Source organism: Bacillus sp. CGMCC 1.16607 (assembly GCF_042683745.1).
Lineage (GTDB): Bacteria > Bacillota > Bacilli > Bacillales > Cytobacillaceae > Pseudoneobacillus.
Genome location: NZ_JBHUJX010000025.1, coordinates 632,529 through 747,871, shown reverse-complemented (window position 1 = coordinate 747,871; position 115,343 = coordinate 632,529). Strand labels below are relative to the sequence as shown.

Annotated in this window: 111 protein-coding genes, 1 tRNA gene, 3 pseudogenes, 1 riboswitch and 4 other annotated features (2 of these 120 cut by a window edge); of the genes and pseudogenes, 102 read left to right on the top strand and 13 right to left on the bottom strand. The window is 36.3% G+C overall.

Features of this window, described 5'->3' with window-relative positions; genetic code table 11:
- From ytxC to ACFSO7_RS20215, 7 genes are all read left to right on the top strand, one after another.
- Positions 1-58, top strand: partial view of a sporulation protein YtxC gene (gene ytxC, locus ACFSO7_RS20245; protein WP_377879194.1) — the 3' portion only. 797 nt of this gene lie to the left of the window's left edge; the window shows 58 of its 855 coding nt (coding positions 798-855); its start codon lies off the left edge, out of view; its stop codon occupies positions 56-58.
- A gap of 472 nt (positions 59-530) precedes the next feature.
- Positions 531-2,462 carry a threonine--tRNA ligase gene (gene thrS / locus ACFSO7_RS20240; protein ID WP_377879193.1) on the top strand — a complete coding sequence of 644 codons (1,932 nt, stop codon included), beginning with the start codon at positions 531-533 and terminating at the stop codon, positions 2,460-2,462.
- Positions 2,463-2,613: 151 nt separating this feature from the next.
- Positions 2,614-2,748, top strand: a sequence feature (ribosomal protein L20 leader region).
- Positions 2,749-2,820: 72 nt separating this feature from the next.
- Positions 2,821-3,327, top strand: coding sequence for a translation initiation factor IF-3 (infC, locus tag ACFSO7_RS20235; protein WP_377879191.1), 507 nt, complete (start codon positions 2,821-2,823; stop codon positions 3,325-3,327).
- Between the two features lie 12 nt (positions 3,328-3,339).
- Positions 3,340-3,540, top strand: a complete 201-nt coding sequence (rpmI, locus tag ACFSO7_RS20230; protein WP_377879190.1) for a 50S ribosomal protein L35 — start codon at positions 3,340-3,342, stop codon at positions 3,538-3,540.
- Positions 3,541-3,573: 33 nt separating this feature from the next.
- Positions 3,574-3,933: a 50S ribosomal protein L20 gene (gene rplT, locus ACFSO7_RS20225; protein ID WP_377879189.1), complete on the top strand. Its 360-nt coding sequence runs from the start codon at positions 3,574-3,576 to the stop codon at positions 3,931-3,933.
- 66 nt (positions 3,934-3,999) lie between these two features.
- Positions 4,000-4,266, top strand: a complete 267-nt coding sequence (locus ACFSO7_RS20220) for a DUF1294 domain-containing protein (protein WP_377879188.1) — start codon at positions 4,000-4,002, stop codon at positions 4,264-4,266.
- 72 nt (positions 4,267-4,338) lie between these two features.
- Positions 4,339-4,914, top strand: a complete 576-nt coding sequence (locus ACFSO7_RS20215; RefSeq protein WP_377879187.1) for a TVP38/TMEM64 family protein — start codon at positions 4,339-4,341, stop codon at positions 4,912-4,914.
- A gap of 43 nt (positions 4,915-4,957) precedes the next feature.
- Here the strand turns inward: ACFSO7_RS20215 and ACFSO7_RS20210 are convergent, their stop codons facing one another.
- Positions 4,958-5,335 carry a sigma-w pathway protein ysdB gene (locus tag ACFSO7_RS20210; protein ID WP_377879186.1) on the bottom strand — a complete coding sequence of 126 codons (378 nt, stop codon included), beginning with the start codon at positions 5,333-5,335 and terminating at the stop codon, positions 4,958-4,960.
- Positions 5,336-5,444: 109 nt separating this feature from the next.
- On the opposite strand from ACFSO7_RS20210, the pseudogene ACFSO7_RS20205 reads away from it, so the two are divergent.
- The 6 genes and pseudogenes from ACFSO7_RS20205 to ACFSO7_RS20180 form a co-directional block, all read left to right on the top strand.
- A pseudogene (locus ACFSO7_RS20205) lies at positions 5,445-5,576 on the top strand (dUTP diphosphatase); the annotation flags it as partial.
- Between the two features lie 127 nt (positions 5,577-5,703).
- The gene (dut, locus tag ACFSO7_RS20200; protein WP_377879185.1) at positions 5,704-6,138 is read left to right on the top strand and encodes a dUTP diphosphatase; all 435 of its coding nucleotides are present in this window, start codon (positions 5,704-5,706) and stop codon (positions 6,136-6,138) included.
- Between the two features lie 44 nt (positions 6,139-6,182).
- Positions 6,183-6,893, top strand: coding sequence for a DUF4062 domain-containing protein (locus ACFSO7_RS20195; RefSeq protein WP_377879184.1), 711 nt, complete (start codon positions 6,183-6,185; stop codon positions 6,891-6,893).
- Positions 6,893-7,537: a uracil phosphoribosyltransferase gene (locus tag ACFSO7_RS20190; protein WP_377879183.1), complete on the top strand. Its 645-nt coding sequence runs from the start codon at positions 6,893-6,895 to the stop codon at positions 7,535-7,537. The genes ACFSO7_RS20195 and ACFSO7_RS20190 overlap by 1 nt, the downstream gene beginning before the upstream one ends.
- 501 nt (positions 7,538-8,038) lie before the next feature.
- A pseudogene (locus ACFSO7_RS20185) lies at positions 8,039-8,389 on the top strand (dUTP diphosphatase); the annotation flags it as partial.
- A 78-nt stretch (positions 8,390-8,467) separates the two neighbouring features.
- On the top strand, positions 8,468-9,553 hold the full coding sequence (locus tag ACFSO7_RS20180) for a M42 family metallopeptidase (protein WP_377879182.1): 1,086 nt from the start codon (positions 8,468-8,470) through the stop codon (positions 9,551-9,553).
- 44 nt (positions 9,554-9,597) lie between these two features.
- Here ACFSO7_RS20180 and sspI read toward each other — a convergent pair whose 3' ends face one another.
- On the bottom strand, positions 9,598-9,804 hold the full coding sequence (sspI, locus tag ACFSO7_RS20175) for a small acid-soluble spore protein SspI (RefSeq protein ID WP_377879181.1): 207 nt from the start codon (positions 9,802-9,804) through the stop codon (positions 9,598-9,600).
- 241 nt (positions 9,805-10,045) lie between these two features.
- Between sspI and ACFSO7_RS20170 the strand changes: the two genes are divergently transcribed.
- The 16 genes from ACFSO7_RS20170 (at position 10,046) to ACFSO7_RS20095 (ending at position 29,638) form a co-directional block, all read left to right on the top strand.
- The gene (locus tag ACFSO7_RS20170; RefSeq protein ID WP_377879180.1) at positions 10,046-10,798 is read left to right on the top strand and encodes a TrmH family RNA methyltransferase; all 753 of its coding nucleotides are present in this window, start codon (positions 10,046-10,048) and stop codon (positions 10,796-10,798) included.
- A gap of 57 nt (positions 10,799-10,855) precedes the next feature.
- Positions 10,856-11,089: a binding site (T-box leader), on the top strand.
- 60 nt (positions 11,090-11,149) lie between these two features.
- On the top strand, positions 11,150-12,187 hold the full coding sequence (gene pheS, locus ACFSO7_RS20165; protein WP_377879179.1) for a phenylalanine--tRNA ligase subunit alpha: 1,038 nt from the start codon (positions 11,150-11,152) through the stop codon (positions 12,185-12,187).
- Positions 12,188-12,207: 20 nt separating this feature from the next.
- A complete protein-coding gene (gene pheT, locus ACFSO7_RS20160) occupies positions 12,208-14,622 on the top strand; it encodes a phenylalanine--tRNA ligase subunit beta (RefSeq protein ID WP_377879178.1) in 2,415 nt (804 codons plus the stop codon).
- A 149-nt stretch (positions 14,623-14,771) separates the two neighbouring features.
- The gene (gene zapA / locus ACFSO7_RS20155) at positions 14,772-15,032 is read left to right on the top strand and encodes a cell division protein ZapA (protein WP_377879177.1); all 261 of its coding nucleotides are present in this window, start codon (positions 14,772-14,774) and stop codon (positions 15,030-15,032) included.
- Positions 15,033-15,039: 7 nt separating this feature from the next.
- Positions 15,040-15,588, top strand: a complete 549-nt coding sequence (locus tag ACFSO7_RS20150; RefSeq protein ID WP_377879176.1) for a CvpA family protein — start codon at positions 15,040-15,042, stop codon at positions 15,586-15,588.
- Positions 15,589-15,739: 151 nt separating this feature from the next.
- The gene (polX, locus tag ACFSO7_RS20145; RefSeq protein ID WP_377879175.1) at positions 15,740-17,467 is read left to right on the top strand and encodes a DNA polymerase/3'-5' exonuclease PolX; all 1,728 of its coding nucleotides are present in this window, start codon (positions 15,740-15,742) and stop codon (positions 17,465-17,467) included.
- Positions 17,468-17,487: 20 nt separating this feature from the next.
- Positions 17,488-19,845 carry an endonuclease MutS2 gene (locus ACFSO7_RS20140; RefSeq protein ID WP_377879174.1) on the top strand — a complete coding sequence of 786 codons (2,358 nt, stop codon included), beginning with the start codon at positions 17,488-17,490 and terminating at the stop codon, positions 19,843-19,845.
- A 13-nt stretch (positions 19,846-19,858) separates the two neighbouring features.
- Entirely contained in the window at positions 19,859-20,266 is a 408-nt protein-coding gene (locus ACFSO7_RS20135; RefSeq protein ID WP_377879172.1) for a DUF350 domain-containing protein, read from the top strand.
- Positions 20,267-20,560: 294 nt separating this feature from the next.
- Positions 20,561-22,258, top strand: a complete 1,698-nt coding sequence (locus tag ACFSO7_RS20130) for a long-chain-fatty-acid--CoA ligase (protein WP_377879171.1) — start codon at positions 20,561-20,563, stop codon at positions 22,256-22,258.
- Positions 22,259-22,449: 191 nt separating this feature from the next.
- On the top strand, positions 22,450-23,049 hold the full coding sequence (locus ACFSO7_RS20125) for a fatty acid metabolism transcriptional regulator FadR (RefSeq protein ID WP_377879170.1): 600 nt from the start codon (positions 22,450-22,452) through the stop codon (positions 23,047-23,049).
- A gap of 25 nt (positions 23,050-23,074) precedes the next feature.
- Complete coding sequence (locus ACFSO7_RS20120) at positions 23,075-23,848, top strand: enoyl-CoA hydratase (protein ID WP_377879169.1); 774 nt, start codon at positions 23,075-23,077, stop codon at positions 23,846-23,848.
- Between the two features lie 39 nt (positions 23,849-23,887).
- Positions 23,888-24,661 carry an electron transfer flavoprotein subunit beta/FixA family protein gene (locus ACFSO7_RS20115; RefSeq protein ID WP_377879168.1) on the top strand — a complete coding sequence of 258 codons (774 nt, stop codon included), beginning with the start codon at positions 23,888-23,890 and terminating at the stop codon, positions 24,659-24,661.
- 37 nt (positions 24,662-24,698) lie between these two features.
- Complete coding sequence (locus ACFSO7_RS20110) at positions 24,699-25,676, top strand: electron transfer flavoprotein subunit alpha/FixB family protein (protein WP_377879167.1); 978 nt, start codon at positions 24,699-24,701, stop codon at positions 25,674-25,676.
- A gap of 162 nt (positions 25,677-25,838) precedes the next feature.
- Positions 25,839-26,153: a thioredoxin gene (gene trxA, locus ACFSO7_RS20105; protein ID WP_377879166.1), complete on the top strand. Its 315-nt coding sequence runs from the start codon at positions 25,839-25,841 to the stop codon at positions 26,151-26,153.
- A 123-nt stretch (positions 26,154-26,276) separates the two neighbouring features.
- Positions 26,277-28,049 (top strand): excinuclease ABC subunit UvrC, encoded by a 1,773-nt coding sequence (uvrC, locus tag ACFSO7_RS20100; RefSeq protein WP_377879165.1) that lies wholly within the window; start codon positions 26,277-26,279, stop codon positions 28,047-28,049.
- A 68-nt stretch (positions 28,050-28,117) separates the two neighbouring features.
- A riboswitch (Lysine riboswitch) is annotated at positions 28,118-28,296 on the top strand.
- Positions 28,297-28,408: 112 nt separating this feature from the next.
- On the top strand, positions 28,409-29,638 hold the full coding sequence (locus ACFSO7_RS20095; RefSeq protein WP_377879164.1) for an aspartate kinase: 1,230 nt from the start codon (positions 28,409-28,411) through the stop codon (positions 29,636-29,638).
- 46 nt (positions 29,639-29,684) lie between these two features.
- Here the strand turns inward: ACFSO7_RS20095 and ACFSO7_RS20090 are convergent, their stop codons facing one another.
- Positions 29,685-30,140, bottom strand: coding sequence for a YslB family protein (locus tag ACFSO7_RS20090; protein ID WP_377879163.1), 456 nt, complete (start codon positions 30,138-30,140; stop codon positions 29,685-29,687).
- Between the two features lie 391 nt (positions 30,141-30,531).
- Here ACFSO7_RS20090 and ACFSO7_RS20085 point away from each other — a divergent pair, with 391 nt between their 5' ends.
- The 17 genes from ACFSO7_RS20085 to yihA all read left to right on the top strand — a co-directional run bounded on the left by ACFSO7_RS20085 (position 30,532) and on the right by yihA (position 48,465).
- On the top strand, positions 30,532-31,140 hold the full coding sequence (locus tag ACFSO7_RS20085; protein ID WP_377879162.1) for a succinate dehydrogenase cytochrome b558 subunit: 609 nt from the start codon (positions 30,532-30,534) through the stop codon (positions 31,138-31,140).
- 53 nt (positions 31,141-31,193) lie between these two features.
- Positions 31,194-32,951 carry a succinate dehydrogenase flavoprotein subunit gene (gene sdhA, locus ACFSO7_RS20080; protein WP_377879161.1) on the top strand — a complete coding sequence of 586 codons (1,758 nt, stop codon included), beginning with the start codon at positions 31,194-31,196 and terminating at the stop codon, positions 32,949-32,951.
- A gap of 5 nt (positions 32,952-32,956) precedes the next feature.
- Entirely contained in the window at positions 32,957-33,718 is a 762-nt protein-coding gene (sdhB, locus tag ACFSO7_RS20075) for a succinate dehydrogenase iron-sulfur subunit (RefSeq protein ID WP_377879160.1), read from the top strand.
- Positions 33,719-33,883: 165 nt separating this feature from the next.
- Positions 33,884-34,348, top strand: a complete 465-nt coding sequence (locus tag ACFSO7_RS20070) for an acyl-CoA thioesterase (protein WP_377879159.1) — start codon at positions 33,884-33,886, stop codon at positions 34,346-34,348.
- 148 nt (positions 34,349-34,496) lie between these two features.
- Positions 34,497-34,721 (top strand): spore germination transcription factor GerE, encoded by a 225-nt coding sequence (gene gerE, locus ACFSO7_RS20065; RefSeq protein ID WP_377879158.1) that lies wholly within the window; start codon positions 34,497-34,499, stop codon positions 34,719-34,721.
- A gap of 157 nt (positions 34,722-34,878) precedes the next feature.
- Positions 34,879-35,337: a MarR family winged helix-turn-helix transcriptional regulator gene (locus ACFSO7_RS20060; protein ID WP_377879157.1), complete on the top strand. Its 459-nt coding sequence runs from the start codon at positions 34,879-34,881 to the stop codon at positions 35,335-35,337.
- Between the two features lie 10 nt (positions 35,338-35,347).
- Entirely contained in the window at positions 35,348-36,145 is a 798-nt protein-coding gene (gene racE, locus ACFSO7_RS20055) for a glutamate racemase (RefSeq protein WP_377879156.1), read from the top strand.
- A 135-nt stretch (positions 36,146-36,280) separates the two neighbouring features.
- Positions 36,281-37,363, top strand: a complete 1,083-nt coding sequence (locus ACFSO7_RS20050) for a GerMN domain-containing protein (RefSeq protein ID WP_377879155.1) — start codon at positions 36,281-36,283, stop codon at positions 37,361-37,363.
- A 93-nt stretch (positions 37,364-37,456) separates the two neighbouring features.
- The gene (rph, locus tag ACFSO7_RS20045) at positions 37,457-38,218 is read left to right on the top strand and encodes a ribonuclease PH (protein WP_377879154.1); all 762 of its coding nucleotides are present in this window, start codon (positions 37,457-37,459) and stop codon (positions 38,216-38,218) included.
- Positions 38,219-38,821 (top strand): XTP/dITP diphosphatase, encoded by a 603-nt coding sequence (locus tag ACFSO7_RS20040; RefSeq protein WP_377879153.1) that lies wholly within the window; start codon positions 38,219-38,221, stop codon positions 38,819-38,821.
- Between the two features lie 205 nt (positions 38,822-39,026).
- Positions 39,027-39,103, top strand: a tRNA-Arg gene (locus ACFSO7_RS20035).
- A gap of 101 nt (positions 39,104-39,204) precedes the next feature.
- Entirely contained in the window at positions 39,205-40,227 is a 1,023-nt protein-coding gene (locus ACFSO7_RS20030) for a tetratricopeptide repeat protein (RefSeq protein ID WP_377879152.1), read from the top strand.
- A 160-nt stretch (positions 40,228-40,387) separates the two neighbouring features.
- A complete protein-coding gene (gene tig, locus ACFSO7_RS20025) occupies positions 40,388-41,665 on the top strand; it encodes a trigger factor (protein ID WP_377879151.1) in 1,278 nt (425 codons plus the stop codon).
- A 366-nt stretch (positions 41,666-42,031) separates the two neighbouring features.
- Positions 42,032-43,291, top strand: a complete 1,260-nt coding sequence (gene clpX, locus ACFSO7_RS20020; RefSeq protein ID WP_377879150.1) for an ATP-dependent protease ATP-binding subunit ClpX — start codon at positions 42,032-42,034, stop codon at positions 43,289-43,291.
- A gap of 198 nt (positions 43,292-43,489) precedes the next feature.
- Complete coding sequence (gene lonB, locus ACFSO7_RS20015; protein WP_377879149.1) at positions 43,490-45,181, top strand: ATP-dependent protease LonB; 1,692 nt, start codon at positions 43,490-43,492, stop codon at positions 45,179-45,181.
- Between the two features lie 379 nt (positions 45,182-45,560).
- A complete protein-coding gene (gene lon / locus ACFSO7_RS20010) occupies positions 45,561-47,897 on the top strand; it encodes an endopeptidase La (RefSeq protein WP_377879148.1) in 2,337 nt (778 codons plus the stop codon).
- Positions 47,884-48,465 (top strand): ribosome biogenesis GTP-binding protein YihA/YsxC, encoded by a 582-nt coding sequence (gene yihA, locus ACFSO7_RS20005; protein WP_377879147.1) that lies wholly within the window; start codon positions 47,884-47,886, stop codon positions 48,463-48,465. The genes lon and yihA overlap by 14 nt, the downstream gene beginning before the upstream one ends.
- A gap of 32 nt (positions 48,466-48,497) precedes the next feature.
- Here the strand turns inward: yihA and ACFSO7_RS20000 are convergent, their stop codons facing one another.
- Complete coding sequence (locus ACFSO7_RS20000; protein ID WP_377879146.1) at positions 48,498-48,998, bottom strand: LiaI-LiaF-like domain-containing protein; 501 nt, start codon at positions 48,996-48,998, stop codon at positions 48,498-48,500.
- Between the two features lie 264 nt (positions 48,999-49,262).
- Between ACFSO7_RS20000 and hemA the strand changes: the two genes are divergently transcribed.
- The 8 genes from hemA (at position 49,263) to ysxE (ending at position 58,207) form a co-directional block, all read left to right on the top strand.
- A complete protein-coding gene (gene hemA / locus ACFSO7_RS19995; protein ID WP_377879144.1) occupies positions 49,263-50,609 on the top strand; it encodes a glutamyl-tRNA reductase in 1,347 nt (448 codons plus the stop codon).
- A gap of 15 nt (positions 50,610-50,624) precedes the next feature.
- The gene (locus ACFSO7_RS19990) at positions 50,625-51,458 is read left to right on the top strand and encodes a cytochrome C assembly family protein (protein WP_377879142.1); all 834 of its coding nucleotides are present in this window, start codon (positions 50,625-50,627) and stop codon (positions 51,456-51,458) included.
- Between the two features lie 17 nt (positions 51,459-51,475).
- Positions 51,476-52,408, top strand: coding sequence for a hydroxymethylbilane synthase (gene hemC / locus ACFSO7_RS19985; protein ID WP_377879140.1), 933 nt, complete (start codon positions 51,476-51,478; stop codon positions 52,406-52,408).
- Complete coding sequence (locus ACFSO7_RS19980) at positions 52,408-53,187, top strand: uroporphyrinogen-III synthase (RefSeq protein WP_377879138.1); 780 nt, start codon at positions 52,408-52,410, stop codon at positions 53,185-53,187. The genes hemC and ACFSO7_RS19980 overlap by 1 nt, the downstream gene beginning before the upstream one ends.
- Positions 53,188-53,199: 12 nt before the next feature.
- Positions 53,200-54,174 carry a porphobilinogen synthase gene (hemB, locus tag ACFSO7_RS19975; RefSeq protein WP_377879136.1) on the top strand — a complete coding sequence of 325 codons (975 nt, stop codon included), beginning with the start codon at positions 53,200-53,202 and terminating at the stop codon, positions 54,172-54,174.
- A gap of 54 nt (positions 54,175-54,228) precedes the next feature.
- Entirely contained in the window at positions 54,229-55,518 is a 1,290-nt protein-coding gene (gene hemL / locus ACFSO7_RS19970) for a glutamate-1-semialdehyde 2,1-aminomutase (RefSeq protein WP_377879134.1), read from the top strand.
- 249 nt (positions 55,519-55,767) lie between these two features.
- A complete protein-coding gene (spoVID, locus tag ACFSO7_RS19965; RefSeq protein WP_377879133.1) occupies positions 55,768-56,877 on the top strand; it encodes a stage VI sporulation protein D in 1,110 nt (369 codons plus the stop codon).
- A 292-nt stretch (positions 56,878-57,169) separates the two neighbouring features.
- Positions 57,170-58,207 (top strand): spore coat protein YsxE, encoded by a 1,038-nt coding sequence (gene ysxE, locus ACFSO7_RS19960; RefSeq protein ID WP_377879132.1) that lies wholly within the window; start codon positions 57,170-57,172, stop codon positions 58,205-58,207.
- A gap of 16 nt (positions 58,208-58,223) precedes the next feature.
- On the opposite strand, the gene ACFSO7_RS19955 is transcribed toward ysxE, so the two are convergent.
- Entirely contained in the window at positions 58,224-58,409 is a 186-nt protein-coding gene (locus tag ACFSO7_RS19955; protein ID WP_377879131.1) for a hypothetical protein, read from the bottom strand.
- A gap of 167 nt (positions 58,410-58,576) precedes the next feature.
- Positions 58,577-58,815: a binding site (T-box leader), on the top strand.
- A gap of 42 nt (positions 58,816-58,857) precedes the next feature.
- Here ACFSO7_RS19955 and ACFSO7_RS19950 point away from each other — a divergent pair.
- The 3 genes from ACFSO7_RS19950 to ACFSO7_RS19940 all read left to right on the top strand — a co-directional run bounded on the left by ACFSO7_RS19950 (position 58,858) and on the right by ACFSO7_RS19940 (position 64,706).
- Positions 58,858-61,503: a valine--tRNA ligase gene (locus tag ACFSO7_RS19950; protein ID WP_377879130.1), complete on the top strand. Its 2,646-nt coding sequence runs from the start codon at positions 58,858-58,860 to the stop codon at positions 61,501-61,503.
- 100 nt (positions 61,504-61,603) lie between these two features.
- On the top strand, positions 61,604-62,902 hold the full coding sequence (locus ACFSO7_RS19945) for a bifunctional folylpolyglutamate synthase/dihydrofolate synthase (protein WP_377879129.1): 1,299 nt from the start codon (positions 61,604-61,606) through the stop codon (positions 62,900-62,902).
- Positions 62,903-62,987: 85 nt separating this feature from the next.
- The gene (locus ACFSO7_RS19940; protein WP_377879128.1) at positions 62,988-64,706 is read left to right on the top strand and encodes a sensor domain-containing diguanylate cyclase; all 1,719 of its coding nucleotides are present in this window, start codon (positions 62,988-62,990) and stop codon (positions 64,704-64,706) included.
- Positions 64,707-64,876: 170 nt separating this feature from the next.
- Here ACFSO7_RS19940 and ACFSO7_RS19935 read toward each other — a convergent pair whose 3' ends face one another.
- Genes ACFSO7_RS19935 through ACFSO7_RS19925 form a run of 3 tightly spaced genes read right to left on the bottom strand, consistent with a single transcriptional unit; the run spans position 64,877 to position 66,861 of the window.
- Positions 64,877-65,950, bottom strand: coding sequence for a hypothetical protein (locus ACFSO7_RS19935; protein ID WP_377879127.1), 1,074 nt, complete (start codon positions 65,948-65,950; stop codon positions 64,877-64,879).
- A 6-nt stretch (positions 65,951-65,956) separates the two neighbouring features.
- On the bottom strand, positions 65,957-66,406 hold the full coding sequence (locus ACFSO7_RS19930; RefSeq protein WP_377879126.1) for a PilW family protein: 450 nt from the start codon (positions 66,404-66,406) through the stop codon (positions 65,957-65,959).
- Between the two features lie 5 nt (positions 66,407-66,411).
- The gene (locus ACFSO7_RS19925; RefSeq protein WP_377879125.1) at positions 66,412-66,861 is read right to left on the bottom strand and encodes a prepilin-type N-terminal cleavage/methylation domain-containing protein; all 450 of its coding nucleotides are present in this window, start codon (positions 66,859-66,861) and stop codon (positions 66,412-66,414) included.
- A gap of 127 nt (positions 66,862-66,988) precedes the next feature.
- Between ACFSO7_RS19925 and ACFSO7_RS19920 the strand changes: the two genes are divergently transcribed.
- From ACFSO7_RS19920 to pheA, 28 genes are all read left to right on the top strand, one after another.
- Positions 66,989-68,095: a hypothetical protein gene (locus tag ACFSO7_RS19920; RefSeq protein WP_377879124.1), complete on the top strand. Its 1,107-nt coding sequence runs from the start codon at positions 66,989-66,991 to the stop codon at positions 68,093-68,095.
- 29 nt (positions 68,096-68,124) lie between these two features.
- Positions 68,125-69,381: a VanW family protein gene (locus tag ACFSO7_RS19915; RefSeq protein ID WP_377879123.1), complete on the top strand. Its 1,257-nt coding sequence runs from the start codon at positions 68,125-68,127 to the stop codon at positions 69,379-69,381.
- Between the two features lie 55 nt (positions 69,382-69,436).
- Positions 69,437-71,089: a GspE/PulE family protein gene (locus ACFSO7_RS19910; protein ID WP_377879492.1), complete on the top strand. Its 1,653-nt coding sequence runs from the start codon at positions 69,437-69,439 to the stop codon at positions 71,087-71,089.
- 11 nt (positions 71,090-71,100) lie between these two features.
- Positions 71,101-72,141, top strand: a complete 1,041-nt coding sequence (locus ACFSO7_RS19905) for a type IV pilus twitching motility protein PilT (protein ID WP_377879122.1) — start codon at positions 71,101-71,103, stop codon at positions 72,139-72,141.
- 1 nt (position 72,142) lies between these two features.
- Positions 72,143-73,348, top strand: a complete 1,206-nt coding sequence (locus ACFSO7_RS19900; RefSeq protein WP_377879121.1) for a type II secretion system F family protein — start codon at positions 72,143-72,145, stop codon at positions 73,346-73,348.
- Between the two features lie 110 nt (positions 73,349-73,458).
- Entirely contained in the window at positions 73,459-73,944 is a 486-nt protein-coding gene (locus tag ACFSO7_RS19895; RefSeq protein WP_377879120.1) for a type II secretion system protein, read from the top strand.
- 5 nt (positions 73,945-73,949) lie between these two features.
- The gene (locus ACFSO7_RS19890) at positions 73,950-74,708 is read left to right on the top strand and encodes a prepilin peptidase (RefSeq protein WP_377879119.1); all 759 of its coding nucleotides are present in this window, start codon (positions 73,950-73,952) and stop codon (positions 74,706-74,708) included.
- A gap of 13 nt (positions 74,709-74,721) precedes the next feature.
- Positions 74,722-75,708 (top strand): type IV pilus biogenesis protein PilM, encoded by a 987-nt coding sequence (pilM, locus tag ACFSO7_RS19885; RefSeq protein WP_377879118.1) that lies wholly within the window; start codon positions 74,722-74,724, stop codon positions 75,706-75,708.
- A 2-nt stretch (positions 75,709-75,710) separates the two neighbouring features.
- The gene (locus ACFSO7_RS19880; RefSeq protein WP_377879117.1) at positions 75,711-76,337 is read left to right on the top strand and encodes a PilN domain-containing protein; all 627 of its coding nucleotides are present in this window, start codon (positions 75,711-75,713) and stop codon (positions 76,335-76,337) included.
- On the top strand, positions 76,334-77,341 hold the full coding sequence (locus tag ACFSO7_RS19875) for a LysM peptidoglycan-binding domain-containing protein (RefSeq protein WP_377879116.1): 1,008 nt from the start codon (positions 76,334-76,336) through the stop codon (positions 77,339-77,341). Before ACFSO7_RS19880 ends, ACFSO7_RS19875 begins: the two co-directional genes overlap by 4 nt.
- A gap of 125 nt (positions 77,342-77,466) precedes the next feature.
- Positions 77,467-78,513, top strand: coding sequence for an SPOR domain-containing protein (locus ACFSO7_RS19870; RefSeq protein WP_377879115.1), 1,047 nt, complete (start codon positions 77,467-77,469; stop codon positions 78,511-78,513).
- A gap of 183 nt (positions 78,514-78,696) precedes the next feature.
- A complete protein-coding gene (locus tag ACFSO7_RS19865) occupies positions 78,697-79,269 on the top strand; it encodes a Maf family protein (protein WP_377879114.1) in 573 nt (190 codons plus the stop codon).
- Positions 79,270-79,307: 38 nt separating this feature from the next.
- A complete protein-coding gene (radC, locus tag ACFSO7_RS19860) occupies positions 79,308-80,015 on the top strand; it encodes a RadC family protein (protein ID WP_377879113.1) in 708 nt (235 codons plus the stop codon).
- Positions 80,016-80,162: 147 nt separating this feature from the next.
- Positions 80,163-81,185 carry a rod shape-determining protein gene (locus tag ACFSO7_RS19855; RefSeq protein ID WP_377879112.1) on the top strand — a complete coding sequence of 341 codons (1,023 nt, stop codon included), beginning with the start codon at positions 80,163-80,165 and terminating at the stop codon, positions 81,183-81,185.
- Positions 81,186-81,205: 20 nt separating this feature from the next.
- Entirely contained in the window at positions 81,206-82,087 is an 882-nt protein-coding gene (gene mreC / locus ACFSO7_RS19850; protein ID WP_377879111.1) for a rod shape-determining protein MreC, read from the top strand.
- Positions 82,084-82,596, top strand: coding sequence for a rod shape-determining protein MreD (gene mreD / locus ACFSO7_RS19845; RefSeq protein ID WP_377879110.1), 513 nt, complete (start codon positions 82,084-82,086; stop codon positions 82,594-82,596). The genes mreC and mreD overlap by 4 nt, the downstream gene beginning before the upstream one ends.
- Before the next feature lie 259 nt (positions 82,597-82,855).
- Positions 82,856-83,536: a septum site-determining protein MinC gene (gene minC / locus ACFSO7_RS19840; protein ID WP_377879109.1), complete on the top strand. Its 681-nt coding sequence runs from the start codon at positions 82,856-82,858 to the stop codon at positions 83,534-83,536.
- 1 nt (position 83,537) lies between these two features.
- Positions 83,538-84,341 (top strand): septum site-determining protein MinD, encoded by an 804-nt coding sequence (minD, locus tag ACFSO7_RS19835; protein WP_377879108.1) that lies wholly within the window; start codon positions 83,538-83,540, stop codon positions 84,339-84,341.
- A 104-nt stretch (positions 84,342-84,445) separates the two neighbouring features.
- Positions 84,446-85,219, top strand: a complete 774-nt coding sequence (locus ACFSO7_RS19830) for a peptidoglycan DD-metalloendopeptidase family protein (protein WP_377879107.1) — start codon at positions 84,446-84,448, stop codon at positions 85,217-85,219.
- Entirely contained in the window at positions 85,212-86,078 is an 867-nt protein-coding gene (locus ACFSO7_RS19825) for a M50 family metallopeptidase (RefSeq protein WP_377879106.1), read from the top strand. Before ACFSO7_RS19830 ends, ACFSO7_RS19825 begins: the two co-directional genes overlap by 8 nt.
- 58 nt (positions 86,079-86,136) lie before the next feature.
- Positions 86,137-87,585 carry an Rne/Rng family ribonuclease gene (locus ACFSO7_RS19820; protein ID WP_377879491.1) on the top strand — a complete coding sequence of 483 codons (1,449 nt, stop codon included), beginning with the start codon at positions 86,137-86,139 and terminating at the stop codon, positions 87,583-87,585.
- Between the two features lie 62 nt (positions 87,586-87,647).
- Positions 87,648-87,727, top strand: a sequence feature (ribosomal protein L21 leader region).
- Positions 87,728-87,740: 13 nt separating this feature from the next.
- The gene (gene rplU / locus ACFSO7_RS19815) at positions 87,741-88,049 is read left to right on the top strand and encodes a 50S ribosomal protein L21 (protein ID WP_377879105.1); all 309 of its coding nucleotides are present in this window, start codon (positions 87,741-87,743) and stop codon (positions 88,047-88,049) included.
- Positions 88,050-88,063: 14 nt separating this feature from the next.
- Entirely contained in the window at positions 88,064-88,393 is a 330-nt protein-coding gene (locus ACFSO7_RS19810) for a ribosomal-processing cysteine protease Prp (protein WP_377879104.1), read from the top strand.
- A gap of 12 nt (positions 88,394-88,405) precedes the next feature.
- Complete coding sequence (gene rpmA / locus ACFSO7_RS19805; RefSeq protein WP_377879103.1) at positions 88,406-88,696, top strand: 50S ribosomal protein L27; 291 nt, start codon at positions 88,406-88,408, stop codon at positions 88,694-88,696.
- A gap of 128 nt (positions 88,697-88,824) precedes the next feature.
- Positions 88,825-89,355, top strand: coding sequence for a Spo0B C-terminal domain-containing protein (locus ACFSO7_RS19800; protein ID WP_377879102.1), 531 nt, complete (start codon positions 88,825-88,827; stop codon positions 89,353-89,355).
- A gap of 59 nt (positions 89,356-89,414) precedes the next feature.
- The gene (gene obgE / locus ACFSO7_RS19795; protein WP_377879101.1) at positions 89,415-90,707 is read left to right on the top strand and encodes a GTPase ObgE; all 1,293 of its coding nucleotides are present in this window, start codon (positions 89,415-89,417) and stop codon (positions 90,705-90,707) included.
- A 73-nt stretch (positions 90,708-90,780) separates the two neighbouring features.
- Positions 90,781-91,239: an ACT domain-containing protein gene (locus ACFSO7_RS19790; protein ID WP_377879099.1), complete on the top strand. Its 459-nt coding sequence runs from the start codon at positions 90,781-90,783 to the stop codon at positions 91,237-91,239.
- Between the two features lie 39 nt (positions 91,240-91,278).
- Positions 91,279-92,142, top strand: a complete 864-nt coding sequence (gene pheA / locus ACFSO7_RS19785) for a prephenate dehydratase (protein WP_377879098.1) — start codon at positions 91,279-91,281, stop codon at positions 92,140-92,142.
- A 205-nt stretch (positions 92,143-92,347) separates the two neighbouring features.
- Here the strand turns inward: pheA and ACFSO7_RS19780 are convergent, their stop codons facing one another.
- Positions 92,348-92,890: a transcription repressor NadR gene (locus ACFSO7_RS19780; RefSeq protein WP_377879097.1), complete on the bottom strand. Its 543-nt coding sequence runs from the start codon at positions 92,888-92,890 to the stop codon at positions 92,348-92,350.
- Positions 92,891-92,982: 92 nt separating this feature from the next.
- Positions 92,983-94,119 (bottom strand): IscS subfamily cysteine desulfurase, encoded by a 1,137-nt coding sequence (locus ACFSO7_RS19775; RefSeq protein WP_377879096.1) that lies wholly within the window; start codon positions 94,117-94,119, stop codon positions 92,983-92,985.
- A 234-nt stretch (positions 94,120-94,353) separates the two neighbouring features.
- Here ACFSO7_RS19775 and nadB point away from each other — a divergent pair, with 234 nt between their 5' ends.
- The 7 genes and pseudogenes from nadB to ACFSO7_RS19740 all read left to right on the top strand — a co-directional run bounded on the left by nadB (position 94,354) and on the right by ACFSO7_RS19740 (position 102,385).
- On the top strand, positions 94,354-95,934 hold the full coding sequence (nadB, locus tag ACFSO7_RS19770) for an L-aspartate oxidase (protein ID WP_377879095.1): 1,581 nt from the start codon (positions 94,354-94,356) through the stop codon (positions 95,932-95,934).
- Positions 95,903-96,754 (top strand): carboxylating nicotinate-nucleotide diphosphorylase, encoded by an 852-nt coding sequence (nadC, locus tag ACFSO7_RS19765; RefSeq protein WP_377879093.1) that lies wholly within the window; start codon positions 95,903-95,905, stop codon positions 96,752-96,754. Before nadB ends, nadC begins: the two co-directional genes overlap by 32 nt.
- Before the next feature lie 2 nt (positions 96,755-96,756).
- Positions 96,757-97,863, top strand: coding sequence for a quinolinate synthase NadA (gene nadA, locus ACFSO7_RS19760; RefSeq protein WP_377879092.1), 1,107 nt, complete (start codon positions 96,757-96,759; stop codon positions 97,861-97,863).
- 192 nt (positions 97,864-98,055) lie between these two features.
- Positions 98,056-98,472, top strand: a pseudogene (gene safA, locus ACFSO7_RS24040) (SafA/ExsA family spore coat assembly protein); the annotation flags it as partial.
- 1,471 nt (positions 98,473-99,943) lie between these two features.
- Positions 99,944-100,930, top strand: a complete 987-nt coding sequence (locus ACFSO7_RS19750) for a phosphotransferase (protein WP_377879090.1) — start codon at positions 99,944-99,946, stop codon at positions 100,928-100,930.
- 85 nt (positions 100,931-101,015) lie between these two features.
- Positions 101,016-101,756 carry a YhcN/YlaJ family sporulation lipoprotein gene (locus ACFSO7_RS19745; protein WP_377879089.1) on the top strand — a complete coding sequence of 247 codons (741 nt, stop codon included), beginning with the start codon at positions 101,016-101,018 and terminating at the stop codon, positions 101,754-101,756.
- Between the two features lie 116 nt (positions 101,757-101,872).
- Complete coding sequence (locus tag ACFSO7_RS19740; RefSeq protein WP_377879088.1) at positions 101,873-102,385, top strand: BofC C-terminal domain-containing protein; 513 nt, start codon at positions 101,873-101,875, stop codon at positions 102,383-102,385.
- A 54-nt stretch (positions 102,386-102,439) separates the two neighbouring features.
- On the opposite strand, the gene ACFSO7_RS19735 is transcribed toward ACFSO7_RS19740, so the two are convergent.
- Positions 102,440-102,964, bottom strand: a complete 525-nt coding sequence (locus ACFSO7_RS19735) for an endonuclease (RefSeq protein ID WP_377879086.1) — start codon at positions 102,962-102,964, stop codon at positions 102,440-102,442.
- Positions 102,965-103,094: 130 nt separating this feature from the next.
- Here ACFSO7_RS19735 and ruvA point away from each other — a divergent pair, with 130 nt between their 5' ends.
- The 5 genes from ruvA (at position 103,095) to yajC (ending at position 107,294) form a co-directional block, all read left to right on the top strand.
- Positions 103,095-103,709: a Holliday junction branch migration protein RuvA gene (gene ruvA, locus ACFSO7_RS19730; protein WP_377879085.1), complete on the top strand. Its 615-nt coding sequence runs from the start codon at positions 103,095-103,097 to the stop codon at positions 103,707-103,709.
- Between the two features lie 9 nt (positions 103,710-103,718).
- Positions 103,719-104,720 carry a Holliday junction branch migration DNA helicase RuvB gene (ruvB, locus tag ACFSO7_RS19725; protein WP_377879084.1) on the top strand — a complete coding sequence of 334 codons (1,002 nt, stop codon included), beginning with the start codon at positions 103,719-103,721 and terminating at the stop codon, positions 104,718-104,720.
- 41 nt (positions 104,721-104,761) lie between these two features.
- Complete coding sequence (gene queA / locus ACFSO7_RS19720) at positions 104,762-105,790, top strand: tRNA preQ1(34) S-adenosylmethionine ribosyltransferase-isomerase QueA (RefSeq protein ID WP_377879083.1); 1,029 nt, start codon at positions 104,762-104,764, stop codon at positions 105,788-105,790.
- A 28-nt stretch (positions 105,791-105,818) separates the two neighbouring features.
- Positions 105,819-106,958 (top strand): tRNA guanosine(34) transglycosylase Tgt, encoded by a 1,140-nt coding sequence (tgt, locus tag ACFSO7_RS19715; protein ID WP_377879082.1) that lies wholly within the window; start codon positions 105,819-105,821, stop codon positions 106,956-106,958.
- Positions 106,959-107,030: 72 nt separating this feature from the next.
- Positions 107,031-107,294, top strand: coding sequence for a preprotein translocase subunit YajC (yajC, locus tag ACFSO7_RS19710; RefSeq protein WP_377879080.1), 264 nt, complete (start codon positions 107,031-107,033; stop codon positions 107,292-107,294).
- Between the two features lie 220 nt (positions 107,295-107,514).
- Here the strand turns inward: yajC and ACFSO7_RS19705 are convergent, their stop codons facing one another.
- Complete coding sequence (locus tag ACFSO7_RS19705; RefSeq protein WP_377879079.1) at positions 107,515-107,907, bottom strand: TIGR04086 family membrane protein; 393 nt, start codon at positions 107,905-107,907, stop codon at positions 107,515-107,517.
- 192 nt (positions 107,908-108,099) lie between these two features.
- On the opposite strand from ACFSO7_RS19705, the gene ACFSO7_RS19700 reads away from it, so the two are divergent.
- Positions 108,100-108,747 carry a DUF421 domain-containing protein gene (locus ACFSO7_RS19700; protein WP_377879078.1) on the top strand — a complete coding sequence of 216 codons (648 nt, stop codon included), beginning with the start codon at positions 108,100-108,102 and terminating at the stop codon, positions 108,745-108,747.
- A gap of 31 nt (positions 108,748-108,778) precedes the next feature.
- On the opposite strand, the gene spoVB is transcribed toward ACFSO7_RS19700, so the two are convergent.
- A complete protein-coding gene (spoVB, locus tag ACFSO7_RS19695; RefSeq protein ID WP_377879077.1) occupies positions 108,779-110,341 on the bottom strand; it encodes a stage V sporulation protein B in 1,563 nt (520 codons plus the stop codon).
- Positions 110,342-110,468: 127 nt separating this feature from the next.
- On the opposite strand from spoVB, the gene ACFSO7_RS19690 reads away from it, so the two are divergent.
- From ACFSO7_RS19690 to recJ, 4 genes are all read left to right on the top strand, one after another.
- Complete coding sequence (locus tag ACFSO7_RS19690; protein WP_377879076.1) at positions 110,469-110,765, top strand: post-transcriptional regulator; 297 nt, start codon at positions 110,469-110,471, stop codon at positions 110,763-110,765.
- Between the two features lie 128 nt (positions 110,766-110,893).
- Complete coding sequence (gene secDF, locus ACFSO7_RS19685) at positions 110,894-113,158, top strand: protein translocase subunit SecDF (protein WP_377879075.1); 2,265 nt, start codon at positions 110,894-110,896, stop codon at positions 113,156-113,158.
- Positions 113,159-113,269: 111 nt separating this feature from the next.
- Entirely contained in the window at positions 113,270-114,172 is a 903-nt protein-coding gene (locus ACFSO7_RS19680; protein WP_377879074.1) for a cation diffusion facilitator family transporter, read from the top strand.
- 104 nt (positions 114,173-114,276) lie between these two features.
- Positions 114,277-115,343 carry the beginning of a single-stranded-DNA-specific exonuclease RecJ gene (gene recJ, locus ACFSO7_RS19675; protein WP_377879073.1) on the top strand. It continues 1,300 nt past the right edge of the window, so 1,067 of the gene's 2,367 nt are visible here — the first part of the coding sequence; the start codon lies at positions 114,277-114,279; the stop codon falls past the right edge of the window.

Sequence of the window (115,343 nt, the reverse complement as noted above, 5' to 3'; positions counted from 1 at the left end):
GATCAAACCGATAGAGCTATTTCATCATTCCAAGATATTGAAGGTGCAAAAGGGGTAGTAAAAAATGGAGAACTGCCTACTTGATTTTCTAATCATTACACACTATAATACAGTACATATTATCTAAATAGTAAAAAGTAATGATAAGGACATGGGTGTTCTTGAGTCGGTTTATAAGAGAGGGAAGACATTGGCTGAAATCTTCTTAACTTGATCAGAATACTTACCACCTTTAAACTTCAACCATGAACAATTGTGTAGCTCCAGGTGCTATCAGCTCTATGTCAAAAGTCAATCCGTCAAGAAGGTTAAAGAACAACCTTCCCGCAGGCTAGTCTTTTGCTTGTCGCCGATAAGCAAGCGCCTTTTGCTTTTCGCTAGTGGTTGACGGCTAAACACCGTTATTGATACAAAGTCGCATTTGTTTTTATGAATGTGAAAATTTGGGTGGAACCACGTGTTTATAAAACTCGTCCCTTTTCCTAGGGATGGGTTTTTTTATTTTTTTATAATTTAAGGAGGAAGTAACAATGAGTGAGCTTGTAAAAGTTTCGTTTCCAGATGGTGCTGTAAAGGAGTTTCCAATGGGAACGACAACTGAAGATATAGCTGGATCGATTAGTTCAGGTTTAAAGAAAAAAGCCATCGCTGCAAAACTAAACGGGGAAATGTATGATCTTCGCCGTCCGATTTTAAATGATGGGGCTATTGAAATTATTACTTCAGATCAGCCAGAAGCGTTAGAGGTATTACGCCACAGTAGCGCTCATTTAATGGCGCAAGCACTAAAAAGACTATTTCCAAAAGTAAAGCTAGGTGTAGGTCCTGTTATTGAAGGTGGATTTTATTACGACGTAGACGTTGAGGAACATATTACGCCTGAAGATTTGCCGAAAATTGAAAAAGAAATGTCTAAAATTATAAACGAGAATATTGATATCATTCGAAAAGAAGTTTCTAGAGAAGAGGCTGTTCAGCTTTTTAAAGAAATGGATGACGAGTATAAATTAGAACTTATTGAAGCCATTCCTGATGATCAAACGGTTACTATTTATCAACAAGGGGAGTTTATTGACCTTTGCCGTGGTGTTCATGTTCCTTCAACTGGTAAATTAAAGGAGTTTAAGCTTTTGAGTATTGCTGGTGCTTACTGGCGAGGCAATAGTGACAATAAAATGCTTCAACGTATTTATGGAACTGCATTTTTCAAGAAAGAAGATTTAGCAGAGCATCTTCGTTTACTTGAAGAAGCAAAAGAACGAGATCATCGTAAAATCGGTAAAGAACTAAATTTATTCACAAATAATTTATTAGTTGGTCAAGGATTACCAGTATGGCTTCCAAAAGGTGCGACAATTAGACGGACAATTGAGCGTTATATTGTTGATAAAGAGGTACGATTAGGTTACGATCATGTTTACACTCCAATCATGGGAAGTGTGGAATTATATAAAACATCTGGACACTGGGCTCATTATCAGGAAGATATGTTCCCTGTAATGGACATGGATAATGAACAGCTTGTTCTTCGTCCGATGAATTGTCCACACCATATGATGGTATATAAAAACTCTCCGCACAGCTATCGTGAGCTACCTATTCGGATTGCAGAACTAGGAACAATGCATCGATATGAAATGTCTGGAGCACTTTCAGGGTTACAGCGTGTTCGAGGAATGACTTTAAATGATGCTCATATCTTTGTTCGTCCAGATCAAATCAAAGAAGAGTTTAAGCGTGTTGTCCACTTAGTTTTAGAAGTGTATAAAGACTTTAATATCAAGGATTATTCCTTCCGTTTATCATACAGAGATCCTTTAGATAAAGAGAAATATTTCGATGATGATGAAATGTGGAATAAAGCACAAGCCATGTTGAAAGAAGCTATGGATGAAATTGGTGTTGAATACTTTGAAGCAGAAGGTGAAGCAGCATTCTACGGTCCTAAGCTTGATGTTCAAGTAAAAACGGCTTTAGGAAAAGAAGAAACTTTATCAACTGTCCAATTAGACTTCTTGTTACCAGAAAGATTTGAATTAAGCTATATTGGGGAAGATGGAAAACACCATCGACCAGTTGTAATTCATCGTGGTGTTGTTTCCACAATGGAACGCTTTGTTGCTTATTTAATCGAAGAATATAAGGGAGCTTTCCCAGCTTGGTTAGCACCTGTTCAAGTTCAAGTCATTCCGGTTTCACCAAATGTTCATGGAGATTATGCTCAACAAGTAAAAGAAGAGCTACTTTCTAAAGGATTGCGTGTAGAATTGGATATTCGTGATGAGAAAATTGGCTATAAAATTCGTGAAGCACAGATGCAAAAGATTCCATACATGCTTGTTGTAGGGGATAAAGAGATGGAAGGTAGAGCGGTCAATGTCCGTAAATACGGAGAGCAAGAATCAGAAACAGTTTTACTTTCTGATTTTGTTCAAAAGCTACAATCTGAGGTACAACGTTAAGAAGAAAATATTGTTATTTGGGATTTTTTAAAAATTCTATTGCCAAACGATGTATAGTTTGATAATATTTATTTCGTTGTTGTTCATTGATTCGTTTGACATAACATTATTTTCTATGATATAGTAACTAAGGTAAATTAGAATACAAGCTGGAATTAAGAAGAAGCACCCGCTTCTCACCTGTATGACGCTAATAAGTAGTTAGCAGGTTCTACGAAAACAACTTTTTCTTTTAATTTGTTTCGTAAAGTGTGGGTGTTTAAGGCACCCACACTTTTTTAGTGCTTTTGCGGGATCTTTATTCAGGTTACTGTATTCGCTTAAAAAACCTTGGAGGTGTCTAACTATTAGTAAAGACATGTTGTTAAACGAGGGAATTCGCGCACGCGAAGTTCGTCTTATTGACCAAAATGGAGATCAATTGGGAATCAAGACTAAAGTCGAAGCATTAGAAATTGCTGCTCGAGTGAATCTTGATGTAGTTTTAGTCGCTCCAAATGCAAAACCACCTGTAGCTCGTATTATGGACTATGGAAAGTTTAAATTTGAGCAACAAAAGAAAGAAAAAGAAGCACGTAAAAATCAAAAAATCATCAATATTAAAGAAGTTCGTCTTAGCCCAACGATTGATGAGCATGACTTTAATACAAAGCTTCGCAACGCCATTAAATTTTTAGAAAAAGGCGATAAAGTAAAAGCATCGATTCGTTTTAAAGGACGTGCCATTACTCATAAAGAGATCGGTCAAAAAGTATTGGACCGTTTCTCAGCATCATGTGCTGAAGTAGCAACTGTTGAGTCTCCACCAAAAATGGACGGACGCAGTATGTTCTTAATGTTAGCACCGAAAATTGATAAGCAATAGGAGGATACGATAATGCCTAAAATGAAAACTCACCGTGGCGCTGCAAAGCGTTTCAAAAGAACAGGATCTGGTAAATTAAAGCGTTCCCACGCTTATAGAAGCCATATGTTCTCAAACAAATCTCAAAAACAAAAACGTCATTTACGTAAAGCTACATTAGTTTCTCGTGGTGACTACAAACGCATTCGTTTCTTATTAGTAAACCTTAAGTAATCTCGGATCATTGAAATATAGGAGGGAAAACACATGCCACGTGTAAAAGGCGGTACAGTTACTCGCAGACGTCGTAAAAAAGTAATTAAATTAGCAAAAGGTTATTTCGGTTCCAAACATACATTATATAAAGTTGCTAACCAACAAGTAATGAAATCTTTAATGTATGCATTCCGCGACCGTCGCCAGAAAAAACGCGACTTCCGCAAACTTTGGGTTACTCGTATCAATGCAGCAGCGCGTATGAACGGTCTTTCTTATAGCCGTTTAATGCACGGATTGAAGCTTGCTGGTATCGAAGTAAACCGCAAAATGCTTTCTGAATTAGCTATTAGCGATGCAAACGCATTTGCTGAATTAGCAAACGTTGCAAAAGCACAATTCAATAAGTAATAGTAATATAGCCATTCTCGGGTTCCGGGAGTGGCTTTTCATTTTTTAAAAAAAGGGGATAATTTAATGGGAATGTGGACAGGAATCATTATATTATTTATTAATATTTATGGCTTTTTTCTAATGGGATTTGATAAAAAACTGGCTAAACAGAAGCAATTTCGAATTAGTGAAAGATCCTTATGGATTGCCGCTATTTGTGGTGGAGCAGCAGGAACGACGTTAGGAATGCATTTTTTTAGACATAAGACAAAGCATACAGCGTTCCGAGTAGGATTTCCTCTTTTAGTGGTAGTACAAATCGTAGCTTTTCTATATGTATATAAAAATTAATTGTCATAACTTCTTGTCTGATTTTATAAGCTTTAGAAGTGCCTAATAAGTCAGACAAAGAAGGTGAACATGTTGGATGAACAGCTTAAAATGATGTTTGTTTTTGTTGAATCTGTGGGTATTCTAGCTCCTCTTGCTTTTATCTTATTTCACTTATTAAGGCAATTTTTATTTATTCCCGTTGCTGTTGTCTGTATTGCTGGTGGAGTATTGTTTGGTACAGTATTTGGTACGATTTACTCTTTAGTTGGGTTAACTATGGTAAGTGTCTTATTTTATTTTGTTGTAAATAAGATGCCAAGAACCTATGAGAAATTGTCCAAAATAAAAGGTAAATGGTTCGGACCTTATCGGAATTTAACCATTAGTCAAATTGCTATTTTAAGGCTTATTCCCTTTATCCATTTTCATCTCATGAACTTCTGTCTTTTGCAAAGAAAGAAAAGTTTAAAAGAATTTGTTTGGGGCTCCCTCTACTCCAACTTGCCATTAGCTTTTTTTTACACAATATTTGGGCAGTTTATTAGCCGTTTTACCCCTACAATGATACTTATCATACTGTTCGCACTAACAATGCTTGTATATTTATTAAGAGAAAAAATGTCTATTATTAAGTGGAAAGAATTTTTCAAAGTATCAACTTCCTAGAAGAAAAAATGTGCACCCAATTGTCACATGGGTGCACATTTTTTTAATTTTTTAATAGCTCTTTTATCGGACTTTTCCAATCGATTTTAGCAGTTGGATATTGTTCAATTACTTTTTCTTCTATAAAAAGAAAATCATCTCTTGTCATCCCTTTTAGTGCGGCTACGTTTCGCGGCCAAATAAAGATCGATACAACTTCAAAGGCATCATTTGTCGTTCCTAGATATTTTTCTCCTTCAAAAAGAACGCCTTTATAGGTAACTAAAAAATTCTTTCGTACATTGTTCGAATCATCATAAAAATAGAACTTTCTTTGCTCCCTAGCAAGTTCAAGTTTTCGTTTTGGATTAAAAATATATTTAATAAGGTAATAGACAAGGAAAAATATGAAAGCTAATAATAATAAACGAATAAACCACATAAATGCGTCCTCCAATAGGCATTATTATGAATTTACGAATGAGTTTAAAAAAGGTTTCAGAAAAAATTTGTTTTGTTATAATTTTTTATGAAAGAAGGGATGGGATGAAATGGATTTAAAAAAACTTTTTTTCATGCAAAAAGAATTAGATGCTCATATTGAACATAATCACCAGCTGCAAGAGGAAGATTTATTTGATAAAAAAATTCTTGCTCTACTAGTTGAATTAGGAGAACTTGCTATATGAATATTTAGCGGATATGCGGAATAAATAACGGTGTTTAAATAAATATTCTTTGCTATTTCATACTTCATAAATATATAAATGGCATGAATTTTTTGGAAAATGAATATGGAGGATTTTTACTATGAACTATAATTTAAAGGTTAAATTAATAAATGAGGATGCTCTTTTACCTTTCCAAGCGAATCCAGGAGATGCGGGTTTAGATTTGTTTGCAGCAGAAGAAAAACTAATTAAACCTGGGGAAGCTGAATTGATAAGTACAGGAATTAAATTGGAATTACCTCAGGGAACTGAAGCTCAAGTTAGACCAAGAAGCGGCTTAGCTTTAAAACACTCTGTAACGGTATTAAACAGTCCTGGTACTATAGATGAGGGGTATAGAGGGGAAATACAAGTTATACTTATCAATCATGGAAAAGCAGACTTTAAGATAGAAAAGCAGATGAGAATCGCACAAATGGTAATTGCACCGGTTGCAATTGTAAATATCACTCAAGTAGAAGAGTTGTCTGATTCCGAAAGAGGTGAAGAGGGTTTTGGATCCTCTGGTGTATAAGGGAAAGCATGATAGTTATTTTATAAATGGGAGGTATCTATGTTGTGGAAAAAATTAAAGTAATGATCAGCTCAACAGTTAGTGATTTAGAAGCTGAACGAGATGCAGCAAAAAAGGCATTTGAAGAAATACCTCTAGTTGAACTTATGGGAGCTGATCCGTTAAATGATACTGCTCTAGCAGGAAACCCTAGGTTTATAACCAGTCGTATGGCTAAGGATTGTGATTTATACATACTAATTCTTGGGAATAGATTTGGTTATGATGTTGGGAATGGAAGATCGGCTACGGAAATAGAATTTGATGCAGCCATAAGAGATGATCCAACAAAAATACTTGTATTTAAAAAGGATAGTTTAGAAGAACCGGAAGAAAAACAAAAGGTATTTATTGATAAAGTATGTAGCTACTATAACGGGTATTGGCGTACTTCGTTCAAACATACTCACGATCTTCAAACCTACATAAAAAATGCTTTTGGTAAATGGATAAAAGAAAGAGCCTCTATCGGTACCGACTTAACTTACTTAGATCATTTTGTTAGACTAGCCAGACAAATAACACCAGAACCTAATGCACAGGTTTATTATAAAGTTACAGAAAATGATGTTGAACTAGAATATTCTTTTTTCAAAAGGAGTCATGAAATACATTTTACCCGTGAACAGATATATTTAAATTTTTGGGGATGTTTTAATGAACTCTATAATCAATTTGAACGATGGTTAGACAATGAAGAAGGGAGTGAATATTAATGCACTTGAAAATTATTGAAGATAAGTATTCATTAGCTTTGCAAACAAAAATTAGATCTAGGAATACCGATAAGGAAGAGATAAGAGATGCTCTTATTAAAATGGGGCAAAAAATTGGAATTGATATTGTATCAGAGAATATGTTAGAGGAAACAGAAGTCTCTACACCAATGGATCAGATATTTCAGGGTTATTCCTTTTGTAATTCAGTAAACCTTGTATACAGTACAAAAGATGACTACGAATTCTTTGCTAAGGGGATGTCATTGGCAATTCCAAACTCAATGCAAGGTTATTTTGATTTTCAGGGAGTAAGAGGTCCCGATGCTTTAACTCAGCCAGTTAGAGCAGCATCCCACCCTACTATTAATCCCGGAACAATTGTTGATACAGTAGTGATTGCTAAAGCAGTTCTAGCAACTGGATGTACAGCAATTTCTCTCACAAAAAATATCATGAGTAAATTTCAACCTAAAAATGTAATAATTGCTTCCTCCTTTTATAGTCAATTGGGAATTAGAGAACTAATTACTGAAATTCCAAACATAAAGTTCATTTATACTGTTGGTAAAGCTGATACACTTAATGAAGATGGAATGCTTCTTCCTGGAGTAGGTAACTTGGACAGCAGATTATTAGGCTAGATTGTATTCCATAGAACCATTCCAAACATCACTTAGTTAAACACTTCTAATGTTCAGAAATATTTGGTGAGTTCTATCCACTACTTTTGACTGGCATGAAATAATTGATATTACGTGAGTGATATGGGTCTTTCCTAAGTGGTATGGCACTTAGGATTTTTTTGATTTCAAAAAGTAAATGTTTCAAAGGTTAATCATGTATGCAGTTTTTTAATTATTCTATATGAATCGTTTCTCGATATGAATAAGAATACTGAGTGGATACGATGTTATGGATTCATAAGAACTTTCTTTGAATAGGTAACTAAGTCTCAATAACCTCCTAAATGTTTTTATATTCTAATAAATATTTTAAGTATATTTAACGTATTAAGGATAATTTTTGCAATTATTTTTTCGTGATTTTTGATATTTTAAATGAAGTATTTATTCTATTGACTATAGTAAAATCGACTAAAAGCAACAAATATCATAATTAACTATTCATAATTAGCCAATGAGACGCGCTGTTTTAAATTTTGGAGTCTAAAGCCTCCGGCATCAAAAGAAACTATTTTAGAGGAATATGTCGATGGCCTTCATTTTATTTTGTCCTTAGGACTTGAGGGTGGTTTTGATAATCACGAATTACGTTTTCACATAGATCATTCAAATGATTTATCTAAACAATTCTTAAAAGTATTCGATCAAATTAGTACATTTAGAATCACAAAGCAATTCCAAGAATACGAGCTCCTTTTTCAATCCTTCCTATCTTTAGGCGTAAAGCTAGGATACAAAGAACACGAAATCGAAAAAGCATATTTTCAAAAAAATGAAGTAAATTATGAAAGGCAAGAAGAGGGTTATTAGCAGAAAATTTGTACATTTTTAAGCTCTTTTTGTATAATGAAGTGAATAAAAGAAATACATATTAGGGGAGTCGAAAGAATGACTAAATTAGATGAAACATTAACGATGTTGAAAGAATTAACTGATGCAAAGGGGATTCCTGGTAACGAAAGAGAACCCCGTGAAGTAATGAAAAAATACATAGAGCCATTTGCAGACGAAGTTACTACTGATCATCTAGGTAGCTTAATTGCAAAGAAAGTAGGAAAAGAAGGCGGACCTAAAGTAATGGTTGCTGGTCACTTAGATGAAGTTGGCTTTATGATTACAAGCATAGATGATAAAGGATTTTTAAAATTTCAAACCGTTGGTGGATGGTGGTCACAAGTTATGCTTGCGCAACGAGTGACAATCGTTACAAAAAACGGTGATGTAACGGGTGTAATGGGATCGAAGCCACCACATATTTTATCAGCTGAGGCTAGAAAGAAGCCAGTTGAAATTAAAGATATGTTTATTGATATCGGGGCATCCAGCCGTGAAGAAGCAATGGAGTGGGGTGTTCGTCCAGGTGATATGGTTGTTCCGTACTTTGAATTTACCGTAATGAACAATGAGAAAATGTTACTAGCAAAAGCTTGGGATAATCGTATTGGCTGTGCGATTGCAATTGATGTATTGAAGCAATTAAGAGCAGAAGATCATCCAAACGTTGTTTATGGAGTAGGAACGGTTCAAGAAGAAGTTGGTTTAAGAGGAGCGCGTACATCGGCTAATATTATTGAACCAGATATCGGTTTTGGAGTGGACGTTGGAATTGCAGGAGATACACCTGGAATTTCGGAAAAAGAAGCCATGAGTAAAATGGGTAAAGGTCCACAAATCATTCTATATGATGCATCCATGGTATCCCATAAAGGCTTACGCGATTTTGTAACGGGTGTTGCTGATGAATTAGGAATTCCATACCAATTTGATGCAATTCCAGGTGGAGGAACAGACGCTGGTTCCATGCATTTAGCACATAAAGGTTCACCTTCGCTTGCAATTACGATTGCAACACGTTATATTCACTCACATGCAGCTATGCTACATCGTGATGATTACGAAAATGCGGTTAAATTAATCGTTGAAGTGACAAAACGCTTAGACAAAGAAACTGTTGATAAAATTACTTACGAATAAGCAAAAAGGAACCCCGAGCTTCGGGGTTCTTTTATATAAAATATTTATTTTAAACCCTGCTCTAATGCCTCTAACATTTCCTTTTTTTCTTGTTCGTTTGAATTATTCCAAATAATTTCAAAGAGTACACCAAGGCCTGGAAGCATTTTCTCTTCCCCGTTTTGAATGGCATCGACAATGGTATCTCTTAATTCCTCTTGGCTGTTGCCAGAAACATTATGGACAATCGCATTACGTAAATTTAAATTCATACATCAAACCCCTTTCTTCCATTTCCTTCATATGATTTTCCATTTTTGCTTTTATTATGTATGATAGATAGGCTATAATAATAAAATTGAAAAGGCTAATCAAAAAGCAGAAGCGCCTTGATCAGCCCCTACAAGCAAATGCTTCGCTACCCAGAAAGTCGTTCTTTGACTTTTTGGGTGGCGAACATTTGACCTCGAGGGGCTATGCGCTGGAGCTGGATTACGCAAAGGAGAGAACCTAATGAAATACATTCACTCTTCGAAAAATCCACAAGTGAAGCAATGGAAAAAGTTACATACAAAAAAAGAACGAGAAAATACAGGAACATTTTTAGTTGAAGGCTTTCATCTTGTAGAGGAAGCATTAAAAGTTGAAAATCTTGTATTAGAACTCATCGTTTCTGAGGAAGTTGAAATTCCTGCAAGAATCAATTATGGATCAACTCCCATGACGCAAATAAATAAAGAGATTGTTAAAGAATTAGCCGAAACGGAAACCTCACAAGGGATTTTTGCAGTCTGCAACCAACCTAATCAAGAGGTGATTGACGGAAGAACTTATCTACTCCTCGATTCAATTCAAGATCCAGGTAATCTTGGCACGATTATTCGAACGGCAGATGCAGCTGGAATTGATGCCATCATCGTAGGGAATGGTAGTGTCGATATTTATAATTCAAAAGTATTAAGATCTGCACAAGGCAGTCACTTTCACCTACCAATCATTAGAGGCGATTTGTTCGAATGGATTGAAAAATTAAAGAAAGCGGATATCCCACTCTATGGCACCGCCTTAGAGAATGGAACGGTCTACACAGAAGTTAAACCAACATCCACATTTGCTTTGATCGTAGGAAATGAAGGAAATGGAATTCAAGCAGAAATATTGAAGGCAACCAATCAAAACCTATATATTCCGATTTTTGGAAAAAGCGAATCGTTAAATGTATCTGTAGCAGCAGGAATTTTACTATATTATTTTAAAAATATTTAAGAACAGATTTGAAACTGTGAGCATTTTATAATATAATAATCAGCAAAACTGCATGATACAAAAACGTTGACGGAGAAAAGTAGCTAATACCTAACTTCTAGGGAGAAGATGCCATAGACTGAAAGCATCTTTATGAAAAGGGCTAAGTGAAGTTCACCTCCTGAGTTGGCACCGGGACCACTTAAAAAGTGTAAAGGTGCATCGGCTAAGCCGTTATCTTCAATGAAGTGAATGTATACATATTGTTGTACATTTATAAGGGTGGTACCGCGATTAAACCTCGTCCCTTTTAGGGATTAGAGGTTTTTTTTATTGGAAAAAAATCATGCGAAATTTAAAGGAGGAACAAAAATGCAAGAGCGTTTAAAAGAACTGCAAACCGAAGCCATTCGTTTAATTGATGCGGCTTCTGACCTTAAGCAATTAAATGATGTACGTGTTGCTTATTTAGGTAAAAAAGGACCAATCACTGAGGTTTTACGTGGAATGGGTAAATTATCTGAAGAAGAAAGACCGAAAATGGGTGCACTCGTGAATGAGGTGCGCGAAGCCATTTCATCTAAAATTGAGGAAAAACAAAGTAAATTAGAAGCGGATGTTATTAACGCCAAACTTGCTTCTGAAAAAATTGATGTTACCTTACCAGGCAGACCTGTTAGACAAGGGAATCATCATCCATTAACAAGAATTATCGAGGAAATTGAAGACTTATTTATTGGAATGGGCTATTCCATTGCCGAAGGTCCTGAAGTAGAAAAGGATTACTATAACTTTGAGGCGCTTAATCTGCCAAAAGGTCATCCTGCAAGGGATATGCAAGATTCCTTCTATATATCTGAAGAAATCCTATTACGTACCCATACATCACCAGTACAAGCAAGAACAATGGAAAAAAATGAAGCAAAAGGTCCAATCAAAATTATTTGCCCAGGTAAAGTGTATCGTCGTGATAATGATGATGCGACACATTCACATCAATTTATGCAAATTGAAGGTTTAGTCATTGGTGAAAACATCCGTATGAGTGATTTAAAAGGAACATTAGAGGTATTCGTAAAAAAAATGTTTGGCCAGGATCGTAACATTCGCTTACGCCCAAGCTTTTTCCCGTTTACAGAGCCATCAGTGGAATTAGATATCTCTTGTAAAATTTGTGGCGGCAGCGGCTGTAGTGTATGTAAAGGAACAGGTTGGATTGAAATTTTAGGGGCTGGGATGGTTCATCCGAATGTGCTTGAAATGGCTGGCTACGATTCAAAGAAATATACGGGATTTGCATTTGGAATGGGACCTGAACGGATTGCAATGCTGAAATATGGTGTAGATGATATTCGCCATTTCTATACAAATGATGTTCGTTTCTTAAAGCAATTTCAGATTCACGAGTAAAAACTAGGAGGATTAAATTCATGTACGTTTCTTATAAATGGCTACAAGATTATGTTGATTTGTCTGGTATTTCTGCTACTGAGCTCGCTGAAAAAATTACAAAAAGCGGGATCGAAGTAGAGGGTGTAGAAGTTTTAAATAAAGGAATTAGTGGAGTAGTAGTTGGTCATGTCGTAGAACGTGAACAGCATCCGAATGCAGATAAATTAAGTAAATGTTTAGTAGATATCGGCGAGGAAGCACCTGTTCAAATTATTTGTGGAGCTAAAAATGTAGCGAAGGGGCAAAAAGTTGCCGTTGCAACCGTTGGAGCTGTCTTACCAGGCGATTTTAAAATTAAACGTGCGAAGCTTCGTGGAGAAGAATCGAATGGGATGATTTGTTCTCTGCAAGAATTAGGTATTGAAGGAAAATTAGCTCCGAAGGAATTTGCCGAAGGAATTTATGTATTTTCTGATGATGCAAAAGTTGGTACAGATGCACTTGCATTATTAAATCGTGATGATCAAGTTCTTGAACTTGGATTAACTCCTAATCGCTCTGATTGCTTAAGCATGCTTGGTGTTGCTTATGAAGTTGCTGCGATTTTAGGAAGAGAAGTGAAATTACCAGAAGCGAATCTAACAACTGGTTCAGAAAAAGCTTCTGACTATATTTCAATTGCTGTTGAAGCAAAAGAAGAGAATCCATTGTATGTTGGAAAAGTAATAAAAAATGTTAAGATTGGTCCTGCACCTTTATGGATGCAAACACGCCTAATGGCAGCGGGAATTCGTCCACATAATAATGTTGTCGACATTACCAATTATATTTTATTAGAATACGGCCAACCTCTACATGCCTTTGATTATGATCGACTTGGTTCGAAAGAAGTTTTAGTCCGTCTTGCTCATGAAGGGGAAGAAATTGTCACACTTGATGATGCGAAAAGAACATTAGCTAGTGATGAATTAGTGATTACAAACGGTCAAGTTCCAGTGGCTCTTGCGGGAGTCATGGGTGGGGCAAACTCTGAGGTGACAAATGACACTACAACGATTCTACTAGAATCTGCTTATTTTAAAGGAAGTTCGGTTCGAAAAGCTTCTAAAGCTCACGGATTAAGAAGTGAAGCAAGTGCCCGTTTTGAAAAAGGGGTAGATCCAAATAGAGTGCGTGCTGCAGCAGAACGAGCTGCTAATTTAATGGAGCTATATGCAGGTGGAGAAGTTTTAGAAGGATCGGTGGAAGTAGATACTCTTGAAATAAAACCAGCAGTAGTAACAACAACATTAGAAAAAATTAATCGTGTCATCGGAACCGATATGGATGTTCTAGCGGTAGAAAATATTTTTGCAAAGTTACAATTTGAAGTGCAAACAGATAACGAAACCTTCACTGTGACAGTACCAACTCGACGTGGTGATATTACGATTGAAGAGGATCTAGTGGAAGAAGTTGCGAGACTATATGGTTATGATTTAATTCCAACGACATTACCTGTTGGATCTTCAACACCTGGGGCTTTAACAGAATATCAATTAAAACGTCGAATTGTCCGCCAATATTTGGAAAGTGTAGGTCTTTATCAAGCCGTTACTTATTCTTTAACGAGCGAGGATAAGGTCAAACAATATTCTTTGAATAATAGTGAGCCTATTCGTTTGGCGATGCCAATGAGTGAAGACCGTAGCTTACTTCGTTTAAGCATTGTTCCTCAATTACTAGATGTCCTAAAATATAATGCTGCTAGACAAAATGAAAGTACAGGCGTTTATGAAACGGGTGCAGTATTTTTAGCGAATGGAAAAGAGGAATTACCAGAAGAGCGTGAGCATTTGGCGATTGCGTTAACAGGACTTTGGCATTCACATTTATGGCAAGGGGAGAAAAAGCCTGTTGATTTCTATGTATTAAAAGGAATTTTGGAAGGATTATTCTCGAAGCTTGGACTGTTAGAAAGAATAGAATTTCGTCAAAATGAAATAGAGGGCATGCATCCAGGTCGTACAGCGGAATTATTCCTTGAAGGAAAAAGTATTGGCTTTGTTGGCCAAGTTCACCCTCAAGTACAAAAGGATAAAGATTTGAAAGATACGTATGTATGTGAAATCAATCTAAAAGATGTTCTATTAACAGTAAACGAGCCGCTGAAATATCAATCCATTCCAAGATATCCGTCGATTACTCGTGATATTGCTTTGGTTGTAGAACAAGAAAAATCAGCCCACACGTTAAAAACGGTTATCGAAGAAGCCGGTGGGGTATTACTAAAAGAAGTAAGCATCTTTGATTTGTACGAAGGAGATCGCCTCGAAGCAGGCAAGAAATCCATCGCATTCTCATTAAAATACTTTGATCCAGAGCGTACTTTAACGGACGAAGATATCACAAAAGCACACCAACAAGTCCTAAACGCACTCGAAGAAAAAACAGGTGCCGTACTAAGAGGATAATAAAAACGCTTTAACAAATTAACGCGCTGGGGGTCAGACCCCCAGCGCGTTAATTCGTTAAAGGGTGTCTGTATGCTTACACTTTTCACCTATTTGTTATTCATGGTATGATATGGATTAGGATTCTTTAGAATAGGGGTGAATGATCGTTGTCAGGAACACAAAAAATTCGTACAACAGTAGATATATATGGACAGCAGTATGCGATAGTTGGTACAGAAAGTACTAGTCATATTAGGTTGGTCGCCTCGATGGTCGATGATAAAATGCGTGAAATCGGTTCGAAGAATCCTTCACTTGATGTCAGTAAATTGGCTGTCCTAACGGCGCTAAACGCAATGAATGATCTAGTTAAACTTAAAGACAAATATGAAACACTAGAATCTGAATTAAATAGTGTAAAGGAATGAATGATAGATGCTAGACATAGCCATTCTCTTCATTTTATTGATTGGTTTTTTCGTAGGTTTAAAGAGGGGCTTCATCCTTCAGTTAATCCATTTAACTGGGTTTATAGTAGCGTTTATCGTTGCTAGTATGTATTATGATGACTTAGCCCCAAAATTAACATTATGGGTCCCATACCCGAATTTAGGAAACGAAAATCCGTTACAATTTATTTTTGATGGAAACAATATTGAAGAAGCGTACTATCGTGCAATTGCCTATGCCGCCATTTTCTTTGCAGTGAAAATTCTGTTACAAATTATCGGTACTATGCTGGATTTTATTGCACATATACCGATTTTAAAGCAATTGAATGTTTGGGCTGGAGGCATACTTGGAGTTATTGAAGTCTACTTACTTCTACTAATACTATTATACATAGCTGCTCTTCTACCATTAGATTTCATTCAAGCACCATTAAAGGATTCATCCATTGCAAAAGCAATCATCAATCACACACCGATTCTTTCAAAACAAATCAAAGAAATGTGGTTTGACTATATTGCTGCTAAGGGCTGAGCCAAAAAGGATATTCCTTTAGGGTCAGTCTCTTAATATGATGTCTTATTTGAAGAAATACCACCACTATCAATTGTTATTAAACGCAAGCCCAAGTTAATATATTGAAAAATATCGCATAATGAAAAGATAAAGGCGGTGTTTCATCGAAATGGTGCTAAACAAAAAAGAAGTCATTCGATTATTGGAAACAATCTCTATTTATATGGAATTGAAGGGTGAAAATAGTTTTAAAATTTCTGCCTTTCGAAAGGCGGCAGCCGCATTAGATGCAGATGGTCGTGACTTATCCGAAATCAGTGATTTTACAACTATCTCTAGTATTGGTAAAGGTACCGCAACTGTGATTGAGGAGTATATTCAAACAGGTCAATCAACTGTATTGCAGCAATTAAAGGAAGAAGTCCCTAAAGGATTAATTCCCCTCCTCCAACTACCTGGTTTAGGTGGGAAGAAAATTGCAAAACTATACTCCGAGCTCGGAGTTAAAAATATTGTAGACTTAAAAGAAGCATGTCATAACAAAAAGGTTCAAGAACTTTCTGGTTTCGGAATAAAAACGGAAGAGAAGATTCTTCAAGCAATTGAAAACGTCGGGGCAAGACCTGAACGATTACCAATTGCTTATATGCTTCCGATTGCTAATACAATTGAGGAAGAACTTAAAAAAATAAGCGGACTCGAAAAATATTCACGTGCTGGCAGTCTAAGAAGAATGCGTGAAACAATCAAAGATTTAGACTATATTATTGCAACAAATGAGGTAGAAAAAGTTCGAGAACAGCTACTTAAACTTTTCAATATAAAAGAAATCATTGCAGCTGGCGATACAAAGGTTTCTGTCATTCTTGATTTTGAATATGATGTATCCGTTGATTTTCGTCTCGTTAAACCAGAGCAATTTGTAACAACCTTACATCATTTTACAGGCTCGAAGGATCATAATGTAAGAATGAGGCAGCTTGCAAAGGAACGTGGCGAGAAAATAAGTGAATATGGGGTCGAAAAGATTGAAACTGGGGAAACCATTACCTTTTCATCTGAGAAAGACTTTTATCAACATTTTGGACTTCCATTTATTCCACCTGAATTAAGAGAAGATGGGCGTGAAGTCGAACATTTTAACGAAAAATATGATCTTATTACATTAATGGATATAAAAGGTGATCTTCATATGCACACCACGTGGAGTGATGGCGCCCATTCGCTCGAAGAGATGGTCGAAGCTTGCCGTGCAAAGGGATATCAATATATGGCGATCACCGACCATTCTCAATATTTAAAGGTAGCAGGTGGATTGGACCCTGAAAGATTAAGAAAGCAGAAGGCTGAGATAAAGAAATTAAATGAAAAATATGAGGATATTCTTATTCTGTCAGGAGTTGAGATGGATATTTTGCCAGACGGAACTCTTGATTACGATGACGATCTATTAGCAGAAATGGATATTGTTATCGCCTCCATTCATTCAGCCTTTTCTCAATCACAAGAAAAAATCATGGGTCGTTTGAAAAATGCTCTAGTAAACGCTCATGTTGATATTATCGCACATCCTACAGGAAGAAAGATCGGTAAAAGAGAAGGCTATTCCATCGATATCGATCAGCTAATCGAATTGGCAAAAGAAACAAATACGGTATTAGAGCTAAATGCAAATCCAAATCGGTTAGATTTATCTGCTGAAAATGTAAGTAAAGCTCAAGCAGAAGGGGTTAAAATCGTTATTAATACCGATGCTCACTTTAAAGAAACACTTTCTCAAATGGAAATTGGTGTTTCAACAGCAAAAAGAGGCTGGATTAAAAAAGAAACTGTCCTTAATGCTTATGATAAGGAAGAACTACTTAAGTTTTTAAAAAATAAAAAAAGAAATAGATGAGTAAAGAGGAGGTTTTCTCCATGCAACAAAGAGTTCTCAAAGTTTTAGAATTCGAGAAGGTGAAGGAGCAATTATTAAATTTTGTCTCATCCACATTAGGACAAGAAAAAGTGAGGAATTTAATTCCTTCCAATAATTATGATGAAGTGGTGAAATGGCAAGAAGAAACAGACGAAGCAGCTAAGGTTTTCCGTCTAAAAGGAAACGTTCCTTTATCCGGAATTTATAATATTCACTCTCATGTCAAACGATCTGTAATAGGTAGTGTTTTAAGTCCACATGAATTGAACCAAGTAGCAAGTACGGTCCATGTGAGTAGAAAAATCAAACGATTTATTGAGGATATGGTAGCAGACGAAGTTGAACTACCGATATTAGCCCACTATGTGGGAAAAATCATTGTGCTGGCAGAATTGGAAGAAAGAATTAAGAATGCCATCGATGAAAGTGGAGAGGTTTTGGATAGTGCAAGTGATACTTTACGTGCTCTAAGACAGCAGCTCCGTTCAAATGAATCAAGAGTACGTGAAAAATTAGAAAGCATGATCCGTTCGTCGAATGCACAAAAAATGCTTTCAGATGCGATTATTACCATTCGAAATGATCGCTTTGTCATTCCAGTTAAACAGGAATACCGTGGTAATTATGGCGGGATCGTTCATGATCAGAGCTCATCAGGTCAGACGTTATTTATAGAGCCTCAAGCGATTGTACAATTAAATAATCAACTGCAAGAAATTAGGGTGAAGGAGCAACTTGAAATTGAACGCATTTTAATGGAGCTTTCTGCCTTTGTTGCTGAATTTGAACAAGAGTTGTTAACAATTGTCTATGTATTAGGCGAATTAGACTTTATGTTTGCGAAAGCAAGATATGCTCATCAAATTAAAGCATCCAAACCATTTATTAATCAAGATGGTAGAATCACATTGTATAAAGCGCGTCATCCTTTAATTCCTAAAGAAGAAGTCGTTGCTAATGATGTAATATTAGGAAAAGACTATACAACAATCGTCATTACAGGTCCAAATACTGGAGGTAAGACGGTTACGTTGAAAACAGTAGGACTTTGCGTCCTAATGGCACAAGCTGGCATGCAAATCCCTGCCCTAGATGGTTCAGAGGTTGCCGTGTTTGATAATGTTTATGCTGATATCGGAGATGAACAATCGATCGAGCAAAGTTTAAGTACATTCTCCTCTCATATGGTAAATATTGTGGATATACTTAACAAAGTTGACTTCAATAGTCTTGTTCTCTTCGATGAGCTTGGAGCAGGAACAGATCCGCAAGAGGGAGCAGCTTTAGCCATTTCAATATTAGATGAAGTGTATCATCGTGGTGCGAAGGTCATTGCGACTACCCATTATCCAGAATTAAAAGCATACGGATATAACCGAACAGGAGTTGTAAATGCGAGTGTTGAATTTGATGTAGAAACACTAAGCCCAACCTATAAACTCCTACTCGGCGTTCCTGGAAGAAGTAATGCGTTCGAAATCTCCAAGCGCCTTGGATTAAGTGATCATGTCATTCAAAATGCACGCAACCAAATTAGTACAGAAACGAATCAGATTGAAAACATGATTGCCTCATTAGAAAAAAGTAAGCGAGAAGCAGAAAACGATCGACAAGAAGCAAATGATTATTTGAAAAATGCTGAGAAGCTTCATAAAGATCTCCAAAACCAGATGGTTCAATTTTATGAACAAGAGGATTCGATGCTTGAAAAAGCACAAGAAAAAGCAGCTGATTTAGTGGAAAAAGCAAAAGCAGAAGCTGAACATATTATTAAAGAGCTTCGTAAATTGAGAATCGAAAAAAATGCCGAAGTGAAAGAGCATGAATTAATTGAAGCAAGAAAACGCTTAGAGGAAGCTACTCCAAAAGTGAAAAAGGCTTCAAAAAATATTCAGGTAAATAAAAAGGCTCATACTTTCTCGAGTGGTGATGAAGTAAAGGTTCTAAAGTTTGATCAAAAGGGCACTCTTATTGAACAAACTGCGGATAAAGAATGGCAAGTTCAAATAGGAATCCTAAAGATGAAGGTTCATGAGAAGGAAATGGAATACATTAGTACTCCAAAGCAGAAAGAGATTAAACCAGTTGCCGTTGTGAAGGGTAAGGACTTCCATGTTAGTTTGGAACTGGATCTTCGCGGTGAACGTTATGAAAATGCTCTTTTAAGAGTAGAGAAGTATATTGACGATGCTTTATTAGCTGGATACCCTCGAGTATCAATCATACATGGTAAAGGAACAGGTGCTCTTCGCCAAGGTGTAACAGAGTACTTGAAGAACCATCGCTCAGTTAAAAGAGCACGATTTGGTGATGCGGGTGAAGGTGGAATCGGTGTAACCATCGTCGAATTCAAATAAGGGAGGGCGCATTATGAGTAATTTTTGGGAGAATGAATTTGTCCGTACTGCTGCCAATTATAGTGTTGTCATCCTTTGTATGATCGTGTTTTTAGCGATATTTGAACTAGTAACCAAATATAAAAATTGGGATGAAATAAAAAATGGTAATGTTGCTGTTGCTATGGCAACAGGAGGGAAAATATTTGGTGTGGCAAATATTTTTCGATTCTCCATAATGCAGCATGATAGTATTTTAACAGCCATAAGCTGGGGTGTTTTTGGCTTTATTCTATTGCTAATTGGTTATTTTATTTTTGAATTTTTAACTCCTAAATTTAGAATTGATGAAGAGATTGAAAAAGATAATCGGGCTGTCGGCTTTATTGCATTAGTAATATCGGTGGGTCTTTCCTATGTCATCGGAGCAGGGATCTTGTAAGGAGCGAATAAATTGGAAAAGTTAGCGAAGATTTTGCTTGTTTTATGTGGTACCTTCATGTTAATCGGCCTCATATACTTGTTGTTTTTTGCATAAGCATGAAATGAATTTGACTACCTAGTTAATTACTAGGTGGTTTTTTAGATTGTCCAGATCCAGCATCATTTGTTTGCCGTGAGTTTACAAGTGTGCTATCGCTTTTCTTATTGTTTTGAAAAGTCGGATATATTATAATCAAAAGGAGTATCTAAATTTGGAATTTTTTTATAATTCTAAAAATAAGGAGGGTCTGTTATGATCGTAGAAAAGCCATGGTTGAAGAACTACCCAGCTGAGATTCCCTCTACATTGTCCTTTTCTTCAGAACCTGTACAACAATATTTAGTAAATGCAGCAAAAGAATTCCCTAATAAAGTTGCGATACACTTTATGGGAAAAGAGAGCACCTTTAAAGAAATTTATGAAAAATCTTTAAAGTTAGCAGGCTACTTGCAGGAGCTTGGTATTACAAAAGGTGATCGTGTGGCGATTATGCTACCGAATATCCCCCAATCTGTCATTAGCTATTATGGAGTTCTCCTAGCTGGTGGGGTGGTAGTTCAGACAAATCCACTTTACATGGAAAGAGAAATTGAGTACCAAATGAATGACTCTGGTGCGAAGATAATGATTACTCTCGATATTTTATTTCCTAGAGTGACTAAAGTAATGCCAAATACTAGTTTAAAACATATTGTTGTAACCGCTATCAAAGACGCCTTACCATTTCCTAAAAATTTGATTTATCCATTTATTCAGAAGAAACAATATGGTATTGTGGTAAATGTAAAGCACGAAGGAAATAATCATTTATTAACAGAGATTTTGAAGCAACCTGCCCGAAACATAAAGACTCCTGATTTTGATTTTGAAGAGGATATCGCCTTATTGCAATACACAGGTGGAACAACCGGGTTTCCGAAAGGTGTCATGCTTACACATAAAAATCTTGTATCCAATGCAGTCATGTGTCAGGCCTGGATGTATAAATGTAAACGTGGTGAAGAAAAAGTACTAGGTTTATTGCCATTTTTTCATGTGTATGGAATGACGACTGTTATGATCTTATCCATTATGCAGGCATATGAAATGATATTACTACCTAAGTTTGATGTAGAAACCACATTAAAGACTATTCATAAACAAAAACCAACATTATTTCCGGGAGCACCAACGATTTATATTGGATTACTAAATCATCCGAATGTAAAGAATTATGATTTATCATCTATTGATTCCTGTATTAGTGGTTCAGCTGGCCTTCCAGTTGAAGTTCAACAGAGGTTTGAAGAGGTAACGGGAGGAAAACTAGTAGAAGGATATGGGTTAACAGAAACCTCACCTGTCACTCATGCGAATTTCTTATGGGATCGTCCTAGAATAAAGGGTAGTATTGGAGTACCTTGGCCTGAAACCGATGCTGCAATTTTATCGTTGGAAACAGGAGAACCGCTACCACCAGGTGAAGTAGGGGAACTTGCTATAAAAGGACCGCAAGTAATGAAGGGCTATTGGAATAAACCAGAGGATACAGCACAAACATTAAGAAATGGTTGGTTATTAACAGGTGATTTAGGATATATGGACGAAGATGGTTATTTTTATATTGTTGATCGGAAGAAAGATATGATTATTGCCGGTGGATATAATATCTATCCTCGTGAAATTGAAGAGGTTTTATATGAGCACCCTGAAGTACAAGAAGTGGTTGCAGCTGGTATCCCAGACCCATATCGGGGTGAAACAGTTAAAGCCTACGTTGTATTAAAAGAAGGTTCCAGCGTATCGGAAGATGAATTGAATCAATTCGCTAGAAAACATTTAGCTGCTTATAAAGTGCCTAGAATGTATGAATTTAGAAAAGAGCTACCAAAAACAGCTGTCGGTAAAATTTTGCGTAGAGCACTTGTTGATGAGGAAAAGAAAAAATTAGATGATATTAAACAAGCGTAAAAGACTTTATTGAGTCGAATATCGACTCTTCATTTTTGCACACAGCTTGTCCATCATTCCATAATGAAAATATTCTAATAATATTGCGTGTGTTCTTGACATTAATCAAGTTTCTTATTATTATAAAAATATGAATGATGATTCATTCATATTTTTATTAATGTAAAGAGTCATCATTGGAGTGAGTATGAATGAAAAAAAACAAACCTAAATATATGCAAATTATTGATGCGGCTGTAGTTGTTATTGCCGAAAATGGTTATCATCAAGCCCAAGTTTCGAAAATTGCAAAACAAGCAGGAGTTGCAGATGGAACCATTTACCTTTATTTTAAAAATAAAGAAGATATCTTGATCTCACTTTTTCAAGAAAAAATGGGAACCTTTATTGAAAAAATCGAAAATAAAATTGCAGGAAAAGACAGTGCAGTAGAGAAATTATTAATGATGGTCGAATCTCATTTTCAACTTCTTTCTGAAGATCGCCACTTAGCAATTGTGACACAATTAGAATTAAGACAGTCGAATAAAGATTTGCGCCTGAAAATTAATGAAGTACTAAAAAACTATTTGCATGTAGTCGATACTATTTTAGAAGAAGGTAAGCAAAAAGGTGAGTTTAGCCCAACATTAGATGTAAGGCTTGCACGCCAAATGATTTTTGGAACGATGGATGAAACGATTACATCATGGGTAATGAATGAACAGCGATATGATTTAATCTCTCTATCATCAGCCGTTCATCAGCTCTTAATCAATGGCTGTGGCTATTCTAAAATACCTACTTCCTAATGTGTATTCTGAAGGGGGATAAGAAATGGATTTTTTAAAGTGGTCTTTTGAAGAAAAGATTGCAACCATTACGATTGAGCGACCACCAGCAAACGCCTTATCATCAGGGCTTTTAAAGGAATTGTCAGCCGTATTAGATGAAATTGAGCATAACAACGAGATTCGAGTGATTGTCATTCATGGAGAGGGTCGATTCTTTTCTGCAGGAGCAGATATAAAAGAATTTACAGAAGTGGAATCTGAAGAGGAATTTTCACAACTTGGTGAATACGGTCAAAACCTATTCGAACGAATGGAGAAATTTCCCAAACCAATTATTGCAGCTATTCATGGTGCAGCACTTGGTGGTGGATTGGAACTTGCCATGGCCTGCCATTTCCGTCTCGTAACAGAAAATGCGAAATTAGGTCTGCCAGAATTACAACTGGGCTTAATTCCTGGATTTGCGGGTTCACAGCGTCTCCCTAAATTTGTAGGAGTAGCTCGTGCTGCTGAAATGCTTTTCACAAGCGATCCGATAACGGGAATCGAAGCAGTACAGTGTGGATTAGCTAATCATGCATATCCTGATGATGAGTTAATGGAAAACGCTTACAAGATTGCGAGAAAAATTGCTAAGAAAAGTCCAGTATCAATTAGTGCAGCCATTGAGCTATTAAATTATGCTAAAACTCCTGAATTTTATGCCGGAGTAAAACAAGAAGCGGTACTGTTTGGCAAAGTGTTTGGCTCTGAAGATGGACAAGAAGGCATTCAAGCTTTCTTAGAAAAAAGAGAGCCACAATTTAAAGGTAAATAATTTTTTTTCAAACTAACGAATGACTCTGGAGGGGAAAACATGAACATCTATGTTTTATTGAAAAGAACTTTTGATACAGAGGAAAAGATCTCCATCTCAGGTGGAAAAATAAATGAAGACGGCGCAGAATTTATCATCAATCCTTATGATGAGTATGCGGTGGAAGAAGCTATTCAAGTACGTGATGCACAAGGTGGAGAAGTAACTGTCATCTCCGTTGGCGGAGAAGAAGCTGAAAAACAATTAAGAACGGCTCTTGCAATGGGCGCTGACAAAGCAGTTTTAATCAATATTGAAGATGATATTGAAAATGGAGACCAATTTACTACTTCAAAAATCATTGCTGAATACTTAAAAGATAAAAACGCTGATTTAATTTTAGCAGGAAATGTTGCGATTGATGGTGGCTCGGGTCAAGTTGGCCCTCGTGTTGCTGAACTATTGGACATTCCATATGTAACTACAATCACGAAGCTAACAATTGATGGTAAAAATGTATTGATTGTCCGTGATGTTGAAGGTGACTCTGAAGTTATCGAAACGACATTACCAGTTTTAGTAACAGCTCAACAAGGTTTAAATGAGCCTCGTTACCCTTCTTTACCAGGAATCATGAAAGCGAAGAAAAAGCCATTAGATGAGCTAGAGATAGATGACTTAGACCTAGAAGAAGATGATGTAGAGGCAAAAACTAAAACCATCGAAATTTATTTACCAGCTCAAAAAGAAGCAGGAAAAGTATTAACTGGTGATTTAGGCGACCAAGTGAAAGAATTAGTTCAACTTCTTCATACTGAAGCAAAAGTAGTTTAATAAATTCATAATTTTAATGCACAGGAGGGTTTCATAAATGGCTAGAAAAGTTTTAGTATTAGGTGAAGTACGCGATGGCTCACTTCGTAATGTTTCATTTGAAGCTGTAGCAGCAGGGAAAGCAGTTTCAGAAGGCGGAGAAGTAGTTGGAGTTTTAATAGGTGAGTCTGTAAATGCGTTAGGACAAGAATTAATTCACTTCGGTGCGGATCGCGTTGTCGTCGTCGAAAGTGAAAAATTGAAATCGTATACATCTGACGGCTTTGCCCAAGCTTTATTAGCAGTAATGGAGTCAGAAAAACCAGAGGGTTTAATTCTAGGACATACAGCTTTAGGTAAAGATTTAGCACCGAAAGTTGCTGCAAAATTAGAAGCAGGATTAATTTCCGATGTGACAGCTATTGAAGTGGCTGGTGGAAATGTTGTCTTTACTCGCCCAATTTATTCAGGAAAAGCATTTGAAAAGAAAATCTTTACTGACAGTTTAATTTTTGCGACGATTCGTCCAAATAATATTGCGCCTTTAGCAAAAGATGAATCAAAAACTGGTGAAGTTTCCTCTGTTTCTGTAGATGTTAAAGACTTACGTACAATCATCAAAGAAATTGTACGCAAAACATCAGAAGGCGTTGATTTATCCGAAGCAAAAGTAGTTATTGCTGGTGGACGTGGTGTGAAAAGCGAAGACGGCTTTGAACCATTGAAAGAACTTGCTAACGTACTTGGTGGTGCAGTTGGTGCTTCTCGTGGAGCTTGTGATGCTGAATACTGTGACTACTCTTTACAAATTGGTCAAACAGGTAAAGTTGTCACTCCTGATCTTTATATTGCATGTGGTATCTCTGGTGCAATTCAGCATTTAGCTGGAATGTCCAACTCAAAAGTAATCGTTGCGATTAATAAAGATCCAGAAGCAAATATCTTCAAAGTAGCTGACTATGGGATCGTTGGAGACTTATTTGAAGTCGTTCCAATGTTAACTGAAGAGTTTAAAAAATTAAAGGTAAATGCTTAATTAATAAAATGACTGATCATTTGATCAGTCATTTTTATTTCGTGTGAATAGTGATAGGTTTCTGAGGGAATTTTACATAAGAAGCAAATTATTAGCATGATTTGTTATTGAATGATATACTGACGTTAGTATTTTCAGTATTATTTAGGAGGCATTTCTATTATGGCAATTACAAATGTAACAGATCAAAATTTCTCTACTGAAACAAATTCTGGCGTTGTTTTAGTAGATTTCTGGGCACCATGGTGCGGACCTTGTAAAATGATCGCTCCTGTTTTAGAAGAACTTGATTCTGAAATGAGCGATAAAGTAAAAATCGTTAAACTTGATGTCGATGATAACCAAGAAACAGCTGGTAAATATGGCGTCATGAGCATTCCAACCTTACTTGTTTTTAAAGACGGAGAAGTAGTCGATAAAGTAGTTGGCTTCCAACCAAAAGAAGCATTAGAAAACTTATTAAATAAGCATTTATAAGATAAAAGCCTAAGTAAACATTCGTTTACTTAGGCTTTTATTATGCTTTATCCATGGTTTATCACTTTAATAATATATACGGTAAAGGTATAATAAGAAAGAAAAATGAGGGGGTGGTCAGATATGAATGAAAATATTAAAAATAAATTGAGCTTACTTCCTGACCAGCCTGGTTGCTACTTAATGAAAGACCGACAGGGTACAATCATTTACGTTGGAAAAGCAAAAATTTTAAAAAATCGAGTTCGCTCTTATTTCACCGGTTCACATGATGGAAAAACATTAAGACTTGTGGGTGAGATTGAGGATTTTGAATATATCGTTACATCGTCCAATATAGAAGCCTTATTACTTGAAATTAATTTAATAAAAATGCATGACCCTAAATATAATGTCATGTTAAAGGATGACAAAAGTTATCCTTTTATTAAACTGACAGCGGAAAGACACCCAAGGTTGATCACAGTTAGACAAGTAAAAAAAGATAAAGGTAAATATTTTGGCCCATACCCTAATGTGCAATCTGCAAATGAGACGAAAAAGCTATTAGACCGAATTTATCCTTTACGAAAATGCAGCACCCTCCCTGACCGCGTATGTCTTTACTATCATATGGGACAATGCTTAGCACCATGTGTGAAAGAAGTTAGTGAATCAGACTATAAGAATCTTACCGATGAAATTACTCGTTTTTTAAACGGTGGATATAAGGATATTAAAAAAGAATTGACAGAAAAAATGAATGGAGCTGCGGAAGAACTTGATTTCGAACGGGCAAAGGATTATCGCGATAAAATTATTCATATTGAAGCAACGATGGAAAAGCAAAAAATTACTATGAATGATTTCACAGATCGTGATGTTTTTGGCTATTCAGTGGATAAAGGTTGGATGTGTGTTCAAGTATTCTTTGTAAGACAAGGTAAATTAATTGAGCGGGATGTCTCCCTATTTCCCATCTATAACGAGCCTGAAGAGGAAATGCTTTCTTTTTTAGGACAATTTTACACAAAAGCAAATCATTTTAAACCAAAGGAAATTCTTATCCCTCATTCATTAGAAGCAGAAATCATAGAGGAAATTCTGCAAGTAAAAGTCATTCAGCCTAAAATTGGTCCGAAAAAGGACCTGGTCAAACTTGCTGAAAAAAATGCTGGGATAGCCTTAAAAGAAAAATTCTCATTAATAGAAAAAGACGAGGACCGCACGATTAAAGCAGTTGAAAATTTAGGTGCCGCGCTAGGGATATATACTCCACATCGAATCGAAACCTTTGATAATTCCAATATACAAGGAACAAATCCTGTTTCAGCAATGGTGGTTTTTATTGACGGAAAACCCGAAAAGAGAGAATATCGTAAATATAAAATTAAAACGGTTCAAGGTCCAGATGATTATGAATCAATGCGGGAAGTGGTTCGAAGAAGGTATACTCGAGTATTGCAAGATCATTTACCACTACCTGATTTAATTATCATTGATGGTGGGAAAGGTCATATTGAAACCGTTAGGGATGTACTTGAGAATGAGCTTGGTTTAGATATTCCATTAGCTGGTCTTGCTAAAGATGAGAAGCATCGAACTTCTCAGCTTTTATATGGAAATCCATTAGAAACAATTCCGTTAGGTCGAACGAGCCAAGAATTCTATCTTTTACAAAGGATACAAGACGAGGTTCATCGCTTTGCCATTACCTTTCATCGACAAATTCGTGGCAAAGGAGCTTTTCAATCATTATTGGATGAAATCGGGGGAATTGGTGAAAAAAGAAAAAAGGCTCTTCTCAAGCATTTTGGATCTGTAAAAAAAATGAAGGAAGCAGAATTAGAGGATTTTACTTCCATTGGCATTCCGACAAATGTAGCGGCTGAGCTAATGAAAAAATTGCAAGAATAAGGTTGTACGCGAAATGCCCATATGCTATAATAAGTGGAAATTTAATTATCAAAAAATTTAATTTAATAAGTGATGGTAGAGGTGCGAGCCTTAATAGTAAAAGTTTGGAGAAGTCCTGAGCTTCTGTGAAAAACTTTGAAAGGATTGCTCGCCGAAGTGAAGGGAAACTCAGTATTTTCTTTGCTGGTCCTGCGTTTAAGAAATGTAGGATTGTCAAGATGAATGATCTTGGAGAGCTATCTCACATTGTGGCGCGTAATTTTATTTACGTTTATAAAGCAATGAGAGACTAACTCTTATTGCTTTTTTTTATTTTAGGAAAATATATAGAAAACATATTGTTGAAAGTAGGGGAAGTTGTGGGCTTAATTGTTCAAAAATTTGGTGGAACATCCGTAGGTAGTGCTGAAAGAATAATGAATGTTGCTGAACGCGTTTTGGAAGAAAAAAATAATGGAAATGATGTGGTTGTCGTTGTTTCTGCAATGGGAAAAACAACAGATCAATTAGTATCTTTAGCGAAGGAACTGTCTTCAAATCCGTCTAAGCGAGAAATGGATATGCTTCTTTCGACCGGTGAACAGGTGACGATCTCATTGCTAGCTATGGCGCTCGCAGAAAAAGGAGTAAGTGCCATTTCTTATACTGGTTGGCAAGCTGGAATTTTGACTGAAAATATTCATAGTAATGCTCGAATTACTAACATAAATCCAGAAGCTATTAAGAAGCAATTTTCGCAAGGACATGTAGTTGTTGTAGCAGGTTTTCAAGGAGTAACAGATTCTGGAGAAATAACAACTTTAGGGCGTGGTGGTTCCGATACAACAGCTGTGGCATTAGCGGCAGCACTTCATGCCGATAAATGTGATATTTATACAGATGTAACGGGAGTGTACACGACTGATCCACGTTATGTGAAAGAAGCGAGAAAATTACTATCAGTTTCATATGATGAAATGCTCGAGCTAGCCAATTTAGGAGCAGGAGTTTTACATCCAAGAGCAGTTGAATTTGCTAAAAATTATCAAATTCCATTAGAAGTTCGATCAAGTATGGAAAAACAATCAGGGACCATCATAGAGGAGGAAGCAAGTATGGAACAAAATTTAGTCGTACGCGGAGTGGCGTTTGAAGATGAAATAACTCGAGTAACGGTGTTGGGGTTGCCTAATTCATTAACAAGCCTTTCTACGATTTTTACTACCCTTGCAGCAAATCATATCAATGTGGATATCATTATTCAGAGTACAATTGAGCTGGAAACAACAAATTTATCGTTTTCCATTAAAACTGAAGATCTAGAAAAGACTTTACAAGTTTTAGAAAAAAATAAAGAGACATTAAAATTCGAACGAATTGAAAGTGAAATTCAATTAGCAAAGGTTTCCATTGTTGGATCAGGGATGATTTCCAATCCAGGAGTAGCAGCTGAAATGTTCGATGCATTAGCAAAAAATCAGATTCAAGTAAAAATGGTCAGTACATCAGAAATTAAAGTATCAACAGTAGTAGAAGAAAAGTATATGCTTGAGGCTGTAAAAGTTTTACATGAAACGTTTGAGCTTGCTGGGAATAAAGTGAAGGCTTAAAATAAAAAGCTTCCAATGTGTCTTTATCACATTGGAAGCATTTTATTTACATTTCTGTAGTATCCTTTCGATCCCATCTTACAGTGAATTCAACGGTTCCAGCCTTTTTATGTACCTGTTCGAAGGCTTCAGTTATCATACCATTTTGTGTTTCTATTTGTTGAGCCAAAAAGCCCGCTTCGATTTTGTAATGTGTCTCTTTATTCGATTGAAATCGATAGATGATGAGAGGACTTGTTAGTTCGAAAAAAATGTCGTTTTTTGTCTCTTTTTTAATCGATAATTGCCCCCAGCCTGCTTTTTCAAAAAAGGCGATAATTTCTGTAATGCTTTGTAATGGATAAGAACGCGCAAGATTTTTTCCTGACCAATATAATATATCGGGTGCATCTTTACCGAGTATATTTGTTAACAGTTCCTCACGAACAAGATCATATCCGAACGAAGGTATAGTGATATCTTCCATCTCTACTTCGGGTTCTGGACTACGGAATTTCCTCAAAATATGTCTCCCCCTCTTTCTATTATTCTATTATAATCAAATTTCCCCTATTTTTATCAAAAAAATGAATGGAAATTTGTTCGACATTTATATCATTTTTATTATGAGCAAAAAAAATTATGATTGTATGGGGAAATTATTAAATAGCAAAATAAATGTTAATATAAAATTACCTATTATTTAAATATTCAGAGTATTATAAAAACTATTTTCAGAAAATAATAATTGTACACGTTTTCTTGACGCTCTAAGATGTTGGGAGTAAAATGAACATGTCACATAATTGTAAGAAAAGTGTCGAATTTTTTTCACAGTGATGAAGGGTTTCTCATTCCATTAATAGGGGGAAAATGGGAAGAATTTATCTTTTAAAATTTAAGGGGGGTACATGATGGCAGGTAATCGAGAGTTTTTCAATCGCAGATTGCACTCATTACTAGGGGTAATACCAGTTGGTCTATTTCTAATGCAGCATATGGTTGTCAACCATTTTGCTACTGGAGGGGAAGAGTCCTTTAACAAAGCTGCAAGATTTATGGAGCATCTTCCATTTCGTTATGTGTTAGAAACATTAGTTATTTTTTTACCTTTACTTTTCCATGCAATCTACGGACTTTATATCGCTTTTACTGCTAAAAACAATGCAAGTCGCTATGGATTCTTTAGAAACTGGATGTTCTTACTACAACGTGTATCAGGGGTTATTACATTAATCTTTATTACATGGCATGTATGGGAAACTCGTGTAGCTGCTGCATTTGGTTCAGAAGTTAACTTTCAAATGATGGAAAATATTTTATCCAATCCATTTATGTTTTGGTTCTATGTTGTTGGTGTGATTTCAACGACTTTCCACTTTGCAAATGGTCTTTGGTCTTTCATGGTAAGCTGGGGCATTACCGTAACACCACGTTCACAAGTCATTTCTACATATGTGACGATCGTGATTTTTATTGCCACTTCCATTGCATTTGTTCGTACACTTTTAGCATTTATCTAATTCGAAAAACTATTGAAATTTGAAAGATTTACGAAAAAAGGGAGTGAGTCACGATGAGTAAAGGTAAAGTAATAGTTGTCGGTGGCGGACTAGCTGGTTTAATGGCAACAATTAAGGTTGCAGAAGCCGGTACACCGGTAGATTTATTCTCATTAGTTCCTGTTAAACGTTCTCACTCTGTTTGTGCCCAAGGTGGTATTAACGGAGCTGTAAATACAAAAGGGGAAGGCGATTCTCCTTGGATCCATTTTGATGATACGATTTATGGTGGTGACTTTTTAGCAAACCAACCACCGGTAAAGGCAATGGCAGAAGCGGCACCAGGAATTATCCACTTATTTGACCGTATGGGTGTAATGTTTAATCGTACACCTGAAGGTTTACTAGATTTCCGTCGCTTTGGTGGTACACAGCATCATCGTACGGCATTTGCTGGTGCTACAACAGGACAGCAATTATTATATGCATTGGACGAACAAGTTCGACGCCATGAAGTAGCTGGGCTTGTAACGAAATATGAAGGCTGGGAGTTTTTGGGAACTGTTATCGATGACGAAGGTATTTGCCGTGGAGTTGTTGTTCAAAACCTAAAAACGATGGAAATAAAATCATTTGCAGCAGATGCGGTAATCTTGGCATCTGGTGGACCTGGGATTATTTTTGGAAAAACAACGAATTCTGTTATTAATACTGGATCTGCAGCGGCAATTGCTTATCAACAAGGTGTTTATTATGCAAATGGGGAGTTTATTCAAATTCACCCAACTGCGATTCCAGGAGACGATAAACTTCGCCTAATGAGTGAATCTGCTCGTGGTGAAGGTGGTCGTATTTGGACTTATAAAGAAGGTAAACCGTGGTATTTCCTTGAAGAAAAATATCCTGCATACGGAAATCTTGTTCCACGTGATATTGCTACACGTGAAATTTTTGATGTGTGTGTAGAGCAAAAACTCGGTATTAACGGCGAAAACATGGTATACCTTGATCTATCTCATAAAGATCCACATGAACTTGATATTAAGCTTGGTGGAATTATTGAAATTTATGAGAAGTTCACTGGTGAAGATCCACGTAAGCTTCCGATGAAAATATTCCCAGCTGTACACTATTCAATGGGTGGACTATGGGTAGATTACGACCAAATGACAAATATTCCAGGTTTATTTGCTGCTGGTGAGTGTGATTATTCTCAACATGGTGCAAACCGTTTAGGTGCTAATTCACTTCTATCAGCTATTTATGGTGGAATGGTTTCAGGACCAAATGCAGTTAGATACATTAATGGACTAGAGAAGAGTGTAGACTCTCTTTCTTCTACTTTGTTTGATAATGCTGTGAAACAAGAAGAAGAAAAATGGAATAAAATTATGTCTATGAATGGAACTGAAAATGCTTACGTTATTCATAAAGAACTTGGGGAATGGATGACAGACAATGTAACAGTTGTTCGTTTTAACGATAAGCTTTTAAAAACAGATGAAAAGTTACAAGAGTTATTACAGCGCTATGAAAACATCAATATTAACGATACAGCTAAGTGGAGTAATCAAGGGGCAAGCTTTACTCGTCAATTACAAAATATGCTTCAATTGGCTCGTGTTATTACTATTGGTGCATATAACCGTAATGAAAGCCGTGGTGCACATTACAAACCTGAATTCCCTGATCGTAATGATGAGGATTTCCTAAAAACAACAATGGCTAAGTTTGTGGATGCAAAATCAGCACCAGCTTTCCATTATGAAGAAGTGGATACTTCGTTAATTCAACCGCGTAAGCGTGATTATTCGAAGAAGAAAGGGGAGTAAGGAACATGTCTGAACAAAAAATGGTAAAATTTATTATTTCAAGACAAGACAGTCCTGATTCAGCTCCTTATACGGAAGAATTTGAACTGCCTTATCGCCCAAATATGAACGTCATTTCCGCCCTAATGGAAATTCGACGTAACCCAACAAATGCCCAAGGTAAAGATACTACACCTATCACTTGGGATATGAACTGTCTTGAAGAAGTTTGTGGAGCTTGCTCCATGATAATTAACGGCAAACCACGCCAATCTTGTTCAGCTCTTGTGGATCAGTTAGAACAACCAATTCGTTTAGAGCCTATGAGAACTTTCCCAGTTGTACGTGATCTTCAAGTGGACCGAAGCCGTATGTTTGACTCATTGAAAAAGGTTAAAGCATGGATTCCTATTGACGGAACTTATGACTTAGGACCTGGACCGCGTATGCCTGAAACAAAACGCCAATGGGCATATGAGTTATCTAAGTGTATGACGTGTGGTGTTTGCTTAGAAGCATGTCCGAATGTGAACAGTAAATCTGATTTCATTGGACCAGCACCATTATCACAAGTGCGCTTATTTAATGCTCATCCAACTGGTGAAATGAACAAAGCAGAACGTCTTCAATCGATTATGGGAGACGGCGGACTTGCAAACTGTGGTAACTCACAAAACTGCGTACAATCTTGTCCTAAAGGTATTCCTTTAACAACATCGATCGCAGCGCTAAACCGCGACACAACATTCCAAGCATTCAAAAACTTCTTCGGAAGCGATCAAATATAATAAAGAAAAGCCTCTTTCTATCGTAGAAAGAGGTTTTCTTTATCACTTTAAAGCGTCGGGGGTCAGTCCCCCGACGCTTTAAAGTGATAAAATGTGTTTCGTTCTTCCAAGTATTGTTTTATAATTAAAGAATGAATATTCATTCATTTCTAAGGAGGGAATACGATGAGCAAAATTTCTTATATAGAAAATATGGAAGAATGGGCAAAAGAATTTCATTTCTTTCATCCGATAAAGGTACGTTTTTCAGAAACAGATATGTTTGGACATGTAAACAATACGGTTCCTTTCGCATATTTTGAAGAAGCTAGAATTGAATTCTTTAAAAGTAAAGGATTTATGCAGGAATGGGTTAAGCCAGAAAACGAAACGATACCTGTAGTTGCCGACCTTCAATGTGATTATTTAGCTCAAGTGTACTTTGGGGAATCCTTAAAGATTTACGTTAAAGCACACAGAGTCGGTTCCTCATCTGTAGATTTACATTATATGGGCCAGAAATTGAACGGAAGCATTTCGTTTGTAGGAAGAGGGACAATGGTTCAAATGTCAAAGAAAAAAGGAAAAGGTAGTCCATGGACAGATGAAATGAAGCAATTATTGCTTCAAAATGACACGATTAAAGCTTGACTAATACAATCGCACATTTTTTAATAATATTTATTCTTCTTTATACAATTGTAGTCACTACAACCCTTCTCTTCACATAAGATATGGTGACTAAATATATACCCATCCCACGGTTCAAAGCTGGCGAAGGCAAGGAGGGTTACAATACTTGAAGGAGAATGAATATAATCACAAGCCATTACTCACAAAAAGAGAAAGAGAAGTATTCGAACTGTTAGTCCAAGACAAGACGACAAAAGAAATCGCTAGTGAATTATTTATAAGCGAAAAAACGGTTCGGAACCACATATCCAATGCCATGCAAAAGCTTGGTGTTAAGGGGCGTTCACAAGCAGTTGTAGAGCTCCTTCGTATGGGAGAGCTAGAACTTTAATCTTGACCGGCAGTCAAATATGATTGCCGGTTAAAACATTTAACGACAGAACTTCTTGAAATTTTTATAAAAAAAGTAGAAAATAAGATAAATACTATAAAAAATTTACGGCCCAACCTTTTTTATACTAAAAGTTATTGTAGGGGAGTTGGCAAAGATGAAACTAGAGGAAATTGAAAAAAGAGAAGCTTCGCAAATTGTTGCTAATATCGAAAAAGAGTTAAGATACATATCTGGAATTGTTCGACAAAAGGGACGGGAGATTTTAAGTAATTACACAATCACTCCACCACAATTTGTTGCTTTACAATGGTTGTTTGAGTATGGGGATATGACCATTGGTGAGTTATCGAACAAAATGTTTTTAGCTTGCAGTACAACGACGGATCTTGTCGACAGAATGGAGAAAAATCAACTTGTTCAACGTGTCAAAGATCCAAATGATCGAAGAGTAGTCCGTATTCATCTTCTTGATGAAGGAGAACGGATAATTGATGAAGTAATTAAAAAGAGACAATTATATCTTCAGGACGTATTGAAGAATTTTTCTACAGACGAAGTTCAGGCATTACAAGGAAATCTATTAAAACTACATCAAGAAATGCGAGAAGAATGAGGGAAGAGTTTTGAAACAACCGATAGGTATTATTGATTCCGGTGTGGGTGGGTTGACTGTTGTTAAAGAAGTTATGAGACAACTGCCCTACGAACAAATTTATTATGTTGGGGATACAGCAAGATGTCCGTATGGACCTAGGTCTGGTGATGAGGTAAAATTATTTACCTGGCAGCTAACTCGATTTCTTCTTCAGAAAAATATTAAAATGTTGGTGATCGCTTGCAATACAGCTACTGCTGTAGCACTTGATGAGATAAATTCGACATTGCCCATACCAGTGATCGGGGTTATTTACCCTGGAGCACGTGCTGCTTTAAAGGTAACAAAAAATTACCAAATAGGTGTGATAGCTACACTGGGCACAGTTAAAAGCGGAGCGTATGAAGAAGCTCTGAAATCATACAATCAAAAAGTTAAAGTTGATAGTTTAGCATGTCCAAAATTTGTCCCATTAGTTGAAAGTGGCGATATATACGAACCTGTTGCTAAGAAAATCGTTACTGAAACTTTAAAACCTCTGAAAAATAAAAAACTAGATACTCTTATATTAGGCTGCACTCATTATCCACTTTTAGAGCCAATAATAAAAGATGTTATGGGACAAGCAGTCCAAATTATAAGCTCTGGAGATGAAACAGCATTAGAAATGAGCACGATTCTTCAGCATGATGGTTTATTAAATCCATCAAAGGAAGAACCCGTTCATCAGTTCTATACGACGGGGTCAACAACGATTTTTTCTAATATTGCCTCTAAATGGTTAAATAAACCAATTAACAACGTTCAGCATATCAAACTGGATTAGAAGCTACTCAATAGGGTGGGCTTCTTTTTTTTGAAAAAATAACATCCTTTGTACAATTTTTTCTTTCCAAAGACGGTCTAAATTTTTAATAAGCTCGTATACATGTTAGTACAAACTGTCTTAGGAGGGATTTTCATGTCCATTAATAAAAAAACAACAGGCATCGTTTCAGCCGTACTTGTATCCTCTGCATTGCTTTCAGGGTGTGGGTTATTCGGGGGAGAAGAGAAAAAACAAATCGATCCACCAAATGAAGTTTCCTATACGGAAGATGGAAGCCAGTCGGTTGTTACGGAAGAAACGACTGGAACGGAAGTTGTGGATCAGGAAAAAGCTGCAGAACAATCAGTTATGACAGAACTCTATTTAATTGATAAAGAGGGTTATGTTGTACCCCAATCATTTTCTTTACCTAATACGGTAGGGGTGGCCAAACAAGCTTTAGAATATCTCGTAGAAAACGGGCCTTTGGCTGAGACCGATATGCTTCCTAACGGATTCCGCGCTGTTCTACCAGCGGATACAACCGTTTCTGTTGATATAAAAGATAAGGTAGCAACAGTTAATTTCTCAGAAGAATTTAAAACGTATAAAGCAGAGGATGAAGCGAGAATTCTTGAAGCGGTTACTTGGACCTTAACTCAATTTGACACAATTGATAAGGTAAAATTAAAAATGAATGGACATGAATTGACAGAAATGCCAGTGAACGGTACTCCGATTAGTGATGTAGTAAGTCGGAGCAATGGGATCAATCTGGACACGACTGAAGTCGTTGATATTTCTAATACGATGCCTTTAACAGTCTATTATCTTGGTGGAGACGAAAAGAATTACTACTATGTCCCTGTAACCAAACGTGTAAGTAATAAAACAAAAGATCCAGTAGTGGCTGTAGTAAATGAACTTGTAAAAGGTCCAAGCTACAAGTCAAATTTAGTATCAGAATTTTTACCAGAAGTGAAACTTCTAGATGCTCCGAAGGTAGAGGCTGGAAAGGTTACATTAAACTTTAACGAATCAGTTTATGGCAGTTTTGAAGAAAAAATGATTACGAAACATTTACTGACTTCACTCGTCCTTTCTTTAACGGAGCAACAGGGAATAGAAAGTGTAGCAGTCATGGTTGAGGGCAAATCAGATGTGGTGAGTGAAGATGGTGAAAAAATTATAGAACCTGTGACCCGACCAGAAAAAGTAAACACAGGTAGTTTTTAAAAAATAGTTTTTGTTATACTATATAATGACAACAAAAGAGGTAGGCAATTTTGCCACCTCTTTCTTATTGTTTCAAATAGGAGGAATATGAACATGCGTGTGGATGGAAGACAAGTAAATGAATTAAGACCCTTACATATTGAAACGAATTATTTAATTCATCCGGAAGGCTCCGTTTTAATTTCAGTTGGTGACACAAAAGTCATTTGTACAGCTAGTATTGAGGATCGTGTTCCACCATTTATGAGAAATTCAGGAAAAGGCTGGATTACTGCTGAATATTCGATGTTACCGCGGGCAACAGGAACGAGAAATATTCGCGAATCTTCAAAGGGAAAAGTTTCGGGAAGAACAATGGAAATACAACGATTAATTGGACGTGCACTTCGAGCAGTTGTCAATTTAGATGTAATCGGGGAGAAAACAATCTGGATTGACTGTGATGTAATCCAAGCGGACGGTGGGACCCGCACAGCATCCATTACGGGTGCTTATGTGGCAATGGTACAAGCTCTGCATAAACTTTATGTAAATAAATCCATTTCTAAATTCCCTGTCCATGATTTTTTAGCAGCCACAAGTGTTGGAATTTTGGAAGAGGGAAAAACAGTTTTAGATTTAAACTATATCGAAGATTCAGCTGCCCAAGTAGATATGAATGTCATTATGACTGGCAACGGTGAATTTGTAGAACTACAAGGTACAGGTGAGGAGTCTACTTTTTCATATGATCAATTACAAGAATTATTGAAGACAGCCCAAGATGGACTAATGGAGTTATTTGAACAACAAAAACTAGCTTTAGGGGAAGAGGTTGTTAAATTAATTGCTAGTACGAATAAGGGGAAGAAGTAAATGCACGAGATCGTTATTGCGACAAAAAATAAAGGTAAAGCGAAAGAATTTGAAAGTCTATTTTCAAAAAAAGGTTTTACCGTCAAGACATTATTAGACTATCCCGAAATAGAAGAGGTTGAAGAAACGGGAAAAACATTTGAAGAAAATGCAATATTGAAAGCTGAAGCTGTAGCTGGGCAATTAAATCAAACAGTCATCTCGGATGATTCTGGCTTAATTGTAGATGCCCTTGATGGTCGACCAGGGATATATTCTGCACGATATGCAGGAGAAGCAAAAGATGATGAGGCAAATATTGACAAGGTTCTAGAAGAGTTAGCTGGTTTACCGGGTGAGAATCGGACCGCAAGATTTTACTGTGCACTGGCAATAGCCATCCCTGGAAAGGCTACTTATACAGTTAGCGGAACTTGTGAAGGCGAGATCTTGCATGAAAGACGTGGCACAAATGGATTCGGTTATGACCCTATATTTTTTGTGAATGAGAAGAACCATGCTATGGCAGAACTAACTTCAGAGGAAAAAAACGTAATTAGTCATCGTGCAAAAGCAATAAAAAAATTAGAAAAAGATATTGATCACATTTTATTTTTGAAATAATTGATGACAAAGTTCTTTGAAACGTTTATGATATAAACCTAGGCCTGTTACCAAAGTTAACCATGAATATAATGGATTGTTAAAATCCTTTTGACATCAATGAGGGATATATATTACCTCATTGATGTTAAAAAAAATTCAAATGAAGTGTTGACATTATTATATTGTGCTAATATAATAATAAATGTCCTTGAAAATTAATAATGTCCCAGTAGCTCAGCCGGATAGAGCATACGCCTTCTAAGCGTACGGTCGGGAGTTCGAATCTCTCCTGGGACGCCATTTTTACTAAAAGTTACATACTTAAACTTACTACTTTACTCACCTTTATTTAGGTGAGTTTTTTGTCTATTAATAATATAAATACTTAAGGCGGAATGCTTATGAAAAAGCGAAGAAAAATAAAACCTCATAAAGAAAATATTTTTCTTTTTCCAAATGTCGATAAGCTTCTGATGGAAAAGGGATTAGAAAGTCTTCAAAATAAAAAGTTTTCGGAAGCGATCGAGTACCTTGAGAAGGCAAAGGAATTGGATCAATATAATGAAGATATAGATTTAGGATTGATCATCTCCTATTTTGAATCGGGTAACCTTTTAACTGCAAAAAATATCGCCAATGAAAGCCTGCAAAAAGGAGTAGGCGATTACTTTCAATTAATAGATATCTTCATAATGATTTTACTCCAACTAAATGAATATGAGGAAATTGTATCTACTATTGAAGCTTTAATAGAAGAAAAAGAAGTTCCAATTGATAAGTTGGATAATTTTTCTAAGATTTTAGAATTTAGTAGAAGAAAATTAGAATCTGATTTCAGAGATTCCGTTGAACCCCCCGATGAAGAAAGTGAAAAATTTGATCTTTTCCATTATCAAAATATTAATGATCAGTTCTTAGCCATTGAGAAAATATCTGAAAAGAATGTTAGGTCCTATTTAAAAGGAATAAAGGAATATTTGCAATCTGAACATGGCCACCCTTTTATAAAAACAATGCTTCTTCAGCTTTTGAAAGAACAAGAAGTAAATCAAGAAATCGAAATCCATAAATTTCAGCAAAGCATACTGGTAAACCCTACTGACCTATTGGATTTAGAAAATTCAGGTGAAAACACGAATATTATCGAAAAATTAAAGCAAGTTCTTGAACAAAGTAATCCAACCCTTTTTGATAGTAGTAAAACGATTGTTAGTAGACATTCCTTTTTATTATTTCCAATCGAGCGTAACCCAAGTGATCCATCTATTTGGACAGCTGCCTATCATTTTATTACCCTTGAATATTTTGGGGAGATCGTATCCATAGAAGAAATGGCTGAAAAATATCAAATTAATCAAAGAGATTTAAAAGAAGTTATTGCTTTTATTAGAGAACTAGAAGAAATTTCTTCCCCGTTTATATAGGTCTGGCTGTTGAAAGACAGAAAACGTGTGTTATAATGTAGTGGTTGTAATGTGTGAAATAACATATTTTACATGCGGATGGATATTAACTTGTAAGGCAAGAAGTATTCAACCAATAAATACTTAATGATATGATAAATAGATTTTGGAGGGAAATTTAATGTCTGCAAAGTGGGAAAAGTTAGAAGGAAACGTAGGTGTTCTTACTGTTGAAGTTGAGGCAGGAGAAGTTAATAAAGGATTGGACGCTGCGTTCCAAAAAGTCGTTAAAAAAGTAAATGTACCTGGTTTCCGTAAAGGTAAAATGCCTCGCGCACTTTTTGAAAAACGTTTTGGTGTAGAATCTCTTTATCAAGATGCATTAGATATTCTTCTACCTGAAGCTTATGCTAGTGCAATTATTGAAACAGGGATTGAGCCAGTGGATCGTCCTGAAATCGACATCGAAAAAATGGAAAAAGGCGAAAATTTAATTTTCAAAGCAACTGTTACAGTTAAACCAGAAGTTAAACTTGGCGAATATAAAGGTTTAGAAGTAGAAGCATTCGATACAACTGTTACAGATGAAGATGTAGAGAAAGAAATCAAAACTTTACAAAATCGTCAAGCTGAACTAGTTGTTAAAGAAGATGGAAAAGCTGAAAACGGTGATACAGTTGTTATCGATTTCGAAGGTTTCGTTGATGGCGAAGCATTCGAAGGTGGGAAAGCTGAAAACTATTCTTTAGAGCTTGGTTCTGGTAATTTCATTCCTGGTTTTGAAGATCAATTAGTAGGTACTGCTACTGGTGAATCTAAAGACGTTGAAGTTAGCTTCCCTGAAGAGTACCATGCAGCTGAACTTGCTGGTAAACCTGCTGTGTTCAAAGTTACTGTTCATGAAATTAAAGCAAAAGAACTTCCTGCTTTAGATGATGAATTTGCTAAAGATGTCGATGATGAAGTAGAAAGCCTAGACGCTTTAAAAGAAAAAATTAAAAATCGTTTAGTAGATGAGAAAAATCATCAAGCAGAACATCATGTACGTGATGCAGTTGTTGAAGCTGCAGCGAAAAACACAGAAGTGGATATTCCAGAAGCTATGGTTGAAACTGAAGTGGATCGTATGATGAATGAGTTCGAACAACGTTTACAAATGCAAGGAATGAATCTTGAATTATACTTCCAATTCTCTGGACAAGATGAAACAGTTCTTCGTGATCAAATGAAGGAAGAAGCTGTTAATCGTGTTCGTGTAAATTTAACACTTGAAGCGATTGCTAAAGCTGAAAACATCGAAGTAACTGAAGAAGATGTTAATAATGAAATTGCAAAAATGGCTGAAATGTATAACATGTCAGTAGAAAACATCACAAAAGCTTTAGGTAGCACTGAAGGTTTAAAAGGTGATTTACAATTGAAAAAAGCTGTAGATTTCCTAGTAGAAAACAAAAAGTAATTAATTTCCATATGACAAGGCACGGAAGCATTCGTGCCTTGTTTTTACACTTAAAAATAAATATTTAGCCTTTTATACATATGTACGAAATAAATACTTACGATTTAATTAAGAGAAATATGGTTAAGCTTAGTTCATACGATTCTTTTTAATGCGGATTAAAAGAAAATAAATATATTGTAGTTTTGTAAAAATATTCTTACAATTCTACATGGTCTAAGGGTTATTATTTCCTGTCTGTACATAAAATGTGTTACAATCCAATACATAACATTAAGCAGTTTTATTTTAAAGGTTAAAAAACATAATTTTCTATTTTAATCCGCAGCCGTATCCGGTTAGAAGTTCTTCAAGGGGTGATAAGTATTGTTTAAATTTAATGATGAAAAAGGGCAGCTTAAATGCTCATTTTGTGGGAAAACACAAGATCAAGTCCGAAAATTAGTTGCCGGACCAGGTGTATATATATGCGATGAGTGTATCGAGCTTTGTACTGAAATTGTTGAAGAAGAATTAGGAACAGAGGAAGAAGTTGAATTCAAGGACGTTCCAAAACCGAAAGAAATTCGTGAAATATTAGACGAGTATGTAATTGGGCAGGATCAGGCAAAGAAATCGTTAGCAGTGGCCGTTTATAACCATTACAAACGAATTAATTCTAATAGTAAAATTGATGATGTAGAGTTATCAAAAAGTAATATTGCTATGATTGGTCCGACAGGAAGTGGTAAAACACTACTTGCACAAACATTAGCGAGAATTTTAAATGTTCCATTTGCCATTGCTGATGCGACTTCTTTAACGGAAGCTGGTTATGTTGGTGAAGATGTTGAGAATATTTTATTAAAGCTTATTCAGTCTGCTGACTACGATGTAGAGAAAGCTGAAAAAGGTATCATTTATATCGATGAAATTGATAAAATTGCTCGTAAATCTGAAAATCCATCTATTACTCGAGATGTTTCAGGTGAAGGAGTACAACAAGCTTTATTAAAAATACTAGAAGGTACTGTGGCAAGTGTCCCTCCACAAGGTGGACGTAAACACCCTCATCAGGAATTTATTCAAATTGATACAACGAATATTCTCTTTATTTGTGGTGGTGCTTTTGACGGAATCGAGCCAATCATTAAACGTCGATTAGGTCAAAAGGTCATAGGCTTTGGTGGTGAAAATAAGCAGGAAGATATTAGCCAAAAAGAGCTTCTTTCCAAAGTTCTTCCTGAAGACTTATTAAGATTTGGATTGATTCCAGAATTTATCGGTCGTTTACCTGTCATTGCAAGTTTAGAGCAATTAGATGAAGAAGCATTAATTGAAATTTTAACTAAACCTAAGAATGCTCTTGTTAAACAATATCAAAAAATGCTCGAACTTGATGATGTTGAATTAGAATTTGAAGAAGAAGCGCTGAAGGAAATTGCTAAAAAGGCAATTGAACGAAAAACAGGTGCACGTGGTCTACGTTCTATCATTGAAGGAATTATGTTGGATGTAATGTTTGACCTACCTTCACGCGATGATATTACCCGTTGTGTAATTACAAAAGAAACCGTACTGAATAATACAGTTCCGAAATTAATATTAAATGATGGTACAATCATCGAGCAGGAACGTTCTGCTTAAAAAGAAAAACAAGCTCCTGTTCGTCGGAGCTGGATAGTTTTCTAAAAGACCAAACCTAAATTTTTCGAGGTTTGGTCTTTTATTTTTTTAACCTAATTTGTCTTTCATTCCATCTTTCTCTATTATTATTGTTTATTCCATCACTCCCTCGGAAATAATAGCATATATCGAATTCGTAAAAATCGCGGGAGGAATAAGATGAGTTGGACGGGAATTGCCTTAATCATACAATTGTTTTTTGGGATAATCATTGGGTTGTATTTTTGGAACTTATTAAGAAACCAACGAACGCAAAAAATTTCGATTGATAAAGAGTCCCGAAAGGAAATGGATCAATTACGTAAGATGAGATCCATTTCATTAACAGAACCCTTATCTGAAAAAGTACGACCTAATAATTTTAAGGATATTGTTGGTCAGGAAGATGGAATTAAAGCACTTAAAGCTGCACTTTGTGGTCCAAACCCACAGCATGTGATTGTATATGGACCGCCTGGAGTTGGAAAAACAGCAGCCGCACGTTTAGTTTTAGAAGAAGCAAAGAAAAATTATAAATCCCCGTTTAAGCATTCATCTGTTTTTATCGAGTTAGATGCGACAACAGCAAGATTTGATGAACGGGGAATAGCTGACCCACTAATTGGGTCTGTTCACGACCCTATCTATCAAGGCGCAGGGGCAATGGGGCAAGCTGGAATTCCTCAACCTAAACAAGGGGCAGTAACAAATGCACATGGTGGAGTATTATTTATCGATGAAATAGGTGAATTGCACCCAATACAGATGAATAAGTTGTTGAAAGTACTGGAAGACCGAAAAGTATTTTTAGAAAGTGCTTATTACCATGAAGAAAATACGCAAATTCCAACGCATATTCATGATATTTTTAAAAATGGACTGCCAGCTGATTTTAGATTAATTGGGGCAACAACTAGGACACCAAGCGAAATACCACCAGCAATTCGGTCACGGTGTATGGAAGTATTTTTTCGAGAATTAAATCAAGAAGAAATATCTGCAATCGCGAAAAAAGCTGCAGACAAAGTCCAATTACAAATTAATGATTCAGGACTTGAGACATTATCGAACTATGCTAGGAACGGACGCGAAGCGGTAAATATCATTCAAACAGCTGCAGGATTAGCCATTACAGGTGATCGACAAAATATAAAAGATGAAGATATTGAATGGGTCATTCATTCTAGTCAGTTGACTCCTAGAATGGAAAAGAAAATTAATTTAATCTCTAGTATCGGTTTAGTCAATGGTTTAGCGGTTTATGGTCCCAATTCAGGGGCATTGTTAGAAATTGAGGTTACCGTCATTCCAGCAAAAGAAAAAGGCTCAATTAATATTACTGGTATTGTAGAAGAGGAAAGTATTGGTGGTAGCGGGAAGTCGATTCGTCGAAAAAGTATGGCAAAAGGCTCAATCGAGAATGTTATTACGGTATTAAGGTCTATGGGTGTACCAGCAGATGAATTTGATATTCATGTTAATTTCCCAGGTGGTGTACCGATAGACGGTCCTTCCGCAGGGATTGCGATGGCAACAGGGATTTATTCCGCTATTTATAAAATTCCTGTCAATCATACGGTTGCTATGACAGGTGAAATTGGAATACACGGACATGTGAAGCCTATCGGAGGAGTTTTTCCAAAGGTATTAGCAGCTAAAAAAGCTGGGGCAAAAACAGTCATCATTCCGATGGAGAATAAGCAATCGATATTAAATGAAATAAAAGGGATCCAAATAGTCACCGTAAATCATCTCGACGAGGTATTTGAAATTGCCTTACAACAAAAATTTGCAACAGAATTGACACCAAAGCCACTGGATTTTGATGTTATTCCAGCTTCTTACGACATAACGAAAAAAGAATCTATATAAAAATTAAAACTTCGGTTTAACTAACAAGCCGAAGTTTTTTCTGTTTAACTGAACAAGTAATAAAATAGGGAGAAGATATTGATACTAAGAAAGCAGCAGTGAAGATATTTCAATTGTCTAGCTCCAGTGGCTAGCCCCAACGTACAGGATGTACTAGTGTCGACAATGCGACAGGACGTCGCGCTTTTGTCGACCTCGAGGTCAAATGTTCGCCACCCCAAAAGTCAAAGAACGACTTTCCGGGTGTCGAAGCATTTGCTTGTCGGGGCTAATCAAGCCGCTTGCGCTTTCTAAAAAATAGACACAGTTTATTAAATACGTTAGAATTGTACAAAGATTGCATATGCAATAATTATCGGGAAAATTGGAGGTGCTTAGCATGTCTAAAAATTATGAGCTTAATGTCCCCCTCCTACCATTAAGGGGTTTACTTGTTTATCCGACAATGGTATTACATTTGGATGTTGGTCGTGAAAAATCAGTGCTAGCGCTTGAAAAGGCAATGGTAGAAGATCATTATATCTTTTTGACGACTCAAAGAGATATCTCACTAGATGAACCAACGGAAGAAGATTTATATCCAATGGGTACCTTAACACGTGTGAAACAAATGTTAAAGCTTCCAAATGGGACGATTAGGGTGCTGGTTGAAGGATTAAAAAGAGCTGAAATTATCGAATATTTACCTGAACAAAATTATTTTTCAGTTCAAATAAAAATATACGAAGATGACGATAGCAAAGATGTCGAACTTCAAGCTCTAATGCGCACGATGCTTGATTATTTTGAACAATACATAAAAATGTCCAAAAAGATTTCTGCAGAAACTTACGCATCTGTTGCCGATATTGAAGAACCTGGCCGAATGGCAGATATTATCGCCTCACATCTTCCTTTAAAACTTAAAGAGAAGCAAACCATTTTAGAAACGATTGATTTAAAAGAAAGACTGAATCGTGTCATTGATGTCATCCATAATGAAAAAGAAGTATTAAATTTAGAAAAGAAAATTGGGCAGCGTGTAAAAAAATCAATGGAACGTACCCAAAAGGAATATTATTTACGTGAACAAATGAAAGCCATTCAAAAAGAACTTGGGGATAAAGAGGGAAAAACGGGAGAAGTGGCAGAGCTAACGGAAAAGATTGAGAAGGCTGGAATGCCAGAACATGTTCTGAATACTGCATTTAAAGAATTAGACCGTTATGAAAAAGTTCCTTCAAGTTCAGCTGAAAGTGCAGTTATTCGAAATTATTTAGAATGGTTAATCTCTTTACCTTGGACAAAAGCAACTGAAGATGATCTAGACATCCATAAGGCGGAAAGAATTTTACACGAAGATCATTATGGATTAGAGAAAGTAAAAGAACGAGTGTTGGAATATTTGGCTGTACAAAAGCTGACAAACTCCTTGAAAGGACCTATTTTATGTTTAGCAGGTCCTCCTGGAGTAGGGAAAACTAGTTTGGCTCGATCGATTGCCACGTCATTAAATCGCCACTTCGTTCGAGTTTCATTGGGCGGGGTTCGTGATGAATCTGAAATTCGAGGACATCGCAGAACTTATGTGGGAGCGATGCCGGGACGAATCATTCAAGGAATGAAAAAAGCTGGAACGATAAATCCTGTGTTCCTTTTAGATGAAATTGACAAAATGTCAAGTGATTTTCGTGGAGATCCTTCTGCAGCTATGCTCGAAGTGTTAGATCCTGAACAAAATCATAATTTCAGTGATCATTATATTGAAGAGCCGTATGACTTATCAAAGGTAATGTTTATTGCGACTGCCAACAATTTAGCAACCATCCCTGGACCGTTAAGAGACCGCATGGAAATTATCACAATTGCTGGATATACCGAATTAGAAAAGCTCTTTATCGCGAAGGAACATTTGCTACCAAAGCAGGTAAAAGAGCATGGTTTATCTAAAGGTGTATTACAAATCCGAGATGAAGCCATTACGAAAATTATTCGTTATTACACAAGGGAAGCTGGAGTTCGTTCTCTAGAGCGTCAGATGGCGACAATTTGCCGTAAAACAGCAAAAATTATTGTTTCTGGAATCAAGAAGAAAGTGGTTATTACAGAAAAAAGTGTTGAAGAGTTTTTGGGAAAAACAATTTTCCGCTATGGCCAAGCAGAGCTAGAAGATCAAGTAGGTGTCGCGACTGGCCTAGCCTATACAACTGTCGGTGGGGACACACTTCAAATAGAAGTATCCTTAGCGCCAGGAAAAGGAAAATTGGTTCTAACAGGAAAACTCGGAGATGTCATGAAAGAGTCAGCACAAGCAGCTTTTAGTTATATCCGTTCAAAAGCAGGCGAATTAAATATCGAAGAGAATTTTCATGAGAAATATGATATTCATATACACGTTCCAGAAGGGGCAGTCCCTAAGGATGGTCCATCTGCTGGGATTACAATCGTAACGGCACTTGTTTCTGCTTTAACAGGTAGACCGATTCGTAGGGAAGTGGGGATGACTGGAGAAGTCACACTACGTGGTCGAGTGTTACCGATTGGTGGATTAAAAGAGAAAACGCTTAGTGCACATAGGGCGGGTTTAACTAAAATCATCTGTCCTAAAGAGAATGAAAAGGATATTGATGATATCCCGGAAAGTGTTCGAGAAGATTTAACCTTTGTTCTTGTATCCCATGTAGATGAGGTATTAAAGCATGCGTTGTTGGATGGTGTGAAAAATGAAAGTAACTAGTTCAGAGATTGTCATTAGTGCTGTTAAGCCAGAACAGTATCCGGATACAACGATACCGGAATTTGCACTAGCAGGCAGATCGAATGTAGGCAAATCATCCTTTATCAATAAAATGCTTAATCGAAAAGGATTGGCAAGAATTTCATCCAAACCAGGAAAAACACAAACATTAAATTTTTATATTATTAATGAAGTATTACATTTTGTTGATGTACCAGGATATGGTTATGCTAAGGTTTCAAAGTCAGAACGTGCAGCTTGGGGTAGAATGATTGAAACGTACTTTACCAAAAGAGAACAACTGAAAGCAGTCGTTTTAATTGTAGATTTACGACATCCACCTACTGCAGATGATCGAATGATGTATGACTTTTTAAAACATTACGAAATCCCGTGTATCATTATCGCAACAAAAGCAGATAAAATTCCAAAGGGAAAGTGGCAAAAACATTTGAAAATCACCAAAGAATCATTAGACATAGATCCAAATGACCACATCGTCCTCTTTTCATCTGAAACAGGTTTAGGTAAAGATGAAGTTTGGAAAATAATTGGGGAATATATGTAGGGAAATAAAGGAATAAGAAAAAGAGACAGCGTTTACCGCTGTCTCTTCTTCGTTTCTTTCTTTAAAAGTAAATAAATTCCGATGAGAATTAATACAGCGGGCCAGAATTTCCAAGCTACTGTTACTCTATTTTCTAGTACACCTATCCAGCTAACAATTTTATCATAAAATAAGAGAAGTCCTGCAAGTGCTAGAAAGAGCAACCCTTGAAATAAACCAACCCCAAGCTTTTGATAGCGAAGTAAAAATCCAAGTGCAATGATTAAAATAAATGTACCAATATGGTCTGGCCATATAGCAAGCTTATGAACGACATGAAAATGGACTCCGAAGCCGAGTAAAATCGTGCCAGGTAAAATTCCGTCGTAATCTTTCGCTATATATGCCTGTCCTAGAAAAGCGATTCCGACGATAATCAATAATGTTGGCCATGTATAAAATTCTTTAAATAAAGTAATTTGTGATTGTTGAAGATAGAAATATGCACCAAATCCTATTAATATCATACCAGGAAAAATGCGTTGATTTTTCATAATACTTTCACTTCCGTTGTTTACTTGAATCTCTTATGTTTTTTTGGTACTGTACATAAGGAAGGAATTTGTCGATTTTGTGAATTATCTAGTTAAATAATCCTAAATAGGCGATAATAAGTATACAATATTAATTGTAATTATTATTTCTTTTATCATACCATAGGTTTACCATTATTTTCACATTATTCGCAGAAAAGTAATTTGTCATATATCTACAAAATTATTTAAGTCATTGTACGAAAGATGGGGTGTTCTTAAAAAATGCATATTTTAGTTGTTGGAATAAACTATAAAACTGCCCCTGTCGAAATTCGCGAGCGGTTAACCTTTAATCCAGATACTTTAGGTGATGCCATGAAGAGGCTACAGACGAGAAAGAGTATCCTTGAGAATGTCATCATTTCAACATGTAATCGAACGGAAATTTATGCGGTTGTGGATCAGTTGCACACTGGCCGGTACTATATAAAGGAATTTCTCTCAGACTGGTTCCAGATGGAAACAGATGAATTTGTTCCATACCTTTTTATTTATGAACAAGAAGGTGCCATCAACCATCTATTCCATGTTGCTTGTGGTTTAAATTCGATGGTTCTCGGTGAAACACAAATATTAGGACAAGTCCGAACAAGTTTTCTTTTAGGTCAAGAAGAGAATACGACTGGAACTGTATTTAACCAATTATTTAAACAGGCTGTAACCCTTGCGAAAAGGGCACATTCCGAAACAGATATTGGAGCAAATGCTGTGTCAATCAGCTATGCTGCCGTTGAGTTATCTAAGAAAATTTTCGGTTCGTTACAAAATAAGCATGTTTTAATTTTAGGTGCAGGAAAAATGGGCGAGCTTGCTATTCAAAATTTACATTCAAATGGTGTAAGTAAAGTGACAGTCATTAACCGTACATTTGAAAAAGCTCAAAATCTAGCAAGTCGTTTTAATGGAACGGCTAAATCACTACAGGAATTACAATGCGCCCTTATTGAAGCTGATATTTTAATTAGTTCAACAGGTTCGAAAGATTTTGTTATTACGAAAGAAATGATGGTTAACGTTGAACGAATGCGCAAAGGAAAGCCGTTGTTTATGGTAGATATAGCTGTACCACGTGACCTTGATCCGAAACTTGCTGATCTTGAAAATGTTTTCTTATATGATATCGACGATTTAGAAGGTATTGTAGAAGCGAACTTGAAAGAACGAAAAAAAGCCGCTGAAAAAATTGAACTTTTAATAGAAGCAGAAATAGTTGATTTTAAACAATGGCTAAATATGTTAGGTGTTGTTCCAATTATATCGGCATTAAGAGACAAAGCTTTATCTATTCAAGCTGAAACGATGGAAAGTATCGAACGAAAGCTTCCAGACTTAACTGACCGTGAAAAGAAAATATTAAATAAACATACGAAAAGCATTATTAATCAATTATTAAAAGATCCGATTCTACAGGCAAAGGAATTATCCTCGCAAAAGAATGCGGATCAAGCATTGGACTTATTTGTAAAAATATTTAATATTGAAGAACATGTAAAGGCCCAGCAGGAGACTAAATCAACCGAGACCTCTAAAGCAATGGTCCAATTAACCCATGCTTCCTTACAGTCATAGTGAGAGGTTTCAGCTATGTTTGATATTTATTTTACTAGGCTTCATGAATTAACCGTTATTTTATATGCGATTAGCGTTCTTCTATATTTTGTGGATTTTCTTCATCAGAACCGGAAGGCAAATCGGTGTGCCTTCTGGTTACTTGCATTTGTTTGGGTTTTACAATCTATCTTTTTAATTTTATACATGATGAAGACAGGAAGGTTCCCAGTCTTAACGATATTTGAAGGACTATATTTTTATGCTTGGGTATTAGTTACTTTGTCATTAATCATTAATCGACTGTTAAGAGTTGACTTTATTGTTTTTTTTACGAATATTTTAGGATTTGGAATTATGGCAATACATACATTCGCTCCAATGCAATTTGATTCTATTATTATGGGGCAGCAATTAGTTTCTGAATTGCTATTAATTCATATCACAATGGCTATACTGTCATATGGAGCATTCTCACTCTCTTTTGTCTTTTCTTTACTCTATTTGATTCAATATGATTTATTAAAAAGGAAAAAATGGGGGAAGACCTTAGTTCGAATTTCAGATCTTTCTATGCTTGAGCATTTTTCATATGTTTTAAATATTATAGGGGTACCGATGTTAATTCTTAGTTTGATATTAGGAACTCAATGGGCTTTTTTGAAGGTACCAGATATGAAATGGTATGATCCAAAGGTGCTTGGATCTTTCAGTGTACTTGCCGTATACGGTGTACTGCTCTATTTAAAAACAAGAAAAGGGTTATCAGCAAAAAAACTTGCCCTTTGGAATATTGCTTCTTTTTTAATCGTATTAATCAACTTTTTCCTTTTTGGACAATTATCATCCTTCCATTTTTGGAACTCGTAAATAATTAGGAGGCTTCTATGAGAAAAATTATTGTTGGTTCAAGAAAAAGTAAATTAGCTTTAACACAAACAAATTGGGTCATTGAACAATTGAAAAAACTCGGCGCTCCATTTGAGTTTGAGGTAAAAGAAATTGTCACAAAAGGGGATCAAATTTTAGATGTTACCTTATCTAAAGTGGGTGGAAAGGGTCTTTTTGTAAAAGAAATTGAACAAGCAATGTTAAATAAAGAAATCGATATGGCTGTTCATAGTATGAAAGATATGCCTGCTATTTTACCTGAGGGGTTAACAATTGGTAGTATACCAGAAAGAGAAGACCATCGTGATGTATTGATTTCTAAGGGACATGTACAGCTAGAGGATTTAAAACCTGGTTCCATCATAGGAACAAGCAGCTTAAGACGTGCTGCACAGCTTTTAGTGGAAAGACCTGATCTTGAAATAAAATGGATTCGCGGAAATATTGATACAAGATTAGCGAAGCTTGAAACAGACGAATATGATGCCATTATTTTAGCAGCTGCTGGTCTCTTCCGAATGGGTTGGGCTAAGGATGTCATTAGCCAGTTTTTATCAACAGAAATATGTTTACCTGCTGTTGGACAAGGAGCATTGTCCCTTGAGTGTCGTGAGGATGACAAAGAGCTTCTTGACTTATTAGCTAAGTTTACATGTGAAAATACAGATGTAGCGGTACGAGCGGAGCGCTCCTTCTTGAATAAAATGGAAGGTGGATGCCAAGTACCGATTGCTGGTTATGCATTTGTAAACGAAGAAAAAGAGATCGTGTTAACAGTTCTAGTTGCTTCTCCAGATGGGGAAATCATCTATAAGGAAGAGGTAAAAGGGACAGATCCAGAGCATCTTGGTAAGCTAGCGGCTAACAAGCTGATTGAAAGAGGCGGAAAAGAATTAATTGATAATGTGAAAGCTGAGCTTGATCAATAATGAATCAGTCTTTACTTCCACTCAAAGGTAAGACAGTTCTTGTACCTCGTGGAAAAAAAGAGGCAGAAGCATTTTCGACTTTAGTAGAACAATATGGGGGAGTTCCAATGGAAATCCCTCTTATTGCCTTTCGACCGATTCAATCCTCAAAAGAAATCGTAGCAATGTTTAATAATTTACATACTTATGATTGGATCATTTTTACGAGTAATGTGACTGTTGAGACCTTTTTTTCCTTTTTTAAAAAAACACCTGCAGCAATTCCTCAAGTTGCAGTTATCGGAGAAAAGACGGCAAATGTTCTGAGAGAGAAAGGATACGGGGTTCAATTTATCCCCAATGAGTATGTTGCTGAAGGTTTTGCTCGTGAGTTTCGTCCATATGTAAAAAAAGGGATGAAGGTATTAATTCCAAAAGGGAATTTATCCAGAGATTATATCGCCAAGTCATTAATAAATGCAGGAGCATTGGTTGACGAAATTATCATTTACGAAACTTATTTACCTGAGGAAAGTAAATTACACTTAAAAGAAGCTATCACAAATAGGCAATTAGATATTTTAACCTTTACGAGTCCATCCACATTTGATCATTTTATGGAAGTCATCCTTGGGAACGGTCTGCAAAGAAATATTGAACATTGTTTGATTGCTTGTATCGGACCTGTGACAAAGGAGAAAATTGAGTCCCTTGGGTGGAAGGTTGATGTCAGTCCCGAAACGTATACTGTGGAAAATATGCTGAAAGATGTTATCCTTTATATACAAGCTCAAAATTAGGAGGAAATAATTATGGAATTAAATTTTCATCGACACCGTCGATTAAGAAGTTCTGAAAATATGCGTTCACTTGTAAGGGAAAATCATCTTCGAGTGGAGGATTTTATCTATCCTCTTTTTATCGTAGAAGGTGAAAATAAACGAACTGAAGTTAAATCGATGCCAGGAGTTTTTCAATTATCGTTAGACAATCTCCAAACAGAAATGGAAGAGATTATTTCATTGGGAATTAAATCCATTCTACTATTTGGAGTTCCTAATGAGAAAGATGAATGCGGACAAGGCGCATACCATGATCACGGTATCGTTCAAGAGGCTACACGTTTTGTGAAGGAAAGATTTCCTGAAATGATCGTTGTGGCAGATACGTGTCTTTGTGAATATACAAGTCATGGCCATTGCGGTGTGATTGAAAACGGGAAGGTATTAAACGATCCATCATTACAATTACTCGTTCAGACAGCTGTAAGTCAAGCTAAAGCAGGTGCTGATATAATTGCCCCTTCAAATATGATGGATGGGTTTGTTGCTGCCATCCGAAAAGGACTTGATGAGGCTGGATTTGAAGATATTCCAATCATGTCCTATGCAGTGAAATATGCATCTGCATTCTACGGACCATTCCGTGATGCAGCTGAGAGCACCCCTCAATTCGGTGATCGCAAAGCATATCAAATGGATCCTGCTAACCGCCTAGAGGCTCTAAGAGAAGCAGAATCTGATGTATTAGAAGGTGCGGACTTCTTAATAGTCAAGCCTGGTTTACCATATTTAGATATCGTTCGTGACGTGAAGAACAACTTTAACCTACCCGTTGTGATTTATAATGTAAGTGGGGAATATTCAATGGTTAAAGCTGCTGCAATTAACGGATGGATAGATGAACAAAAGATTGTGATGGAAATGCTTACTGGTATGAAGCGAGCAGGAGCAGATTTAATTATTACATATTTTGCTAAAGACGTTGCCCGTTGGTTACAAGCTTAGAATTAGAATAGCCAATTGTAAGGAAAAATCATTAGGAAATGAGGATTCTATTTTATGAATTCATACAGTCAATCCATTGATGCTTATAAAGAAGCGATAACTCTTATGCCTGGTGGGGTAAATAGTCCAGTGCGTGCCTTTAAATCAGTCAAAATGGATCCGATTTTTATGGCAAGAGGAAAAGGTTCGAAAATTTATGATATTGATGGCAATGAATATATTGATTACGTATTATCTTGGGGACCACTTATTTTAGGACATACAAATGATCAAGTTGTAGAAGCAATTAAAAAAGTGGCTGAACTAGGTACAAGCTTTGGTGCCCCTTCTTTAATTGAAAATGAATTAGCTAAGCTCGTTATTGAACGTGTCCCATCGATTGAAATGATTCGAATGGTTTCATCTGGAACAGAAGCAACGATGAGTGCTTTGCGACTTGCCAGAGGATATACAGGAAGAAACAAAATTGTGAAATTTGAAGGTTGTTACCATGGGCATGGTGATTCGCTTCTAATTAAAGCTGGCTCAGGAGTTGCTACACTAGGATTACCTGATAGCCCGGGTGTTCCAGAAGGTATCGCTAAAAATACAATCACAGTGCCATATAATGATCTTGAAAGCTTAAAATATGCCTTTGAGCAATATGGTGATGATATAGCTGGTTTGATCGTTGAACCAGTTGCAGGTAATATGGGAGTCGTTCCACCACTTCCAGGTTTTTTAGAAGGGCTTCGTGAAATTACACAACAATACGGTGCGTTATTGATTTTTGATGAGGTCATGACTGGCTTCCGTGTAGGATATCATTGTGCTCAAGGTTATTATGGAATCACCCCAGATATAACATGCCTAGGGAAAGTCATCGGCGGTGGACTACCTGTAGGGGCTTACGGTGGACGTGCCGAAATTATGGAGAAAATTGCGCCAAGTGGACCAATTTATCAGGCTGGTACATTATCCGGTAATCCGCTAGCGATGTCTGCAGGGTTAGAAACCTTAAAGCAACTGACTCCGGAAGATTATACTGAGTTTGAAAGAAAAGGAGATATTCTTGAGGAAGGGATAAAAGCTGCAGCAAGTAAATATGACATCCCTCATTCCATTAATCGAGCAGGCTCTATGATTGGATTCTTCTTTACAAACGAAAAAGTATATAATTATGAAAAAGCAAAAACGTCTAATTTAGATTATTTTGCAACCTATTACCGCGAAATGGCCAATCAAGGTATTTTCTTGCCGCCATCACAATTTGAAGGATTATTCCTATCAACAGCTCATAGTGATGAAGATATTCAAAAAACATTACACGCGATTGAAAAAGCATTTGCGGTGATTAAAGGTTAATAACAGAAACTGTCCAGCGCTAGCGTCCTAGTCCCGACGTACAGGAAGACTAGTGTCGACAATGCGACAGGACGTCTCGTCCTTGTTGATCTCGAAGTCAAATGTTCGGGTTGATCACAGCGCTTTTCGCTTTTCTTACTCTCACTTAGTGAGGGTTTTTTTTTATGTCCAATCATAAAAATCATGTATAAGTCATACAGTTTAATGACATGGTGATTTATGTAATAGGAAATGAAAGGAGGAGTCGCTTTGTCTCAAGAAAGCCAATCGTGTTTACGATTTTCTTTAGAAGAGTCTGTCTGGTTTCAAAGAGGACAGGAAGTCGAAGAACTTGTTTCGATTTCACTTGATCCTAATATAACGATTCAAGAAAATGACCAGTATGTAACCATTCGTGGCTCACTCGAATTAACTGGAGAGTATAAACGTCAAAATGGGTTTGCAGAAAATGATGGTTTGGATTCAATTCAAAAGTGGGTTCATTCAGTAGTAGAAAGAGACGAAGGAATTTGCGAATTTGCTCATCAATTTCCAGTGGATATTACGATCCCGACCTATAGGATTCGTGATTTAAATGAAATTGATGTCGAGATTGAAACCTTTGATTATGTTTTGCCAGAAAGAAGTTGTTTGAAATTAACTGCAGATCTCAACATTACTGGACTTTACGGTGATCAAGTCGTAGAAGAAAAAGAAGTAGCTGAAGCAGAATTAGATGAAGCGTTGGAGTTAAAACTTCGCTCTCCTTCAGAAGAAAGCTTTGATTCCGATTATGAAAATGAAGTTGAAGTAGAAGTAGAAGTAGAAGTAAGTGAATTAAAAGAGCTTGTTAGAACCAGTGATGATGTAGAATCTTCAGAAGAACTTATTGAGGAACATGAAAATGAGTTAGAATTTGAACCATTTGAAGTGGAAGCAAGAAAGGAAGAAGTTTTCTTTCGTGATCCCAATTTGGTAGAATCTTCTTCCCATCAACCAGATTCACCGGATATATCATTTTCTTCTTATCGAAGTGAACAGCCTCATGTAGTAGATCAAGAGGCTCACGGAGAAATGCATGTTGAAGGACCTGAGGTAGAAGAAGAAATTGAATCTCCTCCAATTGAAAAAACAGTAAAACAAAAGTCATCGAAAAAGAAGAGTATGTCCATTTCAGAGTTTCTAGCCCGAAAAGAAAATAGTGAAGATTTAGCAAAATTAAAAGTCTGTATCGTACAATATGGAGAATCTGTTGATACATTAGCAGAGAGATATCAAGTATCCGTTCAACATCTACTAAAGGTGAACCAGTTAGAAATTAACCAGGATGTTCATGAAGGGCAAGTCCTTTACATCCCGCAAGTGCATGCTAGGAAATAATGAAACAAGATGAGCAGGTTAAATAATACCAGCTCATCTGTTTTCTTTTCATACTGAATTAAGTAAGTATAAATTTTTTAGACTTTGAAAATTGTCTAGCGCAAGCGTCCTAGCTCCGACGTACAGGATGTACTAGTGTCGACAATGCGACAGGACGTCGCGCTCTTGTCGACCTCGAGGTCAAATGTTCGCCACCCAAAAAGTCAAAGAACGACTTTCCGGGTGGCAAAGTTAAGCTTGTCGGGACTGATCAAGGGCTTGCGCTTTTCCTACTTGAAAGAGAGTGGACAAAATGAATGATCATACAATCGTTCAAGGTTTGGACCCAATATTAAAGTATTACGGTATTCAAGCAAATTTTGTGGAGAAATATGGGAAAATATATAAAATTTATTCCAATAAAGGAACATTCGCGCTGAAGCAAATACCCATCCATCATGGGATAGATTTTATTAAACATGTTCAATATTTATTTCAAAAAGGATTTAATCGGATTGTTCCCATCTACCCATCTTTAGATGGAAGATATGCCATACTTTATGAAAATACTCTTTATTATTTAATGCCTTGGTTAATAAATGATGAGAAAGAAGACCGAGATAAAAGACCACAGCTCATGTTCCGTGAATTGGCACGAATGCATTCCTTATCACAAAAAGAATTGGTTGTGAATAAAGAGGAACGGACTGAGCATTATGAAAAAACGAAACAGCAATGGGAAAAAGATATCGAATTAATGGAAGGATTCATTGAAACTTGCGAAAAAAAAATGTATATGTCTCCATTTGAGTTACAATTTTGTCTTTATTTTCACGAAATTCGTCTAGCCCAACGCTACGCGCTTACTAGATTTGAAGAGTGGTATGAGGCGACAAAGGATAATGAAAAAGCACGATCTGTCATTAATCATGGAAAAGTGTCTACTGAGCATTTTCTATTTGATGAAAAGGGATATGGATACTTTTCAAATTTCGAGGATTCAGGGCTTGGTTCACCCATTCATGATGTTCTCCCTGTGTTATACAGATCTTTGAAGGGGCAGCTTAGGAAATTTGATGAAGCACTGACATGGCTTTATGATGGCTATTTTAAATATTTTCCACTAAAAGAAGAAGAAAAGCTTCTATTCTACAGTTATGTCTCCTATCCAAACCCGATCATACGAATTACAAAGGAATATTTACAAGCAAATGAAAAGCGGAACGAACTGAAATTTTCTCAAAAACTGTTGAAACGATATTGGCAATTAAAAAATACGGAGTATATTGTCATGCGAATGACTGAAATTGAAAAGCAGCTCAAACAAAAAAAAGAAGGAGCCCCAGAATAATCAACTGGAAGGCTCCTTATATAATTTCTAAATACAAACAAATGGCAATGGAGATAAAAATAATTAATAAAAGTACATCGAGTACGGTAGGGAAAAACACTGTCCTTATACCTTGAAAAATACAAAAAGGAATAATAAATTGCGAACAAATAAGTTTTAATTTTCGTACCCATGGTGAATACGGGTTGAATCTCCCCATCATATTCCTCCCTTTCCTCCTATTTATTATTAGTTTATGTGTTTATTATTTGATTGTGCCTATCTTTTTTCTAACACTCTAATTGAATACACTGAATAAATTATTAAAAAGTTGGAAATCATGATTGACGACACAGTCCTTTTTTCGGTAGTATAACAATATATATTTTATATAAAGCTGTGATAGGGATAGTACGTTGGTAATCTGTTTAAAGAGAGGGAAATAATTTGCTGAGATATTTCCTAAGTAGACCCATTGGAAAGTCACCCTTGAGCTTCTTCTGTCAACGGAAAAATTTTTCCTAGTAATGGAAGACGGAATAGACCGTTATCTAACTTGAGTGCCAATTGAATATTTTTCAGTTGGAAAAAAGGTGGTACCGCGAATTTTTACTCCATTCGTCCTTTTATAGGATGAATGGGGTTTTTTATTTTTTAGGGAGGTTATTTAAATGGAAACTCAAGAACTAACAATGCCAACGAAATACGATCCACAGTCCATTGAAAAAGGTCGCTATGAGTGGTGGCTTTCTGGCAAATTTTTCGAAGCAAAAGGAGAAAAGGAGAAACAACCATATACGATTGTAATTCCACCTCCCAATGTAACAGGAAAGCTTCACTTAGGTCATGCTTGGGATACAACTCTTCAAGATATTTTGACTCGTATGAAACGTATGCAGGGGTTTGATGTATTATGGTTACCTGGTATGGACCACGCTGGTATTGCAACTCAAGCAAAGGTGGAAGAAAAGCTTCGTAATGAAGGAAAAAGTCGTTATGACTTAGGCCGTGAAAAATTTGTTGAAGAAACTTGGAAGTGGAAGGAAGAGTATGCTAGTCATATTCGTCAGCAATGGTCAAAACTTGGATTGGGTCTTGACTACTCTCGTGAGCGTTTCACATTAGATGAGGGACTTTCAGATGCTGTTCGTGAAGTGTTCGTTTCTCTATATCGTAAAGGCTTAATTTACCGTGGAGAGAGAATTATTAACTGGGATCCTTCAACTAAAACAGCTTTGTCAGATATTGAGGTTATTCACCAAGATGTTCAAGGCGCTTTTTACCATATGCATTATCCATTAACGGATGGTAGTGGCAATATTGATGTGGCAACGACTCGACCAGAAACGATGCTTGGTGATACCGCAGTTGCAGTTCATCCAGAAGATGATCGCTATAAGCATTTAATTGGAAAAACGGTTAAGCTTCCAATTGTAGGAAGAGAAATTCCAATCGTTGGCGATGATTATGTTGATATGGAATTTGGTTCAGGTGTTGTAAAGATTACTCCAGCTCATGACCCGAATGATTTTGAAATTGGAAACCGTCATAATTTAGAAAGAGTTTTAGTTATGAATGAAGACGGTACGATGAATGCAAACGCAGGAAGTTATCAAGGTATGGATCGATTTGCATGTCGTAAGCAGATTGTAAAGGATTTGCAAGATCAAGGAGTTCTCTTTAAAATTGAAGAGCATCTTCATTCTGTTGGTCACTCTGAGCGTAGTGGTGCTGTAGTAGAACCGTATTTATCGACACAATGGTTTGTAAAAATGCAACCGCTAGCCGATGAGGCTATTGCATTGCAAAACAAAGAAGAAAAGGTAAACTTTGTTCCGCAACGCTTTGAAAATACGTATATGCGCTGGATGGAGAATATACGTGATTGGTGTATCTCACGTCAATTATGGTGGGGACACCGAATTCCCGCTTGGTATCATAAAGAAACTGGTGAAGTGTATGTCGATCATGAACCTCCAGCTGATATTGAAAATTGGAATCAAGATAATGACGTATTGGATACTTGGTTTAGTTCTGCATTATGGCCATTTTCTACAATGGGTTGGCCAAATACAGAATCAGACGACTATAAGCGATATTACCCCACGAATTGCCTAGTAACAGGCTATGATATCATTTTCTTCTGGGTATCAAGAATGATTTTCCAAGGACTAGAGTTTACGGGAAAACGTCCTTTCAACGATGTTTTGATTCATGGTCTAGTTCGCGATGCTGAAGGGCGAAAAATGAGTAAATCTTTGGGCAACGGTGTGGATCCAATGGACGTTATCGATCAATTTGGAGCAGACTCTCTTCGTTATTTCCTATCAACAGGAAGTTCACCAGGTCAGGATTTACGCTTCAGTATGGAGAAGGTAGAATCAACTTGGAACTTTGCTAATAAAATTTGGAATGCCTCACGTTTTGCTCTAATGAACATGAATGGTCTTACTTTTGAAGAAATTGATTTATCAGGTGAGAAATCAGTTGCTGACAAGTGGATATTAACCCGTTTAAATGAAACCATTGAAACGGTGACGAGACTTTCGGATAAATATGAGTTTGGTGAGGTTGGCCGAGTTCTTTATAACTTTATCTGGGATGACTTCTGTGACTGGTATATCGAAATGGCTAAGCTCCCTCTTTACGGAGATAATGAGGCTGCAAAGAAAACAACACGTTCCATTTTAGCCTACGTGTTAGATAACACAATGAGATTGCTTCATCCGTTTATGCCATTTATTACCGAGGAAATTTGGCAGAACCTTCCGCATCAAGGTGAGTCTATTACGATGGCAGCATGGCCGACAGTGAAGGAAGAACTAACAGATGCAAACGCTGCTAATGATATGAAGCTTCTTGTAGAAATCATTCGTTCAGTTCGAAATATTCGAGCTGAAGTGAACACACCTTTAAGTAAGAAAATTAATATGTTCTTAAAGGCAAAAGACGAAAACATTGTAGCTGCTTTAGAAAATAACCGTGGCTATTTAGAAAGATTTTGTAATCCAGAGGAGCTTCAAATCGGAATCGATTTAAACACTCCTGAAAAAGTAATGACTGCGGTTGTAACAGGAGTAGAAATTATTCTACCTTTAGCTGGATTAATTAATATCGATGAAGAAATTTCAAGATTGCAAAAAGAATGGGAAAAACTAAATAATGAGGTTGACCGTGTTCAGAAGAAACTTTCCAATGAAGGCTTCGTAAAAAAAGCACCTGAAAAAGTTATTGAAGAAGAAAGAGCAAAGGAACAAGATTATTTAGAAAAACGCGCAGCAGTGGAAGCACGAATAAACGAATTGAAAAATAGTTAAATTTTAGAATCATTTTGTAAATATTACAGTTTACTTATTAATTAAGAGGCGAATCTCAAATAAAGGGATTCGTCTTTTTCCAAGATTAAGGGGGAGCAATATGTTAACAACCTATAAAGAGGCTATAAATTGGATTCATTCACGGCTTCGTTTAGGGATTAAGCCTGGTTTAAAAAGAATGGAATGGATGATGGAAAGACTTGGATCTCCACATAATCAATTAAAAACAATCCATATTGGTGGAACAAATGGAAAAGGTTCTACTGTAACCTTTTTACGAAATATTTTACAATCATCGGGTTTTGAGGTGGGGACATTTACTTCTCCGTACATTGAACAATTTAACGAGCGTATAAGTGTAAATGGGATTCCGATTTCTGATGACGAGATTGTTGAGCTTACGAATCTAATAATCCCACTTGCCGATGAACTAGAAGGTACTGAGCTAGGAGCCCCAACGGAGTTTGAGGTTATTACAGCTATGTCATTTTACTATTTCGCAAAACTTCATCCTGTAGATGTTGTCATTTATGAGGTAGGGTTAGGTGGAAGATTTGACTCAACGAATATCATTCATCCACTATTATCTATCATTACAAGTATCGGACTCGATCATACAAGCATACTAGGGGAAACATACGAAGAAATTGCCTTTGAAAAAGCGGGGATCATAAAAAATGGTGTAGGTGTTATTTCTGCCGTAAAACAGAATGAAGCAAGGGAAGTCATTATGAATCAAGCATTACTAAAAAAAGCTTCCATCTATCAACCGGGTAATCAATACTCTGTAACTTCGACTAGAAGTTTAGTAAAAGGAGAAGAATTTTCTATTACAACACCATTTAAAAGCCTAAATCATTTAGAAATTGGGATGATGGGACAGCATCAAGTGGATAATGCTTCCTTAGCTGTTATGGCATCTATCTACTTAAATCAATTTTACTCTTTTATGATCGAAGAGGAACATATTCGTTCGGGTTTAAAGGCGGCATTTTGGCCAGGAAGGATGGAAATTATTCAGGAAAGTCCTTTAGTCGTAATGGATGGTGCACATAATGAAGAGGGTATTTCGGCACTTGTAAAAGTGATTGAATCACGTTTTAATCAATATAATATTAAAATAATATTTACTGCTTTAGCCGATAAAGCTTTAGACGGAATGATCGGACAATTAGATAAAGTGGCTGACCAACTTTATTTTGTAGAATTTGATTACCCTCGCGCATCGAAAGCACTCGATTTATTTGAAAAAAGCCACTCACAAAATAAAAGTTATACTAATGACTGGAAAAATTTATTAGTAGAACAAATAGATCGCTTAGGACAAGAAGAAATATTAGTCATCACAGGCTCGTTATACTTCATTTCAGAGGTAAAGGGCTTTTTAACTAAAAAATGACAGGAAAAGTGTGACAATTGTTGGAATATTTGATAAAATGATTGGTATATTTCATTACTAATTGCCTATGATTGGAGGGTGGACGATGAATGTTAAACCAAACACAATAAAAGCGATTTGGATATGTTGGTTATTAATCGTTCCACCTGGTATATGGTTTGTTTACAATAACTTTCCGCCCGATTTATTTGGACAAGGTAAAGCTTTAATGACCTTTTTAGCATTGTCCATTATTGGAGCATTATTGCCGATGGTAATCAATAGTGTTCCTGTCACACTCATTCAATGGGTGTTTTTAGCAGTGTTTCTTGCATTCGGTTTATTCGCTGAACTAATCATTGCTCAAATCTGTATTGCTGTATTATTACTTAGGCTTCGTATTGGTAAAAGAGGATTATTTAGAATTCCACTAAACTCATTAATGTTTTTTATGATTTCATTAATAAGTGGGCTGGTTTACTATGCCCTTGGAGGAACTACTGGAGTTCAAATAACGGATAATGCTACTCATTTAGTACTTGTTGTAATCTATATGGTTGTTCAATTTATTGTTAATCAAATCATTTTAACGATAAATTTCCGATTAGTTTATGGAATCAAAAGATCATGGTTTGGAAAAGACTTTAACTGGGATTTGACTACTGCGATAATTAGCTTACCTATTGGTTATATATTATATTTCCTTTATACAGATGTTGGATCCATTGCACTATTATTTGTTGGTGTACCATTTGTATGTTTAACTATTATTCTATATCTCTATTATTCAAGTCAAAAAATTAACGAATATTTACACAAGGCCGCAGATATTGGTCATCAGATGGCAGAACGACTGAATGTGGATGAGGTAATCGATTTATTTATTCAAAGGATTTCTGAAATGCTCCCAGTTGATTTTGCCTATATTTTAGATGTTGTGGATAATCATGAGTTAGTCTTACTTAGACGTGTGGAGGCAGGGGAAATATTATCTATTGATATGGATCCAATGCAGAGAAATGAAGGGATAAGTGGGATGGTATGGGCAACGAAAAAATCAGCTTTATACCAATCAGCTAAAGAATGGGAAAATGTTGCTGAAGGTTATATGCCACCAAAAGTCGAAAGTGTATTAGTTGTTCCCATTATTCGTCATAATGGGGTAGTAGGAATTCTTTTTCTAGCCTCTAAACAAAAAAGAGCCTATGAAAAATCACAATTAATGATTGTTGAGTTACTTTGCTCTTATTTTGCAGTAGCGATTGAAAATGCCAAACACTACAAAGAAACAAAAGAACATAGTGAAACATGTGCATTAACGAAACTTTATAATTATCGTTATTTTGAAAGATTATTATCGGAAGAGTTTACTAAACTTGAAGAAAATCAAAGAGAGCGTATTTCATTAATTATCCTAGATTTAGACCACTTCAAAGTGATTAATGATACATACGGACATCAAAGCGGAAATGAAATTCTATGTGAATTATCTGCGCGCTTACGTAGAATCATAGGGGATAGAGGTACTGTTGCTCGTTACGGTGGAGAAGAATTTGTTGTCTTATTACCTGATATAACGAAAGCAGAAGTTCTTGCCATCGCAGAATGGATTCGACAAGGAATTGCTCATCATCCTTTCATTCTGGAAGAACATATTGGTGAAGATAAAAATACACTATCAGTTCACGTCACAGCTTCCATTGGTGTAGCTTCTGCACCTACTGATGCGGAGGATTCATTAGCATTGATTCGACATGCGGATAGGGCACTGTATGTAGGGGCGAAGAGAGCTGGGCGAAACCGGGTTGCGGAGTATGTGAAATAAAAGGTTAACTGGGGTAAAAAGTACCCTATAGAGTAGACGCTTAAAAAGGTCTGCACTATAGGGTACTTTTTTGTACAATGAATAAAAAATGAGCGAATCGGTGATAACCAAATTTCCAAAATGAATGTCCTTTACAGAGGGTACAATTTAATTTAGCTGACAACCTCTTTTTAATAGGTTACTTTAATATCTTTTTCTTCGGACGACCAGTCCATATCGATTTGTGAGCTACTTGGGGGTAGAGGTTTATAACAAGCTTCATTGCCTGGAATATCGTATTTCACTACCTTATTATTTACTATTAAAAAGGGATGGGTGATGCAAATTTGGTAGCTGTTACCAGTAAAGTTAATTGGATTTTTAAAAATAGCAATTCCATTAATTATTAAAGTAGAATTTCCTTGTAAATTTAACGACTCTTTTGGAAAATTTAATTCACCATCGAAATAAGCATTTCCATTTATTTTAAGCAAAGAAGTACCATCAATATCTACGTGCTTATCAAAAAATGCATTTCCATTTATAACTAAATCCAAATTTCCTTGTACTGAAACAGTTTGTTCAAAATAAACAGACTGATTAAATATTTTTTCTTTATTATCAAAATCGTTTTTATCTAATTCATCTTTAATAACTAAAGAATATGATCCTTTTGGCGGAGGATCAGGAGATGGTAAGTTATTTCCACCTCCACCTGGTGTGCCTCCTCCTTGTCCCTTATTTTTAGTTAAATAGACAGTAATTTCTATCGTTTTTGAATCCGATCCATCAGTTCCTTTACTAAAAAATTCAAGTGGAATCTCATCATTAATCTGGCATTCAGAAGCATTTATTTGTTCGAAAAGTTTGGTTAATTCAATTGTTCGACCTGTTTCAATATCAAAAGTCTTTTTGTAGTTTACACTAGGTAAATCAAGTTCAGTTTTCTTTAGTTCTACGCAAAATAATCTACTATATTCATTTAATATCTGATCTGTAGTTTTATTATAATTTGCAGGGTCATTCATATATACTACCGTTTTATTTTTTGCTTCTTGATTCGCAGTTCGTGTTATATAATTGATTTTTTTATCTAAATAGGTTATCCCCATTTCTGCTAAATCTGTAGCAACATTTAGGCTATCGCTTTTATTAAATTGTAACCTTGTTGATATAGCCTTACTGCTTAAAGCCATTCCTAATGTCGTAATGACGACAATGATGACCAGTACTAATAATAAAGTGGATCCTTTTTCATTTTTCATAACTGGTCACTCTCCATAATAGCTAAATATGGTTGTATCAATTTCATACGTTTTTCCATTCTTGTCACTGATTTGTAGCCAAATCGCTAAAGGTTTTTTAAAATCCTGTACATTAAAGCTTTTCGTCAGAACAGATGGATCATACTGACTATACCCCGCCTTAAATGTAGCATCATAATTGTCTGAAACAAGAGGAATGGTTTCAGCCCCTTTAATAATCGAGACGTTTTTTTTCGTTTCATTATAACTAAGTGTGTAAGGTTCAACTTTGTAATGATAATTTTTGATGATTTTAATCGCCAAGTTCGCTTCTTGAGATAAGGAATTTTTTGTTGAAAGCGTCGCATAATTTTTTTGTGAATTGATTAAAACTCCAAAAATTAAAGAGCCTAAAATAAAAAAAATTGTAATCGTCGCTAATAATTCTATCAATGTTAAACCTTTTTCATTTTTCATCACAATCATCCTCTTATAAAGGTAAAGGTTTCTGATTTGTTACTGGGCTTGTCCTTATCTTGAACGGTAACTTTTATTTGGATAAGAGGGATAGTAGGATCATTCGTAAAATTACTAAATTCAAGTGTAATGTTTTGTGAATCATCGATTGTTGTTGGTATTAAAGGACTACTAGTTGCATTTGTAATTTTATAAGTGCCATTTTTTACACCACTTGTATCAAGAATTCCTAACGATTGTAACTGAGATTGTGAAATGCTACTTTCAATATGATTGATTACTTTCTGAGCTGTCTCTGATGTCGAAAGCTTTTTTTCATTATGCTGAATAAATATGGCGTTTTGTGTGAAAAAACCCATAAATGTAAACAAAATTATCGATAATAATGTGATGGAAAGTAATAACTCTAATAGTGTTAGCCCGTGTTCATTACGTATAACACTAGGTGCAGCCATTTCGACACCTTCTTTCAAAATTACTTATCTTATTATACAATATGTTCAAGTAATAATTATATTTAAATCTAGACATTATTTTATCTATTTAGTAAATGGGTAACTTTTAAGTGGAAGGAGTGGACTTATGCCGTACTTATTTGCCGTACTATCAATCTTTTTATTGTTACCTTTAGTGATGTTTATTAATATTGGAATATCCAAAAAAGGCAAACTATTAATTATTTTGCTTTCATTTATTATTTCGGCACTAGGTTTACTTTCTTTAATTAGTTATCCTCTTTGGCAAAGTGCCGCAATCATGTTGTTACTAATACTAGTCACTACCTACCTTATGAATGAAAGGTACGAAAAATTTTTATTCGAATTGAATACAAAGGAAGAAAATAATCATCATATATTCACTAAAGAAATAGAGAAAATTGTCATTTTAGAGGAAGAAGAGCTGTATACAGAAGACGAATTATTTGAAGATCAAAATCAAGCTATTTTTGTTACAGAAGAAGTTGCCGTAACTGTTGAAGAAGAACTATCCACAATACATGATGAGGTTGCCTTAATTGTATCTAACGAATTATCAACTTCTTATGAAGAATTTACGAATACTGAAGAAAAATTGTCCTCTATCCTTGAAGAAATGAAAGTAAAAAAAATAGATGAATTTACTACAAATAGTGTAGAGGTAGTAAATCTCGATGAAATGAAGGAAGAAAAACTTCAATTTTTAAATAAACCATCGGATGAGATACTCGAAATGAAAAAAATAGATAATTTTATGATGAATTTTAAAAAAAATGAAGATGAAATAGCAATTCAAATTGAGGGACATTCAAAAGTCGTTGAGTTATTTGATAATTTAAACGAAACCTCTAATCTAGAGGTAAGTGAGATTCCAAATTTGAGCGATATAATTAATGAAATTGAATTTGAGGAACTAGAAAATTCAAATATCATTTTAAATGAAGCTGAAAGCGTATATCAAACAGAAAAGATGGATAATGAAGCTTTCATAAGTGAATTCGAAAATGAATTAGAGGAAATCGATCCTCGTACATTTTCAGAACGAAACGATGAGGAAAAAGAAACAATAATTGAACTGGAAGAAGAGATTATTCCTTTTAAGATTTTTGTAACAGATCCTTCTAAAACGATAGATCTCGAACCAATGAAAAAGGCACCTAAGAAGAAAGAAAACTATTTATCAGAAATTGAAAAACTTCTTGAAGAAGAATAACGATCAAAGATAGAATGGAGGCGAAAATAATGAAGAGGAAACATTTAAGTAATCTTTTTTTTATCTTATTCCTTTGTACTGCATATATTTTCGCATTCTCTCAGATTGGGACGTATGCTTATGAAACTTTTACTTCAGAAAGCAACCATTATGAAGAAGGAACAATGATTGGTACTACTAATCTATCTGGTAAGACTAAAAATGAAGCGATGACAATCTTAACAGGTGAAATAGATAAATGGAAAAATAACGCCCATATTCAATTTAATTATCGGGAAAAATCTGTTCAATTTAATAACGAAAGTTTTACTTTTAATATTATTGAATCAATTGAATTAGCTAAAGGTGGTCAACAAAACCCTTTACTTGTACAAATTAGTAAAGAAGAACTACAAAAAGCCATTGTGTTATTAGCCCCATCTGTAACGGTTACGGAAGAATTAGAAGCGCAATTAAACAAAAACGCACAGTCTTTAGTAAATGAGAGAGTCTTTCATATTGATCAATTTCTAGTCGAGAAGGCAAAGCCGGAAGTATTATCAACGATAGAATTGGTAATAGATCCATCTAGCAGTATTGAAGTGATTAAGACAGATATTCAGATTCCCGCAGAATCTACTTTTTCTTTTAGTGAATTTATAAAAAAGGAAAGTATGGTCAATTCTCCATCTGACTTTTTGAACCAATTAGCTTCCGGTATTTATCAATTAGTTTTACCAACTAATTTTAAGATACATGAACGTCATATTGGTTCAGAAATTCCAAGTGAGGAATCACTTGGATACGAAGCGAAAATCGATGATAGTCTGGGTTGGGATCTGGCTTTTTATAATCCTAATAGTGAAGATTTTTCTATAAAAGTAAGTCAAGAAGGGAATAAACTAATAGTTCAATTAATTGGTTATTCCTTTGTGGATCAATATAAAGTTGAATTAAGTAATGAACAAACCTTCGAACCTAAAACAATTAAGCACTTCGATCCGCTTTTATTACCTGGCAAATCTAAAGAATTGTCCAGTGGGATTAATGGATATTATGTGGAAGTTAATCGGAAAATATTTTCAAGTAATGGAGATTGGATTAGTACGGAATTGATCGCAAAGGATTTTTACGCTCCAAAGCATCGAATTGAGTTAGTGGGTCTTGAAAGTTACGAATCGGAAGACCTTTTAGCTGATGATGAAAATATTGATGAAAAGAGTATTCAGGAAAATAGTAATGGGGAATACGTAGATGGTTCAGATGGTGATATTGAAGAAAATGTAAACGAAACTATAAAAAAGTAATAAAGAATTAGAAGGAAATTAATGTAAGGAAAGTGAGGCAAACAAAGTGAAGCAAATGCGTAAAAGACTCGGTGATTTACTCGTTGAATCCAGTCTTATTTCAGAAGAGCAGCTTCAGTCTGCCTTAAAAGAGAAACGAGCGGATCAAAAAATAGGGGATGCGCTTTTAGAAAAAGGATTTATTACAGAACAACAGCTGATAGAAGTATTAGAATTTCAGCTAGGAATACCTCATATCAGCCTTTATCGATATCCATTTGATACGAGCTTATTTACGTTAATTCCAAAAGATGTAGCACGTAGAAATTATTTAATCCCCCTTCGTAAAGAAGGAGAAAAACTGTTTGTAGCGATGGCTGATCCTATGGATTTTTATATGATTGATGATCTTCGTCTTAGTACAGGCTTTCATATTGAAACGGCTATTGCAACAAAAGACGATATCATTAAGGCGATTAATAAATACTATGAAGTAGATTCTGGATTTGAAGAATTTTTAGGGGAAATTCCACCAGCTGTCCCGGTTGCTGAAGAAAAGGTAGCCGAACAGGATTCACCTATTGTACGTCTAGTTAATCAGCTTTTAATAAATGCGATAGCACAAAAAGCAAGTGATATCCATATCGATCCACAAGAAAGTAAAATAATCGTCCGATACCGAGTGGATGGTATATTAAGAGTAGAACGTATTTTGCCAAAAAATTTACAAAGTGTATTAACAGCTCGGATTAAGATTTTAGCTAATTTAGACATTACAGAGTACCGTATCCCACAAGACGGTCGGATGAAAGTGCGACTAGATTTACATCCTGTCGATTTACGTGTATCAGTCGTTCCTACCGTATTTGGTGAAAAAATGGTTATGCGGATTCTTGATTTAAGTAATGCCCTTAATGATATTGAAAAAATTGGGTTTAACAAGCTTAACTTAAAACGGTTTGTAAGTATGCTTGAAAAACCAACTGGGATGGTACTAATTACAGGTCCAACAGGATCCGGTAAATCATCTACTTTATACGCTGGATTAAATAAATTAAACAATGATGAAGTAAATATTGTTACGATTGAAGACCCGGTTGAATTTCAAATTGAAGGCATTAATCAAATTCAAGTAAACCCGAATGTTGGAATGACATTTGCGAAAGGTCTTCGTTCCATTTTGAGACAAGATCCTAACATCATTATGGTGGGGGAGATTCGTGATAAAGAAACGGTTGAGGTGGCCATTCGAGCTTCATTAACAGGTCATCTTGTCCTTAGTACTCTTCATACAAATGATTCAATTGGTACGATTACCCGCTTATTGGATATGGGTGTCGAGCCGTTTCTTGTTGCTTCATCGATAACAGGTATAGTTGCTCAAAGACTTGTTCGAAAAGTTTGTCGAGACTGTAAACGAGAGCAGGTTCCAACAAAAATGGAGCTAGAGATTTTTGAAAAACGAGGAATAAATATTGATAAAATTACAAGAGGAAAAGGCTGTTCCTCCTGTAATATGACTGGCTATAAAGGTCGAATTGCTCTTCATGAAGTGCTTGTGATTAACGATGATATTAGACGTTCTATTATGAATGAAGAACCGATCCAAAATCTTCGAGATATCGCCATTGAAAATCGAACTATTTTTCTCATTGATGATGGTCTTTTGAAAGTAAAACAAGGGTTAACCACGACAGAAGAAGTGTTAAAAGTAGCTTATTTAGAATAGAGGTGCACGTGATGTTAGATAAAATTGAATATTTACTTCGTGCAGGATATGAATTAAAAGCATCAGATATTCATTTAACGGTTGGTGTTCCTCCTATCATGCGTATCAACGGTGATTTAAAACGATATGGGAAAGAAACATTACTACCTGCAGATACAGAGGAAATGGCACGTGCGATCATCCCGCCACATTTATGGGATACCTTTATGGAAAAAGGGGAGCTAGATTTTTCCTATGGGATTCCAAAAGTATCGAGATTCCGTATTAATACGTACAAGCAACGGGCATGTATCGCGATGGCGATTCGTATTGTTCCAACATCCATTCCAACTATCGAGGACTTAGAGCTTCCTGAAGTATTAAAGGAAATAGCTGATAAGCCTCAAGGATTGGTGCTCGTGACAGGCCCAACTGGAAGTGGAAAGTCCACTACATTAGCAGCGATGATCCATTATATGAACCAAAATATGCGTAAACATATTATTACGTTAGAAGACCCGATTGAATATTTGCATAAACATGGAAACTCCATTATTGATCAGCGTGAAGTTGGTTTTGATACAAATAACTTTGGCAATGGTTTACGCGCGGCTCTTCGTCAAGACCCAGATGTGATTTTAGTCGGAGAGATGCGTGATTTAGAAACGATTCAAACGGCTATAACAGCAGCCGAAACAGGTCACTTAGTATTTGGAACACTTCATACATCAAGTGCTCCTGCAACGATCAACCGAATTATAGATGTTTTTTCACCAGCACAGCAGCCACAAATTCGAATTCAGTTAGCTTCTGTATTGGTATCTATTGTTTCGCAGCGCTTATTCCCGACAGTTGACAAAAAAGCTCGTAAGGTGGCAACCGAAATTTTGATTAACAATTCCGCTATTTCCAACTTAATTCGAAATGAGAAAATTCATCAAATCGTGAGTATCATGCAAACATCACGTGCTCAAGGAATGCATACTTTAGAATCGAGTGTAAAAGAGCTATATGAAGCGGGAATCATTCAAAAAGAATTTGCTCAACCTTATCTTCAGGAGAAGCTGAGCTAAAATGGCAAGATTTAAATATACGGGCCGTGATTTAAATGGAAAAAAAAGTGGGACGCTTCAAGCAGGTTCGAAACGGGAAGCGGTTCAGCAGCTACGTGAAGAAGGAATTCGTGTTATTGAAATTAATGAAGTTGAAGAATCACTTTTGACTAAAGATATTTCTTTAGGTAATCCCGTTAAACTACAGCATATTGTTATTTATTTAAGACAATTTTCCACTCTACTAAAAGCGGGTGTTTCTGTCGTTGATTCGACGAAAATACTTGCGGAACAAACAGATAGTAAAGCTTTAAAAAAGATTTTACTAGATATGGAGCAGGAATTGTTGGAGGGGAATCCACTTTCCTACGCAACTGGTAAGCATCCGAAAGTATTTTCACCTATGTTTATTAATATGGTGAAGGCAGGAGAAGTTGGTGGTAACCTAGATGAGACGCTAGATCGTTTAGCCATTCACTATGAAAAACAGCATCATACTAGGCAAAAGATTAGTGCAGCGTTAGCTTATCCATTAACGGTTGGTTTTGTGGCCGTCGGTGTCGTTATCTTTTTATTAGTAAAGGTTGTTCCAACCTTTGTAGGGATGTTTCAAGACTTTGGAGCAGATTTACCACCTATTACTCAATTCGTATTAAATGCCAGTCAATGGATGCAATCGTTTTGGTGGATTGTTATCCTTGTCATAGCAGGACTCATTATCAGTATTTTAACATTTAAAAAGAATAGAAAAACAAAATATTATATTGATTATACAGTCCTCCGCATGCCACTTTTCGGTAAGATGATGCAAAAAGCGGTTATTGCAAGAATGACAAGAACGATGAGCTCCTTATTCACAAGCTCTGTTCCAATCCTTCAAGCAATGGCGATTGTGGAAAATGTCGTTGAAAATGAGGTGATTGCTAGAGTCATAAGAGATTCGAGAGAATTTCTTGAAAAAGGTAGATCCTTAACCGAACCGATGAAAAAACATTGGGCATTTCCACCACTTGTCACACAAATGATTGCCATTGGGGAAACGACAGGGGCACTAGATGAAATGCTAGGGAAAGTAGCGGACTTCTATGAAAAAGAAGTAGAAACCGCAACAGATCGCCTAAAATCATTCATCGAACCAATCATGATCATGTTCTTAGCGGTACTCGTTGGGACCATTGTTTTAGCAATCATGATTCCAATGTTCGAAATTTTCAATCAAATAGGGTGAGAATTTTGATATTTGTAACAATTACCGCTATTTTTTGATATAAACATGTTGTATAATCAGATTAATAGAGTCGCCTAGGTACAAAAGACTATATTTAGGGGGAAATATATATGTTCAAATCTATTAAAAAACGTTTAAAAGATCAACGTGGTTTGACTTTGGTAGAATTATTGGCAGTAATCGTTATTTTGGGGATTATTGCTGGAATCGCTGTGCCGAATATTGGGGGAATTATTGATAATTCTAAAAAAGATGCCCATGTTGCAAATGCTCAACAAATGGTAAGTGCAGCAAGGTTGGCTGTTGCATCCAATGAAACATTGCAAACTGGTATTGCTTATTTACCTTTGGCATATTTAGAAGGACAAAATTTCTTAGAAACTGTTGAAGATCCGGATAATGGTTCGTATAACAAAGGTAGTAATGCCTATGCAACTACTGGTTTTGATGGTTCAGCAGCTACATCCTATGTAAAAGTAGATAGTGGTAAAGTAATTATGGTGAAAATTGTAAATGGTACTCGTGGAGTTCAAACTTCTAGTAAGGTCGGAGTAGCGCCTAAGGATTTAAATAGATCATTTGTAATTAATAACTAGATAAAATGATTCTTTATATATTTGTATTATTTTATGGCCTTTTTCTGGGCTCCTTCTATAATGTTGTTGGCCTAAGAATACCAGCCAACCAATCAATAGTTAAACCACGCTCAGCCTGTCCAAACTGCAAACACACACTTGGACCACTTGAGCTCATACCTGTTCTATCATACGTATTCCAAAGGGGGAAATGCCGTGTCTGCAAGACGGGCATTTCGCCCCTTTATCCAATTATGGAGCTTTTAACAGGTTTGTTGTTTTTAGCTGCTCCATTTATATTGGGCTGGACATATGAATTGTGGATCGCATGGACGCTAATATCCCTTTTCATTATTATTACTGTTTCAGATTTAGCTTATATGCTCATCCCTGATAAAATTTTGTTATTTTTTGCTGGGATATTTATCATCGAAAGATTTTTAATTCCTCTCACTCCATGGTGGGATTCTCTTCTAGGGGCAGCCATTGGATTTATTTTGTTACTCATTATTGCTGTAGTAAGTAAAGGTGGCATGGGTGGGGGAGACATTAAATTGTACACAGTTATTGGTTTTGTCATAGGATCAAAACTTCTTCTACTTTCTTTTTTCCTTGCTACGTTAATAGGAGCTATTTTTGGCATTATTGGGTTAGCCTTGGGTATACTTGAAAGAAAGAAACCAATGCCATTTGGTCCATTTATAGCCATTGGTGCTTTGTTAGCATACTTTTACGGCGACACATTTATTTCTACTTATTTACAACTAATGACATTTGAATGGTAAAAGAGGGTTGAATATGGGCTTACTTTCACGAAATAATCGAATAATCAATATCATCTTTAATGACCATTCCATTCGTTACGTAGAAGTTAAGCAACAACAACCTCCTACTCCTATCAAATGGGGAGAAAAGTTACTTCCACATGGAATTATTCACGAAGGAAAAATTGTCGATTTAACGACTTTAACGATGATTTTAGAAGAATGTATTGGGGATTGGAAAATTCAACGTCGAAAAGTCCGATTTCTTATACCAGACCCATTAGTTTTGATAAGAAGAGTAAAAATCCCTGATAATGTGTTACCGGACGAAATAAACGGTTATTTCTATTTAGAATTAGGGACAAGTATTCATTTGCCATTTGAAGAACCAGTTTTTGAAACAGTATTGCTTCCAACTAAATCGGAGAAAAAAGAGGTGCTTCTTTTTGCGGCTCCACAGCAGCATGTAATGGAATATTCACAGTTATTATCAAGTGTAAAGTTAAAACCAATCACTGCGGATATTTCACCGCTTGCTTTATACCGTTTATATTATCAATCGGATTCAGCCCAAACAGATGAGCGACTAATGATGATTCAATTTGACTTAGATCGAGTATTTATTTGTATATTTGAGCAGCAGTATCCTATTTTCATGCATCATTTTCCAATTCAATTTCAAATGGATGAATGGGATATTCGTATGAGTAGATCGGGTACCCATCGTTTTCAATATAAAGGGGATATTTCTAATTTTCATTTTCAGTTGGAGGACTTTTATAAAGAAACAAGTAAGTTAATGGACTTTTATCGTTACTCTTTATATCAAGGTAACGAACAAATAACGAAAGTCTTATTAAATGGTGATCATCCAAAACTGCAAATAATCCTTCAAGAGTTGCAAGAACGATTAGATGTTCCGATTCAAACAATAGATTCAAATGAATGGGCAGTAGGTAAATCATCACTATTCCCTCATTCCCATTTTCTTGCTCTAGGGCTTGGTTTAAAAGAGGTGTAAACATGTTAATTGATATTAACCTTTTACCGAAAAAGGAAAAGAAAAATTTTAGTTTATCAATCATGTTAGCACTGTTAATCTTTATTTTTTTAATAGGAGCTATTGCTTCTTTTTACTATGGTAGCGTTTTAAAGAACGAATCTTTGGAGTTAGAAAAGAAAATTAATCAATTGGATGAAAACTTAAAGGTTGAACAAGCTCAGGTCGAAAAAGTACAAGCTACAAATTCAGTTGTTGAGTTAAAAAACGCTGTTGATTGGGCACAAAATTATCCAATTAAATCAGTTCCAGTGTTACAGCATTTAACCTCACTACTACCAGAACGTGGATTCATTCAAAATTATTCTTATAGTGAAGAGGGAACGATTCTCTTAACTGTGCAGTTTGATACGAGTAGAGAGGCAGCCTATTTTCTAAATTGGCTTACTGAATCGGACTGGATTGTGGAGGCTAATATATTAAAATTAGGACTTGGAGATCAAACAAAATCTGAAAATGAAGATCCTTCACCTGAAGCTGAATTTGTTCCTCGTTATATAGGTGATTATGAAATTACCCTAGAAAGAGAAAAAGTAAAAGAGTTAAATAGCGAAGTTAGTCATATCGAACAAGGAGGGAACGGCTCATGACCCTCCAATTAAATAAAAAAGAAAAAAAGATTCTTTTATTTTTATTTATATTAATTCCATTATTATTATCTTTACTTTATTTCAACTATGTTCAACCTCTAAAAGCAAATGTAAAAACGAAACGGCAGCAATTGCATGCAAATGAAAAGCTATATGCTGCGGTTATTGATCAGAAAGGTGGATTACAAGGCACGATTGAGGAGAATACTGAGTATCTTCAAAAACGTTTACCAGTTAAACCATTAATAGATCAATTCATTCTCGATTTAGAAAAAGCCGAAATCCTTTCGAATAGTACAATCGTTCAAATGGGTTTTAACTCGAAGAATGAAGATGAAACGACGGCTTTAGAAGATGTAGCAGCTTTAAATAATCAACAAGCTAAAAATACTGAACAAGTTGACCCTGTCCAAGAGGAAACTCTACCAGGTGGTATCGTAAAGCTACCAGTTGATTTACTCATAGAATCGCCTAGCTATTATGATTTAGAAAAATTTCTCGATACAGTCGAGAAATTGGATCGAATTGTCACGGTGGAATCAGTGAATTTTTCTGGACAGCCTGAAATAACAGAACTACAGGAAGAGCCTCAGACAATAAAGTACCAAGTTTCTTTATCCATTTATTATTTGCCTGGTTTAGCAGATTTACAAAAAGAGTTACCGAAAATAGAATCTGGTGAACCTGCAAATAAGAAAAATCCTTTAAGTAACTTTGACGATATTACAAACAAGCAGGAGATAGATACTGAAACATCGAAACATTCTCCGGGCAATAAGACTTTAGAATCTAACAACGAAACAAAAAAATCTACTATAGTCCAGCAATCAGGAGCTGACCAAAAAGTGGTAGAGTATACAGTTCAAGCAAATGACACATTGTATGCTATTTCGATGAAATTTTTAAACTCAAGGGATGGAGTGCAAATTATCAAAAGCTGGAATGGTTTGGAAAGTGATGCTGTTTACACTGGACAAGTTTTAAAAATTCCACTTCCGGAATAAGTAATAATTCATTCCTGAAAAATTTGACGATAATCTAAGGTAACAAGACGACAAAAGTCTTGTTATTTTTTTTTGTTCATATGATAGGATGGAACAAATTGGGCGCTAGAAAGGAGTCTATCATAGTGGACAAGCAAAGAAACAATTCTACTATTTCGATTAAAATAAATGGAACTGAACGAAAAATAAAAGAAGAGCCTAAAGCTAAGATTAGTCTTGATGAAATTGATAGAAACTTGGAAGAGCAAATAGATGAGTCAATAGAATTTGATAGCTTATCAGAAATGGCGGCAGGGGAAGCGGTGGACGAAAGCTTTGATTGGATTCTTCCGGAGAATGATGATGAAATAGAAGAATATATTATTGCTAGACAACCCACAGGGAATAAGAAAAATATTACGCCTTCATTAAAGAAACATTTAAAAAAGCAAAACACCAGCCCATTGAAATCATTATTCTTTTCATTCTTACTTGCTATTATTGTCGGAGCAAGTTTCGGGTTTGTCGTTTTAAAGTTAGTTATTACAGATACACAAACAAAAGAATTACCTGTTATAGCTGTACCTGAAGAATTTACTCCAGCTAAGAATGAGGCAACTAGTACCGTACAACAGCTTCAGCTGCCACCGGTAAATACATTTATTATTCAAGGTGGGGTGTTTTCAAGTGTTGAATCAGCTCAAATCGAAGAACAAAGAGTGAAACAAAAAGGGATCCCTACACAAATCATCGAAGAGAATGGAAAAGCCATTCTTATACTAGGAGTTGCGGATTCGATTGAAGCAGCAAAGGAAATAGGCAGTGGTTTAAAAGCAAAAGGTATAGAAGTTTTTGCCAAGCCTTATACCTTACCAGCAAAGGAATTAAAAGAAGTCACAGAAGCGGAGGCGAACCTATTAAAGGAAATCGTTTCTGTATATCAAATGCTTGCTTCACTTTCATCAAGTGTAACTGTCGCGGAAGCAATGGATGAAAAAGCGCTAAACAATCAGAAAAATATTCTCCTATCTACTAAAGAAGGAATAAAGATCGAAAAAATAGAGCAATTACGTGTTAATTTAGAAGGAGCAATCAAAAAATTAGAATCATACAAACTACAACCAAAAGAGTCCTACCTAACTGATGCACAGCAGCATCTTCTTACCTTTATCGGTACGTATTTTACTCTATAGCCAAACTTCGATTATTTTCTGGGAAATGGGATACTATACAGAAGTCTGTCTGATTATTCGACAGACTTTTTCTAATTCTACGATGTTTGAAAAAATAGAGATAAAAATTGTTAAGCATCTACTTTTTTGATACGATTAGAGTGTATCTCCCTAAATGATAATAACGAAAGGTAAGGTGATTGAATGAAGCACCTCGTATTAGCCTCATCATCTCCACGCAGAAAAGAACTTCTTGAAAACATTCATCTATCATTTGAAATTTCTAGTAGTGATGTTGACGAAAGCTTTTCAGAACATTTATCTCCAGAAGATGTTGTAATGGAGCTGGCGGAAAGAAAAGCAAAGGCTGTAGCAAAGGATTATCCTTCTTCCTTTGTTCTAGGAGCAGACACAATTGTTGTTTTAGAAGGAAATATTTTAGGAAAGCCAGCTGATGAAAAGGAAGCCTCGAGGATGCTTACCAAATTATCGGGAAAAACACATGATGTATACACTGGTGTCTCTATCATATATTTAAATGACACTATTCGCTTTTTTGAAAAAACGACAGTAACGTTTTGGGAGTTAACCGAAGCGGAAATCAACATGTATGTGTCTAGTGGTGAGCCGCTTGATAAGGCTGGTGCTTATGGAATTCAGCAACTTGGCAGTTATCTTGTAAAAGAAATACAAGGTGATTATTTTAATGTGGTCGGTCTGCCAATTGCTAGAACGGTACGAGAATTAAAAAGAGCGGGATACCCATTCGCGTTTTAACTCGTTTCGAATAACTCCCTACGAGGGAGGAATTAAAAATGCAAACGGAAACATCAACACCAACTCAAACACTAATGATAAGAGATTTCCCACATGATGAGAGGCCAAGAGAGCGTTTTGTTTCAAATGGCCCACAAAGTCTTTCTAATCATGAACTTATCGCATTGCTACTTCGAACTGGTACTAGTCAAGAATCTGTCCTTCAATTATCCAATCGACTTCTTACCCATTTTGAAGGATTAAGGCATCTAAAGTCAGCAACATTAGAAGAGATGACAGACATTAAAGGGATTGGTAAAGCGAAAGCTATCCAAGTCCTTGCAGCAGTTGAAATAGGCAGAAGAATCGCGAATCTATCTTTTGACGATCGTTATGTAATTCGTTCTCCAGAGGATGGAGCGAAATATATGATGAATGACATGCGATTTCTGACACAGGAGCATTTTGTCTGCCTTTATTTAAACACAAAAAATCAAGTCATCCACAAACAAACTGTCTTCATCGGAAGTTTAAATGCTTCAATCGTACATCCACGCGAGGTGTTCAAAGAAGCCCTAAAACGTTCAGCCGCCTCCATCATCGCTCTGCATAATCACCCCAGTGGTGACCCCGCGCCTAGCCGGGAGGATATAGAGGTCACTAAAAGACTAGTCGAATGTGGTAAAATCATAGGAATTGAGTTATTAGATCATCTGATAATCGGTGAAAATAAATTTGTTAGTTTAAAGGAAAAAGGGTATTTATAAACAGTAGGACTATAATTTTTAGTAAAGTTACGATATAATATGGTTTATGATTTTTTAAGGTTTATTGATTGTTTTGAATCAATGCTATGATGGAAAAAGTAGCCTTATCTTAAAATCGTGACACGTATCAGAAAGGGAGATACTACGATGTTTGGAATTGGGACAAAGGATTTAGGAATTGACTTAGGTACAGCGAATACACTTGTTTTTGTTAAAGGAAAAGGTGTTGTTTTAAGAGAACCTTCTGTAGTTGCTCTTCAAACAGATACTAAACATATAGTGGCGGTTGGTAATGATGCAAAAAATATGATCGGGCGTACACCTGGAAATGTTGTAGCATTACGACCGATGAAGGATGGCGTTATTGCTGATTACGAAACAACTGCCATCATGATGAAATACTATATTCAGCAATCTGCTAAAACTACTGGATTATTTGCGCGGAAGCCATATGTGATGGTTTGTGTTCCATCTGGGATAACAGCTGTAGAGGAAAGAGCTGTTATCGATGCAACTAGACAAGCCGGAGCTAGAGATGCTTATACAATCGAGGAGCCTTTTGCAGCTGCAATCGGCGCGAACCTGCCTGTATGGGAACCAACTGGAAGTATGGTTGTCGATATAGGTGGAGGTACAACAGAAGTTGCAATTATTTCATTAGGTGGAATCGTAACGAGCCAATCGATTCGTATTGCTGGCGATGAGATGGATGATGCAATGGTTAATTACATTCGCAAGACGTATAATCTTTTAATTGGTGACCGGACTGCAGAATCCATTAAAATGGAAATCGGTTCGGCAGGGGACCCTGAAGGAATTGAGAATATGGAAATTAGGGGAAGAGATTTACTGACTGGCTTACCAAAGACCATTGAAATAACGGCTGAAGAAATCTCAAAGGCCTTGCATGATACTGTGTATGCAATCGTTGATGCCGTCAAAAATACACTTGAAAAAACTCCGCCAGAATTAGCAGCGGATATTATGGATCGCGGAATTGTCTTAACTGGAGGAGGAGCCCTCCTTAGAAATATTGATAAAATTATTAGTGAAGAAACAAAAATGCCAGTATTAATTGCTGAAAACCCATTAGATTGCGTAGCAATTGGTACGGGTAAAGCTCTTGATCACATCCACTTATTTAAAAATAAAGCGAAGGATTCGCGATAATGAAATTAGAGGTGTAAGGAATGCCACAGTTTTTTTTGAATAAACGCCTGATTATTTTGCTTGTCAGCATAATTATTCTCGTGGCATTAATCGGTTTTTCATTACGGGACCGCAATCAACTGACCTGGCCAGAGAAGTTTGTAAAAGACTCGACTGGCTTGGTTCAATCGCTTGTATCAAAACCAACCCATTTTGTTGCCGGTTTTTTCGAGAACTTAAAAGATTTGCAAGTTACATATAACGAGAATAAAGAGCTTAAAAAGCGTTTAGACAAATTAGCCAGTTTGGAAGCGCAAGTTCATTTATTAGATAATGAAAATAAAGAACTTCGCGATATATTAGATAAAAAGGAAACTTTAAGGGATTTTGACCCGATACAAGCTACTGTTGTAGCTCGAAATCCTGATAAATGGCATGAAATGATTGTGATTAACAAAGGTAAAGTTGACGGTATGAAAAAAAATATGCCAGTCATCACTTCAAAAGGGTTAATTGGAAAAGTAAAAAGTATTTCTACCTTTACCTCAACTGTCCAGCTATTGAGTACAATGGATCCAAAATACCGCATTTCCGCGATTATTCAAGCAGATAAGGAAATTTTTGGATTAGTAGAGGGTTACGATGAAAAGCGTGAATTACTTTTAATCAAGACGATTCCACATAATGCTGATATTAAAAAAGGACAAAATGTCGTTTCATCTGGTCTTGGTGGAGTTTTCCCTGAAGGTTTAGTCATTGGGAAGGTTGTTGAGGTTGTTCCCGATCAATATGGATTAAATCAAACAGCATATATTAAACCTGGTGCTAATTTTTATGATATTGAAAATGTAATCGTCATTACTCGGAAGATGATCCAACCGGATTTTTCTGAAATGGTTGACGATGAGGAGGAGGAACTGTGAGCCGTTTCCTTCCTTTTGTTCTTTTCTTTCTATTTTTTATTTTTGAAAGCTTGTTTATAGAGCTTTTCCCAGCAAAATTATTTCATAAAGACTGGATTATTGTTCCTCATTTTCTAGTGGCGGGTATATTACTGTTAACGATATATGGCAATAGAAAGCTGGGTATTTGGTATGGGCTTTTATTCGGCTTATTATTTGATATTGTATACACTGAAATTATTGGAGTTTATTTATTTATGATTCCATTGACTGCTTACTTTGTTTCAAAAATGATGAAAATTTTGCAGTCCAATATCATAATAGCCACTTTTGTTGTTCTGTTAGGCATTGCATTGATGGAAATAGTGGTGTTTGAGATGAATTTTTTAATACATGTAACATCTATGCCGTTCCCACAATATGTAAGTATGCGCCTTTTACCCACACTCGTTTTAAATTTTATTTTTATTATTCTTTTTGTCTACCCATTAAAAAAGCAATTCGAAAAAGTAAATGATCAGCTTGCTTAATGGTTGAGAACATTATGAAAAAGGATTTATATAATTTTTGTCGAATTCTTGTTATCATAGAATAAAAAAGTAAAATTGTACAAGGATTCTTATTCTTGAAATTAGTTTAGAGTAGTCCAGCTCCAGCGGCTAGCCCTGACGTACAGGATGTACTAATGTCGACAATGCGACAGTCGTCCGAGTTTTTGTCGACCTCGAGGTTCCTTGTCGGGGATGATCAAGTCGCTTGCGCATTTCGTATATGAGGTGACATCACTAAATGAAGAAAATGCAGAATGTAATGATCAAAGGAACGAAGGATGGGCTAACATTGCATCTTGATGATTCCTGTTCTTATTTTGAATTAATAAAAGAGCTAGATGATAAATTATCAGCAAGTTTAAGGGCTCAAGAAGATCGCCCTTTAATTACGGTGAATGTAAAGGTCGGAAATCGTTACTTAGATCAGGAACAAAAAGAAGAGATAAGAAGTTTAATTCGACAAAAGAAGAATTTGGTTGTCGATTCAATTGAATCGAATGTCATAACGATTCATGAAGCTGAGCAATTAAAAGGCAAAGAAGAAATTATAACCGTGACGAAAATTATTCGTTCAGGACAGATTTTAGAAGTAGACGGTGATCTATTATTAATAGGTGATGTTAATCCAGGTGGGACGGTTATGGCTGGAGGAAATATTTTTATTATGGGTTCTTTAAGAGGTATTGCCCATGCAGGATGCACTGGCAATGAAGAGGCTGTTATTGTTGCCTCTAGTATGAATCCCGCCCAATTACGAATAAGTCAATATATCAATCGAGCGCCAGATCACTCCACAATTGAATCAAATCGTGAAATGGAATGTGCTTACATTGATGACAATAAACAAATTATGATTGATAGACTACAAGTCTTAATGAACATAAGACCAAATCTATCAAGATTCGAAGGGGGACGCTAGTGTGGGAGAAGCAATTGTAATTACATCAGGTAAAGGCGGAGTCGGGAAAACCACCACATCTGCTAATTTAGGAACAGCTTTAGCCCTTCAAGGGAAGCGAGTTTGTTTAGTAGATACAGATATTGGTCTTAGAAATCTAGATGTGGTAATGGGCCTTGAAAACCGGATTATTTATGATCTGGTTGATGTTGTGGAAGGACGGTGTAAAATCCATCAAGCACTCGTAAAGGACAAACGTTTTGAGGAGTTGCTTTACCTACTTCCTGCCGCTCAAACGACTGATAAAAATGCGGTAAATCCAGAGCAAATGAAGAAATTAATTAATGAATTAAAACAAGAATTTGATTACGTCGTTATCGATTGTCCAGCTGGAATCGAACAAGGATTTAAAAATGCGGTGGCTGGAGCTGACAAAGCGATTGTCGTAACAACACCAGAGGTTTCCGCTGTTCGGGATGCGGATCGAATCATTGGTTTGTTAGAAAAAGAAGAAAATGTTGAGCCGGCAAAGCTTATCATTAATCGAATTCGAAATCATATGATGAAAAGTGGGGATATGTTAGATGTGGATGAAATCACCACTCATTTATCAATTGAATTAATCGGTATTGTATCAGATGATGATGAAGTCATTAAAGCATCTAATTCGGGCGAACCGATTGCGCTTAACCCAAATAGTAAAGCGTCTATCTCTTATCGAAATATTGCGAGAAGAATATTAGGCGAGTCCATCCCACTTGAACCTCTAGACAGTGATCAAAGAGGCGTTTTTACAAAAATTAAAAAGTTTTTTGGCGTACGCTAAGACTAGGATTATTCCTAGTCTTTTTTGATTATCAGATTAAATTGTCATATAACCCAAGGACAACTCATAGACTTGTACAAATGTCAAAAGGGTCGGGTGGGAATATGCAATCAAGAGCTGATGAAATTCGAAAAAGGATTGCTAGGAGGAAGAAGTCTCGAGAGCAATCGACAATGAAAATAGATAAACCACTTTTTTGGGCAGAAGATGAGGAAAAATACGGATTTGAAAAAATATCTTCCTATGAAGCAGGTCCAGATGAAGGGGGACATCCTTTATTTAATAAAGAACGATTTATGTTTAAAATTTTAGCATCAGTTTGTTTATTTCTACTTGTTGCTATTTTATTTAAAAATGAGAGTTCATCCTTTCAAAACATTCGTAATGTAGTAAAAAATACGATGGAAACCGATTTTCAGTTTGCTGCAGTTTCTAAATGGTATGAAGACAAATTTGGTCAACCATTAGCATTGCTACCATTTAAAGAAAATAAAGAGGACACCACTGAACTAGTTGGACCACAATATGCGCTGCCTGCATCTGGTAGAATTATTGAGGGTTTTGCTGAAAATGGGCAAGGGATCATTATTGAAGCTGGAAAAGATGCATCCGTTGAAGCACTGAATGAAGGTTTTGTACTTAACATTGGAATTAAAGAAGGCTTTGGAAAAACGGTTATCATCCAGCATGCAGATAAAACAGAAACCTGGTATGGAAACTTAGCTACCATTGATGTGAAATTATACGACTTTATTAAAAAAGGAACGAAGCTTGGTGTTGCAACGAGCACTTCTGATGGAACCAAATCATCCTTCAATCTTGCGATGAAAAAAGGAAAAGATTTTATCGACCCAAGTCAGGTGATACGTTTTGAATAAATTAACTTCACTCATTCAAAAAATTCATATCCATCCACTATTGTGGATTGTCATACTACTCGCTGTAGCAACCGCTCATTTCATGGAATTGTGCTTACTTCTCCTGATTATCTTTATTCATGAGATGGGCCATGCGGTTGCTGCATCTTTTTTTTCGTGGAGAATTAAAAGGATTTCCATTCTACCCTTCGGTGGGGTTGCTGAAATGGATGAGCACGGTAATCGTCCTCTTAAAGAAGATGTGATTGTAACGATAGCTGGTCCCATACAGCATCTTTGGCTTATGCTTGCAGGCTATTGGCTATATAATATGGATATTATTTCCCTTGGTCGATATGAACTTTTTATCGAGTATAATCTCATGGTTTTAATTTTTAATTTATTACCTATATGGCCTTTAGACGGAGGTAAACTTATTTTCCTACTGTTCTCCTTGAAACATTCTTTTCCACAGGCGCATGGTCGAACTTTACTCATTTCAATGGCATGCATCATCCTATTTATTATTTCAGTTCTACTTGTTTCACCTCTAAATTTAAATGTCTGGATTGTAATCAGTTTCATACTCATTTCCCTTTACACCGAATGGAAACAGCAACGTTATATTTTCATGCGATTTTTGTTGGAAAGATATTATGGTAAAAAAGATACCTTCTCCACTTTAGAATCCATCATGGTGGATGAATCTGATTTTATTATGGATGTATTAGGACAATTTCAACGCGGGAAGAAACATCTTATCGTAGTCCGGAAGGAAGGTAAGGAGATGGGAACATTAGATGAAAATGAACTATTACATGCTTATTTTACTGAAAAACAATTAACAGCGAAAATAAGTGACCTTCTGTTTCCTTATTAATAATTTGTTATAATATATCAATAGTTAAGTGAGAAGTGGGGCTATTGATTTGGTAAAGATGATTGTAAATTATTCAACTACTGAAAAGCGCTATGCGATTATTGAAAATAATAAAATGACAAAGATCGTTATCGATCAACCCGTTCATCATTCATTTGTTGGGAATATATACTTAGGGATCGTTACAAAAGTAGTTTCAGGGTTGAACGCTGTATTTATTGATATTGGTGAAGAAAAGCAAGGATTTCTTCATCGGGATAAACTAGCTACTTTCGTAAATTGTACGGACGAACAAAAAATAAAAGATCAAAAAAACATTTCCGCATTTGTTCACCAAGGTGAGCGACTTCTCGTACAAGTGGAAAAAGACGCTACAGGAACAAAGGGTCCTCGTTTAACGGGAATCATTGAATTTCAAGGAGAACAGATCATTTATATGCCAAATGGAGGATTTGTTGCTGCCTCTCAGAAAATTGAAGACCAAGTGCTTCGAGACAAATTAAAGGTATATGGAAAGAGTCTCGTGGATCAAAATGAGGGGCTAATTTTCCGAACAAATAGTGAAAAAGCCGATCAAGATGAAATTCAATCGGAACTTCATTTACTTAGAAAAGAATACGAAGAAATAGTTAAAGAGTCATCAACATATAAAGGGCCGAAACTAGTATCAATGAAGGACTTATTCCTCACCCAGTTAGCTGAAGAATTAAATGTCATTGATTATGGTGAGATTTGGGTTGATGATTTGAAATTAAAACAAAAACTCGAATCGATCCTTCTTCAAAAAAAGAAAAATATTGAAATATCTCTCCAATTATACAGTGGCAAAGAGAACATTTTTTCAGAGATGAAATTAAATCTTGAATTAGAAAAAGCATTAAAAAGAATCGTTTGGTTAGATAATGGATCCTATCTTGTTATCGATGAAACAGAAGCTTTAACGGTAATCGATGTGAATACTGGTAAATTTGTAGGGAAATCTTCACGCCAGACTACTGTCAACATCGTTAACACCGAAGCGGCGATTGAAGCAGTAAGACAAATCATCCTACGTGACCTAGGTGGGATGATTCTTATTGATTTTATCGATATGAAGTTTGAGAGAGAGCGGCAGCAGATTATACAAATAGTATTAAATGAGCTAAAGAAGGATGCAAAGAAAGCAAAAATTATCGGTTTTACTGAATTAGGGATTTTACAGCTAACACGAAGAAAAACGAAACCAACCTTATTAGAAACTTTGTTTGAAAAATGTCCAACTTGTGATGGCCTTGGACAAGTAGCAAGCCCAGAAACAGTGGCATTCCGATTAGAAAGAGAGCTCTGGGAGTATCGTCATTCTGATTATGAATCGGTCTATGTAACCACCACTGAAGAGGTACATCGTTACTTTACTGACAATAATACAATTCATAAGGAAAAGTTAGAAGAAGCTATTGGATTAAATATCTTCTTCACATATGTACAAGCTCCGAAATCTTTTTATGAAATAACAAAGATTGTATAATTTATTTGTTATTGACACTTTCATACCTATCATGTTAGTATTTTAATGTTATGTTTGTAGCACCCGTGCTACAACCGCTCAGAGCAGGTTTTAAGCTTTTGATTATTCAAAACGCCTGTGAATGGCGAGTCTGAGTCTTATAAGGAGGTGCAAGTATGTACGCAATTATCGAAACTGGTGGTAAGCAAGTAAAGGTAGAAGAAGGACAAGCTATCTACATTGAAAAGCTTAATGTTGAAGCTGGTGAAACGGTAACATTTGACAAGGTTCTTTTCGTTGGTGGTGAAACTGTTAAAGTTGGAAGCCCTGTTGTTGCAGGCGCTACTGTAACTGCTAAAGTTGAAAAGCAAGGCCGCGCAAAGAAAATTATCGTTTTCAAGTATAAGGCGAAGAAAAACCAACGCAAAAAGCAAGGTCATCGTCAGCCTTACACTAAAGTTGTAATTGAAAAAATCAACGCTTAAAAGGAGCTTAACAGATGATTCAAATAACGATTAATCGTTTGGAATCTGGTCTGATTAGCAGCTTTACTTTAAGTGGGCATGCCCAGTTTGCTAATAGAGGTCAGGACATTGTTTGTGCTGGCGTTTCCGCTGTATCATTTGGTGCTGTCAATTCCGTTATCGCTTTGACGGGTATCGAACCAATGATTGAACAAGGTAAGGACGGCTTTCTTCGATGTGAATTACCTAGTAATTTATCCGAAGAAACACAAATGAAGGTTCAACTCTTATTAGAGGGTATGGTTGTTTCTTTACAAACGATTGAAAAAGACTACGGAAAACACATAAAAATTACCTTCCAGTAGGAGGTGGAACAAATGTTAAGATTAGATCTTCAGTTTTTCGCATCGAAAAAAGGGGTAGGTTCTACTAAGAACGGTCGTGATTCCATTGCGAAACGCCTTGGTGCAAAAGCAGCTGACGGTGAAAAAGTATCTGGTGGTTCAATTCTTTATCGCCAACGCGGTACAAAGATTTATCCAGGTGTAAACGTTGGACGTGGTGGAGATGACACACTATTCGCGAAAGTTGATGGTGTTGTTAAATTCGAACGTTTAGGTCGTGACCGTAAACAAGTTAGCGTATATCCTGTAGCACAAGAAGCGTAAGCTTTAGAAAACTCTAACCTGATGGGTTAGAGTTTTTTTTTGGCCTATCTAGTTACGCTACATGCCTTTTTTGTTATACTATTTTAAAGTAGTCTTCTGCCATAAAAAAAGGTGTAGGAGTAAATCGTATGGATAATAATTGGAATACAGTCAATGTGTTAAGGTATGCCCGACATGATTGGCTTAATAAAATTCAGCTAATTAAAGGAAATTTATCTTTAAATCGACTCGAAAGAGCACAAGATATAATAGATGAGATTGTGATGGAAGCACAGCAGGAAGCTAGATTATCTAACCTTCAGCTACCTCATTTTGCAGCTCTCTTATTAGTGACTAACTGGAATAATTATTATTTTCGTTTAGAGTACGAGGTATTAGGGGACATTCAATCTGTCAAGATGGATGATACACAATTAACCAACTGGACAAGCTCACTTTTTATGACATTAAATTCCTGTATCGAAGCATTTCAGGAGAATCATTTATCGATTTCGATTTTACCTCATGAAAATGGGGTTCAATTCTTTTTTGATTTTACGGGAACGATAGTCAAACCAAAAGAAATTGAAGTATTTTTAAAGGATTCACATGAATGTGTGAAAATAAAGGATATCTCAGAAAGTGAATTGTCCTTTGAGTTGAACTGGGAAATTACATAGAAATCAACGAGCCTCGTCGTATGATTCGAAATTAATTTCTACAGACGGGAGGATTTAAAATGTTCGTAGATCAGGTCAAGATTTATGTAAAAGGCGGAGATGGTGGCAATGGAATGGTCGCTTTCCGTAAAGAAAAATACATTCCAAAAGGTGGTCCAGCTGGTGGAGATGGCGGAAAAGGTGCAGATGTCGTTTTTAAAGTAGAGGAAGGACTGCGCACATTAATGGATTTTCGCTATCAAAGGCATTTTAAGGCGAGCCGTGGTGAACACGGAATGTCTAAAAACCAGCATGGTAGAGGAGCCCAGGACATGGTCGTAAAGGTTCCACCCGGTACGGTTGTAATGGATGCGGAGACAAAAGAAATTATCGCTGATTTAGTTGAACATGAACAAACAGCGGTTATTGCAAAAGGTGGTCGTGGAGGACGTGGAAATTCACGTTTTGCAACCCCTGCAAACCCAGCTCCAGAGTTATCGGAAAATGGTGAACCAGGCCAAGAACGTGATGTTATTTTAGAACTAAAACTTTTAGCAGACGTTGGTTTGGTTGGCTTTCCAAGTGTTGGGAAATCAACTTTGTTATCTGTTGTTTCTGCGGCAAAACCGAAAATAGCTGAGTATCATTTTACGACGATTGTTCCTAATTTAGGAATGGTTGAGACAGCAGATGGCCGAAGCTTTGTCATGGCAGATCTACCAGGATTAATTGAGGGTGCTCACGAAGGTGTTGGTCTAGGGCATCAGTTTCTACGACATATTGAAAGAACCCGCGTCATTGTACACGTGATTGATATGGCAGCCACAGAGGGCAGAGATCCATACGAAGATTTCTTAACGATTAATAAGGAATTAAAAGAGTACAATTTACGGTTGACTGAACGCCCTCAAATTATCGTCGCCAATAAAATGGATATGCCTGATGCAGAAGAAAATTTAAAAACGTTTAAAGAGAAATTAACGGAAGATTATCCGATTTTTCCAATATCTGCAATAACTAGCAGTGGATTAAGAGACCTATTATTTGCCATAGCAGATAAAGTAGAAACTACTCCAGAATTCCCTCTTATAGAAGAAGAGAAAGAAGATACTGGAATTCACCGAGTACTTTACAAGCATGAAGCGAAAGAACTTAATTTCAAAATTTCACGAGGTCCAGACGGGGCATTTGAAGTGTCGGGTGCTGAGGTTGAAAAATTATTTAAAATGACTAATTTTGCAAGAGAAGAATCGGTTAACCGCTTTGCTCGTCAACTTAGAGGCATGGGTGTTGATGAAGCACTTCGCTCTCGGGGAGCAAAAGATGGCGATATCGTAAGGCTTTTAGATTTTGAATTTGAGTTTATCGAATAAGTGAAACGTTAATTAGGGTCTGAATGTCCTTTACTGTGAGAATAACCTTCTCGAGCATGGGAGAGGTGGACGTATGCGGTCGAATAAAAAAGATATTAAGTTTTATTTAGTAAGGGAAGATGTGCTACCAGAAGCGATGATGAAAACAATTGAGGCAAAAGAAATGATCGAACGTGGCAAAGCGGATTCAGTCTGGGATGCTGTTCGTAAGGTCGATTTAAGTCGAAGTGCTTTCTATAAATACAGAGATACTGTATTTCCATTTTCATCTATTGTCAAGGAAAGATTGATTTCTTTATTCTTTCATTTAGAAGATCGATCTGGAACGCTTTCCAAATTATTAAGTGTAGTCGCATCTTCTGGCTGCAATGTATTAACGATTCACCAAACAATCCCTCTTCAAGGACGGGCGAATGTCACTTTGTCATTAAATATGGCAGATATGGAGATTGAAATTGATGAATTACTCTCACAACTTCGCCAATTAGAGTTTGTTGAAAAAGTAGAAGTGCTGGGTTCGGGTGCATCATAGATCCGAAATCCAGCTTTTTTTAAATGGAGGGAAAAAACGATGAAGGTTGGCTTCTTAGGTCCAAAAGCAACATTTACCGATTTAGCGGTTCGAAAGATGTTTCCGAATACTTATTCTAGTATTCCTTATAAAACGATTCCGGAATGCTTTGATGCAGTAGAAAATGGTGAAGTGGATATTGCAACAGTACCTTTAGAAAATGCCTTAGAAGGATCTGTGAACATTACGCTTGATTATTTAATTCATGAAGCGGATCTACCGATTCGAGGGGAAATTTCTACTCCAATTGCTCAGCATTTATTAGTTCATCCTTTAAATATGGATAAGGAAATTACGAAAATTTATAGTCATTCCCATGCGATTGCTCAATGTCATAAATATTTACACCACCATTGGAAGGGAATATCTAGTGAGAGTATGACATCGACAGCAGCAGCGGCGCAGTATATAAGTGAACATTCAGAGCTGCCAATTGCAGCGATTGCTAATGAATTAGCGGCAGAAGAATACAATTTAACAATTAAAGCGAATAATATTCACGATTATTCCCATAATTATACGAGGTTCGTAATTTTATCAAAAGACAAATTAGAATTCACCTATACAAAAGAATTGAATAGTAGATATAAAACTACAGTGATGGTTACATTACCAGAAGACCAGTCGGGAGCCCTTCATCTCGTTTTATCTGCATTTGCATGGAGAAAGCTGAATTTATCGAAAATCGAATCACGTCCGATGAAAACGGGTCTTGGTAAGTATTTCTTTATTATTGATATCGAAAAAGAAATGGATGATGTACTAATCCCTGGTGCTATTGCTGAACTAGAGGCTTTAGGAAGCAAGGTAAAAGTATTAGGCAGTTATCCCGCGTTTAAAGTAGAAAAAGGGATCGTCGTATAGACATCCCTTTTTCTACTTTTCATTGTTAAGCGTATAAAGTACTCGGATGTGAATAACTTCTTTACTTGTATAGTCCACGTTCAGCTCCAGCGCCTAGCCCCTCGAGGTCAAATGGCGCCCCAAAGATGAGGTTAAAGAGCAAACCTCCTCTTTGGGACGGCATTTGCTTGTCGGGGCTGATCAAGGCGCCCCGCGCTTTTGTTCTTTAATTATATTCTATTAAAAAATTAGCTTTTAATAACGCGTTTTCAGCCTCATCTAGTGCTTTCTCGGTTGAAGCTGATATCGTATGCAAATGTATTCCTTCGGTAAGCTCAGATAGAAAAGATGCTTTTGTCGATAGAACTTTCTTCATAAACTGTTTTACTTCCTGACGATTTGATACCATAATGGATGCGGTTAAATCTCCATAAACTGGATGCTCAATTCTCACATCTTTAACTGTCACACCGTGATCGACGAGAAGATTTAATTCTTCCTCCGCTTCATTTGGTGTATGAGAGCAGGCAATTGTTCTTTCGATTAGTGGGATAGGTGAACTTGCCTTTAAATACATATAACCTTGGCTTGTCGCAATAATCGGCTCATTTTTAGCTTTTAGAAGAGTGATGTCTCCAACAATGACCTGTCTACTGACATTCGTTTTCGTTGCAAGCTCTCCGCCTGTAATAGGAGTCCCGCTTCCTTTCAGCAGGTTTAATATCCACTCTCTTCTGTCATCTCCTAATAATTTTTTATCTTTGGTCATAAAAAACTCCTCGGCTTTCCATAAAATCATATATTCCATTTTAACCTTCAGGGGGCAGTAAAAACCACTCTAATCGATGATTTTAAACGACTTTACTTTGTGAAATCACGAGTAATCGTGACAATTTTGTGTCCAAGCTCTGCCACCTCTTCTAATGTGGTGGCATTCCCGAAAGAAATCCGGATGAATTCTTTCGCTTTTTTTCCAGTTAAACCAATGGCTTGCATCGTTTTTGATGGTGCTTGCATGCCCGATTGACAGGCGCTTCCAGTAGAAATGGCAAATCCGAAGCGATTACATTCCAACATAAGCCATTGACCTTCTATCCCGTCAATACATAACCCAATAATGCCTGGACTTTGCTCATGACCTGATGAACCATGTATCGTTATCCGATCACATATTGGTTTCAATGTCTCAATAAACCGCTCCCTAAGTTGACTAAATTTCACCAGCCTTTCGGATTGGTGCTTAATTATTTTCTCTGCGGCCACTGTCATCGCAGCAATAGCAGGAACATTGATCGTTCCAGGGCGTAACCCAAATTCATGGGTAGTTCCTGGGAAGAAGGATGTCCAGTTAATATTGGGTTGAATAAAAACTCCACCAGTTCCTTTTGGCCCATAAAATTTATGGCTTGAAAAGGAAAAGCTACTTATTTGTTCAAAAAGTTTACTTGAGTCTGCTTTTCCAAATCCTTGTACAAAGTCACAATGAAAAAGGATATTTTCCTTTTTACACAATATGGCTATTTCTTCGATTGGTTGAATGGTGCCGATTTCAGAGTTTGTATGCCCGATAGCTATAAGTATTGTTTCACTTCTTATTGATTGTTGCAGGATATCTAGAGAAACAATCCCGTTTTTTGAAAAAGGTAAATAAGTAATTTCGAATCCTTCTTTTTCAAGCCTTTTCAAAGTTCCATGGATGGATGAATGCTCTGCTATTGTTGTAATAATATGGTTACCCTTTTTCTTGGTAGCTGATAAAAGCGCTTCAATGGCTAAAAAATTGCTTTCCGAACCACCGCTAGTAAAAAATAGCCCTTTTTCGTTTACTCCTAGTATTCTAGCTAAAGTTTTTCGACAGTTATCCAATAATTGTGCAGATCTCCCTCCAATATCATGAAGACTACTAGAATTTCCAAAATAGTCAGTAGCAATTTGAATATAAGCCTCAGCAGCATCCTGGTCTAATGGACAAGTTGCTGCATAGTCAAAATATTTCATATAATCATCACCTAATTTTCTTGTTGTTTAAAAACTATAAAAATAATCGAATGTATATAACTCATTGACAAAGTATGGTTCACGTCAAGTCCGACGTACTGGAAGTACTAGTGTCGATAATGAGACAGACCGCCCGAGCTTTTGTTTAGATAAATATTGAAAAACTCTTGTCATAAGTTTAAATCTATGTAAATATAGGTGTCAAGACACCTGTTAATCAGGAGGGTAATGGGAATGAATTACAGTGATGTTTTAATTATAGGAAGTGGAATCGCGGCATTACAGCTTGCAGCTCACTTGCATCATGATAAAAATGTGAGGATTCTCACAAAGTCAACTTTGAAAACAGCTAATTCTTATTTAGCACAAGGCGGAGTCGCTGCTGCAATAGGGAGAGATGACCATCCATTCAAACATTATCAAGATACGCTTGAGGCTGGTCGATTTCATAATCAAGAACAAATCGTTCAGGAAATAATCGAAGAAGCTCCTCATTTAATAAACAATCTATTTGAACAAGGCTGCGATTTTGATCACGATGTTGATGGTGCCCTATTGCTAGGGATGGAAGGGGCACATAGTCAAAAAAGAATTGTACATGGAGGCGGAGATGCAACGGGTAAGAGGCTCGTTCATTTTCTTATTTCCCAGTTACAAAAAAATATTCATATCCAAGAGAACTTCCATGTTTATGAATTAATAATGGATGAGAAACAAAATCGCTGTATTGGTGTGAAAGCGAAATCAGTTGATGAACAAATCCATCATTTCTATGCTGAACATGTCATTCTTGCAACGGGCGGCTGCGGCCAATTATATAGTTTTACTTCAAATGCCAAAACGGTAACAGGTGACGGTATTGTTTTGGCTTATTTGGCTGGTGCTGAGATTGCAGATATGGAATTCATTCAATTTCATCCGACTTTATTGTATGTAGATGGTGAGACAAAAGGACTTGTTTCTGAAGCAGTTCGCGGGGAAGGCGCTATTCTAACCACTGAGAGTGGTATCCCGATTATGGAAGGAATACATCCATTAAAGGATTTGGCACCTAGACATATTGTTTCACAGACAATTTATGATTATGTGAAAAAAGGTAAACAAGTATTTTTAGATATTCGAAAGCTAACAGATTTTGAGAAACGGTTTCCTTCGATTACAAGCTTATGTTCCAAAAACAATATCGACCTATCCCAGGGGAAAATACCTGTTGTACCAGGTAGCCATTTTCTAATGGGAGGAATTAAAACAGACTCATATGGAAGAACTTCCATAGAGGGACTTTATGCAATTGGGGAGGTTTCTTGCACCGGTCTTCATGGAGCCAATCGTTTAGCGAGCAATTCCTTATTGGAAGGATTATATCAAGGGAAGAAACTAGCTGAATGGATAAATTTAATGGGACGTCAGTCTTTCAGCATTGAATTATCTAACACGAAGTATACAATCATGAAAACACCGCTAAAACTTCCATCAATTGATGTTTTGCAAGCAAGAATGATGGAAGATGTCGGTATCGTTCGTTCTTATCATTCACTCAAAAACCACAAAAATTGGTTGGAACAATTTGAAATAAACAATATTAGTGAACTAGATGGTTATTCAAGAAATGAAATATCAATTATCTTTATGCTTATTACAGCAAAATTAATTACCAACTCATGCTTAATTCGGACAGAAAGTCGTGGTGGACATTTCCGCAGTGATTTCCCATTTGAGGATGATCTAAATTGGTGCAAAAAACAAATTATTTATAATCGACAGGGAGAAGGGGCGAAAAAAGATGAATACGTTAAAACTGCGCTCGCAACTTGAACAGTTTTTTAATGAGGATATTGGAGATCAAGATATTACAAGTGACCTTATTTTTTCAAAAGGTGTAATGGGTGAAGTTGAGTTTATTGCAAAAGAAGAAGGGATCTTCTGTGGGGAAGACATCATTAAATACGGGTATAAGCTTCTAAACGAGCAAATACAAGTTCATGTAAATGTGAAAGATGGCGATTTCATTCAAGTCGGGCAAATCCTTGCAACAGCATCAGGTGAAATTTCCGATCTATTAAAAGGGGAGCGAGTGATTCTCAATTTAGTTCAAAGGATGAGCGGAATTTCAACGATTACTAAAAAGGCTGTACAAGAAATAGACAGTTCAACCACGAAACTATGTGATACGAGAAAAACGTCACCAGGACTTCGAATGTTTGAGAAGTACGCGGTAAGATGTGGCGGTGGTTTCAATCACCGTTATGGTTTATATGATGGTGTCATGATCAAGGATAATCACATTTCATTTGCTGGTTCGATTACGAACGCTGTAAAACGAGTTCGGGAGAAGCTGGGGCATATGATCAAAATTGAGGTTGAAATTGAAACTGTTGAGCAATTAATCGAAGCAATTGAGGCAAAGGTAGATGTGATTATGCTAGATAATCGCTCACCTGAAGAGATTAAGCAATGGATGGGATATGTCCCAGAAGGCATAATTACGGAAGCATCTGGGGGTATTACCTTAAATAATTTAGCGGCATATGGAAAAACGGGAGTGCATTATATTTCACTGGGATTTTTAACTCATTCATTTAAAGCATTAGATATAAGTGTAAAAGTAGGAGCATGCCAAAGAGGAGAGGAATAGTCATGAGCTTCTTAGCATCATTGAAAAATAATCATTTAATGATTCCTGATCATTACCGGGAATTGGATAAACACGAATTGGAACGAAGAGCTTGGTATCTAAAGGAAAAATATGGTTCAAGACTTTATATTCCGGGACACCATTATCAAAAAGATGAAGTGATTCAGTTTGCAGATGCTACTGGAGATTCCTTGAAATTGGCTCAATTATCAGCAGCAAATACAGAAGCAGAATTTATTGTTTTCTGTGGTGTTCATTTTATGGCGGAAACAGCTGATATTTTAACGAATGAAAACCAAAAGGTATTTTTACCAGATATGCGTGCAGGTTGCTCAATGGCTGATATGGCTGATTTACAGCAAACCGAGATCGCATGGAAGAAGTTACAAGAAATCTTTGGAGAGACAATTATTCCATTAACTTATGTGAACTCGACAGCAGCGATTAAAGCATTTGTGGGTGAAAATGGTGGTGCTACTGTAACATCCTCAAATGCGGAAACGATGGTTCGGTGGGCTTTTGCTAAAAAAGAAAGAATACTTTTTTTACCTGATCAGCATTTAGGAAGAAACACGTCAGTAAATTTAGGAATTAGCCTAGACGAAATGGCTGTATGGGATCCACATTCGGACAGACTTGAATACGATGGTGAATTAAATAAGATAAAAGTAATCCTTTGGAAAGGACATTGCTCCGTTCACGAAAATTTTACAATTGAAAATATAGCTGAGGTTAGAAAACAACATCCTAACATGAATATCATCGTTCATCCAGAATGCCGTAGGGAAGTGGTAGAACTTTCTGATATGGCGGGCTCTACTAGTTATATTATTCAAGCCATTGAAGGTGCGACAGAAGGTTCAGAGTGGGCGATTGGAACGGAAATGAACCTTGTGAATCGATTAATAAAAGATCATCCTGACAAGAAAATTATTTCGTTAAATCCACATATGTGCCCTTGTTTAACGATGAACAGAATTGATTTGCCTCATTTAGTTTGGTGTTTGGAAATGCTTGAAAGTGATTTTGAAAATAATCGAATTAAAGTAGAAAAAAATATATCATGTAATGCAAAGCTAGCGCTTGAACGTATGTTAAAGAATGCATAAAAAAGGGGGAGGATGACCAATTGGGTTATCCTCCTTATTATATATTAAACATGCTGAATTAAAAAACAGCATACACTAGGAATGAAGGGAATCATATTATGAGAAAAATTGCATAAGTTTTTTTACAGATGAATAGCAATTTGCCTAGTACGACATACACTATATGGACTTATGCCATAGGAGGGAAACATTGTGAAGATCCATATCGTTCAGAAAGGGGATACTCTTTGGAAAATTGCCAAGAAATATGGCGTTAATTTTGAAGAGTTAAAAAAGATGAATTCCCAACTCAGTAATCCAGATATGATCATGCCCGGTATGAAAATTAAAGTCCCAACTGCTGGAGGTTCGGTTAAGAAAGAGGCGCCAATTGGTCAAGTTTTAGGTGCAAAAAAAGAAATGCCTAAAGCAGAACAGCCTTTTGTAAAAGAGCAGCCTAAACCATTACCAGTTGTGGAAGCACCACAGAAGGAAGCGCCGGTCATGCCTATTAAGGAAGCACCTGTAATGCCAAAAAAAGAAGCACCAATCGCACACTATACTCCAGTAGTGCCACAGCCAGTTATTCCGGAAATTGACATTAATAACTATTACATGTTGAATATGGCAAACATGAATATTCAACAGCCACCACAGCTTCCACCAAAACCGACAAATATCCTACCTGAAGCAAAAGAAATGCCAAAAGAGTTGCCAATTAAAGAGGCTCCAATTATGGAGGTACCCAAGGAAGAATCGCCATTAGTAGAAGCACCTATTGAACAAGCGATGCCAGAAGAATATTGTGTTCCAGTAAGCCCGATTTTACCAGGATCTGGGCTTCAGCCAGGCTGGTGCCCTCCTCAACCATGTTTACCATTTCAACACCCATTTATGCTTTATCAGCAACAGGCTATGCCACAAGTGCAGGGAGTGATGAACCCAGGAATGATGCCAGGGGTTGAAAATCCTACTTACTTAGCTGGAATGGAAGATGAATCATCTTCATTCATGCCACAAATGCCAATGATGAGCCCAATGGGTCATAACCCAAATGCAGTTATGGGGGTAGAAGATACTCAAAATGTACCACAAAATCAACCGATGGGATTGGCTCCAACAGCCTTGGAACCAGGATTTATAGGACCATTTCCAGATAATTGTGTTCCGGCCTCTCCGGTTTTACCAGGACCTGGTTTAGGGGAAGTCTCACCAGCATTTTCTGTACCTTATGGTGCCCAGCAAATGCCATATGGAGGAAGTCAAATTCCATTCGGAGCTCAGCAAATGCCATACGGTGGAGGTCAAGTGCCATTTGGGTCCCAGCAAATGCCATACGGAGGAGCTCAAGTGCCATTTGGGTCTCAGCAAATGCCATATGGAGGAGGTCAAGCGCCATTTGGGTCTCAGCAAATGCCATATGAAGGAGGTCAAATGCCATTTGGGTCCCAGCAAATGCCGTATGGAGGAGGTCAAGTGCCATTTGGGTCACAACAAATGCCATATGGAGGAGGTCAAATGCCATTTGGGTCCCAACAAATGCCATATGGAGGAGGTCAAATGCCATTTGGGTCCCAGCAAATGCCATATGGAGGAGGTCAAATGCCATTTGGGTCCCCGCAAATGCCATTTACACCAATGCCAAATCGCACTCAACAAAACCAATCTCAACCAATGGAAAATGAGAATAACCAAATGATGATGCCACAAATGCCGTATGGTGAAGGTCAAATGCCGATGCAGCAAATACCATTTAGTGGGGGCCAAATGCCAATGCAGCAAATGCCATTTGGTGGGGGGCAAATACCAATGCAGCAAATGCCATTTGGATATGGTCAAATGCCTTTTCAACAAATTCCACAAACTGAGCATTTAACAGAATCACCAGATGGTATGGGAATGGCGCAATTCTCTCCACATATGTCACAAGCTGGATTTGAATATGATTGTGGTTGCGGTGGTCCAAAATTTCCAAAAGCACCAATCAATCCTTATGATCAAGGAACTTCAGGCGTATTTACCCCACAATATGGAACGCAAAATGTACAGCCACCATATATGAATCCATATGGATTTGGTCAAGTGCCTGGTCCTAGAGATTTTGACGACAGCAGTGATTTATATTGACAGAAAAAGAGGAGACCATGGTGGAAGCCGGAGTCTCCTCACCTCTTTTCAAAAACAATTTCCTTTTAAAATAAATGAAATCAATCCAATACGGGGACAAGTATTTAAAATAAATACCAGTAAAGGAATATTTATTTTAAAAGGGTATTCTTCTTATAACAGACTAAAACTTCAGGAAGCTTTCACATCGAGTCTTAAAACGGAGGGATTTGAACAAACCTATACCTTTCTTAGTTTAGATCAAGAACCGATTTTTTATAATAATCAATATTTCGGATGTATGCCATTTATTGAACCACATATTCAAACATTTACCTATCTATATGAGAGTGAAAGGCAGGAAGGATTATCTCTTCTCGAAAAATATCATCGAACGACAAAACAATCGGTTCAGCGATACCAAACGATTTTGCCTGAATTTATTTTGCAAAAAAAATGGACAGAAAGATTGGAGCAGTTTAAAAAGAATTCGAAAGTAGTGGGACGATTTATCCCATATGAATGGGTGTTCGAATGGATCAATTGGGCGGAATGGTCTTTAGAGGGAATTGGTAAAGGTCAAGAACTGATTGATAAAGAACCAAATGTGGTCCTTCATGGAGATGTAGCGCATCATAATTTCTTAAGAGGGAAAAATGAAAAGCTCTATTTAATTGATTTCGATTTAATTAGTATTGGCCCAAGTAGCATGGATTTATTACAGTTTGCCAATCGAATATTGCCCTTTATAAATTGGGACATAAATCGTTTAGCTCAGTACAAAAGTTTAAAAAAGTTACTTCATATCAATCCATATATATATGCACTAGCCTATCCAACAGATCTATTCCGAGAATGGAATCGTCTAATTAGGGAACAAACTTACGAAAATAAGAGGAAATTACAACAAGTAATGGAATTAACTTTTTCAAAAATAAATCAAAGACAACGGTTTTTATTGGACTTGAAGAATTTGGTGTGAACTAACAGTAATAAAACCTCCTTCGTGCTCACAAGCTAAGCCAGAGCACATGAATATGTGCCGCATTTTCGAAGGGGGTTATCATTTGAACAGAAAATATTTAGTCTTACCATTATCTACTGTAATGGCACTAGGATTAGCTGGTTGCGGCAATAATGATGACACCGCTGTTCAAAATAGAAATAATTCAGCCCAACCAATGGGATATTATTCAAATGAAAACCACAAAGGAAATGCTCGTATTTTGGATGATAATGATGGTCCTGTGACAGAAATGATGGACCATACGGTTGGGAATGAGCGAAACTTAACCAATCGTATTTATAACACTTCAGTAAGGAACGGGAATCCAGTTAATCCAACTCGACCAGTTGCTGACAATGATCGAAACATGTTTCAACGTGATAATCGTTTCAGCAATAGTGACGCCAATTACCACGGTCATTTAAATGACAATACGAATAAAGCAAAGAGTTCTTACTACACAGGATACGAAGGCGAGTTAACGGAGAAGATTGGAAGAGTTACTGGCAATGTTCCAAATGTTGAGGATGTGCGTTCAGTTACTTATGGAAGTAACGTCTTAATTGCGGTAGAATTATCTGACGCAAGTAGAGAAGAGGTCACGAAACGAGCAATTAAAAATGCTGTGAAGCCTTATTTAGGAAATCGTTCGGTGACTGTTGTGACAGACGAAGGCACTTTCAGTCGAATACGAAATATTGATAATGATTTAAGAAACGGTGGTCCTAAAGACCAAATCGATTTCGATTTGAAAAATATGTTTCAAAACTTTAAGAATGGATTAACAAATAATAATCGTTAATTTTCTCAGGTTTCTCTTTTAGAGAAACCTGATTTTTATTGGGTCAAGGATAAAGAAGAATAATTTGGCTAAACTACATTTAGTATGTGATTAAAATTTTGAAGAGGTGAATCCTCATGTTCCGTATTTTGATTAAAGGAATCGTGATTTGGTTCTTATTTTTATTTATTTCTTTACTTATCCCACAAGCAAATGCAGCAGAAGTAAATGCGCCTGTACAAGTTGAGGTTATATTAAAACGAGTCTATTTAGACGGCGAAGTAAGTGAGGAAAGATTAACTGAAACTGTCTGGTCAATGGAACATTTCTGGCTTAAGTACGAGCAATGGGAGCTAATCGATACGTATGAAAAGGGATTAGTCTTTAAAAAGCCCGTTGATGATATTTCTCCATTATTGAAAGCAAACGGATTTTTTGGGATAACAGAAGATGGCACATTAACGATCTTTAATGGAAGACCTCATCAAACAAATATAATCCAATCTTTTTTTCAGATTAATATAGAAAAGCTAGAAAGTAGAAAACATCTTCAATTAAAAAAGGGAATTCCGATTAAAACGAAGGATCGATATGTAAATGTATTAGAAACGTTTAAACCTTATTATATGCCTGTCAAAACTAAACAGTAATTTTATTACAGTGAAAAAAGCTGACACAAAGTGTCAGCTTTTTCCGATTTACTATTATTGAACATCGGTTACAAAGTATTTGTCGTCCTTCAATTCAACAGTATATGTCACGTTTTCTGTGGTTTTAATGGTACCTTTATTTGCATCGCCTTCGATGGTCACATCTTCAAGTGTTGTATCAAGTAATGGATGGGTAAAGAAAGGTTCCGCTTTAACGATTGCTTGTCCTTCTGCTGTTTTTTCACCAGTTACATAATAAGTGTAAATCTCTTTAGCAACATCTTCACTATAATATTTAGAAAGAAATTCAAGAGTAGCTGATTCATCAGCAAAGCTTGTAGTTACAATTGGAGTTTCTCCGTCAGCCGCAACATCGTGGGCGAAAACAGCATTTACTTTTCCTTCAGCTACACGAGCAGCATTATACATTTTTGATTGAACTTGTTTCGTTAATTCAGTTGTATTTTCTTCCTTTTTTGTATCTGCTGCTTTTTCATTGTTTTCTTCTTTGTCAGCTGTACAACCTACGATTACAAACATAAGTGTGAAAACAGTAAGCAATGATAAGAGCTTTTTCATCTAGGTGTCCTCCAGTTAAAAAATTTCAACCTACCCATTATAAAGAATACATAATCAATAATGCAACTTATTTTCTTCGTCACTAAATAAATAGTATGATACAATCAGTAAGCGAGAAGGGGAGAATAATGTGTTTGATTATATAAAGGGAAATATTCAGTTTGTTAGCCCAGAATATGTGGTGATTGACAATAATGGGATAGGATACCAAATTTATACCCCAAACCCATTTATTTATTCAGAAAAAATTGGGAAAGAATCTATAATAATTTTTACGTACCATTACGTTCGTGAAGATGTAATCGCATTATACGGCTTTTCAAGTCGAGAAGAAAAGACCTTATTTACAAAGCTCTTAAATGTAACTGGAATCGGTCCAAAAGGGGCTTTGGCAATCTTAGCTTCTGGGCAACCACAGCAAGTTGTTCAAGCGATTGAGAATGAAGATGAGAATTTCCTAGTGAAATTTCCTGGAGTCGGAAAAAAGACAGCGAGGCAGATGATTCTGGATTTAAAGGGTAAACTTCAACAGCTCGTGCCTGATTTATTTCCCAACCTGTTTTCCGAAGATGACGACCTTATTCAAGGGAACGACGGTTCAGATACATTAGAAGAAGCTATCTTAGCATTACAGGCTTTAGGGTATGCTGAGAAAGAATTAAAGAAGATCATTCCAGAATTGAAGAAACAGAAATTAACAACGGATCAATATATAAAATTAGCATTACAAAAGTTGTTTAAATAGGGTGATGATATGGAAGACCGAATCATTTCAACGGAGGCTGACGTTCAAGAAATTACCTTTGAGCAAAGTTTACGACCACAAAATCTAAATCAATATATCGGTCAAAGCAAAGTAAAGGATAATTTAAAAGTTTTTATTGAAGCAGCGAAGCTGCGAAAGGAAACACTCGATCATGTTCTTCTATATGGGCCTCCTGGATTAGGAAAGACAACATTAGCAACAATTATTGCTAATGAAATGGGTGTTAATATTCGAACAACCGCTGGACCTGCGATTGAGCGACCAGGCGATCTTGCTGCAATTCTTACTTCATTGGAACCTGGAGATGTATTATTTATCGATGAAATTCACCGACTTCCTAGAACAATTGAAGAAGTATTATACCCTGCAATGGAGGATTTTTGTATCGATATCGTAATTGGAAAAGGGCCAACTGCGCGTTCGGTAAGGCTTGATTTGCCCCCTTTTACGCTTGTTGGGGCAACAACGAGAGCAGGTTCCTTGTCAGCGCCGTTAAGAGATCGTTTTGGTGTGTTGGCAAGATTAGAATATTATAGTGAGGATCAGCTTACAGAAATTGTCCTAAGAACAGCTGAAATATTAGAAACGACAATCCATGCTGGTGCTGCGTCAGAGATTGCTAGAAGATCACGAGGAACCCCCCGTATTGCAAACCGTTTATTACGTCGAGTAAGAGATTTTGCCCAAGTACGAGGAAATGGTAAGATCGAATTAGAACTTGCAGCGAAAGCATTAGAGCTTCTACAAGTGGACCGTTTAGGATTGGATCATATTGACCATAAATTGCTTAAGGGAATTATTGAGAAATTTAGAGGTGGACCTGTTGGATTAGATACCATTGCCGCTTCGATTGGAGAAGAATCGCAAACGATTGAGGATGTGTACGAGCCATATTTATTACAAATAGGCTATTTACAACGAACCCCTCGTGGTCGGATCGTAACAGAGGCGGTGTATCGCCATTTTCAAATGGAAATACCTTCTAAGTGAAAGAATATTTTGATGTAAATATATGAGCAGTAGGTGAAAGTATGAAAGTGGAATTATTTGATTTTCATTTACCTGATGAGCAAATTGCCCAAGTTCCATTAGAGGATCGAACGGCAAGTAAGCTAATGGTATTGAATAAGGTGACAGGTAAATTAGAGCATACTACTTTTCAGTATGTGAAAAATTATCTACAAAAAGGAGATTGCCTAGTTTTAAACGATACTAGAGTATTACCAGCAAGATTATTCGGAGTAAAGCCAGATACAGGTGCAAAAGTAGAGGTTTTATTGTTGAAGCAGAGTGAGGGTGACAAGTGGGAAACACTCGTCAAGCCTGCGAAACGAATAAAGGAAGGATCCATTATCCAGTTTGGTGATGGGAAATTGACTGCGATTTGTGTTGGGACATCTGAACACGGTGGTCGAATATTAGAATTTCAGTATGATGGCATCTTCTATGAAGTACTTGATCAATTAGGTGAGATGCCACTACCTCCATACATAAAGGAACAACTGGATGATCAGGAAAGATACCAAACTGTATATGCAAAAGAAAGAGGATCTGCTGCTGCACCGACTGCAGGTCTTCATTTTACGGAAGAATTACTAGCAGAATTGAAAGAAATGGGCGTCCATATTGCTTTTATCACTTTACATGTTGGATTAGGAACTTTCCGACCTGTTAGTGTAGAGGACATTAATGATCATGAAATGCATGCTGAATTTTATCAGATGACGGATAAAACAGCACGTCTATTGAATGAGGTAAAAGAGCGGGGCGGTAGAATTATCTCTGTAGGAACGACTTCTACAAGAACACTTGAAACGATAGCAAGGGATTATCATGGCAAGTTTCATGAAGCGAGCGGATGGACAGATATTTTTATTTATCCTGGGTTTGAATGGAAAGCTATAGATGGAATGATTACCAATTTTCATTTACCCAAATCAACCTTAATCATGCTTGTTAGTTCATTAGCTGGAAGAGAGAATGTTCTTCACGCATACAATACAGCTGTACATCAAGGCTATCGTTTTTTTAGTTTTGGGGATGCTATGTTAATCCTATAATAGGACAACGAGGAAAGGAGCTTACATTTTGGCAGCAATCACATATGAGTTAATTAAAACATGTAAACAAACAGGGGCAAGACTTGGACGAGTTCATACACCACATGGATCATTTGATACCCCCGCTTTTATGCCAGTAGGGACACTAGCTACGGTAAAGACAATGTCTCCAGAAGATTTAAAAGAAATGGGAGCAGGAATTATATTAAGTAATACTTATCATCTTTGGCTAAGACCTGGACATGAGATCATTAGAGAAGCAGGTGGACTCCATAAATTTATGAACTGGGATCGGGCAATTTTAACAGATTCTGGTGGCTTCCAAGTGTTTAGTTTAAGTCAATTTAGAAAAATTGAAGAAGAAGGTGTCCATTTCCGTAACCATTTAAATGGTGATAAGTTATTTTTATCCCCTGAAAAAGCAATGGAAATCCAAAATGCTTTAGGGTCAGATATTATGATGGCATTTGATGAATGTCCGCCATACCCCGCTACCTTCGAATATATGAAAAAGTCAGTGGAGCGAACTTCTAGATGGGCCGAGCGCTGTTTAAATGCTCATGAAAGACCTAATGATCAAGGTTTATTCGGGATTGTCCAAGGTGGAGAATTCGAAGAACTTAGAAAGCAAAGTGCACGTGATCTAGTTTCATTAGATTTCCCAGGATATGCAGTTGGTGGTTTATCGGTAGGTGAGCCAAAGGATGTCATGAACCGAGCGCTTGAGTTTACAACGCCGTTACTACCAACAAATAAACCACGGTATTTAATGGGGGTGGGGTCTCCTGATTCATTAATTGATGGTTCAATTCGTGGAATTGATATGTTTGATTGTGTACTACCAAGTCGAATTGCACGAAATGGAACTCTTATGACAAGTAATGGCCGTTTAGTGGTTAAAAATGCGAAATACGCAAATGATTTCCGTCCATTAGATGAAAATTGTGACTGCTACACTTGCCGAAATTATACTCGAGCTTACATCCGTCACTTAATTCGTTGTGATGAAACATTCGGAATAAGACTTACAACTTATCATAATCTTCATTTTCTGTTAAAATTAATGGAACAAGTCAGACAAGCGATTATGGAAGATCGTCTAGGTGACTTTAGAGAAGAGTTTTTCGAGCAATATGGGTTTAATCAACCGAATGCTAAGAATTTTTAATAACTCTTTTCTACAATTAGCTGTTTAAATAAATAGGCATTTAATCAATTGCTTGAAAGGAGGGGAAAAGATATGGAAGGTATGATTAGTACAGTTGGACCTTTACTATTAATGTTTGTTTTGTTCTACTTCTTATTAATTCGTCCACAGCAAAAACGTCAAAAAAATGTTCAACAAATGCAAAGCTCATTACAAAAAGGCGACCGAGTTGTGACAATTGGCGGATTACATGGATTTGTCGATGGAATCGACGAAGATACTGTAATCATCAAATGTGGAGATGGAAGCCGTCTTACATACGATCGATCTGCTATTAGAGAGGTTCACGGGCAATAGAAAAGCGTAAGCGCCCGTTAAGCGCACGACAGGACTGGGCCGCTCCGCATGAGATAAAGGAAACACGAAGAGCGTAAGCGATTCGATGTTGACTTATCGTAAGGAGGAGAGGGACAGTACACTAGTCGCTGGGCGCTGGAGCTGGACATTTTTCGAAGTCCAAAAGTTATTTTTCATGTAAAGAGGAAGCAGTCAAAATGGCTGCTTCCTTTTATTTATTTCATGATACTTTTCTTGCAGTTGTCATATTAACGCCTAATATTCCACCCATCATTGCAACTAACATATAGCAAATGTGGTAAATGATTTGTTCAAAGTTAAACAATCGATCATGCCCTAAGTATTGAAAAAGAAAAATAATGAGGGAGTACAATAATCCTGTTCCACCACCTAGGAGCCATCCCTTTTCTTTTCCTTTCCCCCCCGAAATAAATCCACCGATAAATAAAGAAATAAATGACACAGCCGTAACGATCATTTGAAGTGATGATTCTTGAGTGGAAGTGAAACGCAACAATAATGAAAAAATAAGACTACTAACGATTGCCACCAAAAAGATGGATATTATTCCATGCAAAATCGAAACTCCAATATTTTTTGATTCGATGGTCATTCTCCCCTTTCTATAATGCAAGCCTTTTAAAATAAAATGAAAAGCTTGTTTCCTAGTACGAGCATATTCACAAACCTTTTAAAATAGAATAGAAATTTAGAATGTTAATAATAAAAGGTCAATTTATTTATGAATCGTTTTAAAACGAATGGCAAACAATAGAGTGGATTGCGTTCGAAGGGAGAACCTCTTATGGAAGAATATTCAATTATTATCCTAAGGACATTATTACTTTACTTTCTAATTTTATTAATTTTTCGAATTATGGGGAAAAGGGAAATTGGTGAGCTAAGTATTTTAGATTTAGTTGTGTTCATAATGATAGGAGAGATGGCTGTACTTGCAATTGAAAAACCAGAAGAGCCACTGTTTCATAGTGTTCTACCTATGTTGTTATTAATGGTTATTCAAATCAGCTTTGCTCTACTTTCATTAAAAAGCAAGAAATTTCGAGACATGGTTGAGGGCAAGCCGATCATCATTATTAATCGGGGGAAAATTGATGAAAAAGAAATGCAACGACAAAGGTATAATTTCGATGATTTATTAATGCAACTGAGGGAAAAAGATATCCGAAATATAGCCGATGTAGAATTTGCGATCCTTGAGCCATCTGGTAAACTAGCTGTATTTGAAAAAGAAAACAATAAAGCTGGTGATATTACGATTCCTCTAATCATGGATGGTGAAATACAGGAAGTTAATTTATCTCGAATAAATAAAACAAATTTATGGCTTAGGCAGGAATTGAAGAAAAAAGGGTATACAGATATTAAAAATATATCCTTTTGTAGTTATCAAAATGGTTCATTTTATATTGATGAGAAAGATAATAAGTAACACGCCATGCTTGTTAACATGGCGTGTTTATTTATTTTATAGCAATTTTTGATAAAGAAGGTCCAATCCATGGTACTCTTTTCATTTCATCGCTAGTAACTAGTCCAAAAATAATGACTAATGCTAGGTAGATCAAAGCTATTACACTAACTGTAGTTAGTACAACAATAAGTTGAGAAAAATTTGTTGTCATTTTTTCTAGTATCCAATAGCCAGACCAGCCTGAAACACCCATAGCCAAAAAGGATTTTACATAGTCTCTTACATAAAAAGTATATGAGATTCTTTTTAAAATTGTCGCAAAATGTAAAAGTGTCACTAAAACAAATCCAACCATAATTCCAAGAGCTGCTCCTTTAATACCAAAGCTTGGCTGAGTCGCTAACAGGAAGATGATGGCAGTTTTGATGATATTCCCGATGAGACTGTTAATCATTGCCGCTCTAGCTAAATTTATTGCTTGTAGCGTAGCTTGTAACGGCCCTTGAAAATAATAAAAGAGGATAAACGGTGCCATAAGTCGAATAAAAGAAGAACCGTTTGTTGATCCATACATTAGTTCCATTAACGGATCCGCAAGGACATATAAGATTACAACTGATAGTCCGCCAGTAATTAAAGCAAATTTCAGTGCTTGTTGAAGTCTATATTCGATAAGTTTACCATTTTTATTCGAATTTGCTTCACTAATAGCAGGTACCAATGATGTTGCTAACGAATATGTGACAAAAGAGGGAAGCATTAATAAAGGTAGGGCATATCCAGTCAGAGCACCATATTGTTTTGTGGCGATCGTTGTAGCAACACCTGCAATAGCCAAACTATGGGCAACTACAATTGGTTCGAAAAACCAAGCGACTGAGCCAATCATTCGACTTCCAGTAGTAGGAAGAGCTATATTCATTAATTCTTTAAAGGTACCTTTACCTGATTGGACAAATTTAAAAAAGTTCTTTCGTAATGGAAATCGTTTCTTTAATTTAAAGGCTGTAATTAAATAGATTAAAGATGCAAGTTCGCCTACAACAGAAGATAGCATAGCTGCTGCGGCGGCATATTCAATTCCATATGGTAAAAATGCTTTCGTCATAAAGGCAATTAAAAGGATTCTGACAACCTGCTCTAATATTTGAGAAAAGGCAGCAGGCTTCATATTCTGTCTTCCTTGAAAATAGCCTCTTAATACAGATGATATAGCGATAATTGGAACCATGGGTGCAATGGTAACAAGAGGGTAGTATATTCTTGGGTCAGTAAACAAGGTCTCGGCTAAAAATGGCGCAGCTAAAATTAATGTAGGTGTAAATAGTAGTGATAAGAAGCCAGTTGTAGCCAATGAAACGACAAGTATCTTTTTTATTTTTCGGTGGTCGCCTTTAGCCTCTGCTTCAGCAATATTTTTCGATATTGCGACAGGGAGCCCTAGTTGGGTAATTGTCACTACAAGTATTAAAGTAGGAAAGGCCATCATAAATAATCCGACCCCTTCCTCCCCAATCACCCTTGCCATGACGATTCGATTGATAAATCCTAGAATTCTAGTTACAAATCCAGCAATTAATAATATGATGGTTCCTTTTAAAAACTTGGACATCTAACTCACTGCCTTCTCAAAATAGGTGATATCGTATACAATTAACTATATGCAAGAAGGTGGACAAAGCATGACAATAAGGTTTTCTTTTTGATAAATTGGAATTTTTGAGGAGAGGAGGGGAAAAATGAATAAAGGCCATTTGTATGACCATTTTCAGATTCAAGTTCAACCTGCATTACAGAGCAAGATAGAAGAGTTCCGTTTGTTAGGCTATGGAACGGTTTCGGAGTCGCAATTATGGATTTTTTTAACGATGAAAAAATGGAAAAGGCCTAAAGAAGATATTCGTCTATATGAAGTAGTCCAAGAAATTCTATCGTTGGATCTTGGGGAATTTATGAATTATCAAACGGTAGAAGCATTAAAGTCTTCCCAATTTTCATTTCAAAATGAAGAAGATTGGAAGGAATTAATGAAATAAGGGGTCAACAGATCAATAAAATGATTTAGTATTCTGTTTTTACGAAAATTGACACGATATTCAAACTGTAACATAATGAGAATATTGGTCATGGAAAGATTGTTCGACATAGGGAGGCAAATTACATAATGGTAAAACGAAGTAGAATCGTTGCGTTTTTCCTCATCGTTATTCTGATATTTAGTTTAATGGGAGGAACGACGAAGGGAGTTCTTAATAACATTAAGCTTGGCCTAGACTTGCAAGGTGGATTTGAAGTTTTATATGAAGTATCACCTGTTAAAAAAGGCCAAAAAATTGACAAAGAGATGATGGCAAGCACAGCTGAAGCTTTGGATAAACGTGTCAACGTTTTAGGGGTAAGTGAGCCTAATATTCAAATTGAAGGTACAAACCGCATTCGTGTTCAACTAGCTGGAGTAAAGGATCAAAATAAAGCACGTGAAATTCTTTCAACTGAAGCTAATTTATCATTCCGAGACGCTAATGATGTACTGATGATGGATGGAACGGATTTAGTACAAGGTGGGGCAAAGCAAACTTTTGATGATAAAGGAAATCCAAGTGTTTCATTAAAATTAAAAAGTGCAGAAAAGTTTCGTCAAGTAACCGAGAAAATCGTAGCTATGACACCAAATAACCAGCTCGTTATTTGGATGGATTTTGAAGAAGGAAAAGACTCCTTTAAAAAAGATTATGCTAAAAAGGATTCTCATATTGTCTCCGCTCCAAATGTAAGTCAAGTTTTCAACCAAGATACGGTTTCCATAGTAGGTAGTTTTACATTGGAAGAAGCAAATACACTAAAATCGCTTTTAAATGCTGGTGCATTACCAGTTAAGTTAGACGAAGTTTATTCAACATCTGTTGGAGCTAAATTTGGCGAACAAGCGATGCAGAAAACGATATTTGCTGGAATCATAAGTATGATCATCATCTTTATCTTTATGATTGCTTATTATCGTTTCCCTGGTTTTATTGCATCCGTCGCTCTAACGATTAATCTATTTATTAATTTATTAATATTTGATTGGATTAATGGGGTATTAACGCTTCCGGGTATTGCAGCTCTTATTTTAGGGATTGGGATGGCGGTTGACGCAAATATCATTACGTACGAACGAATCAAGGAAGAAATTAAGATCGGCAGAACGATTAAATCAGCATTCCAAGCCGGAAATCAAAATTCATTATCGACGATCATTGATGCGAACTTAACGACCGTACTGGCAGCTGCTGTTTTATTCATTTACGGGACAAGCTCTGTAAAAGGGTTTGCAACGATGTTATTGATTAGTATTTTAACTGTCTTTATTACAGCAATTTATGGTTCTAGATGGCTATTAGGTTTATGGGTAAATAGCAATTTCTTTAAAAATCGCCCAGGCTGGTTTGGAGTAAAAAAATCAGAAATTCATGACATTGCGGAAAACTTTGATGCCCATGACTTGAAAACGAGGTTTGACAAAATCGATTTCGTTCATTCACGGAAAATTTGGTTTACCTTCTCTTCTGTATTAATCATTGCAGGGTTGATTATTCTTGCTATTTTCCGATTAAATCTAGGTATCGACTTTTCAAGTGGTACTCGTATTGAAATCTTGTCAGATAAAGCTCTAACAACTACAGTTGTAAAAGATGCTCTAAAAGATGTAGATATTGAGACAGATGATATTGTCATTTCTGGTGACAAAAATGAAATCGGAGTTGCGCGATATAAAGATGCGCTTACTAAATCGGAAATTGCAAATGTAAAAACTAAATTACATGAGAAATTCGGTTCAGATCCAAGTGTAAGTGCCGTATCACCAACAGTCGGGAAAGAGTTAGCGAAAAATGCGATCATCGCATTGATCTATGCTTCGATTGGAATTATCATTTATGTGGCATTCCGATTTGAACTATATATGGGACTTGCCGCTGTTCTCGCATTATTGCATGATGTTTTCTTCATTATCTCATTCTTCAGTATCACTCGCTTAGAGGTTGATGTAACCTTTATTGCAGCAGTTTTAACCATCATCGGTTACTCGATCAATGATACGATTGTTACATTTGACCGTATGCGGGAAAATATGCAGAAAAAGAGAAAATTACGAACAGTTGAGGATATTGCAGATGTTGTAAATACAAGTATTCGTCAAACCCTCACACGTTCAATCAATACCGTATTAACAGTTGTTATTGCCGTATTAATGATGTTAATTTTCGGAAGTGAATCCATTCAAAACTTCTCGATTGCATTATTAGTCGGTTTAATCTTTGGATGTTACTCTTCCTTATTCATTGCTGCGCAATTATGGTATGTTTGGAAGTGTAAAGAATTAAAGAAAAAAGGTGTTATTAAGACTTACAAAGAGAAAAAAGTGTCTTCAGACGAACCACAAGTTTAAGCATTGGATTAGCTAGTTCTTTAAAAAGGGCTAGCTTTTTTTATTTCAGCGTTTTCCTTTTTTGTTTCGGTGGCACACTAAACTTAGTCTACTTAGAAGGGGAGTTTATTGTTGGCAGAAAAAGATCGTTTTAAAAAAGCAGAGAATGCAGCTATGATTGGGATTGTTGGAAATATTATTTTAGCTGCGATCAAATGGATCATTGGAATATACGCAAATAGTAAAGCTTTAGTAGCTGATGCTGTCCATTCTGCATCAGATGTTGCCGGATCTTTGGCAGTTTATATTGGACTTCGTGCAGCAAAACAGCCTCCTGATGAAGACCATCCATATGGGCATGGGAAAGCAGAATTAATTGCCGCAATTATCGTCGGAGTTTTATTAATGGTTGTTGGATTTGAAATTGGAAAAGCTTCGTTTACATCCTTTTTTAAACCCTTAGAACCTCCAAAAATGATGGCGATTGTTGCTGTACTAATATCAATTATTATTAAGGAATGGATGTTTCGCTATAAATTTAAATTAGGTAAAGAATTAAATAGTGAAGCGTTAATTGCAAATGCTTATGAGCATCGTTCGGATGTCTATTCCTCGATAGCAGCTTTAATTGGGATTGGAGCTGCTATATTAGGAGGGAAGCTTCATATTGACTGGCTCATTTATGCAGATCCAGTGGCAGGTTTACTTGTATCCATACTGGTGATAAAAATGGCTTGGCAAATAGGCAAGGAAGCGATTCATAACACGATGGATCATGTATTACATGGTGAAGAAACACAACATATGAACGAAATCGCACTTAAAGTTGAGGGAGTTATAAGAATAGATGAACTTTATGCAAGGGAACATGGGCATTACGTGATTATTGACATAAAAATTTCAGTAGACCCTTATATAACCGTTGAAAATGGGCATTTAATAGGAAAAAGTGTTAAAGCTAACCTATTAGAACTACCAAATGTTCAAAACGTTATGGTTCATGTCAACCCTTATAATGAAGTAGATCAAATGTAGCATATCATTTGCTGCATTTTTTTATTTTGCAATTTAATCCCATTATTTTTATTTGAAAGAGTGAAACACCTTCTGTATAATTAGAAAAGCTAAGGGGTGACCGTATGTTACATGCAAAAACAAGATGGAATGTTCGCCAAGTTGATTTACAATTGGTGAATTCATTAACAAAGGAATTAAACATTACACCCCTTGTGGCACAACTTCTTATTAACCGCGGAGTATGTACCGAGAGGGATGCACGATCGTTTTTATTTGGTAAAGAAGCATTTCATGATCCTTTTCTCTTAAAGGACATGGATATCACGGTAAAAAGAATTAAAGAGGCGATTGAAAGACAAGAACCTATTTTAATTTTTGGAGATTACGATGCGGACGGTGTAAGTAGTACAACTGTATTGATGAAAGTTTTAACGGAATTAGGTGCGAATGTAGATTTCTACATTCCAAATCGCTTTACAGAAGGCTATGGACCGAATGAAGCAGCATTTAGACAGGCTTTTGAAAACGGTATTAAATTAATCATTACGGTGGATACGGGAATTTCTGCATTAAAAGAAGCGAAACTAGTTAAGGAACTTGGAGTAGATTTAATAATCACAGATCATCATGAGCCGGGTCCGGAATTACCTGATGCGTTTGCGATTATCCATCCTAAACTAGAAGATAGTCAGTATCCTTTTAAAGAACTAGCTGGTGTAGGGGTGGCATTTAAATTAGCTCATGCATTATTAGGACAAGTTCCCGAACACCTATTAGAAATAGCGGTTATTGGGACGATTGCTGATCTTGTACCTTTAAAAGACGAGAATCGTAGTATTGCAAAAGCCGGTATTCAAAAATTAATTCAAACAAATAATGTAGGTTTAAAAGCATTATTTAAAGTATGTGGTATTGATCCGAATACCATTTCAGAAGAAACGATTGGTTTTACACTAGGTCCGAGAATTAATGCGGCGGGGCGCTTAGGAGATGCTGATCCTGCTGTTCAGCTTCTTTTGACCAATGATTATGAAGAAGCGATAGAATTAGCGGAGGAAATCGATCAAATAAATCGAAGTAGGCAATCCATCGTCAATGAAATAACGGAAGAAGCCATATCGATGGTGGAACAGACTTTATCTGAATCAGATCAAAAAGTTCTTGTCATTGGAAAAGAAAATTGGAATGC

Excerpts from the sequence above, each read along its gene's own strand:
- ACFSO7_RS20170 (WP_377879180.1), top strand. The coding sequence starts at position 10,046 with ATGAAATACATTCACTCTTCGAAAAATCCACAAGTGAAGCAATGGAAA.
- ACFSO7_RS20030 (WP_377879152.1), top strand. The coding sequence starts at position 39,205 with ATGAAAAAGCGAAGAAAAATAAAACCTCATAAAGAAAATATTTTTCTT.
- hemA (WP_377879144.1), top strand. The coding sequence starts at position 49,263 with ATGCATATTTTAGTTGTTGGAATAAACTATAAAACTGCCCCTGTCGAA.
- ACFSO7_RS20070 (WP_377879159.1), top strand. The coding sequence starts at position 33,884 with ATGAGCAAAATTTCTTATATAGAAAATATGGAAGAATGGGCAAAAGAA.
- pilM (WP_377879118.1), top strand. The coding sequence starts at position 74,722 with ATGGGCTTACTTTCACGAAATAATCGAATAATCAATATCATCTTTAAT.
- yihA (WP_377879147.1), top strand. The coding sequence starts at position 47,884 with ATGAAAGTAACTAGTTCAGAGATTGTCATTAGTGCTGTTAAGCCAGAA.
- sdhB (WP_377879160.1), top strand. The coding sequence starts at position 32,957 with ATGTCTGAACAAAAAATGGTAAAATTTATTATTTCAAGACAAGACAGT.
- ACFSO7_RS19810 (WP_377879104.1), top strand. The coding sequence starts at position 88,064 with ATGATTCAAATAACGATTAATCGTTTGGAATCTGGTCTGATTAGCAGC.
- thrS (WP_377879193.1), top strand. The coding sequence starts at position 531 with ATGAGTGAGCTTGTAAAAGTTTCGTTTCCAGATGGTGCTGTAAAGGAG.
- lonB (WP_377879149.1), top strand. The coding sequence starts at position 43,490 with ATGAGTTGGACGGGAATTGCCTTAATCATACAATTGTTTTTTGGGATA.
- lon (WP_377879148.1), top strand. The coding sequence starts at position 45,561 with ATGTCTAAAAATTATGAGCTTAATGTCCCCCTCCTACCATTAAGGGGT.
- ACFSO7_RS19955 (WP_377879131.1), bottom strand. The coding sequence starts at position 58,409 with ATGATGGGGAGATTCAACCCGTATTCACCATGGGTACGAAAATTAAAA.
- ACFSO7_RS19895 (WP_377879120.1), top strand. The coding sequence starts at position 73,459 with ATGTTCAAATCTATTAAAAAACGTTTAAAAGATCAACGTGGTTTGACT.
- ACFSO7_RS20135 (WP_377879172.1), top strand. The coding sequence starts at position 19,859 with ATGAGTAATTTTTGGGAGAATGAATTTGTCCGTACTGCTGCCAATTAT.
- rplT (WP_377879189.1), top strand. The coding sequence starts at position 3,574 with ATGCCACGTGTAAAAGGCGGTACAGTTACTCGCAGACGTCGTAAAAAA.
- ACFSO7_RS19930 (WP_377879126.1), bottom strand. The coding sequence starts at position 66,406 with ATGAAAAATGAAAAAGGTTTAACATTGATAGAATTATTAGCGACGATT.
- nadB (WP_377879095.1), top strand. The coding sequence starts at position 94,354 with ATGAATTACAGTGATGTTTTAATTATAGGAAGTGGAATCGCGGCATTA.
- ACFSO7_RS20060 (WP_377879157.1), top strand. The coding sequence starts at position 34,879 with ATGAAACTAGAGGAAATTGAAAAAAGAGAAGCTTCGCAAATTGTTGCT.
- ACFSO7_RS20110 (WP_377879167.1), top strand. The coding sequence starts at position 24,699 with ATGGCTAGAAAAGTTTTAGTATTAGGTGAAGTACGCGATGGCTCACTT.
- ACFSO7_RS20085 (WP_377879162.1), top strand. The coding sequence starts at position 30,532 with ATGGCAGGTAATCGAGAGTTTTTCAATCGCAGATTGCACTCATTACTA.
- ACFSO7_RS19690 (WP_377879076.1), top strand. The coding sequence starts at position 110,469 with ATGAATAAAGGCCATTTGTATGACCATTTTCAGATTCAAGTTCAACCT.
- ACFSO7_RS19980 (WP_377879138.1), top strand. The coding sequence starts at position 52,408 with ATGAATCAGTCTTTACTTCCACTCAAAGGTAAGACAGTTCTTGTACCT.
- ACFSO7_RS19925 (WP_377879125.1), bottom strand. The coding sequence starts at position 66,861 with ATGGCTGCACCTAGTGTTATACGTAATGAACACGGGCTAACACTATTA.
- ACFSO7_RS20115 (WP_377879168.1), top strand. The coding sequence starts at position 23,888 with ATGAACATCTATGTTTTATTGAAAAGAACTTTTGATACAGAGGAAAAG.
- ACFSO7_RS19910 (WP_377879492.1), top strand. The coding sequence starts at position 69,437 with ATGCGTAAAAGACTCGGTGATTTACTCGTTGAATCCAGTCTTATTTCA.
- rph (WP_377879154.1), top strand. The coding sequence starts at position 37,457 with ATGCGTGTGGATGGAAGACAAGTAAATGAATTAAGACCCTTACATATT.
- ACFSO7_RS20180 (WP_377879182.1), top strand. The coding sequence starts at position 8,468 with ATGACTAAATTAGATGAAACATTAACGATGTTGAAAGAATTAACTGAT.
- ACFSO7_RS20050 (WP_377879155.1), top strand. The coding sequence starts at position 36,281 with ATGTCCATTAATAAAAAAACAACAGGCATCGTTTCAGCCGTACTTGTA.
- ACFSO7_RS20190 (WP_377879183.1), top strand. The coding sequence starts at position 6,893 with ATGCACTTGAAAATTATTGAAGATAAGTATTCATTAGCTTTGCAAACA.
- pheS (WP_377879179.1), top strand. The coding sequence starts at position 11,150 with ATGCAAGAGCGTTTAAAAGAACTGCAAACCGAAGCCATTCGTTTAATT.
- yajC (WP_377879080.1), top strand. The coding sequence starts at position 107,031 with ATGGAAGGTATGATTAGTACAGTTGGACCTTTACTATTAATGTTTGTT.
- ACFSO7_RS19890 (WP_377879119.1), top strand. The coding sequence starts at position 73,950 with ATGATTCTTTATATATTTGTATTATTTTATGGCCTTTTTCTGGGCTCC.
- dut (WP_377879185.1), top strand. The coding sequence starts at position 5,704 with ATGAACTATAATTTAAAGGTTAAATTAATAAATGAGGATGCTCTTTTA.
- ACFSO7_RS19935 (WP_377879127.1), bottom strand. The coding sequence starts at position 65,950 with ATGAAAAATGAAAAAGGATCCACTTTATTATTAGTACTGGTCATCATT.
- ACFSO7_RS19915 (WP_377879123.1), top strand. The coding sequence starts at position 68,125 with ATGAAGAGGAAACATTTAAGTAATCTTTTTTTTATCTTATTCCTTTGT.
- ACFSO7_RS20130 (WP_377879171.1), top strand. The coding sequence starts at position 20,561 with ATGATCGTAGAAAAGCCATGGTTGAAGAACTACCCAGCTGAGATTCCC.
- ACFSO7_RS19905 (WP_377879122.1), top strand. The coding sequence starts at position 71,101 with ATGTTAGATAAAATTGAATATTTACTTCGTGCAGGATATGAATTAAAA.
- nadC (WP_377879093.1), top strand. The coding sequence starts at position 95,903 with ATGAATACGTTAAAACTGCGCTCGCAACTTGAACAGTTTTTTAATGAG.
- queA (WP_377879083.1), top strand. The coding sequence starts at position 104,762 with ATGAAAGTGGAATTATTTGATTTTCATTTACCTGATGAGCAAATTGCC.
- ACFSO7_RS20140 (WP_377879174.1), top strand. The coding sequence starts at position 17,488 with ATGCAACAAAGAGTTCTCAAAGTTTTAGAATTCGAGAAGGTGAAGGAG.
- ACFSO7_RS20120 (WP_377879169.1), top strand. The coding sequence starts at position 23,075 with ATGGATTTTTTAAAGTGGTCTTTTGAAGAAAAGATTGCAACCATTACG.
- sspI (WP_377879181.1), bottom strand. The coding sequence starts at position 9,804 with ATGAATTTAAATTTACGTAATGCGATTGTCCATAATGTTTCTGGCAAC.
- ACFSO7_RS19830 (WP_377879107.1), top strand. The coding sequence starts at position 84,446 with ATGCAATCAAGAGCTGATGAAATTCGAAAAAGGATTGCTAGGAGGAAG.
- infC (WP_377879191.1), top strand. The coding sequence starts at position 2,821 with ATGTTGTTAAACGAGGGAATTCGCGCACGCGAAGTTCGTCTTATTGAC.
- ruvB (WP_377879084.1), top strand. The coding sequence starts at position 103,719 with ATGGAAGACCGAATCATTTCAACGGAGGCTGACGTTCAAGAAATTACC.
- ACFSO7_RS19775 (WP_377879096.1), bottom strand. The coding sequence starts at position 94,119 with ATGAAATATTTTGACTATGCAGCAACTTGTCCATTAGACCAGGATGCT.
- ACFSO7_RS19875 (WP_377879116.1), top strand. The coding sequence starts at position 76,334 with ATGACCCTCCAATTAAATAAAAAAGAAAAAAAGATTCTTTTATTTTTA.
- ACFSO7_RS20125 (WP_377879170.1), top strand. The coding sequence starts at position 22,450 with ATGAAAAAAAACAAACCTAAATATATGCAAATTATTGATGCGGCTGTA.
- ACFSO7_RS20150 (WP_377879176.1), top strand. The coding sequence starts at position 15,040 with ATGCTAGACATAGCCATTCTCTTCATTTTATTGATTGGTTTTTTCGTA.
- ACFSO7_RS19900 (WP_377879121.1), top strand. The coding sequence starts at position 72,143 with ATGGCAAGATTTAAATATACGGGCCGTGATTTAAATGGAAAAAAAAGT.
- ACFSO7_RS19700 (WP_377879078.1), top strand. The coding sequence starts at position 108,100 with ATGGAAGAATATTCAATTATTATCCTAAGGACATTATTACTTTACTTT.
- polX (WP_377879175.1), top strand. The coding sequence starts at position 15,740 with ATGGTGCTAAACAAAAAAGAAGTCATTCGATTATTGGAAACAATCTCT.
- trxA (WP_377879166.1), top strand. The coding sequence starts at position 25,839 with ATGGCAATTACAAATGTAACAGATCAAAATTTCTCTACTGAAACAAAT.
- pheT (WP_377879178.1), top strand. The coding sequence starts at position 12,208 with ATGTACGTTTCTTATAAATGGCTACAAGATTATGTTGATTTGTCTGGT.
- ACFSO7_RS19940 (WP_377879128.1), top strand. The coding sequence starts at position 62,988 with ATGAATGTTAAACCAAACACAATAAAAGCGATTTGGATATGTTGGTTA.
- ACFSO7_RS19735 (WP_377879086.1), bottom strand. The coding sequence starts at position 102,964 with ATGAAAAAGCTCTTATCATTGCTTACTGTTTTCACACTTATGTTTGTA.
- ACFSO7_RS19950 (WP_377879130.1), top strand. The coding sequence starts at position 58,858 with ATGGAAACTCAAGAACTAACAATGCCAACGAAATACGATCCACAGTCC.
- ACFSO7_RS19855 (WP_377879112.1), top strand. The coding sequence starts at position 80,163 with ATGTTTGGAATTGGGACAAAGGATTTAGGAATTGACTTAGGTACAGCG.
- ACFSO7_RS19820 (WP_377879491.1), top strand. The coding sequence starts at position 86,137 with ATGATTGTAAATTATTCAACTACTGAAAAGCGCTATGCGATTATTGAA.
- hemC (WP_377879140.1), top strand. The coding sequence starts at position 51,476 with ATGAGAAAAATTATTGTTGGTTCAAGAAAAAGTAAATTAGCTTTAACA.
- ACFSO7_RS19865 (WP_377879114.1), top strand. The coding sequence starts at position 78,697 with ATGAAGCACCTCGTATTAGCCTCATCATCTCCACGCAGAAAAGAACTT.
- spoVB (WP_377879077.1), bottom strand. The coding sequence starts at position 110,341 with ATGTCCAAGTTTTTAAAAGGAACCATCATATTATTAATTGCTGGATTT.
- obgE (WP_377879101.1), top strand. The coding sequence starts at position 89,415 with ATGTTCGTAGATCAGGTCAAGATTTATGTAAAAGGCGGAGATGGTGGC.
- ACFSO7_RS19705 (WP_377879079.1), bottom strand. The coding sequence starts at position 107,907 with ATGACCATCGAATCAAAAAATATTGGAGTTTCGATTTTGCATGGAATA.
- secDF (WP_377879075.1), top strand. The coding sequence starts at position 110,894 with ATGGTAAAACGAAGTAGAATCGTTGCGTTTTTCCTCATCGTTATTCTG.
- nadA (WP_377879092.1), top strand. The coding sequence starts at position 96,757 with ATGAGCTTCTTAGCATCATTGAAAAATAATCATTTAATGATTCCTGAT.
- hemB (WP_377879136.1), top strand. The coding sequence starts at position 53,200 with ATGGAATTAAATTTTCATCGACACCGTCGATTAAGAAGTTCTGAAAAT.
- pheA (WP_377879098.1), top strand. The coding sequence starts at position 91,279 with ATGAAGGTTGGCTTCTTAGGTCCAAAAGCAACATTTACCGATTTAGCG.
- ACFSO7_RS19800 (WP_377879102.1), top strand. The coding sequence starts at position 88,825 with ATGGATAATAATTGGAATACAGTCAATGTGTTAAGGTATGCCCGACAT.
- mreC (WP_377879111.1), top strand. The coding sequence starts at position 81,206 with ATGCCACAGTTTTTTTTGAATAAACGCCTGATTATTTTGCTTGTCAGC.
- rpmI (WP_377879190.1), top strand. The coding sequence starts at position 3,340 with ATGCCTAAAATGAAAACTCACCGTGGCGCTGCAAAGCGTTTCAAAAGA.
- ACFSO7_RS19920 (WP_377879124.1), top strand. The coding sequence starts at position 66,989 with ATGCCGTACTTATTTGCCGTACTATCAATCTTTTTATTGTTACCTTTA.
- ACFSO7_RS19945 (WP_377879129.1), top strand. The coding sequence starts at position 61,604 with ATGTTAACAACCTATAAAGAGGCTATAAATTGGATTCATTCACGGCTT.
- ACFSO7_RS19780 (WP_377879097.1), bottom strand. The coding sequence starts at position 92,890 with ATGACCAAAGATAAAAAATTATTAGGAGATGACAGAAGAGAGTGGATA.
- rpmA (WP_377879103.1), top strand. The coding sequence starts at position 88,406 with ATGTTAAGATTAGATCTTCAGTTTTTCGCATCGAAAAAAGGGGTAGGT.
- tig (WP_377879151.1), top strand. The coding sequence starts at position 40,388 with ATGTCTGCAAAGTGGGAAAAGTTAGAAGGAAACGTAGGTGTTCTTACT.
- ACFSO7_RS19790 (WP_377879099.1), top strand. The coding sequence starts at position 90,781 with ATGCGGTCGAATAAAAAAGATATTAAGTTTTATTTAGTAAGGGAAGAT.
- rplU (WP_377879105.1), top strand. The coding sequence starts at position 87,741 with ATGTACGCAATTATCGAAACTGGTGGTAAGCAAGTAAAGGTAGAAGAA.
- hemL (WP_377879134.1), top strand. The coding sequence starts at position 54,229 with ATGAATTCATACAGTCAATCCATTGATGCTTATAAAGAAGCGATAACT.
- ACFSO7_RS20040 (WP_377879153.1), top strand. The coding sequence starts at position 38,219 with ATGCACGAGATCGTTATTGCGACAAAAAATAAAGGTAAAGCGAAAGAA.
- radC (WP_377879113.1), top strand. The coding sequence starts at position 79,308 with ATGCAAACGGAAACATCAACACCAACTCAAACACTAATGATAAGAGAT.
- ACFSO7_RS19990 (WP_377879142.1), top strand. The coding sequence starts at position 50,625 with ATGTTTGATATTTATTTTACTAGGCTTCATGAATTAACCGTTATTTTA.
- ysxE (WP_377879132.1), top strand. The coding sequence starts at position 57,170 with ATGAATGATCATACAATCGTTCAAGGTTTGGACCCAATATTAAAGTAT.
- sdhA (WP_377879161.1), top strand. The coding sequence starts at position 31,194 with ATGAGTAAAGGTAAAGTAATAGTTGTCGGTGGCGGACTAGCTGGTTTA.
- ACFSO7_RS20000 (WP_377879146.1), bottom strand. The coding sequence starts at position 48,998 with ATGAAAAATCAACGCATTTTTCCTGGTATGATATTAATAGGATTTGGT.
- uvrC (WP_377879165.1), top strand. The coding sequence starts at position 26,277 with ATGAATGAAAATATTAAAAATAAATTGAGCTTACTTCCTGACCAGCCT.
- ACFSO7_RS20220 (WP_377879188.1), top strand. The coding sequence starts at position 4,000 with ATGGGAATGTGGACAGGAATCATTATATTATTTATTAATATTTATGGC.
- ACFSO7_RS19740 (WP_377879088.1), top strand. The coding sequence starts at position 101,873 with ATGTTCCGTATTTTGATTAAAGGAATCGTGATTTGGTTCTTATTTTTA.
- minC (WP_377879109.1), top strand. The coding sequence starts at position 82,856 with ATGAAGAAAATGCAGAATGTAATGATCAAAGGAACGAAGGATGGGCTA.
- ACFSO7_RS19880 (WP_377879117.1), top strand. The coding sequence starts at position 75,711 with ATGTTAATTGATATTAACCTTTTACCGAAAAAGGAAAAGAAAAATTTT.
- ACFSO7_RS20210 (WP_377879186.1), bottom strand. The coding sequence starts at position 5,335 with ATGTGGTTTATTCGTTTATTATTATTAGCTTTCATATTTTTCCTTGTC.